This is a genomic window from Gelidibacter gilvus, assembly GCF_004115975.1.
Classification (GTDB): Bacteria; Bacteroidota; Bacteroidia; order Flavobacteriales; family Flavobacteriaceae; genus Gelidibacter; species Gelidibacter gilvus.
In genome coordinates this window covers 1-106423 of the sequence record NZ_SDDZ01000013.1, presented here as the reverse complement: position 1 = coordinate 106423, position 106423 = coordinate 1, and the positions used below count along the sequence as shown (strand labels likewise).

At 37.2% G+C, this 106423-nt stretch carries 116 protein-coding genes and 2 tRNA genes; 47 read left to right on the top strand and 71 right to left on the bottom strand.

Features of this window, described 5'->3' with window-relative positions:
* Positions 1–574, bottom strand: a 574-nt coding sequence (locus ESZ48_RS16310) for a phage integrase SAM-like domain-containing protein (protein ID WP_190246288.1), incomplete at its 3' end; no start/stop codon positions are given.
* Between the two features lie 233 nt (positions 575–807).
* Positions 808–881 (bottom strand) — tRNA-Arg (locus ESZ48_RS16305).
* Between the two features lie 364 nt (positions 882–1245).
* Between ESZ48_RS16305 and ESZ48_RS16300 the strand changes: the two genes are divergently transcribed.
* On the top strand, positions 1246–1806 hold the full coding sequence (locus ESZ48_RS16300) for a YeeE/YedE family protein (RefSeq protein WP_129018567.1): 561 nt from the start codon (positions 1246–1248) through the stop codon (positions 1804–1806).
* Between the two features lie 89 nt (positions 1807–1895).
* Positions 1896–2309, top strand: a complete 414-nt coding sequence (locus tag ESZ48_RS16295) for a DUF6691 family protein (protein WP_129018566.1) — start codon at positions 1896–1898, stop codon at positions 2307–2309.
* A 113-nt stretch (positions 2310–2422) separates the two neighbouring features.
* Here the strand turns inward: ESZ48_RS16295 and ESZ48_RS16290 are convergent, their stop codons facing one another.
* From ESZ48_RS16290 to ESZ48_RS16270, 5 genes are all read right to left on the bottom strand, one after another.
* Entirely contained in the window at positions 2423–2698 is a 276-nt protein-coding gene (locus tag ESZ48_RS16290) for an ATP-dependent Clp protease adaptor ClpS (protein ID WP_129018565.1), read from the bottom strand.
* 82 nt (positions 2699–2780) lie between these two features.
* A complete protein-coding gene (prmA, locus tag ESZ48_RS16285; RefSeq protein WP_129018564.1) occupies positions 2781–3617 on the bottom strand; it encodes a 50S ribosomal protein L11 methyltransferase in 837 nt (278 codons plus the stop codon).
* A gap of 67 nt (positions 3618–3684) precedes the next feature.
* Positions 3685–4434, bottom strand: a complete 750-nt coding sequence (gene tpiA / locus ESZ48_RS16280) for a triose-phosphate isomerase (protein ID WP_129018563.1) — start codon at positions 4432–4434, stop codon at positions 3685–3687.
* Positions 4435–4490: 56 nt separating this feature from the next.
* Complete coding sequence (locus ESZ48_RS16275; RefSeq protein ID WP_129018562.1) at positions 4491–5585, bottom strand: BT_3928 family protein; 1095 nt, start codon at positions 5583–5585, stop codon at positions 4491–4493.
* 59 nt (positions 5586–5644) lie between these two features.
* A complete protein-coding gene (locus tag ESZ48_RS16270) occupies positions 5645–6187 on the bottom strand; it encodes a DUF1599 domain-containing protein (RefSeq protein ID WP_129018561.1) in 543 nt (180 codons plus the stop codon).
* A 165-nt stretch (positions 6188–6352) separates the two neighbouring features.
* Here ESZ48_RS16270 and folP point away from each other — a divergent pair, with 165 nt between their 5' ends.
* Genes folP through cdaA form a run of 3 tightly spaced genes read left to right on the top strand, consistent with a single transcriptional unit; the run spans position 6353 to position 8679 of the window.
* On the top strand, positions 6353–7177 hold the full coding sequence (folP, locus tag ESZ48_RS16265) for a dihydropteroate synthase (RefSeq protein WP_129018560.1): 825 nt from the start codon (positions 6353–6355) through the stop codon (positions 7175–7177).
* A gap of 3 nt (positions 7178–7180) precedes the next feature.
* Complete coding sequence (locus ESZ48_RS16260; RefSeq protein ID WP_129018559.1) at positions 7181–7861, top strand: hypothetical protein; 681 nt, start codon at positions 7181–7183, stop codon at positions 7859–7861.
* Between the two features lie 35 nt (positions 7862–7896).
* Positions 7897–8679, top strand: coding sequence for a diadenylate cyclase CdaA (cdaA, locus tag ESZ48_RS16255; RefSeq protein ID WP_129018558.1), 783 nt, complete (start codon positions 7897–7899; stop codon positions 8677–8679).
* A 42-nt stretch (positions 8680–8721) separates the two neighbouring features.
* On the opposite strand, the gene ESZ48_RS16250 is transcribed toward cdaA, so the two are convergent.
* Positions 8722–10491, bottom strand: coding sequence for an ABC transporter ATP-binding protein (locus tag ESZ48_RS16250; RefSeq protein ID WP_129018557.1), 1770 nt, complete (start codon positions 10489–10491; stop codon positions 8722–8724).
* Between the two features lies 1 nt (position 10492).
* Positions 10493–11242, bottom strand: a complete 750-nt coding sequence (gene truA, locus ESZ48_RS16245) for a tRNA pseudouridine(38-40) synthase TruA (protein ID WP_129018556.1) — start codon at positions 11240–11242, stop codon at positions 10493–10495.
* A 210-nt stretch (positions 11243–11452) separates the two neighbouring features.
* Between truA and ESZ48_RS16240 the strand changes: the two genes are divergently transcribed.
* Entirely contained in the window at positions 11453–11944 is a 492-nt protein-coding gene (locus tag ESZ48_RS16240; RefSeq protein WP_129018555.1) for a metallophosphoesterase family protein, read from the top strand.
* 499 nt (positions 11945–12443) lie between these two features.
* Here ESZ48_RS16240 and ESZ48_RS16235 read toward each other — a convergent pair whose 3' ends face one another.
* Entirely contained in the window at positions 12444–12854 is a 411-nt protein-coding gene (locus ESZ48_RS16235) for a DUF4293 domain-containing protein (RefSeq protein WP_129018554.1), read from the bottom strand.
* A 223-nt stretch (positions 12855–13077) separates the two neighbouring features.
* On the opposite strand from ESZ48_RS16235, the gene rho reads away from it, so the two are divergent.
* Positions 13078–14883: a transcription termination factor Rho gene (gene rho / locus ESZ48_RS16230; protein WP_129018553.1), complete on the top strand. Its 1806-nt coding sequence runs from the start codon at positions 13078–13080 to the stop codon at positions 14881–14883.
* Positions 14884–15025: 142 nt separating this feature from the next.
* On the opposite strand, the gene rpsT is transcribed toward rho, so the two are convergent.
* The 3 genes from rpsT to proS form a co-directional block, all read right to left on the bottom strand.
* Complete coding sequence (rpsT, locus tag ESZ48_RS16225) at positions 15026–15277, bottom strand: 30S ribosomal protein S20 (protein WP_129018552.1); 252 nt, start codon at positions 15275–15277, stop codon at positions 15026–15028.
* A 26-nt stretch (positions 15278–15303) separates the two neighbouring features.
* Positions 15304–15375, bottom strand: a tRNA-Glu gene (locus tag ESZ48_RS16220).
* 144 nt (positions 15376–15519) lie between these two features.
* Entirely contained in the window at positions 15520–16998 is a 1479-nt protein-coding gene (proS, locus tag ESZ48_RS16215) for a proline--tRNA ligase (RefSeq protein ID WP_129018551.1), read from the bottom strand.
* 100 nt (positions 16999–17098) lie between these two features.
* Between proS and ESZ48_RS16210 the strand changes: the two genes are divergently transcribed.
* The 7 genes from ESZ48_RS16210 (at position 17099) to ESZ48_RS16180 (ending at position 24292) form a co-directional block, all read left to right on the top strand.
* Positions 17099–18244 (top strand): hypothetical protein, encoded by a 1146-nt coding sequence (locus tag ESZ48_RS16210; RefSeq protein ID WP_129018550.1) that lies wholly within the window; start codon positions 17099–17101, stop codon positions 18242–18244.
* Between the two features lie 29 nt (positions 18245–18273).
* Positions 18274–19785, top strand: coding sequence for an OmpP1/FadL family transporter (locus ESZ48_RS16205; RefSeq protein WP_129018549.1), 1512 nt, complete (start codon positions 18274–18276; stop codon positions 19783–19785).
* A 261-nt stretch (positions 19786–20046) separates the two neighbouring features.
* Positions 20047–20724 (top strand): GTP cyclohydrolase I FolE, encoded by a 678-nt coding sequence (gene folE, locus ESZ48_RS16200; RefSeq protein ID WP_129018548.1) that lies wholly within the window; start codon positions 20047–20049, stop codon positions 20722–20724.
* A gap of 259 nt (positions 20725–20983) precedes the next feature.
* Positions 20984–22465, top strand: coding sequence for a cysteine--tRNA ligase (gene cysS, locus ESZ48_RS16195; protein ID WP_129018547.1), 1482 nt, complete (start codon positions 20984–20986; stop codon positions 22463–22465).
* Between the two features lie 36 nt (positions 22466–22501).
* Entirely contained in the window at positions 22502–22738 is a 237-nt protein-coding gene (gene yidD, locus ESZ48_RS16190; RefSeq protein ID WP_129018546.1) for a membrane protein insertion efficiency factor YidD, read from the top strand.
* Between the two features lie 226 nt (positions 22739–22964).
* Complete coding sequence (lgt, locus tag ESZ48_RS16185) at positions 22965–23798, top strand: prolipoprotein diacylglyceryl transferase (RefSeq protein WP_129018545.1); 834 nt, start codon at positions 22965–22967, stop codon at positions 23796–23798.
* Positions 23795–24292 carry a DUF192 domain-containing protein gene (locus ESZ48_RS16180; RefSeq protein ID WP_129018544.1) on the top strand — a complete coding sequence of 166 codons (498 nt, stop codon included), beginning with the start codon at positions 23795–23797 and terminating at the stop codon, positions 24290–24292. Before lgt ends, ESZ48_RS16180 begins: the two co-directional genes overlap by 4 nt.
* 415 nt (positions 24293–24707) lie before the next feature.
* Here the strand turns inward: ESZ48_RS16180 and secDF are convergent, their stop codons facing one another.
* The 6 genes from secDF to asnB form a co-directional block, all read right to left on the bottom strand.
* Positions 24708–27692, bottom strand: a complete 2985-nt coding sequence (gene secDF, locus ESZ48_RS16175) for a protein translocase subunit SecDF (protein WP_129018543.1) — start codon at positions 27690–27692, stop codon at positions 24708–24710.
* A gap of 204 nt (positions 27693–27896) precedes the next feature.
* Entirely contained in the window at positions 27897–28544 is a 648-nt protein-coding gene (locus ESZ48_RS16170) for a hypothetical protein (RefSeq protein WP_129018542.1), read from the bottom strand.
* A 132-nt stretch (positions 28545–28676) separates the two neighbouring features.
* On the bottom strand, positions 28677–29339 hold the full coding sequence (locus ESZ48_RS16165) for a hypothetical protein (RefSeq protein WP_129018541.1): 663 nt from the start codon (positions 29337–29339) through the stop codon (positions 28677–28679).
* Between the two features lie 97 nt (positions 29340–29436).
* Positions 29437–30357 carry a malate dehydrogenase gene (mdh, locus tag ESZ48_RS16160; RefSeq protein WP_129018540.1) on the bottom strand — a complete coding sequence of 307 codons (921 nt, stop codon included), beginning with the start codon at positions 30355–30357 and terminating at the stop codon, positions 29437–29439.
* Between the two features lie 217 nt (positions 30358–30574).
* Positions 30575–32515 (bottom strand): DNA topoisomerase (ATP-hydrolyzing) subunit B, encoded by a 1941-nt coding sequence (gyrB, locus tag ESZ48_RS16155; RefSeq protein WP_129018539.1) that lies wholly within the window; start codon positions 32513–32515, stop codon positions 30575–30577.
* 379 nt (positions 32516–32894) lie between these two features.
* Positions 32895–34565: an asparagine synthase B gene (asnB, locus tag ESZ48_RS16150; protein WP_129018538.1), complete on the bottom strand. Its 1671-nt coding sequence runs from the start codon at positions 34563–34565 to the stop codon at positions 32895–32897.
* A 257-nt stretch (positions 34566–34822) separates the two neighbouring features.
* On the opposite strand from asnB, the gene ESZ48_RS16145 reads away from it, so the two are divergent.
* Positions 34823–35362 (top strand): DUF2911 domain-containing protein, encoded by a 540-nt coding sequence (locus ESZ48_RS16145; RefSeq protein ID WP_129018537.1) that lies wholly within the window; start codon positions 34823–34825, stop codon positions 35360–35362.
* 52 nt (positions 35363–35414) lie between these two features.
* Here ESZ48_RS16145 and ESZ48_RS16140 read toward each other — a convergent pair whose 3' ends face one another.
* Both ESZ48_RS16140 and ESZ48_RS16135 read right to left on the bottom strand, forming a co-directional pair.
* A complete protein-coding gene (locus ESZ48_RS16140) occupies positions 35415–36047 on the bottom strand; it encodes a 7-carboxy-7-deazaguanine synthase QueE (RefSeq protein ID WP_129018536.1) in 633 nt (210 codons plus the stop codon).
* 55 nt (positions 36048–36102) lie between these two features.
* Positions 36103–36549 carry a RidA family protein gene (locus tag ESZ48_RS16135; RefSeq protein ID WP_129018535.1) on the bottom strand — a complete coding sequence of 149 codons (447 nt, stop codon included), beginning with the start codon at positions 36547–36549 and terminating at the stop codon, positions 36103–36105.
* A gap of 57 nt (positions 36550–36606) precedes the next feature.
* Between ESZ48_RS16135 and ESZ48_RS16130 the strand changes: the two genes are divergently transcribed.
* The 8 genes from ESZ48_RS16130 to ESZ48_RS19380 all read left to right on the top strand — a co-directional run bounded on the left by ESZ48_RS16130 (position 36607) and on the right by ESZ48_RS19380 (position 42578).
* On the top strand, positions 36607–38148 hold the full coding sequence (locus ESZ48_RS16130) for a helicase HerA-like domain-containing protein (RefSeq protein ID WP_129018569.1): 1542 nt from the start codon (positions 36607–36609) through the stop codon (positions 38146–38148).
* 45 nt (positions 38149–38193) lie between these two features.
* The gene (locus ESZ48_RS16125) at positions 38194–38748 is read left to right on the top strand and encodes a hypothetical protein (protein WP_129018534.1); all 555 of its coding nucleotides are present in this window, start codon (positions 38194–38196) and stop codon (positions 38746–38748) included.
* 19 nt (positions 38749–38767) lie between these two features.
* Positions 38768–39739 (top strand): YitT family protein, encoded by a 972-nt coding sequence (locus ESZ48_RS16120; RefSeq protein WP_129018533.1) that lies wholly within the window; start codon positions 38768–38770, stop codon positions 39737–39739.
* 153 nt (positions 39740–39892) lie between these two features.
* The gene (locus tag ESZ48_RS16115; RefSeq protein ID WP_129018532.1) at positions 39893–40261 is read left to right on the top strand and encodes a cupin domain-containing protein; all 369 of its coding nucleotides are present in this window, start codon (positions 39893–39895) and stop codon (positions 40259–40261) included.
* Positions 40262–40279: 18 nt separating this feature from the next.
* Positions 40280–41107 (top strand): alpha/beta hydrolase, encoded by an 828-nt coding sequence (locus ESZ48_RS16110; protein ID WP_129018531.1) that lies wholly within the window; start codon positions 40280–40282, stop codon positions 41105–41107.
* An 18-nt stretch (positions 41108–41125) separates the two neighbouring features.
* Positions 41126–41908, top strand: coding sequence for a 23S rRNA pseudouridine(2604) synthase RluF (gene rluF / locus ESZ48_RS16105; protein WP_129018530.1), 783 nt, complete (start codon positions 41126–41128; stop codon positions 41906–41908).
* 55 nt (positions 41909–41963) lie between these two features.
* Positions 41964–42149, top strand: a complete 186-nt coding sequence (locus tag ESZ48_RS16100) for a hypothetical protein (protein WP_129018529.1) — start codon at positions 41964–41966, stop codon at positions 42147–42149.
* A 3-nt stretch (positions 42150–42152) separates the two neighbouring features.
* Complete coding sequence (locus ESZ48_RS19380) at positions 42153–42578, top strand: VOC family protein (protein WP_190246287.1); 426 nt, start codon at positions 42153–42155, stop codon at positions 42576–42578.
* A 10-nt stretch (positions 42579–42588) separates the two neighbouring features.
* Here ESZ48_RS19380 and ESZ48_RS16090 read toward each other — a convergent pair whose 3' ends face one another.
* The 5 genes from ESZ48_RS16090 to argS form a co-directional block, all read right to left on the bottom strand.
* A complete protein-coding gene (locus ESZ48_RS16090) occupies positions 42589–43323 on the bottom strand; it encodes a YwaF family protein (protein ID WP_129018528.1) in 735 nt (244 codons plus the stop codon).
* A 26-nt stretch (positions 43324–43349) separates the two neighbouring features.
* Entirely contained in the window at positions 43350–44225 is an 876-nt protein-coding gene (locus ESZ48_RS16085) for a bifunctional 5,10-methylenetetrahydrofolate dehydrogenase/5,10-methenyltetrahydrofolate cyclohydrolase (RefSeq protein WP_129018527.1), read from the bottom strand.
* A 56-nt stretch (positions 44226–44281) separates the two neighbouring features.
* Positions 44282–44653 (bottom strand): four helix bundle protein, encoded by a 372-nt coding sequence (locus ESZ48_RS16080; RefSeq protein WP_129018526.1) that lies wholly within the window; start codon positions 44651–44653, stop codon positions 44282–44284.
* Positions 44654–44728: 75 nt separating this feature from the next.
* Entirely contained in the window at positions 44729–46057 is a 1329-nt protein-coding gene (gene ffh / locus ESZ48_RS16075) for a signal recognition particle protein (protein ID WP_129018525.1), read from the bottom strand.
* 254 nt (positions 46058–46311) lie between these two features.
* On the bottom strand, positions 46312–48090 hold the full coding sequence (argS, locus tag ESZ48_RS16070) for an arginine--tRNA ligase (RefSeq protein ID WP_129018524.1): 1779 nt from the start codon (positions 48088–48090) through the stop codon (positions 46312–46314).
* A 148-nt stretch (positions 48091–48238) separates the two neighbouring features.
* On the opposite strand from argS, the gene ESZ48_RS19685 reads away from it, so the two are divergent.
* Both ESZ48_RS19685 and ESZ48_RS16065 read left to right on the top strand, forming a co-directional pair.
* On the top strand, positions 48239–48367 hold the full coding sequence (locus tag ESZ48_RS19685; protein WP_262707996.1) for a hypothetical protein: 129 nt from the start codon (positions 48239–48241) through the stop codon (positions 48365–48367).
* Positions 48368–48373: 6 nt separating this feature from the next.
* Positions 48374–48685: a glycosyl hydrolase 53 family protein gene (locus tag ESZ48_RS16065; protein WP_129018523.1), complete on the top strand. Its 312-nt coding sequence runs from the start codon at positions 48374–48376 to the stop codon at positions 48683–48685.
* A gap of 6 nt (positions 48686–48691) precedes the next feature.
* Here ESZ48_RS16065 and ESZ48_RS16060 read toward each other — a convergent pair whose 3' ends face one another.
* Entirely contained in the window at positions 48692–48895 is a 204-nt protein-coding gene (locus ESZ48_RS16060; protein WP_129018522.1) for a hypothetical protein, read from the bottom strand.
* Positions 48896–49317: 422 nt separating this feature from the next.
* Here ESZ48_RS16060 and ESZ48_RS16055 point away from each other — a divergent pair, with 422 nt between their 5' ends.
* On the top strand, positions 49318–51378 hold the full coding sequence (locus tag ESZ48_RS16055) for a tetratricopeptide repeat-containing sensor histidine kinase (protein ID WP_129018521.1): 2061 nt from the start codon (positions 49318–49320) through the stop codon (positions 51376–51378).
* Between the two features lie 383 nt (positions 51379–51761).
* On the opposite strand, the gene ctlX is transcribed toward ESZ48_RS16055, so the two are convergent.
* The gene (gene ctlX, locus ESZ48_RS16050) at positions 51762–52697 is read right to left on the bottom strand and encodes a citrulline utilization hydrolase CtlX (protein WP_129018520.1); all 936 of its coding nucleotides are present in this window, start codon (positions 52695–52697) and stop codon (positions 51762–51764) included.
* Positions 52698–52799: 102 nt separating this feature from the next.
* On the opposite strand from ctlX, the gene ESZ48_RS16045 reads away from it, so the two are divergent.
* Positions 52800–54533, top strand: a complete 1734-nt coding sequence (locus ESZ48_RS16045) for a M14 family metallopeptidase (RefSeq protein ID WP_129018519.1) — start codon at positions 52800–52802, stop codon at positions 54531–54533.
* A gap of 107 nt (positions 54534–54640) precedes the next feature.
* Here ESZ48_RS16045 and ESZ48_RS16040 read toward each other — a convergent pair whose 3' ends face one another.
* A complete protein-coding gene (locus ESZ48_RS16040) occupies positions 54641–55222 on the bottom strand; it encodes an NUDIX hydrolase (RefSeq protein ID WP_129018518.1) in 582 nt (193 codons plus the stop codon).
* A 123-nt stretch (positions 55223–55345) separates the two neighbouring features.
* Here ESZ48_RS16040 and pyrE point away from each other — a divergent pair, with 123 nt between their 5' ends.
* Entirely contained in the window at positions 55346–55990 is a 645-nt protein-coding gene (gene pyrE, locus ESZ48_RS16035) for an orotate phosphoribosyltransferase (RefSeq protein ID WP_129018517.1), read from the top strand.
* Positions 55991–56113: 123 nt separating this feature from the next.
* On the top strand, positions 56114–56506 hold the full coding sequence (locus tag ESZ48_RS16030; protein WP_129018516.1) for an SRPBCC family protein: 393 nt from the start codon (positions 56114–56116) through the stop codon (positions 56504–56506).
* Here the strand turns inward: ESZ48_RS16030 and ESZ48_RS16025 are convergent.
* A complete protein-coding gene (locus ESZ48_RS16025) occupies positions 56503–57234 on the bottom strand; it encodes a biotin--[acetyl-CoA-carboxylase] ligase (protein WP_129018515.1) in 732 nt (243 codons plus the stop codon). The two genes, ESZ48_RS16030 and ESZ48_RS16025, sit on opposite strands and share 4 nt — an antisense overlap.
* A gap of 95 nt (positions 57235–57329) precedes the next feature.
* Between ESZ48_RS16025 and rsfS the strand changes: the two genes are divergently transcribed.
* The 7 genes from rsfS to ESZ48_RS19615 all read left to right on the top strand — a co-directional run bounded on the left by rsfS (position 57330) and on the right by ESZ48_RS19615 (position 62831).
* Positions 57330–57701, top strand: coding sequence for a ribosome silencing factor (gene rsfS, locus ESZ48_RS16020; protein WP_129018514.1), 372 nt, complete (start codon positions 57330–57332; stop codon positions 57699–57701).
* 10 nt (positions 57702–57711) lie between these two features.
* Complete coding sequence (ftsH, locus tag ESZ48_RS16015) at positions 57712–59730, top strand: ATP-dependent zinc metalloprotease FtsH (protein ID WP_129018513.1); 2019 nt, start codon at positions 57712–57714, stop codon at positions 59728–59730.
* A gap of 108 nt (positions 59731–59838) precedes the next feature.
* Positions 59839–60444 (top strand): LUD domain-containing protein, encoded by a 606-nt coding sequence (locus ESZ48_RS16010; protein WP_129018512.1) that lies wholly within the window; start codon positions 59839–59841, stop codon positions 60442–60444.
* An 81-nt stretch (positions 60445–60525) separates the two neighbouring features.
* Complete coding sequence (locus ESZ48_RS16005; RefSeq protein ID WP_129018511.1) at positions 60526–61347, top strand: phosphatidate cytidylyltransferase; 822 nt, start codon at positions 60526–60528, stop codon at positions 61345–61347.
* Positions 61337–61990: a phosphatidylserine decarboxylase family protein gene (locus ESZ48_RS16000; RefSeq protein ID WP_129018510.1), complete on the top strand. Its 654-nt coding sequence runs from the start codon at positions 61337–61339 to the stop codon at positions 61988–61990. Before ESZ48_RS16005 ends, ESZ48_RS16000 begins: the two co-directional genes overlap by 11 nt.
* Positions 61987–62253: an acyl-CoA-binding protein gene (locus ESZ48_RS15995; protein ID WP_129018509.1), complete on the top strand. Its 267-nt coding sequence runs from the start codon at positions 61987–61989 to the stop codon at positions 62251–62253. The genes ESZ48_RS16000 and ESZ48_RS15995 overlap by 4 nt, the downstream gene beginning before the upstream one ends.
* Before the next feature lie 131 nt (positions 62254–62384).
* Positions 62385–62831: a hypothetical protein gene (locus tag ESZ48_RS19615; RefSeq protein ID WP_223266484.1), complete on the top strand. Its 447-nt coding sequence runs from the start codon at positions 62385–62387 to the stop codon at positions 62829–62831.
* An 84-nt stretch (positions 62832–62915) separates the two neighbouring features.
* Here ESZ48_RS19615 and ESZ48_RS15990 read toward each other — a convergent pair whose 3' ends face one another.
* Together ESZ48_RS15990 and ESZ48_RS15985 are read right to left on the bottom strand one after the other, a co-directional pair.
* A complete protein-coding gene (locus ESZ48_RS15990) occupies positions 62916–63830 on the bottom strand; it encodes a dimethylarginine dimethylaminohydrolase family protein (RefSeq protein ID WP_129018508.1) in 915 nt (304 codons plus the stop codon).
* A 64-nt stretch (positions 63831–63894) separates the two neighbouring features.
* On the bottom strand, positions 63895–65181 hold the full coding sequence (locus tag ESZ48_RS15985) for a citrate synthase (protein WP_129018507.1): 1287 nt from the start codon (positions 65179–65181) through the stop codon (positions 63895–63897).
* Positions 65182–65431: 250 nt separating this feature from the next.
* On the opposite strand from ESZ48_RS15985, the gene ESZ48_RS15980 reads away from it, so the two are divergent.
* The gene (locus tag ESZ48_RS15980; protein WP_129018506.1) at positions 65432–66184 is read left to right on the top strand and encodes a DUF481 domain-containing protein; all 753 of its coding nucleotides are present in this window, start codon (positions 65432–65434) and stop codon (positions 66182–66184) included.
* Positions 66185–66288: 104 nt separating this feature from the next.
* Here ESZ48_RS15980 and eno read toward each other — a convergent pair whose 3' ends face one another.
* The 34 genes from eno to rpsL form a co-directional block, all read right to left on the bottom strand.
* Entirely contained in the window at positions 66289–67584 is a 1296-nt protein-coding gene (gene eno, locus ESZ48_RS15975; RefSeq protein WP_129018505.1) for a phosphopyruvate hydratase, read from the bottom strand.
* A 205-nt stretch (positions 67585–67789) separates the two neighbouring features.
* Positions 67790–68893, bottom strand: a complete 1104-nt coding sequence (carA, locus tag ESZ48_RS15970) for a glutamine-hydrolyzing carbamoyl-phosphate synthase small subunit (protein ID WP_129018504.1) — start codon at positions 68891–68893, stop codon at positions 67790–67792.
* Positions 68894–69078: 185 nt separating this feature from the next.
* Entirely contained in the window at positions 69079–69564 is a 486-nt protein-coding gene (rplQ, locus tag ESZ48_RS15965) for a 50S ribosomal protein L17 (RefSeq protein ID WP_129018503.1), read from the bottom strand.
* Positions 69565–69723: 159 nt separating this feature from the next.
* On the bottom strand, positions 69724–70716 hold the full coding sequence (locus ESZ48_RS15960) for a DNA-directed RNA polymerase subunit alpha (protein ID WP_129018502.1): 993 nt from the start codon (positions 70714–70716) through the stop codon (positions 69724–69726).
* 20 nt (positions 70717–70736) lie between these two features.
* Positions 70737–71342, bottom strand: a complete 606-nt coding sequence (rpsD, locus tag ESZ48_RS15955; protein WP_129018501.1) for a 30S ribosomal protein S4 — start codon at positions 71340–71342, stop codon at positions 70737–70739.
* A gap of 175 nt (positions 71343–71517) precedes the next feature.
* Positions 71518–71907, bottom strand: a complete 390-nt coding sequence (gene rpsK / locus ESZ48_RS15950) for a 30S ribosomal protein S11 (protein WP_129018500.1) — start codon at positions 71905–71907, stop codon at positions 71518–71520.
* 105 nt (positions 71908–72012) lie between these two features.
* Positions 72013–72387, bottom strand: coding sequence for a 30S ribosomal protein S13 (rpsM, locus tag ESZ48_RS15945; protein ID WP_129018499.1), 375 nt, complete (start codon positions 72385–72387; stop codon positions 72013–72015).
* Between the two features lie 2 nt (positions 72388–72389).
* Positions 72390–72506, bottom strand: coding sequence for a type B 50S ribosomal protein L36 (gene ykgO, locus ESZ48_RS15940; protein WP_008269159.1), 117 nt, complete (start codon positions 72504–72506; stop codon positions 72390–72392).
* 78 nt (positions 72507–72584) lie between these two features.
* Positions 72585–72800, bottom strand: coding sequence for a translation initiation factor IF-1 (gene infA / locus ESZ48_RS15935; protein ID WP_027126052.1), 216 nt, complete (start codon positions 72798–72800; stop codon positions 72585–72587).
* 6 nt (positions 72801–72806) lie between these two features.
* Complete coding sequence (secY, locus tag ESZ48_RS15930) at positions 72807–74153, bottom strand: preprotein translocase subunit SecY (RefSeq protein WP_129018498.1); 1347 nt, start codon at positions 74151–74153, stop codon at positions 72807–72809.
* Positions 74154–74166: 13 nt separating this feature from the next.
* Positions 74167–74619 (bottom strand): 50S ribosomal protein L15, encoded by a 453-nt coding sequence (rplO, locus tag ESZ48_RS15925; RefSeq protein ID WP_129018497.1) that lies wholly within the window; start codon positions 74617–74619, stop codon positions 74167–74169.
* 12 nt (positions 74620–74631) lie between these two features.
* Entirely contained in the window at positions 74632–74814 is a 183-nt protein-coding gene (gene rpmD, locus ESZ48_RS15920; protein ID WP_129018496.1) for a 50S ribosomal protein L30, read from the bottom strand.
* An 11-nt stretch (positions 74815–74825) separates the two neighbouring features.
* Positions 74826–75350, bottom strand: a complete 525-nt coding sequence (rpsE, locus tag ESZ48_RS15915) for a 30S ribosomal protein S5 (RefSeq protein ID WP_129018495.1) — start codon at positions 75348–75350, stop codon at positions 74826–74828.
* Positions 75351–75354: 4 nt separating this feature from the next.
* Entirely contained in the window at positions 75355–75711 is a 357-nt protein-coding gene (gene rplR / locus ESZ48_RS15910; protein ID WP_129018494.1) for a 50S ribosomal protein L18, read from the bottom strand.
* A gap of 10 nt (positions 75712–75721) precedes the next feature.
* Positions 75722–76264: a 50S ribosomal protein L6 gene (gene rplF / locus ESZ48_RS15905; protein WP_129018493.1), complete on the bottom strand. Its 543-nt coding sequence runs from the start codon at positions 76262–76264 to the stop codon at positions 75722–75724.
* Positions 76265–76276: 12 nt separating this feature from the next.
* On the bottom strand, positions 76277–76675 hold the full coding sequence (gene rpsH / locus ESZ48_RS15900; protein ID WP_129018492.1) for a 30S ribosomal protein S8: 399 nt from the start codon (positions 76673–76675) through the stop codon (positions 76277–76279).
* 120 nt (positions 76676–76795) lie between these two features.
* Positions 76796–77065 carry a 30S ribosomal protein S14 gene (gene rpsN, locus ESZ48_RS15895; protein WP_129018491.1) on the bottom strand — a complete coding sequence of 90 codons (270 nt, stop codon included), beginning with the start codon at positions 77063–77065 and terminating at the stop codon, positions 76796–76798.
* Positions 77066–77068: 3 nt separating this feature from the next.
* The gene (rplE, locus tag ESZ48_RS15890; protein WP_129018490.1) at positions 77069–77620 is read right to left on the bottom strand and encodes a 50S ribosomal protein L5; all 552 of its coding nucleotides are present in this window, start codon (positions 77618–77620) and stop codon (positions 77069–77071) included.
* Between the two features lie 2 nt (positions 77621–77622).
* Complete coding sequence (rplX, locus tag ESZ48_RS15885; RefSeq protein ID WP_129018489.1) at positions 77623–77934, bottom strand: 50S ribosomal protein L24; 312 nt, start codon at positions 77932–77934, stop codon at positions 77623–77625.
* An 11-nt stretch (positions 77935–77945) separates the two neighbouring features.
* On the bottom strand, positions 77946–78314 hold the full coding sequence (gene rplN / locus ESZ48_RS15880) for a 50S ribosomal protein L14 (RefSeq protein ID WP_129018488.1): 369 nt from the start codon (positions 78312–78314) through the stop codon (positions 77946–77948).
* A gap of 2 nt (positions 78315–78316) precedes the next feature.
* A complete protein-coding gene (rpsQ, locus tag ESZ48_RS15875) occupies positions 78317–78574 on the bottom strand; it encodes a 30S ribosomal protein S17 (protein WP_013869035.1) in 258 nt (85 codons plus the stop codon).
* An 18-nt stretch (positions 78575–78592) separates the two neighbouring features.
* Positions 78593–78784: a 50S ribosomal protein L29 gene (gene rpmC / locus ESZ48_RS15870; RefSeq protein WP_027126039.1), complete on the bottom strand. Its 192-nt coding sequence runs from the start codon at positions 78782–78784 to the stop codon at positions 78593–78595.
* A 12-nt stretch (positions 78785–78796) separates the two neighbouring features.
* Entirely contained in the window at positions 78797–79222 is a 426-nt protein-coding gene (gene rplP / locus ESZ48_RS15865) for a 50S ribosomal protein L16 (RefSeq protein ID WP_129018487.1), read from the bottom strand.
* A gap of 19 nt (positions 79223–79241) precedes the next feature.
* Positions 79242–79973, bottom strand: coding sequence for a 30S ribosomal protein S3 (rpsC, locus tag ESZ48_RS15860; protein ID WP_129018486.1), 732 nt, complete (start codon positions 79971–79973; stop codon positions 79242–79244).
* Positions 79974–79981: 8 nt separating this feature from the next.
* Complete coding sequence (rplV, locus tag ESZ48_RS15855; RefSeq protein WP_027126036.1) at positions 79982–80389, bottom strand: 50S ribosomal protein L22; 408 nt, start codon at positions 80387–80389, stop codon at positions 79982–79984.
* A gap of 8 nt (positions 80390–80397) precedes the next feature.
* Positions 80398–80676, bottom strand: a complete 279-nt coding sequence (gene rpsS, locus ESZ48_RS15850) for a 30S ribosomal protein S19 (protein WP_129018485.1) — start codon at positions 80674–80676, stop codon at positions 80398–80400.
* A 10-nt stretch (positions 80677–80686) separates the two neighbouring features.
* The gene (gene rplB / locus ESZ48_RS15845) at positions 80687–81514 is read right to left on the bottom strand and encodes a 50S ribosomal protein L2 (RefSeq protein ID WP_129018484.1); all 828 of its coding nucleotides are present in this window, start codon (positions 81512–81514) and stop codon (positions 80687–80689) included.
* A gap of 10 nt (positions 81515–81524) precedes the next feature.
* On the bottom strand, positions 81525–81815 hold the full coding sequence (gene rplW, locus ESZ48_RS15840) for a 50S ribosomal protein L23 (RefSeq protein WP_129018483.1): 291 nt from the start codon (positions 81813–81815) through the stop codon (positions 81525–81527).
* 6 nt (positions 81816–81821) lie between these two features.
* Complete coding sequence (rplD, locus tag ESZ48_RS15835) at positions 81822–82451, bottom strand: 50S ribosomal protein L4 (RefSeq protein ID WP_129018482.1); 630 nt, start codon at positions 82449–82451, stop codon at positions 81822–81824.
* Positions 82451–83065 (bottom strand): 50S ribosomal protein L3, encoded by a 615-nt coding sequence (rplC, locus tag ESZ48_RS15830; RefSeq protein WP_129018481.1) that lies wholly within the window; start codon positions 83063–83065, stop codon positions 82451–82453. Before rplC ends, rplD begins: the two co-directional genes overlap by 1 nt.
* Positions 83066–83312: 247 nt before the next feature.
* On the bottom strand, positions 83313–83618 hold the full coding sequence (gene rpsJ / locus ESZ48_RS15825) for a 30S ribosomal protein S10 (RefSeq protein WP_129018480.1): 306 nt from the start codon (positions 83616–83618) through the stop codon (positions 83313–83315).
* 11 nt (positions 83619–83629) lie between these two features.
* Positions 83630–85756: an elongation factor G gene (gene fusA, locus ESZ48_RS15820; protein ID WP_129018479.1), complete on the bottom strand. Its 2127-nt coding sequence runs from the start codon at positions 85754–85756 to the stop codon at positions 83630–83632.
* 3 nt (positions 85757–85759) lie between these two features.
* Entirely contained in the window at positions 85760–86236 is a 477-nt protein-coding gene (rpsG, locus tag ESZ48_RS15815; RefSeq protein WP_129018478.1) for a 30S ribosomal protein S7, read from the bottom strand.
* A gap of 94 nt (positions 86237–86330) precedes the next feature.
* On the bottom strand, positions 86331–86705 hold the full coding sequence (gene rpsL / locus ESZ48_RS15810; protein ID WP_027126027.1) for a 30S ribosomal protein S12: 375 nt from the start codon (positions 86703–86705) through the stop codon (positions 86331–86333).
* 174 nt (positions 86706–86879) lie between these two features.
* Here rpsL and ESZ48_RS15805 point away from each other — a divergent pair, with 174 nt between their 5' ends.
* The 6 genes from ESZ48_RS15805 (at position 86880) to ESZ48_RS15780 (ending at position 96918) form a co-directional block, all read left to right on the top strand.
* Positions 86880–88565: a BamA/TamA family outer membrane protein gene (locus tag ESZ48_RS15805; protein ID WP_190246286.1), complete on the top strand. Its 1686-nt coding sequence runs from the start codon at positions 86880–86882 to the stop codon at positions 88563–88565.
* A 417-nt stretch (positions 88566–88982) separates the two neighbouring features.
* Positions 88983–92171 carry a SusC/RagA family TonB-linked outer membrane protein gene (locus ESZ48_RS15800; RefSeq protein WP_129018477.1) on the top strand — a complete coding sequence of 1063 codons (3189 nt, stop codon included), beginning with the start codon at positions 88983–88985 and terminating at the stop codon, positions 92169–92171.
* Between the two features lie 3 nt (positions 92172–92174).
* Entirely contained in the window at positions 92175–93761 is a 1587-nt protein-coding gene (locus tag ESZ48_RS15795) for a SusD/RagB family nutrient-binding outer membrane lipoprotein (RefSeq protein ID WP_129018476.1), read from the top strand.
* Positions 93762–93898: 137 nt separating this feature from the next.
* The gene (locus ESZ48_RS15790; protein WP_129018475.1) at positions 93899–95530 is read left to right on the top strand and encodes an aryl-sulfate sulfotransferase; all 1632 of its coding nucleotides are present in this window, start codon (positions 93899–93901) and stop codon (positions 95528–95530) included.
* 63 nt (positions 95531–95593) lie between these two features.
* Positions 95594–96328: a 23S rRNA (guanosine(2251)-2'-O)-methyltransferase RlmB gene (gene rlmB / locus ESZ48_RS15785; protein WP_129018474.1), complete on the top strand. Its 735-nt coding sequence runs from the start codon at positions 95594–95596 to the stop codon at positions 96326–96328.
* An 80-nt stretch (positions 96329–96408) separates the two neighbouring features.
* Complete coding sequence (locus ESZ48_RS15780) at positions 96409–96918, top strand: sortase family protein (protein ID WP_129018473.1); 510 nt, start codon at positions 96409–96411, stop codon at positions 96916–96918.
* Positions 96919–96945: 27 nt separating this feature from the next.
* Here the strand turns inward: ESZ48_RS15780 and ESZ48_RS15775 are convergent, their stop codons facing one another.
* Positions 96946–97827, bottom strand: coding sequence for a rhomboid family intramembrane serine protease (locus ESZ48_RS15775; RefSeq protein WP_129018472.1), 882 nt, complete (start codon positions 97825–97827; stop codon positions 96946–96948).
* 429 nt (positions 97828–98256) lie between these two features.
* Between ESZ48_RS15775 and ESZ48_RS15770 the strand changes: the two genes are divergently transcribed.
* On the top strand, positions 98257–99537 hold the full coding sequence (locus tag ESZ48_RS15770; RefSeq protein ID WP_129018471.1) for a replication-associated recombination protein A: 1281 nt from the start codon (positions 98257–98259) through the stop codon (positions 99535–99537).
* Positions 99538–99676: 139 nt separating this feature from the next.
* Here ESZ48_RS15770 and ESZ48_RS15765 read toward each other — a convergent pair whose 3' ends face one another.
* From ESZ48_RS15765 to radC, 4 genes are all read right to left on the bottom strand, one after another.
* Positions 99677–100609, bottom strand: a complete 933-nt coding sequence (locus ESZ48_RS15765) for a hypothetical protein (RefSeq protein ID WP_129018470.1) — start codon at positions 100607–100609, stop codon at positions 99677–99679.
* A gap of 231 nt (positions 100610–100840) precedes the next feature.
* Positions 100841–101530: a YjjG family noncanonical pyrimidine nucleotidase gene (locus ESZ48_RS15760; RefSeq protein ID WP_129018469.1), complete on the bottom strand. Its 690-nt coding sequence runs from the start codon at positions 101528–101530 to the stop codon at positions 100841–100843.
* Positions 101520–102821 carry a polysaccharide deacetylase family protein gene (locus ESZ48_RS15755; RefSeq protein ID WP_129018468.1) on the bottom strand — a complete coding sequence of 434 codons (1302 nt, stop codon included), beginning with the start codon at positions 102819–102821 and terminating at the stop codon, positions 101520–101522. Before ESZ48_RS15755 ends, ESZ48_RS15760 begins: the two co-directional genes overlap by 11 nt.
* A 296-nt stretch (positions 102822–103117) precedes the next feature.
* Positions 103118–103816: a RadC family protein gene (gene radC, locus ESZ48_RS15750; RefSeq protein WP_129018467.1), complete on the bottom strand. Its 699-nt coding sequence runs from the start codon at positions 103814–103816 to the stop codon at positions 103118–103120.
* Between the two features lie 142 nt (positions 103817–103958).
* Here radC and ESZ48_RS15745 point away from each other — a divergent pair, with 142 nt between their 5' ends.
* The 3 genes from ESZ48_RS15745 (at position 103959) to ESZ48_RS15735 (ending at position 106333) form a co-directional block, all read left to right on the top strand.
* On the top strand, positions 103959–104411 hold the full coding sequence (locus ESZ48_RS15745; RefSeq protein WP_129018466.1) for a DUF1569 domain-containing protein: 453 nt from the start codon (positions 103959–103961) through the stop codon (positions 104409–104411).
* Between the two features lie 385 nt (positions 104412–104796).
* A complete protein-coding gene (locus ESZ48_RS15740; protein ID WP_129018465.1) occupies positions 104797–105387 on the top strand; it encodes an FMN-binding negative transcriptional regulator in 591 nt (196 codons plus the stop codon).
* 235 nt (positions 105388–105622) lie between these two features.
* Positions 105623–106333 carry a phage integrase N-terminal SAM-like domain-containing protein gene (locus ESZ48_RS15735; protein ID WP_129018464.1) on the top strand — a complete coding sequence of 237 codons (711 nt, stop codon included), beginning with the start codon at positions 105623–105625 and terminating at the stop codon, positions 106331–106333.
* The last annotated feature ends 90 nt before the right edge of the window (positions 106334–106423 follow it).

Sequence of the window (106423 nt, the reverse complement as noted above, 5' to 3'; positions counted from 1 at the left end):
TGTGTTTCATCACCGTATTATTGCACAACGCCTTGGGATGACCTGCAGGATAGAGATTAGATAGATAACCTTGGAAATCGGTTAAAAACTCGTAGTTGATTTCTTTTAGGTAAACGTCTGTGGTTTTGCGGTGTTTCTTTAGAAACTTTTCCACGTGGGATTCGGTAACCCCAAAGAGCCGGATGGAACCTTTCGCCAATGTATTGGCTGTTTTGGCTTTGTGATAATTGATAATATCAAATAGTGATTTTCCTTGATCTTCCCCTACTCCAGTGTAATGAGCTTTTACAAGTTGGGCGGTGACGAGCTTGCCTTTAAATTTGAGGTCTTGATAGATTTGGAAGATTTGGGAATTGACTTCTTCGAGATAAAAATTAATTTGGCGTGACAACGCCGAAGTTCCTTTAGCTTTCTTTCTTGTAGAATTCCATAAATCTATAGGCATTCTCCTTTTTAAACTAAGGTTTACTCTTTTTCCATCAACAGTAATTCTGATGTAGATTAATGCTTCATTATTAATTGCTCTAGTGGATTGTATCCAAAAGAGTGTCGAGAAAGTTTGTTTTGTGCGCATGGTTGTCGTCTTTAAGATTAAACATTCATAGGACGAAAGTCAAATCAACCATACTCATTCAATATACTGTTTTTATTCAAAGTGTCTGCTGAGCAGACACTTTGAATTAGTGGTAACCGAATAGCAGACATTTTAATTGAATTGATATCAAATTAAATGTTTGACTAAAAACAGAAAAACCATGCTAAACATAGTGTTTGCATGGTTTTGATGCTATTTCTAATAGCTTTTAGTGACCTCGACTGGATTCAAACCAGTAACCTCTTGAGCCGTAATCAAGTGCGCTATTCAGTTGCGCCACGAGGCCTAATTTTACTCTAAATAACCTTTAGTGCGCCCATACCGGAAGGTACATTCGGACATACACGAGGCCTTTTAAAGTGGGTGCAAATATAACACTTTTATTAAATTAGTACCAAACAATTTATTTCAAATTTGTAAATGTTTATTTGCCAACTCTGATTCATGTAGAATTAGGAGGTTTTTTCTAACATCAATTTGGCACATTTACCTTCTAGAACATGTCTAAGCACGACTTCATTAAGCATTTTAATCAAGAGTAGACAGTATCATAGTTTCCGAACATGACCTGAAGCAGGTATTGTATTTTTTGAGGAACAATCCTTACAAATCTAACTTAGTACACTTACATTTGCAAAAAAAATAATTCAATGGAATACATTTTACAACCTTGGCCTTGGTACGTTTCAGGTCCCTTGCTAGCCATGATCATGTTTACACTTATTTATTTTGGGAAGACTTTTGGAATGTCCTCCAATCTGAGAACCTTTTGCGCCATTGCTGGGGCAGGTAGAAAAACTGCTTTTTTTGACTTCGATTGGAAGTCGCAAAAATGGAATTTGGTTGTCGTTTTGGGCGCGGTGATTGGCGGATTTATCGCTCATTTTTTATTATCCAATCCGGTTGACATCGATTTGAATCCTGTAACTGTTGAAAGCCTATCACAATTAGGGTTTGAAAATGCAGGAAAAAGCTTATTACCAGCCGAATTATTTAGTTGGGATGCCGCTTTCAGCCTGAAAGGTTTATCCACTTTAATTATTGGAGGCTTCTTGGTTGGCTTCGGAACCCGCTATGCCGGCGGATGTACATCTGGGCATGCCATTACTGGTTTAAGTAACTTACAACTGCCATCTTTAATCGCTGTAGTTGGCTTTTTTCTTGGTGGATTGATTATGATTCACTTACTATTCCCTTTAATTTTTGGTTAACATGAAATGTCCTTTTGCGAATTTTAAATTAGCTTAAAAGTTAACTTGGACCTTGCAGCTGACATTCAAAAAACAATAAATATATACAGATGAAATTTTTAAAATTTTTACTCGTTGGAGTTGTCTTCGGAATCATTTTAGTGAAATCTGAGGCGGTATCATGGTATCGCATCTATGAAATGTTCCGCTTTGAATCCTTCCACATGTACGGGATTATAGGTACTGCAATTGCCACAGGAGTGATTTTACTTCTGATCACTAAAAAATTCAAGTTCAAAAATATAGAAGGTGGCTTAATGAGCGTCCCTGATAAAGAGAAAGGCTTTACACGCTATATTTTAGGTGGCACGCTTTTCGGCTTGGGATGGGCATTATCTGGGGCTTGCCCAGGACCAATGTACATCTTGGTTGGCACGGGAGTTTTCACGATGCTCATTGTTATTTTAGCAGCGATTCTTGGCACTTACGTTTATGGGGTGTTGAAAGATAAGCTTCCGCATTAAATTCGGGTAAGTGACTGCTTCGGTTACGGAGAGTTTCTTGCAGAGGCGCAGGAGGCGCCAAGAAAGAAAAAAGACCTCTCAGATTCTAAAAACCTGAGAGGTTTTCTTTTTAATTATATTATTTCTGCACTCAAACCCGCCTCCAAAAGCATGGAGCAACGTGGTTTAAGATCTTCATAAGATCCTGTTTTTACAGTACACTTTCCTTTATAATGGACTAATATGGAACATTGCTCTGCTTGTTCAGGGGTATGGTCGCACGCATAAATAAGCGTATCAATGACGTAATCAAAAGTATTGACATCGTCATTATACAACACAATCTCGTTCTGATTTTGCTCTAGGGTATCAACGAGAAGGTCTTCTTTAATTTTCTCTTTAGTACTCATTTTTTTTGTCTTCAGTATGCAGTATTCAGTCTGCACAGTTTATCACTTTTATTAGGTTTCTCTTTTATCCTCTATCCTCTAGCTAATTTACGAATTTTAAAGCCACCCAATTATTTCTTTCCAAACTTTCAACGTAGGTCAACCCCTGTTTATTGCATTCTTCTTGAATGGCGGGAATATCGTGATTGTAAAATCCGCTCAAAAAAATCGTTCCCTTTGGGTTGAGACATTTGGCATAAGAATCGAGATCATTCAGTAGTATATTTCGGTTAATGTTGGCAATGATGGTATCATATTTTCGATTTTCCAATAAACTGGCATCACCTTCCAAAACTGTAATGTGTTTACAGTTATTTCGTTCCACATTTTCCAAACTGTTCAAATAACACCAATTGTCATAATCGATGGCATCTATAGGCTTGGCTCCTTTCATCTCAGCAAGAATCGCCAAAACACCTGTACCACAGCCCATATCCAATACCGATTTATCCTTGAAATCATTTTTCAGAATATGCTGAATCATCATATGCGTCGTCTCATGATGCCCAGTACCAAAACTCATTTTAGGCTCAATAACAATGTCGTATTCGGTTTCTGGTTTGGCGTGAAATGGCGCACGAACGGAACAGATATCATCAACAATAATAGGATTGAAATTCTTTTCCCATTCTTCATTCCAATTGACCTGGTCAATATCCTCAAAAGTATAAGAAAACTCAAATTCATCAGATTTCAAAATTTGAATATCCTCTAAAATATTCTCATTCCATTCGTCCTTCTGGATATACGCGGTAACACCTTCGTCAGTTTCCACAAAACTCTCAAAACCAGCATAACCCAATTCAGCAATCAGGATTTCTGTTCCTGGTTGTAGCGGTTCTACCTTAAATTGATAACCTATATAAATTGTGTTGGACATTTTTGATTTCTAATTTCCGTCGTGCAGAGTTCCATAAAGGAACTCAAGACGGGGTTTGTATTTATAATTAAAATGAATTTACAATGGCAAAAAAATCGTCTGCATTAAGTGCAGCTCCACCAATTAATCCGCCATCAACGTCTGGTTTAGAGAAAATCTCTTTAGCATTTGATGGTTTACAGCTGCCACCATAAAGAATAGACATATTATCGGCTAAATCCTTTCCGTATTTATCTGCCAATGTTTTTCTAATAAACGCGTGCATATCCTGAGCCTGCTCCGGGCTTGCGGTTTCACCTGTACCAATCGCCCAAACAGGTTCATAAGCCAAAACGATGTTCTTAAATGCTGATGCATCTAAATGAAATAAGGCATTTTTGATTTGATCTTCAACAATATGCTCCTGATTTTCAGATTTCCGATCTTTCAACTCTTCACCAAAACAGAAAATAACACGCATCTCGTTTTTTAGGGCTGCATCCACTTTTTTAGCCAGCAGCTCATCCGTTTCATTAAAATAAGCTCGGCGCTCACTATGTCCTAAAATGACCGTTTTAACACCAAGACTTTTTATCATCGTGGCACTGACCTCTCCAGTGTAGGCACCAGATTCTGCGAAATGCATATTTTGTGCAATCACCTCAATAGAACTGTCTTTTAGCGAATTAAAAGCTTGCCAAAGGTTAGTGAATGATGGTGCGATCATCACCTCAACATCGCCAATCTTGTTTTGCGATTTAAGCTCTCTAATCAATGTTTCCGTTTCCGACAAACCATTGTTCATTTTCCAGTTTCCTGCTACGATATTTTTTCTCATATGCTATCTTCAAATTCCTTTCAAAAAAGAACTTATTTTTTAGTTAATATTCTATTTTATAATTTTAATTCCTCAATATCATTCCAATGTTTCTTTTGCATCACCGTTCCTTTGTTTAAAATGACCACTCCCGGATTTGAACGCACAATGGTTTTTAAAACTTTTTCATCACACAGATAAAATTCAAAATCGAGGTTGTAAACAGACTTGATATTTTGCTTTGTGGCTTCATCAGATGTGGTCATTCCAATAACAGTGTACCCCTTTTTGAGCGCTTCATCTGCCAAGGATTTCAATTTCAGCATCCCATCTTTTTCAGCGGATTTTAAATCATATGCCACAATCATTAATAATTTATCCTTTTCCAAGAAATAATCGGTCAAGTCTTCGTCTTCAGATTCTATTGAGAAATCCTGTATTCTAGGCAAGTCAGCCGCCTGTATTTCTTTGGTTTCTACGCCAATAATCTCATCGTACTCCGCTGGTCCTTGTCCACGGTCAGTCACCGTTTTCTCTTCGCCATTAAGTGTATAGGTCCATACATAATCGATAATGGCTTTTTTTGCATCTGGTCCAAGCGTCATGTTTTCCTGCAGATTATCACCAATCTTATAAGCTCTAAAATCGATGGCTGGTAAATGCATCAGCACGTAATATCCAAATGACAATGAGGCAAGAAAACCAACAAGCGCTATAACGGTTGTACCGAGCTTACTGAAAATTGGTTTAATATGTTTCACTCCAAGAAAGAGAATTAGAATAAAGACCAATAAAACAATATCTTTAGTAAAACTCTGCCACGGTGTCAACGGCATCGCATCACCAAAACATCCACAATCCTTTACCTTATCAAAATAGGCAGAATAAAATGTCAAAAAGGTGAAGAAGATAATCATGAGCAACAAGCTCCACACGGTGAATTTCGGCTTATAACCAATAAGCAGAAAGATACCCAATACCACTTCAAAAACAACTACCATCACGGCAATTCCCAAAGCATAAGGTTCCAAAAACGGAAGGTTTAAAACATCAGTTCCAAAATACTCCTGAAGTTTATAAGAAAAACCCAAAGGATCATTAAGCTTTACAAATCCCGATATAATAAAAAGGATGCCTACAAATATTCTACTGATAGCTACTATAAATTTCATAAAATTACAAAGTTAAAAATTCCAAACCCCAATAAAGAAGTTTGTAAAGACTACTATACTTATATGTTTTGACTCAAATGAATCAGGGCAAAAACCGAATAATTGATCATATCCTGATAATTAGCGTCAATACCTTCACTTACCAACGTTTTACCTGCGTTATCTTCTATTTGTTTTACTCTTAACAGCTTTTGCAAGATAAGGTCTGTTAAACTGCTGACCCTCATTTCCCGCCATGCTTCACCATAATCGTGGTTCTTGTTCATCATGAGTTCTTTGGTCAAAGCTATTTTTTCATCGTAAAGTTTGGTGGCTACTGTCACGGACATATCTGGTTTTTCAGCCACACCTTTATCCAACTGAATCAATGCCATTGTGCAATAATTGATGATGCCTATAAATTCGCTTTCCTCACCTTCATCCACCTTACGCTCAGCATTTTGCTGCAAACCTCGAATACGTTGTGCTTTTATAAAAATTTGATCGGTTAAGGACGGAAGCCTCAAAATACGCCACGCACTTCCATAATCGGACATTTTATTAACAAAGAGATTTCTGCATTTTTCAATAACAGCATCGTATTGTTTTGAGGTATCTTGCATAGAAAATTGGTAATTTTGCGTAAATTTCGCCTAAATAGTTCAGAGTTCAAAGTTCAGGGTTCAAAGTTTTCCAGATATAAAATTATAATTTAGTGAATATCCATAAATTTGACTTTTGCGCCATCAATACTTTGAATTTCAAACTTAAAAATCGGAATCAACCTCATGACCATAAATTGTAAAGGGCAGCTTATTGATTTGACCATTCCTAAAGTTATGGGCATCTTAAATCTGACTCCAGATTCTTTTTATGATGGTGGCGTTTACAAAAATAATGCTGATATTTTAAAGCAAGTGGACAAAATGCTGAATGAAGGTGCCGATTTTATTGATATTGGCGCCTATAGTTCAAGACCAAATGCCGCCCATATTACTGAGAAAGAAGAATTGCAACGATTGCTTCCAATTATAAAGTTGTTGACAGATGCTTTTCCTGATGTTTTAATCTCTGTGGATACGTTTAGGAGTGAAATTGCCAAACAATCAATCAACGCGGGAGCTTGTATGATCAATGACATATCGGCTGGAAAAATGGACGAAAACATGTTAACCACCATTGCAGAACTAAAAATTCCTTATATTATGATGCATATGAAGGGTACACCTCAAAACATGCAACAAAACGTTAGATATGAGCATTTGATGAAGGAAATACTCTTTTACTTTTCTGAACGCATTGCTGCAGCAAGAACTTTAGGCATTGTGGATGTGATTGTGGATCCTGGTTTTGGATTTTCAAAAACGACTGCTCAAAATTATGAGCTATTAAAAAATTTGGAACTATTTAAAATGTTGGAGAAACCTCTTTTGGTTGGATTTTCCAGAAAATCGATGATCTATAAACCACTTCATACGTCGGCAGCTCAGGCACTGAATGGTACTACCGTCTTAAACACGCTTGCCCTGCAGAAAAACGCGACTATTTTAAGAGTCCATGATGTTAAAGAAGCTAAGGAATGTATTGAACTGACACAGCAATTAAACTTATAATCCATGAAATATCTATCCCTCCTATTACTTCTTTTGACTTTTTCCTGTAACAACGAAAAAACTATTTTACTTCCTGAAATAGAGAATGCTGAGATTACTGAAGTTCATGATATTTCTCCAATCTATATTTTTTATGATGAAACAAAAACAGACAGCCTTGAACTCAATAGAAACAATATTATCAGTACGACTAACTGGCTTGTCAACATCGATAAAAGACTGACATTAGGTCAAGTTATTCCGAAGATCGTCCTGTTACAAGATAAAAAACGCAATGCTGAAGTTCATAAAAATGAAAATTCTAAAAATTATTATACTTGTAATGACACCAGTATTCAGAACCTAGGATTTTTAGAGTTTACACAAATCATTTACAAGATGAAATCTATCCTCCCCAACGTCTCGTCAGATTATTACAATTCTAAAGAAAAACGGTTAATCTTAGATTTCAAGGCTCCAAATGACATTAAATTTGTGACACTTTATAACGATTCCATTATCAAAAAATCGACGATAAAGACGCTTAAAAATGATCTTGAAACACTGCCTAAGGAGACAGTTTACGATTTAGTGCTGAGTATCAATGATCAATTAACCTTTCAGGATTATATTACTTTCAAATCAACACTTTCAAAAGTAAAATCGCCTAATTTGACTATAAATGAAAACGAGTTCATTTATTAACCCTATTTTTTTAATTTTATAAAAACATTTCTGGATTGGACGAGCTTAAATTTTGGGATTTTGGGATTATAGATTTTATTGATGTCTTCCTCGTTGCCATACTTTTATATTATGTCTATAAGCTTATAAAAGGTACTGTTGCCATCAATATATTTATTGGTATCATCATCATCTATTTTGTATGGAAATTGACCGCATTCCTCAAAATGGGTCTCCTAAGCTCGATCTTTAGCGGTTTTATGGACGTTGGAATTATCGCGTTAATTGTAGTCTTTCAACCTGAAATAAGAAAATTCCTATTGATGGTTGGCTCTACAAACTTTGGAAATAAACGGAAGTTCCTAAGACATCTTAATTTTCTAAAAACTGAAGGACAAGTACAAACGGATGTTGACGAAATTATTTCTGCATGCAAAAAAATGGCATCCACCAGAACAGGAGCACTAATTGTCCTGGAACGGAATAACAATCTCGATTTTTTGACAAGCTCTGGTGATGCAATGAATATTGCCGTAACACAACCCATCATTGAAAGTATTTTTTTCAAAAATAGTCCACTGCATGATGGTGCTATAGTCATTGCAAATAATACAGTAAAAGCCACGCGGGTGATTCTTCCAGTTAGTAATGAAAGAAACATTCCACAACGTTTTGGATTGCGACATCGAGCAGCTGTTGGGATTACTGAAAAAACCGATGCCTTAGCCATTGCCGTTAGTGAAGAGACGGGACAGATTTCTTATATAAAAAATGGGGAATTTGTGATGTTTAAAGATAATGCAGAACTGATTGAAATGATCAAAAAGGATTTGGCCTAATAAAACATCACCCTACATCACCGTTAGAAATCAATCTAGAGCCTAAACCGCTTCATTCTTTAAAAACTGTACTTCATATAAATTTCTGTAGTAACCATTTTCATTTTGAAGTAATTTCTTATGAGTTCCCTCTTCGACAATTTGTCCAGCATCCATAACAATAATTTTGTCAGCTTTTTGAATCGTAGCCAAGCGGTGTGCGATGACGATAGAGGTTCTATCTTTTGTGATTTTCTCCGTAGCCACTTGCATCAACTGCTCCGAATAGGAATCTACAGAAGATGTTGCTTCGTCCAAAATCAAAATACTTGGATTGGTCACGTAAGCCCTTAAAAAAGAAATCAGTTGTCTCTGTCCCGAAGACAGCATCACGCCACGTTCTTTAACGTTATAATGATACCCGTTTGGTAAACTCATGATAAACTCGTGAAGCCCAATATCCTTGGCAGCCTTTTGAACTTGTGCTTCTGTAATCTCTGGATTATTGAGCGTAATATTATTTAAAATGGTGTCGGCAAAAAGGAATACATCTTGGAGTACCACGGCAATTTGAGCTCTTAACGAGGTCAAGGTCATTTCCTTTATATCCACTTCGTCAATATAAATTTTCCCTTTTTGGATATCGTAAAAACGGTTCAACAAATTGATAATGGTCGATTTCCCTGCTCCAGTGGCTCCAACAATCGCAATGGTTTGCCCTGATTTGACCTCAAAAGAAATATCTTTTAAAACCTCTTCATTATCAATATATGAAAAGTGTACATTTTCAAACTTAATATTGCCCATAAAAGGTGCCGCTTCAATTTTGCCGGCGTCATCAATTTGCGATGTGGTATCCAGTACCGCAAAAACACGATTGGCGGCTACAATTCCCATTTGCAGCGTATTGAACCTGTTTGCAATTTGATTTAAAGGTCTGAATAACATTGGAATCATCATGATGAAAGCGAACAAATCACCTTGAGAAGCCAATTCGTCAGAAATAATATTGAGTCCGCCGTACCATACAACCATCCCTAAAGTCAATGACGATAAAAACTCAGCAATCGGGAAAAAGACGGAGTTGTACCAAACTGTTTTTAACCAGCCTTTTTTATGGCGTGCGTTGATTTCTTTAAACTTTCTGTATTCTGTTTCTTCGCGAGTAAAAAGCTGCAAGATTTTCATTCCAGTGACCCGCTCTTGAACAAAGGAATTGAGATTTGAAACTTCATTACGTACATCTTCAAAGGCAATTTTCATATACTTCTGAAAGATCTTGGTCGCAAAAAGAACAATGGGCAAAGTTGTAAATACCAAAAGACTGAGTTTCCAGTTCATAAAGAGCATGACGCCACCAACCACCAACATTTTCAAGACATCGCTGAAAATCATGAAAAGACCTTCTCCAAAAATATCCGAAATACGTTCCATATCCGTAACCGTTCTTGTAATCAACACGCCTACAGAAGAGTTATCAAAATATTTCATTCGGAAACTCATAATGTGTTTGAACAGTTTCACTCTAATGTCTTTAACAACAGACTGTCCTAGCCAACTGGAATTGTAGATAAAGAGTAATTGACAGATGACTTCCAAGAGCAATAGGACAATCATAATGATGATATAGTACATAAAACCATCATACTTTTGAACCTCAATTTGATTATCGATGGCTTGCTGCAGCACATAAGGTCTCAAAGCCCCAAAAATCGCCAATCCTGTTACAAATAATAAAGTCATTGCAAAAACAAGCTTATAAGGCTTGATGTATTGCATCAATCTTTTGAAGAGGCTCACGTCGTAAACTATAGTTTTCTTTTTGGCACTCATATTATATAGCGTTAAAAATAGTATCAGGATACTGAATATCCATTAAAAATAATCCTTGAGCAGGAACCGAAAACCCTGCTTCATTCCTGTCTTTAGATTTTATTATGGCGTGCAATTGCTCAACCTCAAGTTTGCCCAAACCAATATTGACCATCGTTCCCACAATGGCACGAACCATATTTCTTAAAAAACGATCGGCGGTAATGACAAAAGTCAATTCCGTATCCTTTAAAACCCAATACGCTTCTTTAATGTCACAAAAATACGTTTTCACGTCCGTATTACTTTTAGAAAAAGATTGAAACTCTTTATATTGCATTAATATTTTGCAAGCTTCATTCATTTTATCCAGATTTAAAGGCAAATGGATTTTATAGGCGAAATCATGTGTAAAGACATTCTTGGTATTGGAAATACGATAGTGGTAAGTCCTACTTAGCGCATTAAATCGTGCATGTGCTTTATCTCGAACTTCAAAAACACGATGGACAGCAATGTCGTGAGGCAAAAACCAATTGATCTTATAAATTAATACCTCAATATCAAAAGGTTCTTCCATATCAAAGTGCGCATACATTTGAGCAGCATGAACACCAGCATCGGTTCTACCTGCGCCCATAACTTTTATTGGCGCCCTCAATAAGGTGGTCAATGCGTGTTCCAAAACCTGTTGCACTGAAATGGCATTGGGCTGTTTCTGCCAGCCATGATAGGCTTTTCCATTATATGAAAATTCGATAAAATATCTCAAGGCGACTTTGATAGATTTGAAAGTTTATTAGATGTAAGGACTATAAACCCATTGCTCAAACAAACTAAAATTTGAAAAATAGGATTATACATTACTTACCGATAGTTTAATGCCTTTATCACTATTTTTGTGAGTTGCAAAGTTAGTTATTTATGATTGATGATTTAAAGATTGTTGATTTAAGAATTCAAAAACACAGAAATTCCTATTTTGAAAAAGATTTTACTCCTATCCGACACCCATAGTTATATTGATGAAGATATTCTAAAATATGTAAAACAAGCAGATGAAGTATGGCATGCTGGCGATATTGGCGATTTAAAAGTTACGGATACCATAAAAAAATTAAAACCTCTTAGAGCAGTTTACGGTAATATTGACGATACAAAAGCCCGAATGGAATTCCCGGAAAACAACCGATTTATGTGCGAAGGCGTGGACGTTTTCATCACTCATATTGGCGGCTACCCTGGCAAGTACACCCAACGTGTGCGGGAATTGCTTTACCAAAATCCGCCCAAGCTTTTTATTTGTGGACATTCACACATTCTTAAAGTCATGCCAGATAAAAAATTGAATCTACTCCATATGAACCCTGGTGCCATTGGGAAACACGGTTTTCAACAAGTGAGAACGATGTTGCGCTTTACCATTGACGGCCATAAGATTGATAATTTAGAAGTGATTGAATTTAAGAAATGAGATTGTTCAATAGAGTGGAACACTAATGATACAGATTGAGCAGATTGTGACTGATTTCTATGAAGATATTAGCAAAAATCATAAAAAATTAGCGTCATCAGTGTTCCATTTAAAGGATTTCAAAAACCTCAGTGGATTTTTTCGTGAATGATTATTGCAAAAATTTGGTTTTAGCACTGCGCAACAGTTTCCCTCCTTCGGAGGGATTAAGGGAGGAGTATATTCCAATGCGCCTTCGGCTTTGCTACAAGATATATAGTCAGGAATAACTTAGAGATCCCGCAAAGGGCCGGGATTAATTCAACCAGCATCTTCCAATGCGCCTTCGGCTTTGCAACAAGATATATAGTGAGAAATAACTTAGAGATCCCGCCAAGGGGCGGGATTAGTTCAACCAACATATTCCAATGCGCCTATGGCTTTTGGAAGATGGGTTTCACTAAAAAAACCCGAGATCTTCACCTCGGGTTTACGCACTAAAAAAATTAAGATAATAGGTTTATCGCAATCGATCAACAGATTTTACAAGATCCTCATCCTTTTTTATGGCCTTATTGGCTAACACCAAAAACACGATAGAGAAAATAGGAATGAAAATCCCAACGCCTTTCTCTGAGATTTCACTCTCTCCAGGCGCCATTAGCAATAGATATAGAAATAATCCTAATAAAATAAAGTTCAATATGATATTCAGTCGTCCCAAAACAAATTGGAACTTCCTGTGTTTATAATTAAAAATAGAAATCAAAGATAAGGCAGCAGATCCAAAAAACATAGCCAAATACAACATTTCATCTTGGGCATATACGGGAACATCTTGGGCATTGGTCCATAAATGGAATACAAATATCAAGCCGCAAGAAAAAATGGCTGCTATAAGTAAATAAACGGTTTGAATGCGCTGTAACATGATTTGATCAAAAAAATTAAAAACCAAAATTAACAGTTTCTTTTTGATTCATGCAGCAATTTTTAAAATAAAATTGTATTATTGCATTAACATTCTGTTACTCTCAGAGTAATAAGCTGTTAAATCTTCAAAATTACATTCGGTTTTTTCCTCTTCTTAATCTTGAAAAAAGATTCGGATCAAATCCAATTTCAATTTTTATACTAAATATTCATAAACATACATGTTTGAAATTTCGCAATTAAAAGAAAAGAAGCTTTCTGACTTACAGGAAATAGCTCAAAAGTTAAATGTACCTAAGTACCGCACGCTTAAAAAATTAGATCTGGTTTACCAAATCTTAGATTTACAAGCAGCAAATCCGGAGGTAGTGAAAACTGAAATCGCGGCCATCACTGATACTAAAGCCGATATCAAGGTCGAAACTCCAAAAGCGTCAACACCACCTCAAAAGAAAAAAAGAGAGCGTGTTGAGAAAAAGCCAACTCCAGATAAGGCGCAACAAACAATGGAGTTGCCAGTCGACAAAGTTGAAGTAAAAACACCTGAAGCAAAAACGCCTGAAGTAAAAAAACCAGAAGCTAAGAGACCAGAAATAAAAAGAACTGAACCTAAAAAGGCAGAACCTAAAGCGGTTTCGGCGAGCGATGCTTCAGACAGCTCTAGAAAGGAATCACCGAACCCTAAAAACGTAGAGGTTCGCGAGAAAAAACAACACACTCCTAAAGAAAAAGATTCTGCCAACAAACCACAAGCTAAGGACAACAGACCTCAACGCTCGAGTGAGCCTAACGGCAACAAATCTAGTTCTAAAGATCACAACCATAACCGTGACAGCAGCAATCACGCAGCCTCCAAAGTAAACAACGGCAACAAAGACAATAGAAATCGTTACAGAGAACCTGATTTTGAGTTCGATGCAATTATTGAAAGTGAAGGCGTATTGGACATCATGCAAGATGGCTACGGATTTTTACGATCATCAGATTATAATTACCTCTCCTCCCCTGACGACATTTATGTATCCCAATCTCAAATCAGATTGTTTGGTTTAAAAACCGGAGATACAGTTCTTGGACATGTAAGACCTCCAAAGGAAGGTGAGAAATATTTCCCTTTAATAAAGGTGAGTAAAATTAACGGTCAACGACCAGAAGTTGTTAGAGACCGCGTGTCTTTTGAACACTTGACACCTTTATTTCCTCAGGAGAAATTCAATATCGCTGAAAGACAGAGCACAATATCTACCCGAATCATGGATTTGTTTTCACCTATCGGAAAAGGACAACGTGGTATGATCGTTTCACAACCAAAAACAGGTAAAACAATGCTTTTAAAGGATGTTGCAAATGCTATTGCTGCCAACCATCCTGAGGTGTACCAAATGATTTTACTCATAGATGAACGCCCAGAAGAGGTTACAGATATGCAACGTAACGTCCGTGGTGAAGTTATTGCGTCAACCTTTGATAAGGAAGCCCATGAACACGTTAAAATTGCCAATATCGTATTAGAAAAAGCAAAACGTTTGGTAGAATGCGGACATGATGTGGTGATTCTTTTGGATTCCATCACCCGTTTGGCAAGAGCTTATAATACAGTACAGCCTGCCTCTGGAAAGATATTGAGTGGAGGTGTTGATGCCAACGCCTTACACAAACCAAAACGTTTCTTTGGAGCGGCTCGTAATATTGAAAATGGCGGATCCTTGACCATTATCGCTACAGCCTTAACAGAAACAGGTTCTAAAATGGACGAAGTGATCTTTGAGGAATTTAAAGGAACCGGTAATATGGAATTACAGTTGGATAGAAAAATATCTAACCGTCGTATTTTCCCTGCTATCGATCTAACGTCTTCAAGCACGCGTAGAGACGATCTCTTATTAGATGAGAATACCATCCAAAGAATGTGGGTGATGCGTAAATACCTTGCCGACATGAATCCTGTGGAAGCTATGGAATTTATCAACGACAGATTTAAAAAGACCAAAAACAATGAAGAGTTTTTAGTGTCAATGAATGGATAGAAAGTCCTTCAGAATATAAAACGAAAAAAGCCCTAAATTTTAATTTAGGGCTTTTTTATATTCCAATAATTCGATTTAAAGCACAAAAAAATCCATTCAGCTCGAATGGATTTTCTTATATAGAAATTAAATTTCTTGTTTCTTACAAAGAAGCAACATGCTTAGCCAAACCAGACTTCAAGTTAGCAGCTTTATTATTATGAATAATATCTTTCTTAGCTAACTTATCAATCATAGCAGATACTGTAGGTAACAACGCTTGTGCTTCCTGTGCATTCTCCATTTCACGTAACTTTTTAATAGCGTTACGGGTAGTTCTGTGTTTATACCTGTTGGTTAAACGTTTTGACTCACTACTTCTGATTCTTTTTAATGCTGACTTATGATTTGCCATTTTCTTTCTTTCTTTTTAAAAAATTGTAGCCCGTAGGGGAATCGAACCCCTCTTACCAGGATGAAAACCTGGCGTCCTAACCGATAGACGAACGGGCCATTTGTTTATTCAAGGTGCAAATTAATAACATTTTTTATTAATATGCAAACTTTTCAAATGAACTCACAATGTTTCATTGCGGATGCAAAAATACAACTATTTTTAAGTGTTGCAAGGCCTATGCAAACTATTTTTTAAAATTTTTAATAAGCCTTTGCAAATAACACTCTTCCATTAGATGTTTTCCCAGTAAATACGCAGCTTCCGACTTCCTTTTTCTGATCCAATGGTACGCATCTTATCGTTGCTTTTGTGAGTTCCTTGATCTTCTCTTCTGTTTCTGCAGTACCGTCCCAATGCGCTGAAACAAAGCCTGTTTTCGTCTCAAGAACAGTTTTAAAGTCCTCAAAATTATCTACTTCAGTAATATGCGAATTTCTAAAATCCAATGCTTTTTTAAATAAAGTGTCTTGAATTTCCACGAGCAAATCGTCAATTTTATCAACTAATCCTTCGAGAGAAACATTTTCTTTTGACAAAGTATCTCTTCTGGCCAACTCGACAGTTTTATTTTCTAAGTCCTTTGGGCCAATGGCAATCCTCAAAGGCACACCTTGCAATTCATATTGGGCAAATTTCGCGCCTGGACGATGAGTTGTACGATCATCGTACTTATAACTGATGCCTTTTTTCTTAAATTCACTTATTAAATTGTTTGCCACAACACCAATCTGCTCCAATTGCTCATCGGTTTTATGGATAGGAACAATCACGACATGAATTGGTGCCAAATTAGGAGGCAAAACCAGACCCTTATCATCACTGTGCGTCATAATCAAGGCACCGACCAAACGCGTAGAAACACCCCAAGAAGTCGCCCAAACATAATCGAGCTTACCTTCATTGTTTGTAAATTTCACATCAAAAGCCTTGGCGAAATTTTGTCCTAAGAAATGAGAGGTTCCTGCTTGTAATGCTTTGCCATCTTGCATCAAGGCCTCGATACAATAGGTTTCTTCGGCACCTGCAAAACGCTCACTCTCAGTTTTCACACCTTGAATTACAGGAATGGCCATGAAATTTTCAGCAAAATCGGCATACACCTGATTCATTAATTGCGCTTCTGCCACAGCTTCTGCCTTAGTTGCATGCGCTGTATGGCCTTCTTGCCATAAAAACTCAGCCGTTCTCAAAAACAAACGGGTTCGCATTTCCCAACGCACCACATTGGCCCATTGGTTGATCAATATTGGTAAATCTCTATAACTTTGAATCCATCCTTTATAGGTACTCCAAATAATGGCTTCACTAGTTGGACGTACCACAAGCTCTTCTTCCAATTTTGCCTCCGGATCCACGCGCAACTTTCCTGGATTGTCAGGATCATTTTGTAAACGGTAATGGGTGACCACCGCGCACTCTTTAGCAAACCCTTCGGCATTCTTCTCTTCGGCCTCAAACAAGCTTTTCGGCACAAAAAGTGGGAAATAGGCATTTTGATGTCCGGTTTCCTTAAACTTCCTGTCCAGTTCTGCCTGCATTTTTTCCCAAATAGCATAGCCATAAGGTTTAATCACCATACAGCCTCTAACTGCCGAGTTCTCAGCCAAATCAGCCTTTACAACCAATTCATTGTACCATTTGGAATAGTCTTCCGCTCTACTTGTAAGATTTTTACTCATTACCTGGGTTTTGGCACAAAAGTTGTGCTTATGTTAAATAAATAAATAGTTCGACAAAACTAACTATTTTTGTAATGTTCAACAATAAAAACAAATAGATATGCCATTTAATTCTTACTTATATCGCAGGTTGCCATTTTTTGTTGCACTAAGCTTATTTTTCGTATTAGCTTCTTGTGGATCATACCAGTACGCTGGGTATGAAAACGATGGTATTTACAGTTCTGAAGTCCCTCAGTATGAAGTCTACTATGAAGATGCTCCAGTTAATAACAATAGTTACTACAAAGAGTTTTTCGGAGAGAAATCACAACAATTTGGGCAAATAGCACAAAACGACAATGTTATATTTACCAATATTGACGATTATCAAGGAAATTATTCTGACGATGGCGACATCCAATATGAAGATGGTTACGCTGGATGGGGTCAAAACAGTCAAAACGTAGATATAAACGTCTATTATAATAACAACAGTTGGTATCCATACAGTTATGGCTATTACAGCCCATACCGTGGATGGGGTTATGCAGGTTGGGGTTATTCAGGCTTCTACGCTCCTTTTTATTCTTATGGCTACTACCCAGGATATTATCCTTACTACGGATACGGTTATGGATATGGTTACGGCTACGGTTATAATTACGGCTATGGTAATTACACATATTACGGCAATTATTATCGCAACAGTAGAGATGTATCGTATACCCAAGGAAGACGTGGAAGTGCATACACCAATTCGAGTCGTTCATCAACGTTAAACAGAAACAACTCCAATTTGAATAATTCAAATATTGGAAGACGAAGCACGATTAACTCTTCAAATAGAAGTTCAAGAGAAAATTCAGTGAACTCCACTATCAATAGAAGAAGTTCTACTACAGACACTAGAGTTAGAACCAGTACAAATAGAAATGCTCAACCGGCTACAAGAACCAATACTAATACGAATACCAATAGAAGAAACGTTCAACCAGCTACAAGAACTAACACCAATAGAAACGTTCAGCCTGCTACACGAACCAGAACCAATAACTCTGGAACTAGAAGAAGTGGTGGGAACACAAGAGGTGGTGGGAACAATGTTTCTACACCAAGTTCAAGGAGCAATTCAAATTACTCCGCACCAGCACGCTCTAGCTCTTCACCAGCTCCGGCAGTAAGAAGTAGCGCTCCATCAAGGTCTTCTTCTCCCGCTCCCGCAAGAAGTTCTGGCGGTGGATCATCAAGACGTGGTGGCAGTTAGAAAATTTCCAAATCAAATAAATTAAAATTATGAAAAAGTTAAATTTACTGTTCATAGCTGCCCTTTCTATGTCTAGTATTATGGCTCAGGATATTACTGATGCCGTTAGATATTCACAAGATGAAGTCCAGGGAACTGCAAGATTTAGAAGCATGAGTGGCGCATTTGGAGCACTTGGTGGCGATATGTCTGCCGTGAGCATCAATCCTGCGGGATCGTCAATTTTCACTACAAGTCATGCTTCAATTTCCATATCAAATTTAGGTACTAAAAATAATCTCAATTATTTCAATGGTGCAAGTTCATCATCAGATTCTAAATTTGATCTCAATCAAACAGGAGCAGCATTCGTCTTTAATAATACAAATTCTAATTCTCCTTGGAAAAAGTTTTCGCTTGGTGTTGCCTACGATAAAATATCCAATTTTGAGAATTCCTGGAATGTTAGAGGCGTCAATCCTACCAATTCTATTGGCGAGTATTTTCTTAGTCATGCACAAGGTGTAAGACTGGATCAGATGTCCGCTCTTGATAATGAAAGTTTATCCACCGCGTATTCCGAAATCAACAGATTGTACGGATTTGGGAATCAACAAGCCTTTTTGGGTTACGAATCCTATATTCTTGAACCTGGAATGGACGCAGATGATAACACATCATACGCTTCCAATATTGTTGGAAATAACTTTGACCAAGGATACATCTATGCCGCTTCAGGTTATAACGGTAAATTCAGCTTTAATGCATCCACGCAATACGGTGAAAATTTTTATTTTGGACTGAATCTGAATTCTCATTTCATCAATTACGATAAGTTTACTGACATTCACGAAACCAACAACAATTCTGGTTCTTTGGTAAGAGATGTGAGGTTTCAAAATGCACTGTCAACAATAGGGAGTGGATTTTCATTCCAGTTGGGTGCGATTGCAAAAATAAATGAAGAGTTCCGGGCTGGATTGTCTTACAACTCCCCTACTTGGTACACCATATCAGAAGAGACCACACAATATCTTGGAACCATCATGAATGATGCGAGCTCTGTAATTATCGATCCTTATGTTGTCAACGTTTATCCAGATTATAAACTGCAAACCCCAGGAAAAGTCACTGGAAGTTTAGCTTATATTTTTGGCGATCAAGGATTGATCAGTTTTGATTATTCGTTAAAGAATTACGGCAACACAAAATTCAAACCGACATCTGATCCTTATTTTTCAGTTCAGAACGGCATTATCAGCAACACCTTAAAAAATGCTTCCACCTACAGGATTGGTGGTGAGTATAGAATTAAACAAGTCAGCCTTAGAGGAGGTTACAGATTAGAGGAAAGCCCATATGAAAATAATTCTTTTTATGGCGATTTAAACGGATACTCTTTTGGCTTGGGCTTTAATTTTGGGAATGTCAAATTAGACCTTGCCTATGATCACGCTCAAAGAGATTATAATCAACAGTTATACGCCGTAGGTTTAACAGACGCCGCTCATATTGATTCCAAAAATTCAAATTTCACTCTAACTTTAGGTTTTAGCCTTTAAGACCCTTAAATATATTGATAAAAGCATTCTCCAACCGAGGATGCTTTTTCTATTTGACACCTCTTGGAATTCTGAACAATTAAATAATTAAACAGCGAGTTTCCTATTAAAATTATAGGCTTTAAAATTCAAGAATATGCAAAAGCAATTATGTGGGCAACCTAATGTTATGGTTTTATTTTTGTTTATCTTTGCACCTTATTTCATCTAAAATTGCTCCTTTAACAGAGTTTGTGACGTTGATCGATTTACAAAACGACTATGAAAACAGATAAGAACATTCAAGATATTGATGCCTTTGGTGATGACCATGTAGGCAGCTCAGCAGACACTCCTTTGCGAAGTGACGCTTTTAAACTATCTCCTGACGAGAAAATAGACATTATCAAGGACGATGTAAGGCATATCCTAGAAACATTAGGTCTCGATCTTAATGACGACAGTCTTAAAGGAACGCCTTTACGTGTTGCAAAAATGTTTGTTAAAGAAATATTTGGCGGCTTGAGTCCTGATAAAAAACCAAATGCATCCACCTTTGATAACAAATATAAATATGGTGAAATGTTGGTTGAAAAAAATATCACCGTATACTCCACTTGTGAACACCATTTACTACCAATAGTAGGCAAGGCACATGTGGCATATATTAGCAATGGTACCGTAATAGGACTTTCTAAAATGAATAGAATTGTTGACTATTACGCCAAACGACCTCAGGTTCAAGAGCGCCTCACAATTCAAATTGTGAAAGAATTACAAGAAGCACTTGGCACTGAAGATGTAGCCTGCGTCATGGATGCCAAACATTTATGCGTCAACTCACGTGGGATTAGAGATGTGGCAAGCAGCACAGTCACTTCAGAATTTGGTGGCCAGTTTAAAAATCCAGAAACCCGTCGTGAATTTTTAGATTATATCAAATTAGACACTGATTTTTAATTTGAATGCTTTAAAGTTACCAGTTGTCAATCTGATTTTATTTTTTAATTCTGATACAATAAACTACTTTTAGTAAAACAATTCAAGCATTTAAAATCATGCCTATAGTTTCCTATGAAAAACTTTAGATTTGGAAACAAGTTTCCAATTAGCGGTAAAAATCTAAAGTACCGATTGATTTTCATCTGAAGAAAACTATTTAAGCGCAATAAAAGCTATTGAATCCATAATAAACAACCACATCAAACACCTTACATCAATGCCACTTTACAAAGACAATCACATAAAAATATACAATTCATTATCAGGAGAAAAAGAGACGTTCACACCTATAAGCGAAGGCTATGTAGGGATGTACGTTTGTGGACCTACTGTATATAGTAATGTGCATTTGGGAAATGTGAGGACATTTATGTCTTTTGATGTGATTTTTAGATATCTAAAGCATTTGGGATATAAAGTCCGATTTGTAAGAAATATTACAGATGCTGGACATTTGGAAAATGATGCCGACGTTGGTGAAGACCGCATCGCAAAAAGAGCACGTTTAGAGGAAATTGAACCTATGGAAGTTGTGCAGCGCTATACTGTGGATTTTCATAATGTTCTCAATAAGTTCAATTTTTTACCACCAAGCATTGAGCCTACAGCTACAGGTCATATTATAGAGCAAATTGAAATCATCAAAGTCATTCTTGAAAAAGGCTTGGCTTATGAGGTTAATGGATCTGTTTATTTTGATGTTATAAAATATAACGAAACCAAGCCTTACGGAATTTTAAGCAAGAGAAATATTGAAGATCTGATGCACAATTCCCGTGATCTTGACGGTCAGAGTGATAAGAAAAACCCACAGGACTTTGCACTTTGGAAAAAAGCCGAACCATTGCATATTATGCGCTGGCCATCGCCATGGAGTGATGGTTTCCCAGGCTGGCATTTAGAGTGTACCGCAATGAGTACAAAATATTTGGGCGAACAGTTCGATATTCATGGTGGTGGAATGGATTTGAAATTCCCGCATCACGAGTGTGAAATTGCCCAAGCCGAAGCCTGTAATGATAAAGCGCCCGTTAATTATTGGATGCATGCCAATATGTTGATTATGAATGGCAAGAAAATGGCAAAATCCACTGGGAATTTTATTTTGCCAACGGAAATCTTCTCAGGAGACAATCCCCACATCACAAAAGCGTTTACGCCAAGTGTTGCGAGATTTTTCATGCTTCAGGCGCATTATAGAAGCATCTTGGATTTCACCAATAACGGACTTTTAGCAAGCGAGAAAGGTTTTTTCAGATTGATGGACGCCATTGATGCTTTGGAAGAATTGACCTCATCAACCACCTCAACATTCAATATTGAGGAATGGCGACAAAAGTGCTACGATGCGATGAATGACGATTTCAATACGCCAATACTCATCGCGAATTTGTTTGAAGCGGTTAAATTCATCAATCAAATAAAAGAAGGTATTGCCACGATTACGCAAGATGATTTAACATTACTAAAGAAAACGGTTCACACCTTCGCATTTGATGTCTTAGGATTGGTCAACGCCACGTCATCGGAAAGTGGAACAGAGAAACTTTCAGGTGCTGTAGAACTTTTGATCCAATTGAGACAGGAAGCCAGGGCTAATAAAGATTTTGCCACCTCCGACAAGATCCGTGATGAACTCGCTGCTGCAGGCATTCAATTGAACGACGGAAAGGAAGGAACGACGTTCACGACTAATTAAAAATCGTTTCCATAGGATAAGACCTTGCGCACTGTGATGAAGAAAGTATTGACATATCCGTTTTTGTTGCTCATTAAGGTGTACCAAACCTTTATTTCACCATGGACTCCAGCTAGTTGCCGGTTTCAACCTACCTGCTCGGCTTACACCAAGGAAGCTCTTGAAAAACACGGGCTCTTTAAAGGTGGCTGGTTGGCTACAAAACGAATTTTCAGTTGTCATCCTTGGGGAAAATCTGGTTATGACCCTGTGCCAGATAGTGAGGACAAATAAGAGCACGTACTATTTAGTCATCTTAAAACTTATAAATCACTAAAGTTTTACCACTCAAAAAAAATTTGGATCAATCTCACAGGTCGGGTATCTCTACGACCAAAATTCACTTCTTATTATTAGTAATAATTGTCTCCGTTTACTAAAGCTTTTGTAAAATTCAATAGCATTGGCGCTTATTACTTTTCAAAATATTATATTTACCCTTCTAATTAAATTTTACTTCATGCACGCACTTAAAATTGTCTGGGATCCTACAAAAGGTATCGATATTCTTGGTTTTACATTACACTTTTATAGTGTGATGTGGATTGTAGCCTTCGTTTTGGGTTTTTTAATCATGAAGCGGATTTATAAAAATGAAAGCCAATCTGAAGAATCCTTAGACTCCTTATTTATCTATTCGGTAATAGGCATTATGCTTGGCGCTCGTTTGGGTCATGTACTTTTTTACCAACGCGAATTGATTTCCGAAGATTTCTTCAGCATATTTTTACCTTTTAAATTTAAGGGAGGATTTGAATTCACCGGATTTCAAGGTTTGGCGAGTCATGGCGCAGCTATTGGTATGATTATCTCCATGTACCTTTACAACAAGAAAGTGTTGCGTAAATCAGTTCTTTGGATCTTGGACAGGGTAGTCATTCCTGTGGCTGCAGGTGCTGTTTTTGTAAGACTTGGAAATTTTATCAATTCTGAAATTGTAGGCAAACCGACTGGAACTGATTTTGGAGTTGTATTCGTGCAGAATGGGGAAGCTTTTCCAAGACACGCGGCACAACTTTATGAGGCATTCTGTTATATTTTTGTATTTATTGCACTTTGGCTTTTTTATTGGAAAAGTAAAAAGAGTGAGCAACAAGGGTTTCTTTTTGGTCTCTTTTTAGTCCTGCTTTGGGTGGTGCGGTTTTTTGTGGAATTCGTCAAAGAACCCCAAAGTGAACATGAATATATAGCAACTTCAGCACTCAATACGGGTCAGATGCTTAGTATTCCTTTTATCTTAATTGGTTTGTATTTTATGTTCTTTTATAAACCAAAAAAACAACTTGCATCATGAAAAATCCTGCGTTAAAATTCGTAGTGATGATTGCTTTAAGCGTTTCCTGCTTACAGTTTCAAAGTTGTAAAGAGGAGCAAAAAACGATCAAGCCGTTGGTCATCGAATTTAAAAAAGAAGCAGAGCTCGTGCTAAAAACTGCCAATGACAGCATCATAAAGATTTTAGATATAGAAATTGCCGATGACGAGTACAAAACCCAAACAGGTCTTATGTACCGTGATGAAATGGGACAACTCCAAGGCATGCTATTTGTATTTCCTGATGAGGATTTACGCTCATTTTATATGAAAAACACCAACATTCCGTTGGATATCATTTATATCAATGCCGATAAATCAATAGTGAGTTTCCAAAAGAATGCTCAGCCCAATAACGAAAGTTCATTGCCATCAAATGTTCCTGCCAAATATGTTCTGGAAATCAATGCGGGGTTGGCAGATCAATGGCAATTGGCTGTAGGAGATAAAATTGAGTATAGAAAGGTTGAGTGAAGTTGAAGATGATGAAATTGAAGTTGAAGTTGAAGTTGAAATTGAAATTGAAACTAGTTTAAAGATTAAATAAGCAACTTAAATAACCTTCTTCGTCTTTAGTTCTTGATTAATCCCTCGAGATGTTTTGCACCCAGGTCAATCGAATCAATCGAATCATTCAAATACTTCAAATTCCTTTGAGAGCACTTCCTATCTACAAAAAGGAGATTTCATAAGTATAACACGTCTTTTTTTAAGCCTTTGTGCATTTTCTAATCAAAATTCATTCCGTTGGCACGAAATAAACTACAACTTTCAACTGTCCGCTGGGTAGTTTAAATAGTACTTAAGAGTTGTAGTCTGATCACTTTAAAACATAAAAAAATGCCACTCTAGGAGCGGCATTTTTCAATTTTAATACTTTATAATGAACTTATATTTTTGAATTTTCATCAATCACTTCACCCTTATTTTTTAAGGTATCATACATTAATGGAGTTGCTATAAAGATGGATGAGTAGGTTCCTACCACAATACCAACTATAATAGCAAATAGTAATCCTCTTAATGAATCCGCTCCTAATAGGAACATCGCCAGTAATACCACCAAAGTTGTTAATGAGGTATTTAACGTTCTACTAATGGTACTGTTAATTGCAAAATTGATATTACGTCCACCTGCAAAGCCACCACGTTCTAAAACGGTCTCTCTAACCCGGTCAAAGATGATTACCGTATCGTTCAACGAATATCCAATCACCGTCAAAATTGCCGCGATAAATGCTTGATCAATTTCCATTGAGAAAGGCATAAATGTATACGCAAATGAGAAGATACCCAATACAATAATAACGTCATGGAATACTGCCGCAACCGCACCAAGTGAGAATTGCCATCTTTTGAATCGCAATAAGATATATAAGAATACTACCACCAATGATCCGATGACTGCCCAGAACGACTCCGTTTTGATATCATCAGCAATTGTTGGACTCACTTTACTTGAGAACATCTTCCCTATCTTCTGATCTCCTGAGCCTACTTTAAAGTCTTCATAGGTCATTCCTTTTGGAAGGTATGGGATTAAGGTTTCAAAAAGTTCTGATTGTACTTGTTCATCCGCTTCTGCAGTATTGACATCTACCAAATATTTAGTAGATATTTTTAACTGGTGAGAGCTTCCAATTGTTTTTACCTCAGCACTTCCAAAAACCTTCAAAACGTCATCTTTTACTTCTTCAGGATTCACCTCTTGAGCAAAACGTATTTGAAAAGTTCTACCTCCAACAAAGTCAATACCTTGATCCAAGTTTTTAGTAAATAATGAAAACAAGCTCAAAAGAATTGCTATGGCAGATACAATATAGGATACTTTTCTTTTACTGATGAAATCGATATTCATATTTTGGAAAAGCCCCTTGGTAACTACTGTCGTAAAAGTTAAATTCTTACCCTTATCAACATACCAATCTACCAATAATCTTGTGATAAAAATTGCAGTAAACAATGAAGTTACAATACCAATAATTAAGGTGGTTGCGAAACCTTTGATAGGACCTGTACCAAACACAAATAAGATAATTGCCGTTAATAAGGTGGTGATGTTGGCGTCCAAAATTGAAGACAACGCATTACTAAAGCCATCTTTTACGGCTTCACGCTGACTTTTTCCTTTGGCTAACTCTTCCTTAATACGCTCGAAGATAATGACGTTCGCATCTACCGACATACCAATTGTCAATACGATACCAGCTAAACCGGGAAGTGTTAAAACTGCTCCTAATCCAGACAGGACACCAAAAATCAATAAGATGTTCAACAATAATGCAATATCAGCAAACAGACCACCTTTACCGTAGTAAATGATCATCCAAACCAATACTAATGATAATGCAATCAAGAAGGAAGACGTACCACTTTCAATAGCTTCTTGTCCTAATGATGCACCAACCTCGTCAGCTTGAACAATATCAGCTTTTGCAGGTAATTTACCAGCTCTTAAAACGTTTGCCAAGTCAATAGCTTCGTTAAGGGTAAATGATCCAGAGATCTCAGAATTTCCACCAGAGATAGGACCTGTAGTCACACCTGGAGCAGAATACACAATATCATCAAGAACAATCGCAATTTGACTTTGTTGCGTGTAGGCTTTGCCGGTCATTTCTTCCCAGATTTTGGCACCTTTACTGTTCATCTGCATGCTTACCGTAGGTTGATTCCTTTGGTTATAGGCTTGACGCGCATCAGTAACAACCGCACCACTCAATTCAGGAGTGTTTTCTCTGTTCCCTTTAATAGCATATAAATCAACAAACTCGCTGTTTTTAGCTTGAATGCCCCATGCGAATTTCACATAACGCTGATCTGCTGGCAATAAAGAACGCACTTGTGGCATGTTCAAATAATCCATGATCAAGTCCTTATCTTTCGCCTCAAAGGTTGCCACAACTGGACCGCCAGAACCGTAACCTCTTAATAGATCTAAAATTGGATTTTCTCCAACGTCGGTAGAATCTGTATCAATAACACCAGTTAATTCTTTAATTCTGCTATCGGCATCATCAATGGTGTCCGTTACAATTTCAGAATCAGCAATTTCAGTTTTAGCATCTTTATTAACTAAAGGCTTAAGAGCTTCATTGGCTTGTGCTAAGAAAGGAAGGAATTCTTCTCCTTTATACACGTCCCAAAACTCCAATTGTGCAGTACTTTGCAATAGGTTTTTGATACGCTCTACATCTTTTGCACCCGGAAGCTCAACAAGAATTCGTCCTGTGTTTCCTAAACGTTGAATGTTTGGAGAAGTCACTCCAAATTTGTCAATACGTTTACGCAATACCTCAAATGCAGAGATAATGGATTCGTCTACTTTTTGTCTGATGATAGGCTGTACAGCACGATCTGACATATCAAAAGTGATTTCCTCACTTAAGGTTCTGTTGGCAAAAACATCAGGAGACGCCAATTTTTGATCACCTTTTATTTTGTCAAAAGCGATAAAAAAGTCGTCAACATAAGCATTCTGACTTGTTTTCTGAAGCTCAGATGCATCATCTAAAGCTTTGTTGAAAACAGGATCTTTACTGTTGTTTGAAAGACCTTTTAAAATGTCTTTTACAGAGATTTCAAGAATAACGTTGATCCCACCTTTAAGGTCAAGACCCAAATTCATGGCTTTGTCTTTTACCTCATTATAGGTATAGTTTGCAATACCAAGATTAAATACCTCTTGATTTGATAACGAATCTAAATAGTTTGTTTCATCTGCTGCCCTTTGTATTGGGTCGTCAGATTTACGTGCGGCAATTTCTTCGGCACGATTTTCAATTTGGTTAGCTTTGAATGTAAATGATAGCTGATAGATACTTACCAACCCAAATAACACAGCAAACAGCTTTACTAATCCTTTGTTTTGCATTATTTTAATTTTTTTTAAGTCAAATTTTTAAACGCGCAAATATAGAGTTTACGGACGATTTGACAATTGTTTTTTATGATTATGTACGAATTGTTTAAAGCTTAAGCAGCTTAATAGGAATGAGATCTGCTTTTTGAACATCTCATTGTTGGATTCGGATACAAAAAGGGAAGTAATAAAAAGCCTAAAGAAACTTTAAACCCCTTAAGATAAAGGACCTGCCCTGACCTCTGGGATTTTATGAGAACGATATTCCTTTGCAATGGCAGTGTACCTTTGAAAGCTAAAATTGACTTTTAAAGTGTGCTCATTGATCGCAGGATATGCGTCGGAAGAAGGGATGTAAAAATTATAATTTACGAAGCGATGGTGCTTCGTTTTTAATTCTAAGGCATGCTTTCCGCCTAGATCTGAAACTGAATTCTGACCTTGTTGAATTTCATAAACATCAAGATTATAAGCGATACTACCTTTTTTGGAAGGAAATTGTAGTGGCTTTTCATTTTTATCAGAGGAAACAAAACCCAGAGCCAATTCCTTTTGCTCAGAAAGCATTTTTTTAATGCCCTCAACATTTGTCTCACTATAATAACTGATGACCAACCTGCCATCTTCCTGTTCACTTATTTGAATATGAGAAACACCAATGCGCTGCAGTTCATGTTCAACAATAGCAACGGTATGTATGGCATCATCTAAAGAGATATTCTCATTGGCAAACTGAACTACAATTTCCTGATTTGGAACCGTTGACTTCTGCTGACCTAAAACACCACCTAACACAGCAATAAAAATTAGTGCTGCACTGATGAACCATTTTGGTTGTAATTTTATGTCTTTAAGATGTTTCAATAGTTATATTTTGAGTCCAATCGGAAATTTCAAAAATCGAAATTTGCCGGTGAATACCAGTCGGCAAATATATAAAAAAATAAAGACTGTATTTCTACAGTCTTTAGGTATTATTATTTCATTTCAAATGACTTACATTCCTGGTAGATTCTCAGTTTTTGAATAACCTTCAGGTGGCGTCATACTGAATTTGTCATCAGAAACTTTTTCAGCTTTCACTTCAGTAACTTCAATGACCATATTCATTTTTACGCCTTGCTGCTCTATAGCCATGTTCATATACATTGGAAAACCCGAAAAGTCTTTTCCAAAAGCCGTGGCTTGTTGAGAAATAGCTTTTAATTTATCAGTGGCATAAATTTCCATTTTTACCTCTGCCCCATCTTTATTCATGACCACATTGTATTTTGTGCATTCATAGCCAAGAATCGTCTTTGTCTCGTTTGTTTTCTCAACTGAAACGTTTTCTAAGTCCTCTTCTGAAGCTGAAATATCAGATTCCATATATTTCTTACCAATCATGGCATTGTCCATAAGCACTAATGACTTTTTGGAATTATTGTCTGCAATAAACACAGTGTTTCCAGTCATTGGATTGCTTAATTCAGAACGTGATTTGTCATTCTTGAAATATGTGGTTGTAATCATATCGCCCAACATGGCCAACTGAGCATTCATTTGCTCATTATCACTGGACATGGTTTGCTTTGAAATGACAACACCTTCATCAATCTGTTGTTGAGCGAACATCGTTACACTCAAGGTTACGGCTACTATAAATAATATTTTTTTCATATGTTTTGTTTTAATTTTAGGTGAAATGTATTACAGTTAACTAAAATAGTGCCAACTCTTAAGTTTAGACACTTATAACTTCAATACTTGCAACTTCCTACAATAAATCATTGGTTTTACGAACCCCATCTGCACTTTCTTGCATGTGTGCTTTTTCAGCATCGTTCAATTCAATTTCGACTATTTTCTCAATACCGTTGCGTCCTAAAATTACTGGAGCACCAATACAGATATCATTCAATCCGTATTCGCCTTCCAACAATACTGAACATGGGAACATTTTCTTTTGGTCGCAAGCAATCGCCTGAACCAATGCACTAACCGCTGCTCCTGGCGCATACCACGCTGAAGTACCCAACAATTTAGTAAGTGTAGCACCACCTACTTTGGTATCTTCCAAAACTTGGGCCAATCTTTCTTCAGATAAAAACTCAGTAACCGGCACACTGTTTCGAGTCGCCATACGTGTTAATGGCACCATTCCTGTGTCACTGTGTCCGCCAATAACCATTCCGTCAACATCACTGATTGGAGCTTCCAAAGCTTCTGCCAATCTGTATTTGAAACGTGCAGAATCTAAAGCGCCGCCCATACCAATGATTCTATGCTTTGGAAGGTCGGTTGATTTATGAACCAAATATGTCATCGTGTCCATTGGATTACTGACCACAATAATGATGGTGTTTGGCGAATGCTTAATTAAGTTTGAAGACACGTCTTTAACAATTCCTGCATTGATCCCGATCAACTCTTCACGAGTCATTCCCGGTTTACGTGGAATTCCAGAAGTTATGACACAAATATCACTCTTGGCAGTTACAGAATAATCGTTAGTGATTCCTGTTATTTTAGTATCGAAACCGTTTAAAGAAGCGGTTTGCATTAAATCCATAGCTTTACCTTCGGCAAAACCTTCTTTAATGTCCAACAAAACAACTTCACTTGCAAAATTTTTAATGGCGATATACTCTGCGCAGCTTGCCCCAACGGCTCCTGCTCCAACTACTGTGATTTTCATAATTATATATGGTTTTTAATGTGAAACTTCAGGTTTAAAATGATTGCAAAATTACAAATAAAATCGCTGTTAATAAAGAAAGCGCAAGATTTCCTCTTGCGCTTTTCAATCATTATGCTAACAATTCCGTTTACCTTCCCGCAAACGGAGATAGGATCAAAAAAAAAACACCCAAGAATTAGGTGTTTTTTAGTTAACGTATTTTAATCACTAGGATTTATGCATCAATCTTAGCATAAATCGCGTTTTTCTCAATAAACTCTCTACGTGGTGGAACTTCATCGCCCATCAACATTGAAAAAATTCGGTCTGCCTCTCCTCCATTATCAATTTGAACTTGACGTAAAGTACGGTATGCAGGATTCATGGTGGTATCCCAAAGTTGTTCTGCATTCATCTCCCCAAGACCTTTATAACGTTGGATGCCTACACTTCCACCAAATTTCTCAGATATTTCATCACGCTCTCTATCACTCCACGCATATTCTTTACGCTGTCCTTTTTTGACCAAATACAATGGTGGCGTTGCAATATAAATATGTCCGTTTTCAATCAACTCCTTCATATATCTAAAGAAGAACGTCAGAATTAAAGTAGCAATGTGACTCCCATCAATATCAGCATCACACATAATCACCACTTTATGATAGCGTAATTTTGAAAGATTCAATGCTTTACTGTCTTCTTCGGTACCAATTGTAACACCCAAAGCAGTGTAAATATTTCTGATCTCTTCGTTTTCAAAAACACGATGTGACATTGCTTTTTCGACGTTCAAAATCTTACCTCTTAATGGCAAAATAGCTTGAAACGCTCTATCACGACCTTGTTTTGCCGTTCCACCTGCCGAATCACCCTCCACTAAAAACACTTCACATAACGTAGGATCTTGCTCTGAACAATCACTCAGTTTCCCAGGTAAACCGCCAATACTCATGACCGTTTTACGCTGCACCATTTCACGAGCTTTTTGGGCTGCGTGACGTGCTTGTGCCGCCAACATTACTTTTTGAACAATGATTTTTGCATCATCTGGATTTTCTTCCAAATAATTGGTCAACATTTCAGAAACTGCTTGACTTACGGAAGCAGAAACTTCACGGTTACCTAATTTAGTTTTTGTTTGGCCCTCAAACTGTGGTTCTTGAACTTTTACCGATATAATGGCAGTTAAACCTTCACGGAAATCATCACCTGCAATTTCAAATTTTAGATTTTTGAGCATTCCAGAATCATCGGCGTACTTTTTAAGTGTGTGCGTCAAACCACGTCTGAATCCAGATAAATGCGTTCCGCCCTCATGCGTATTAATGTTGTTGACATACGAATGCAAGTTTTCTGCATAACTCGTATTGTAAATCATGGCCACCTCTACCGGAACCCCATTTTTTTCACCTTCAAAAGCAATGACTTCACTTATTAATGGTTCACGATTTCCATCTAAAAACTTGATAAATTCCTTAAGACCTTCTTCTGAATGAAAAGTTTCTCCTTCAAAAGAGCCGTCGTCTTTTTTATGACGTTTATCAATTAAATGAATCGTAATACCTTTATTAAGATAAGCCAACTCTCTCATTCGGCTTGCTAAAGTATCGTAGCTATATTCTGTAATATGGGTAAAAATAGTAGGGTCAGGTTTAAAAGTAATAGCCGTTCCTCTTTTATCGGTTTCGCCAACTTTTTTAACAGGATACATCGGTTTCCCTTTTTCGTATTCCTGTTCCCAAACTTCACCGTTTCTATAGACTACTGCTGTTAAATGTTCAGACAAGGCGTTCACACAACTCACACCAACACCGTGCAATCCACCTGAGACCTTATAGGAATCCTTGTCGAATTTCCCACCGGCACCAATCTTGGTCATAACGACCTCTAACGCAGAAACGCCTTCCTTTTTGTGTAAATCAATTGGAATACCACGTCCATCATCTTCCGTGGTAACAGAATTGTCCTCATTGATGGTTACGGTAATATTATTACAATGCCCAGCCATTGCTTCATCAATGGAGTTATCCACCACCTCATAAACCAAATGGTGCAAACCTCGCGTTCCCGTATCTCCAATATACATGGACGGACGCAAGCGCACGTGCTCCATGCCTTCTAAGGCTTGAATGCTGTCTGCAGAATAATTGTCCTTATTAAACTCTTCTTTCATAATATTATATTGCTTATTCTTTATTACTATTTTTTAAGATTTCAAACACTATTTCGATCGTTCTTATTAATGTCGAATAACACGAAAAACCATTAGAAAACTATATGTTATCTGATTGAACCCCATAAAAAAAATGACACTTGCGCATCATTTTGGGATACTCACAAAGATACGAAATAAGGAGGCATTTTGAAAGTATTTCACCGATTAACTGCTATAATTATCAACATTTGTTAATTACTCGAAAGTCTCTTAAATGGCTTAAAAAACACCTTTAAATTGATTTTGACAGATTTTAACATCTTTAGAAAAGAGCAAAACCAACAAAATCCCGCTAAGACGAGATTTTGTTGTTTTAAAATTTATGTTGATACAGTATTTAAGCTTTCACATAAGCATCAGTATGCACCTTTGAAACCGCACGTCCACTTGGATCGTTCATGTTCTTAAAGCTTTCATCCCATTCCAAAGCGATTTTGGTGCTACAAGCTACAGAAGCCTCCTGTGGCACACTCAACGCAGCAGCGTCACTTGGAAAGTGTTCTGCAAAAATGGAACGGTAATAAAACTCTTCCTTACTTGTTGGTGTTTGTATTGGAAACTTGTATTTGGCATTTGCCAATTGCTCATCGCTCACTTCATTGCCAACCATTACTTTTAAGGTATCAATCCAGCTGTAACCTACACCATCACTGAATTGTTCTTTTTGTCTCCATGCTACACTTGCTGGCAACATATCTTCAAATGCTTTTCTGACCACCCATTTTTCCATGCGTTCGCCGTTGATCATTTTATCTTGTGGGTTGATGCGCATTGCAACGTCCATAAATTCTTTATCTAAAAACGGTACGCGACCTTCAATGCCCCAAGCCGCCAAGCTTTTGTTCGCACGTAAACAATCGTACATATGAAGTTTGCTTAATTTTCTAACCGTTTCCTCATGAAACTCCTTGGCATTTGGCGCTTTGTGGAAATAGAGGTAGCCGCCAAATAATTCGTCTGCTCCTTCTCCTGATAAGACCATTTTAATACCCATCGATTTGATGACACGCGCCATTAAATACATAGGTGTGCTGGCGCGAATGGTGGTCACATCATAAGTTTCAAGCTTATATATAACATCCCTAAGTGCATCCAAGCCTTCCTGAATGGTGAATTTTATTTCGTGATGAATTGTTCCAATATGATCCGCAACTTTTCGGGCTGCTGCCAAATCTGGTGAGCCTTCCAATCCTACAGAAAAACTGTGCAACTGTGGATACCAAGCGGTCTGTGTGTCATCAGATTCAATCCGTCTTTCAGCATATTTTTTAGCAACGGCAGAAGTAATGGACGAATCCAACCCACCTGAAAGCAACACGCCATAAGGCACATCACTCATCAATTGCCTGTGTACAGCAGCTTGTAACGCCTCTCTTATGGCTGTTATGCTGGTTTCGTTATCTTTAACGGCATCATATTCTGTCCATTCACGTTTGTACCATTGAACGAACTTCCCATCTTTACTGGACATATAATGTCCTGGAGGAAATAATTCAATTTTAGTGCAATAGCCTTCCAGAGCTTTCAATTCTGAAGCCACATAAAAAGTTCCGTTTTGATCCCAACCAATATAAAGCGGAATAATCCCCATATGATCGCGAGCGATGAAATATTCATCTTTCTCCACATCATAAATGGCAAATCCAAAAATCCCGTTCATTTCATCTATAAAGTCAACACCCTTTTCTTTATAAAGAGCCAAAATAACTTCACAATCACTTTCAGTTTGAAACTTATAATCTGGAAACTGTTTTCTTAAATCTCGGTGATTGTATATTTCGCCATTGGCTGCCAAGATCAACTGCTTATCTTCACTAAGTAAAGGTTGTTTTCCTGAAGCCGGATCAACGATCGCCAAACGTTCGTGCACCATAATAGCTTTGTCGTTATTATAGATTCCACTCCAGTCTGGTCCGCGATGACGGATTCTTTTCGCCATTTCCAACAATTGAGGTCGTAAATCTTCAGCTTTCTGTTTTAAATCAAAGGCACATACAATTCCACACATGATACTATACTTTATTATTTATTATTATTTCTATTGTAAAACTTAGGCAAATATGCGTCTATCATTTCAAATATGAAACCAATTTAGTAAAAATGGTTACATATTAACACTAAACAGCGCTCTATATATTAAATCTCAAAGCTTGTTTGTTCAAAATGGTATAATTTTTGAATAATTGTAAACTTTGATAAGGCCTCCTTAACTTTATAATTACTTTAAGATAAAATATCTTAAATTTAACCCTAAAATTAAATTCTATGAAAACAGTTATCAAAACATTAGTATTCACGCTGGCATTGGTATTTTCCCATACCAGCAATGCACAAAAATTTTCAGATTTAGATCCAAGTCCGATGGATGCTGCAACCTATCCAAGCAATTATAAAATATCTGACAAGGCAATAAAAGTCATCTATAGCCGACCTCAATTAAAAGGACGGGATGTCGCAAAATTAGCACCTAATTATGAAGTCTGGAGAACAGGTGCAAACGAGGCTACCGAAATAACATTCTACAAACCCGTCACGTTTGGAGACGTTAAAGTTAAAGCGGGCACCTACACGTTATTCACAATTCCCAATGACAAAGAATGGACGGTTATTTTAAGTTCAGACATTAACGTTTGGGGTGCCTATACTTATAAACAAGATAATGATGTTGCTCGCATAAAGGTTCCCGTAGCCCAAGGCAAAGATATTTTGGAAGCGTTTTCAATTACATTTGAAGAATCAAAATCGGGTGCAGACATGTATATGGGCTGGGGAACACTTAGAGTAAAGGTTCCTTTCACTTTATAATCCATCACTTTAAATCAAAAAAAAAGAGTTTAGCGATCCTAAACTCTTTTTTTTATGGAATATTAAGATATTTATGTGTTTGAAGAGAAACTTTCCACTGCGGATTTGCCATAACGTATTCCACAATTTCCGGAATCACTTTATCGCGTTTGCTCCACTCTGGCTGAAGAAATAAAATGCAATCTTTATTGACTTTTGCAGCTTGCTCTTCAGCAAATCTAAAATCGTCATTATTGTAAATAATCACTTTTAGCTCATTCGCCTGATCGTAAACCGCCTGAGTAGGAAGTTTTAATTTTTTTGGCGACAGACAGATCCAATCCCAAGTGCCAGTCAAGTTGTAGGCACCAGAAGTTTCAATATGTATCTGTAAACCTTTGTCCTTTAACTTAGACGTTAGCGGACCCATATTCCACATGAGCGGTTCACCACCAGTAATAACAATGGTTTTACTGAATTTTGCAGCATTTTCAACAATAGCGTCTGCCATTGTTGGTGGATGCAGTTCTGCATTCCAACTTTCCTTGACATCACACCAGTGACACCCCACATCGCAACCGCCCAATCTTATAAAATAAGCAGCTGTTCCTTTATGGAATCCTTCGCCTTGAATGGTATAAAACTCCTCCATTAATGGCAACAACAGACCTTGATCTATCAATTCTTGTTTTTCACTTTTTGTCATAGCGTGCAAAGATACTTGATAATCTTAGAAGATGGAGATCAGATAATAGAAGTTTTTATCTAGTGGCAACCACTTCAATTTCTATGCTGGCATTGAGTGCCAATCCACTTGCTGCAAAGGTTGTACGTGCCGGCTTATTAGGAAAGTAATCTTTGTAGATCTGATTGAATATCGCAAAATCGTCCATACTCTTTAACACGACGGTGCACTTTACAACGTTGTCTAAAGATAATTGGTGATGTTCCAAAACGGATTTTATATTCTCAATGCATTGTCTGGTTTCTGCCTCAATTCCGCCTTCAACCAAAGTGCGCGTTTTGTGGTCAATGCCCAGTTGGCCGCTTAAAAACAAAAAGCCATTTGCCTCCACCGCATCGCTAAATGGTGAATCTTGTTTTTGGGTCTCATGCGACTTATGAAAAATAATCGAATGCGATGGTTTTTTGCATCCGAAGGTAAAGACCGTGAGTAAAATGATGGACAATACAGATTTAAGTTTCATTTTTTATCTTTTAAACTTGAATAAAATTACACTATTTTTATGCAAAATTTAGAATTTATGGCCAGAAAGGATGATTTCCTCAAGCATATACAAGATGGAAACACCAACAAAGGCGAGTTTATTACCTTAGGTGCTGCCATGTTGGATGGCGAAACCATTACCAATGCCTTTGTAAATGTACCATTAAAGACGTTAAACAGACACGGGCTTATTGCTGGTGCCACAGGAACTGGTAAAACAAAAACTTTACAAGTGTTGGCGGAAGGCTTGTCAGAAAAAGGCATTCCTGTATTATTAATGGACATTAAGGGTGATTTGAGCGGATTGGCAGTAGCGGGTTCTGAAAATGCTAAAATTGATGAACGTCACGCCAAAATTGGCATTCCACATGAAGCAAAAGGATTTCCCGTTGAAATTTTAACCTTATCTGAACAAGATGGCGTCCGATTGAGAGCGACAGTAAGCGAATTTGGTCCTGTACTCTTGTCGCGAATTCTGGATTTATCAGAAACGCAATCCGGCATTGTATCCGTGATTTTTAAATATTGTGATGATAACAAAATGCCACTTTTGGACATCAAGGATTTTAAAAAGATATTACAATATGCAACCCAAGAAGGGAAAAATGAATTTGAAGCAGAATACGGTCGGATTTCAACCGCTTCTACGGGTGCCATTCTTCGAAAGATGGTAGAATTGGAACAGCAAGGCGCCGATTTGTTTTTTGGAGAAACCTCCTTCGAGGTGGACGACTTGCTAAGGGTCGACGAAAATGGCCGAGGCTATATCAACATCCTCCGATTGACGGATATACAAGACCGTCCAAAATTGTTTTCTACATTCATGTTGACGCTATTGGCAGAAATCTATTCTACATTTCCTGAAAGAGGTGATACCGACCGACCGGAACTTGTGTTATTTATTGAAGAAGCACATCTCATTTTTAACGAAGCTTCAAAAGCGCTCTTGAACCAAATTGAGAGTATTGTGAAGTTGATTCGGAGTAAAGGGGTAGGAATTTATTTCGTTACCCAAAACCCGACAGATATTCCTGAAGCTGTCCTAAGTCAATTAGGATTGAAAGTTCAACATGCCCTACGTGCTTTTACCGCCAAAGATCGAAAAGCAATCAAATTGGCCGCACAAAACTATCCTGACACCATTTATTATGATACTGCAAGTATTTTAACTTCTTTAGGAACTGGTGAAGCTTTGGTAAGTGCACTGGATGAAAAAGGCCGACCTACACCATTAGCCGCAACCATGATGCGTGCACCAATGAGCCGAATGGATATCCTGAGCGACGGCGAATTGTCAAACTTACTGTCTAAGTCAAAACTTATCAAGAAATACAATGAGACGATTGACAGGGACAGCGCTTATGAAATGCTGAACAGAAAGATTGAAAAAGCACAAGCTGAGGATGAAAAAGAAAAGGTAAAAAAAGAATTGGAAGACTTAAAAAAAGCACAATCCAAACAGCGCACCACGACCACACGTCGCAGTTCAGCAATGAATCCTATTGTTAAAGTGCTCACCAGCGCCACATTTATAAGAAGTGTTTTTGGCATCCTCTCAAAAGCCATGAAAAAGAAATAAAAAAACATTAACCAATTATTTACCTAAAACAAAATCACCATTAAAATGCAGAAACCTTTTATTTACATTGCCTTATTTTCAATTTTATTGACCAGTTGTGGAAAGGACCAAGATCCTTTTTTAATTCAAAATCATAATATCGGAAACTTGACGGATTCTACGCAGGTCAAGGATTTAAAGACGGTTTTTGAAAAGGATTCCGTTGCCGACTATATTGGGAAAGATGAGTTTACGAGAAACATCAATACTATAGAAATTTATGATAAGGATGGTTCAGTATTGTTGAGTATTTCGCCACAAAAAAGGGCAGATTCAACGACTGTAATCAACAGTGTTCGGATCTTGGATTCGCGCTATAAAACCGAAAAAGGCATTTCGACCATGAGCACCTTCAAGGATATCCAAAATGCTTACGAAATTTCAAAAATTGATAACCTCATCAATTCCATTGTTGTGAGTGTTAAAGAGATTAATGCCTCATTCACGATTGACAAAAAAGAGTTGCCATCAAACTTACGTTTTGATAGAAGTATAACTATTGAAGCGTCTCAGATTCCAGATAATGCTAAAGTAAAATACTTTTTCATCCATTGGAACTAAAATAAAATTAACCTAAAAGATGAGTTCATTTTTCTCAAAATTATTAGTTACGATTGCTCGGAAAAAACTTGAGTATGAACATTCATCTGCAAAAATCAACAACCGACAGGTAATTCCTTTAGCGCGCCAGATTCGGATAGAAGTCAAGCATTTTATCAAGGATTATACTTATGTGCTCATTGGGGTATTTTCAGCCGGTTTCGGATTAAAGGGATTCTTATTGCCCAACCGATTTATCGATGGAGGCGCTACAGGTATTTCACTGCTTTTAGAGAATATCACCCAAATTGACTTGAGTTTTCTATTGATTTTAGTCAACGTCCCATTTTTAATTCTTGCGGCAAAAACCTTCAGTGTGAAATTTGCGGTAAGGAGTATTATTACCATTGCCATATTAGCGTTGGTGGTTCACTATGTGGAGTATCCAACCATCACCGAAGACCGGTTATTGATTGCGGTATTTGGAGGTTTCTTTCTCGGTTTGGGAATAGGAATGGCCATGCGTGGAGGTAGTGTAATTGATGGCACTGAAGTCTTGGCCATTTGGCTCAGTAAGAAACTGTCAATAACCATTGGAGATGTATTACTTTTGATCAACATTATCATTTTTTCTTTTGGTGCTTATATTTTATCAATAGAAATTGCACTCTATGCGATATTAACCTATTTATCTGCGGCAAAAACAGTCGATTTTGTTGTGGATGGTGTTGAAGAATATGTTGGAGTGACAATTATCTCAGAACAGCACCAAGAATTGAGAAAAATGATTGTTGAAAAACTGAGACGCGCCTGCACCATTTATGCTGGGAAAGGTGGCTACGGAGGAAATGGCGAAAGCTACGATAAAGACATTATTTACACGGTAGTAACGAGGCTCGAACTCGCAAAACTGCATACAGAAATAGATAAAATTGACGAAAAAGCGTTTATTATCATGGGCCTTGTAAAAGATATTAGAGGTGGTATGATAAAGAAGAAACCTTTGAAGTGAGAAGAAGTCATGAGTTATGAGTGCTTCAGGTGACGGATGACCGAAGACGGATGACGGATGACGGATGACCGAAGACGGATGACCGAGGACGGATGACCGAGGACGGATGACGGATGACGGATGACGGATAATTAATACTAAAACATAGAATTAATGGCAAATAAACCATATAAAGTACAAAAGTCTCCATTTGTGGTACCAACAACGGATGGGAAAATTATAAAGGAACATTTTGGAAGGGCTACAGATGGCAACACCCAATTAAGTGTTGCGCACATGATTGCGCCAGCTGGCTGGAGCGAACCGTTTCAAACACCAGAATTTGATGAATACACATTTATCATAAGTGGCAAAAAACAATTTATTATTGGGGAGGATACGGTAATTTTATCCGCAGGTGAGTCCATAAAAATAGAAAAGAACACACGTGTCCAATATTCAAATCCCTATACAGAACCTTGCATATACATTGCCATTTGTCTCCCAGCATTCTCAATGGATCTTGTGAATAGAGAGCCATAACCCCATATCTAAATGTTCATGAAGGAAGTTCTTATTAAATTAATTGGGTCGTATTACAATATGCTGAGCTATGTTTCTAAACCATATGCTGCAGATAAGGCCATGTACCTGTTTACCACACCCCGAGGTGGAAGGATTAATGAGGAACAATCTGATTTTTTACATACAGCCTTTCAAGAAGAACTTAAATATGAGCACTATCCTATAATGACCTACAGATGGTTGGGGAAAAAACAAACCATTCTATTGACCCATGGTTGGGAAAGTAATTCTGCCCGATGGAAAAAACTGATCTTAGAACTCAAAAAGAAAGGTTTTAATGTCATTGCTCTTGATGCTCCTGCTCATGGAAAATCGGGAGGTAGCGCATTTGACGCCATGTTATATGCTGAGTTCATTAATGTTGTTGCTAAAAGATTCTCTCCAGACATCATTATCGGACATTCTGTTGGCGGAATGGCCTCTGCTTTTTTTCAGCATAAATATCAATTCGTCAAATTAAAGAAAATCATTTTGTTGGGCGCACCTTCTGAATTTCAGGATGTCATGAAACGCTATACAGACATGTTAGGATATAATCATCGGATTGTTTCGCAATTGGAACAGACCATAATTGACCGTTTCGGCAGTCCGTCTGACACCTTATCAACGGCTAAATTTCTTGCGACCATTGAGTCTGAAGGCTTGATTATTCATGATCAAGACGATCATATTATTCCTTATAACGATGCCCTACTCATAAAAAATAGTTTTAAAAACAGTCAGCTCATTACCACCAAAGGTTTAGGCCATTCTTTACTTGATGCCTCTGTTGCCGAACATATTTACGCGTTTATTGAAGCCTAAAACCATTATCTTTGTACTATGGAAGAGAATCTCAAACGTATCAACAAATTTTTAAGTGAAGTTGGCTATTGCTCACGCAGGGAAGCCGATAAACTCATTGAAGCAGGTCGCGTGACCATCAACGGAAAAGTTCCTGAAATGGGAACAAAAATCTCGAAAGATGATGTAGTTCACGTTGATGGTAAACCGATTAAGGACACCAACGAAGGTTTTGTTTATTTAGCCTTCAACAAGCCTATTGGCATTGTATGTACAACAGATACGCGTGTTGAAAAAGATAATATCATTGATTATATCAACTATCACAAACGTATTTTTCCGATAGGGCGGTTAGACAAACCCAGTGAAGGATTGATCCTGCTTACCGATGATGGTGATATTGTCAACAAAATTTTGAGAGCGGGTTATAATAATGAAAAGGAATATCTTGTAACGGTCAATAAGCCCATTTCGCAAACATTTATTGAGCGTATGTCAAACGGCGTACCTATTTTAGATACCATCTCCAAGAAATGTACGGTTGAAAAATTGGGCACCAACGAGTTCAGAATTATTCTTACTCAAGGCCTTAACCGACAAATCCGTAGAATGTGTGAGTACTTAGATTATGAGGTGGAGACTTTAAAACGCATCCGAATCATGAACATCAAATTGGATATGCCAGTGGGCACCTATCGGGAATTAACTGAAGCAGAATTTAAGGAGATGAATGCCCTTTTGGACAGTTCGGCAAAACAGATGGCAGAAGAAAAAAAGACGAATGACACCAATCCAACTTCACGTAGAAAAATCAAACCATAAGTCTGAAACGAAATCTCAAAAGTTATAAAATTTACAACATCTTAAACAAAAACATATGATTAGAATCTTAGCATTAATTTTGACCATTGGAGGAATGATTGCCCTAATCTTAGGCGTATTGGGCATCTTCGGAAATAACTTCACGTCATTAAGCCCTTGGGCATTGACTATATTGGGAGGTGTTTTTTTTATCGCCGGCGTTTCCATGTTAAAATATAGAAAAGACGAACCAACAACTTAAGTCATGACTACAGTATTATCACCATTTCATATTGCCATTCCCGTATATAATCTTGAGGAATGTAGAATTTTTTATAGGGATATTTTAAACTGTGAAGAAGGTCGAAGTTCTGATCATTGGGTGGACTTCAATTTCTTTGGCCATCAATTGGTCATTCATTACAAACCAAAATCGACAGAAGATTCACACACCAATAGTGTAGATGGGAAAAATGTTCCGGTACCACATTATGGCGTTGTTTTGCCATGGCAGTCATTTCAGGATTTCGCAAAAGATCTATCCGCTAAAGGTATTGCCTTCGTCATAGAACCTTATATCCGATTTGAAGGTCAAGTTGGAGAACAGGCCACTATGTTTTTTATGGATCCTTCTGGGAATGCTTTGGAATTTAAAGCCTTTAAGGATATGGACCAATTATTCGCCAAATAAATCAAGATTCTTATTGATTATTTCGCTTTCCTTTCATTTGAAATAAATAAAATGGAAGGTAGATGATTAAAAAATATGGCACTAAAATAAGTTGGACGACGATAATATAAATTGGCCAATCTCCAAAGTAATCCAATAAAGAGGCGGATTGCGGCTTCTGACTCAGATAGAAATAGTTGGCGTTCAACAGATAATTCACCGCTAGGACCATCAAAAAATAGAGTTGCAAGGCGAAAAATGATTTGAACACACTTTTGAAATTGGGAGTCATTTTAAATATGACAGTAGCATAACTTATAACTAGCAATAGCCCCAAGTGGACCACCCAATATCTAACATAATCGAATGTTGGAAAACCTGATGCAATATCTGGTGTTATTACAGCTTGTAAGGTGCCAGCGATAATCCAAAAAACCAAGATTTCATACATCCAATATTTACGATAGAACGTAAACACTGGAATCAAAATAGCCAGCAGACTACATAGATACAAGGGCAAATCTTTTTGGATATTATAGTCCCCAAACATCATCTTATGAAGATGAAAGCTTAGGACTGTCAACGAGACGCCAATGGCAATGAAGTGAATAAAGCGGTATTGGTTGTTTACATTTAGATTTCTCTTGGCATAACGTATTGCCGCAAGTCCTAATAATATGGCAATGAGAATAGGAACAAAATGCTCCCAGCTCCCCATCACAACACGTTGCATTAAGAAGGACACTGTGGAATATAAAATGTGCATAATGCCCTATCGGTTTTTTTTGACGTTTACATTTGACGTTCTCTTGCCAAAAGTGTGTTTTTAAGTAACATCGCTATAGTCATTGGACCGACACCACCAGGAACTGGCGTTATATAGCTTGCTTTTTTACTAACGTTTTCAAAATCGACATCTCCAGTAATACGATAGCCTTTTTCAGTTGTATCATCAGGAACACGGGTGATTCCAACATCAATAATTACGGCATCATCTTTTACCATTTCTGCTTTTAAGAAATTTGGAACCCCAAGAGCTGAAATAATAATATCTGCTTGAGAAGTGATTTGTGTGATGTTTTTGGTGTGACTATGGGTTAAAGTAACCGTAGAATTCCCTGGAAATCCTTTTCTTCCCATTAAAATACTCATTGGTCTTCCCACAATGTGACTTCTACCAATTACTACTGTATGTTTTCCTTGAGTATCTACCCCATATCTATCTAAGAGCTCTAATATCCCAAACGGTGTTGCAGGAATAAACGTAGACATATCCAAAGCCATTTTACCAAAGTTCATAGGGTGAAAACCATCTACATCCTTATCTGGATTTACGGCTAAAAGTACTTTTTGCGTATCAATCTGCTTTGGCAACGGCAATTGAATGATGAATCCGTCAATATCTGGGTTTTCATTCAATTCCTTAATCTTATCCAATAATTCAACTTGGCTAGTAGTGTTGGAAAGACGCACCATGGTGGATTCAAATCCCACACGTTCGCAGGCCTTTACCTTACTGGCAACATAGGTCAGACTTGCGCCATCATTACCTACTATAATTGCAGCAAGATGAGGCACTTTTTCGCCATTGGCTTTCATTTTCTTTACCTGTTCGGCAATTTCATTCTTAATGTCATTGCTTACTTTTTTTCCGTCGAGTAGAATCATTATTTTATTAGTTTTCAGTCGCAGTCGCAGTCTTCAGTTTAATTTTGACAAAAATATTACTCTGGCTTAACTCCGAATTTATCTGGATTATTGATCATAAAATTTATTAGTTTTCCTATTTCTAAAGATTTGATGTTTAAATCCTGAAATGTAGAACCATCTATATATTTGCAAGCCAAAGCAAATTCCAACCATGTGAAGGTTTCAGAGTTTTCGGCATCTGCATCGGTAAGCTTACTTACAAAGTGTCGCGGATACAAGCGCTTTCTATAAGATTCAGAAATGTTAGCCGAGACTGAACGAGAACTTCTTCTTATCTGACTAATTAGCGAATACGTTTCCTCTTTAGGAAAACTTTTAGAGACTTCAAAAATATCCATAGCCAAATCAAATGACTTTTGATACGCTAACAACTTCTTGAAATCCATATCACAATTGTTTAGTAATTATTGCAAAACTTATCTGAGACTGCGACTGTAAACTGCCAACTTGATGACTGAACACTACTTCATCCCCTTCATCGCTTGCATGATCGCTTTTCCTTTTCCACCTTGCATCATCTTCATCATCTTGCTCATCTGGTCGAATTGCTTTAACAGCTGATTGACTTCTTGCACCGAAGTTCCAGAGCCTTTACCAATACGTTTCTTTCTACTGGCATTGATAACTGATGGGTTTGTTCTTTCTAACGGGGTCATGGAATGTATAATAGCTTCAATACCTTTAAAAGCATCATCATCAATATCAACGTCTTTCATCATTTTTCCAGCGCCTGGGATCATACCTATCAGGTCCTTCATGTTCCCCATCTTTTTGATCTGCTGAATCTGCTTCAAGAAATCATCAAAACCAAATTGATTTTTGGCGATTTTCTTCTGAATTTTCCGCGCTTCCTCTTCATCAAACTGCTCTTGGGCACGTTCAACAAGAGACACAACATCTCCCATCCCCAGAATACGATCTGCCATACGTGATGGATAGAACACGTCAATGGCTTCCATTTTTTCACCTGTACCAATAAACTTAATGGGTTTATTAACTACCGATTTAATTGAAATGGCCGCACCCCCACGAGTATCACCATCTAATTTGGTAAGGATAACACCGTCAAAATTTAAGACATCGTTAAAGGCTTTTGCCGTATTAACCGCATCCTGACCAGTCATGGCATCTACCACAAATAAAATTTCCTGTGGCTGAATGGCATCACGGATATCAGAAATCTCCGTCATCATCGCTTCATCCACAGCCAAACGACCAGCGGTATCAATAATGACCACATTATGTCCGTTTGCTTTTGCATGTGCAATACCTGCCTTTGCAATGGCAACAGGATCGGTGTTTCCTTTATCACTATAAACCTCAACATTAATTTGATCTCCAACAACGTGTAGTTGGTCAACCGCAGCAGGACGATAAACGTCACAGGCTACCAATAAAGGTTTCTTTGTTTTTTTGTTTTTAAGATAGTTGGCAAGTTTTCCGGAAAAGGTCGTTTTACCAGAACCTTGTAAACCAGACATCAAAATTATGCTCGGATTGCCTGAAAGATTAATATCCTCAACATCGCCACCCATAAGTTCAGTCAGCTCATCCTTAACCAATTTCACCATCAACTGTCCTGGTTGCAAGGTGGTCAATACGTTTTGACCCAATGCTTTTTCCTTAACCGTATTGGTAAACTCCTTGGCAATTTTAAAGTTGACATCGGCATCCAACAATGCTCTACGCACCTCTTTTAAGGTTTCAGCAACGTTGACTTCCGTAATGCTTCCATGTCCTTTGAGGACGTGTAGGGCTTTATCTAACTTTTCACTTAAATTATTAAACATATGTTTTCAGTCTTCTATTTGCAGCATTAAAAACTACAAGAATTAAATTTTGAGTTGCAAATTTACATATTTGATGTCTATTTATAAAACCTAAGGGATTAATAAATATCATCTTCGCGCGCTTTTCAAACATTGAACTTCAGATTCCGCTAAAAAGTGGGATTCTCCGGATGTATATAGGGACAACCATCATAACTTAATGCGCCTTGCTTTTAAGTTTTGCCTGCCTGTTGGCAGACAGCGCTTTCACTAAATTACATTCGTTCAGGCACATCAATACCCAATAAGCCAAATGCATTTTTTATAGTCACCGCCACTTTATTGGACAACGCTACCCTAAAGGCTTTTTCGTTATCATTATCAGCACCAAGAATGGACACATTTTGATAAAAAGAATTGAATTCCTTTACCAAATCGTAAGTGTAATTTGCCACCAATGCTGGGCTATGATTTTCTGCCGCATTTTGAATCACTTCAGGAAACAATAACAATTGCTTGATCAATTCCTTTTCCTTCTCGTGAAGTGAGATGGAATGCATGTCAATTACAGCCCCTAAATCTGATTTTCTTAATATCGATTGGATTCTGGCGTAAGTATATTGAATAAACGGTCCTGTATTCCCTTGAAAATCGATTGATTCCTTCGGATCAAAAAGAATACGTTTTCTTGGATCAACCTTTAAAATGTAATATTTTAAAGCGCCCAAACCGATGGATTTGTAAAGCTCTTCTTTTTCAGCATCTGAATATCCTTCCAATTTGCCCAATTCTTCTGAAATTTCCTCAGCAGTTTGTGCCATTTCAACAATCAGATCATCGGCATCCACAACAGTTCCTTCCCTACTCTTCATTTTCCCGGACGGCAAATCGACCATCCCATAACTTAAATGGAACAGATTTTTAGCCCATTCAAATCCGAGTTTTTTAATGATTAAAAACAAGACCTGAAAATGGTATTCCTGTTCGTTACCCACGGTGTAAACCATGCCACCAACATCAGGAAAATCTTTGACACGTTGGATGGCGGTACCAATATCTTGGGTCATATAAACTGCAGTGCCGTCAGAACGGAGCACAATTTTTTCATCCAAACCATCGGCGGTCAAATCGCACCAAACCGAGCCATCTTCTTTTTCGAAAAACACACCGGATTTTAAGCCTTCCGCCACAAATTCCTTTCCTAAAAGATAGGTTTGACTTTCATAATACAGCTTGTCAAAATCAACGCCCAAACGCTTATAGGTTTCATCAAATCCTTTGTAAACCCATCCGTTCATTTTTTCCCAAAGCGCAACTGTTTCTGCATCGCCTGCTTCCCATTTCTGGAGCATTTCCTGTGCATCGACTATGATGGACGCCTGCTTTTTGGCATCTTCTTCAGTCTTACCTTGCGTAATTAAGTCCTGAATTTCCTTTTTGTATTCTTGATCAAATTTCACGTAGTAGTTCCCTACCAGCTTATCACCTTTTAATCCAGTAGATTCAGGCGTCTCTCCATTTCCAAAACGTTGCCACGCCAACATACTCTTACAAATATGAATCCCCCTGTCATTAATAATTTGAGTTTTATAAACTTTTTTTCCGGAAGCTTTCAAAATTTCAGCAACACTATAACCCAATAAATTATTTCTGATATGTCCCAAGTGCAAAGGCTTATTGGTGTTTGGCGAAGAGTATTCCACCATAACAGCCTTTTCTTCTGGTTTGGAAGTTACAAATCCGTAGGTTTTCTGATCTTTTATAGCTTGAAAAATATCGAGATAATGTCCGTCTTCAATTTCAATATTTAAAAACCCTTTAACCACGTTGAAAGATTTTACCATATCGTTTTTCTCCAAAACATACTGGCCTATTTGCTCACCAATCTGAACCGGATTTCCTTTTACCACACGCAACATTGGAAAAATGACTACGGTGATATCCCCCACAAACTCTTTACGAGTGGATTGTAGTTCTACCGACTCCAAGGTCGCGCCAAAAATGTCATGTACTGCTTTTTTTACTTGATGGGATAAGGTTTCCTGAAGATTCATCTGCTGTTTAATTTAAGTGTGCAAAGATAGGATTTTAATTAAAATTTTTCAGCTGCAAAAGCCGTATTGTTATGGAAAAGCTATAAGTACAAGAAAGGGTTAAAATAGCATCTGATTTTACTTTTTAAATTTCAATTCCAAACATGTCATGAAAAACATTTTCTACAGTCTGAGCCTCGTAATTATTATCATAGGATGTGGAGATTCCAATGACCCTGCTGATGATGTGGTGCCAACAGAATTTTATTTATATAAAGGACTGGATTTATTATTTTAATGGGAATTGGAAACTTATGATGTGGTTTATAAAGATGAAAACGGCAACCCAATCCACCTTTTGGACTATGTTTCTAAAAATGGCACTAATCTAGTCCGTCTCAAATTATGGCACACACCACAGAATGGACAGAATAGTTTAGAAGATGTCAAATCTTATGCGTTAGAAATTAAAAACAGGCATATGGATTTTCTCTTGGATTTCCATTATTCAGATACTTGGGCTGATCCAGAAGCACAAACGCCGTCTCAAAACCAATGTATGTTTGGTTTTGACCATAAAGCGCTTCCAATCTTTGATGTTTTCAGAAATAATTAGAATCTATTATAGTTTCTTACCTCCCAGAAACCCTAAAACCAAAGCCACTACCCCAAGACCAATGGTCATATAAGCATCTGTGTTATCCTGAACATCGATACTTAAATCACCAATCCCAATAGAAGCTTCTGGTGCAATTAAAGTGTAAATACCATACACTAGTAGGACAACACCTACGATCATCAGAATTGTTTTAAGTGTTTTATTCATCTTTCAGCTAATTAATTTCATTGAAGATAATCAATATGTGTTTCAATTTTAGAATAATTTATAAACTAATGATATGCAACATTTTAATTCCAATCAACTTACCACTGATCACCTATTTGCATTTCAACGATGAAAGTGCTGTATTTCCAAGATATTGACCATTCAACCGATATCCAAATTATTCAAAAAACACCCGGCATCACTTCATCTAATTTATTGGCATTAAAACCCGAAAATTAGATTATTAAAACCCTTTTATCCATTTTTGAAGAAGCTATTAATCAAGGTCCCAAAAACGTTGATGCATTATATTTAAAAATCCTTAACAGCATTGTTACTGTATTTTGTGAACGTGCCTATCCTCTCCCTCAAGGCAAGCTCAAATCACATCCGCATTACAATTTATAACTAATTGCAAGAAAATGAAACGGTTAATTATCTTAGCTGCCTTTTTTGCTATCTTATCAGGTTACGCCCAAACCAAAGAGATAGACAGTCTTGCTATACAATTAGCTTTTCAAAAACAGGATTCCTCTAAGGTTGACACCTCAATACACCTCATCAATGCGCTTTACAAAGCACAAGATTATCAAAAGGCACTGTCATATATTTCAGAAACGGAACAACTTTCCATAGCTATTAACTACACTAAAGGCATCGCGGCAGCAAACTATTTTCAAGCCCTTATTTACGCCAACAAGAATGATTACTTCAATGCTATTGACCATTTCAATAAATCGAAACAATTATATACTGAACTTAATGACGCGTTGGGAGTTGCTAAAGTGAGCAACAGTATTGGGCTTATAGAGATAAAAAGGGGAAATTATAAAACCGGATTATTGAATTCCCTATCTGCCATTAGAATCTTTGAAGATCAAAACCTGCACGAAGACCTTAGTTTGGCCTATAACAATTTGGCAAAAGCGTATTTCAATACGAATCAAATTGATAAATCGCTTGAATTTAACTTGAAAGCTTTAAACGTTAGGGAACGATTAAAGGATAGCGCTGGAATCAAAACATCTACAAAAAATATTGCCCTATTGTATTCTAAACGCAAAGAACACCGAAAGGCAATTGAATATTATGATGCCGTATTGGCAATGCTCAATCCTGAAACCGATCAATTACTGAGAGGTGAGATATTACCGCGAATTGGTGAAGAATATCTTAAGTTTAAAGATTATGACAAAGCCGCTGAATACCTTGTAGAAGGCCTTAAATTCAATCGGAAAACAAATGATAAAGAGGGGATTTTAAGAGCTTTGAACTCCATTGGCCACCTCAATCTTGAACAAAAAAACACCCGACTTGCAGAAAGTCAAATCTACGAAGCCCATGACTTGGCAAAAGGCGTAGGAAACAACGAAGAACTTCTTAAAAACTATAAGCTTTTAATGGCTTTGGATTCTACCAAAGGAAAATTTCAAAGTGCCTACCGTTGGCAACGTGAATATTTTAGCTTAAAACAGACCTTAGATCAGGAAAACAAACCACAATTGCCGGTAAATACGGACTCCATTGAAGAAATTCTTGAAAGCGAATCCAACATGGAGGTCCTTCCTACCACAACAAACAAAGAAACGGCAAACAATCAAAATCAAGTCAAAAATTTAAAGCTCCTTTCTTACGGTTTGATTGTGGCATTTCTAATCGTGTTGACATTTTTGCTTTTGATTTATTTGAAAAGAAAAAGCACCATTAAATACACTCAGGAACTTGAAGAAAAGAATGAGCAGATCCAACTTCAAAATGATGCCATTATGGAACAAAAACTTCATTTGGAAGAAATCAATGACGTTAAAGACCGATTGTTCAGTATTGTTTCACACGATTTAAAAGACTCCATCTCTTCCATTAAAGCGTTTTTAGATTTACTTAAGGAAGACAGTATTAGTAGAGAGGAATTTAATGAGTTGATACCAGAATTGAGTGAAAATGCCGATAATGCGTCCTTATTATTATTCAATCTTCTGAACTGGTCCAAATCGCAAATGCAAAACCTGGAACCAAATCCTGAGCTTTTCAACATTCAAGAGGTTTTTCACAGCAAAATCAGTTTGGTAGAACAAAAAATGGAACAAAAAAGAATTGTCCTTATTGATGAATCTCAACGTGACTTTATTTATGCGGATCGAAGTATGGTGGAAATTGTCATTCAAAACTTACTCACCAATGCCGTAAAATTTAGTCGTGTAGGAGATATTATTACCATTTCAAACAAAGAACACAATGGAAACTCGTTGATTTGTGTGGAAGATACTGGGGTGGGGATTCCGAAAGAGAACCTCAAAAAACTTTTTCAAAATAACAACTTCACTACCGTTGGCACCAAAAACGAAAAAGGAACGGGCCTGGGCTTGACTATTTGCAAGGAATTGGTAGAACTTAACCAAGGTCGCATTTGGGTAGAAAGTACGCCTAATGTAGGCACCAAATTCTACGTGGAACTTCCAAAGGTAAAAAAGGAGGAGAACTAAAAAAGAGTTTCGAGTTTCGAGTTTAAAGTTTCAGGATTTAACTTTGTCCATCCTTAAACAGAATTGATTGTTTCAACCTCAATTCCTGACTTCGCTCAATCTGGATACGACGATGAGTCTCTCTTGCGCCCTTAACGCCTAACTTTGTGTTCCTTGCGGTTAAAATTTCGACATTAACTTCGACATCAACTTCAACTTCAATTTCATCATACGATATTCAGTGTTCCGAGTTTAAAGTTTCAGGATTTAACTTTGTTCATCCTTAAACAGAATTGATTGTTTCAACCTCAATTCCTGACCTCGCTAAAACTATGGATGGGTTGTTTACTTAAGCGTCGAGTTCAACTTCAATTTCAATTTCAACTTCGATTTCATCCTCAACTTCATTCCGCTTTCGGCAAAAACACTTCCGCCATCATACAACGGGCACTTCCACCACCGCAAGTTTCGATAGTTTCCAAATCACTGTACAACACCTCGCAATGCATAGACAGTTTTGCAATTTGTAAACTAGTCAAACTATCATGTGCCGCTGTGCTCATCACCAAATAACGCTTTTCATCAGCTCCTCTTACCTGCAGCATATTTCCTGCGAAACTGTGCATTTGAGCTTCGGTAATGGCAATAACTTCCTTACCGTCTTTTTTGAGGTGCTCTACAACACTCTTACGCTCTTTTTTGTCATCAATACTATCTAAACAAATAACGGCAAAAGTCTCTGCAATACACATCATCACGTTGGTGTGATAAATAGGTAAACGTTCATCATCCACGGTTTGATACGCCGTAAAAATGACTGGGAAATAATCAAAATCTTCGCAGAATTCTATAAACAATTCTTCATCCGCACGTGGAGAGAGTGCGCAGTATGCTTTTTTATTGACACGATCCATGATAATACTGCCGGTACCTTCCAAGAAAAAATGATCTTCTTCGGCGCTGGTATAGTCCATTATATTATCAATCTCAAAGCCTTCTTCCTCCAAACGATCAAGAAGTTCTTCACGTCGTTCCTTACGTCTGTTTTCAGCAAACATAGGATAGAGTGCCACATCGCCATTTTCATGAAAACTCACCCAGTTATTAGGAAAGATAGAATCTGGCGTATCGTTCAACTTGTCATCATCTTCCACAATAACGTTAACACCGACAGCTCTAAGTTTTTCTACAAAGGCATCAAATTCGGCTTGAGCCTTTATATTGATTTCAGAGTTCTTTAGATCCAGGTCTTCCTGAAAATAATTATTGACCGCTGTTTGTTCATTCATCCTGAAATGAACTGGACGAATCATTAAGATTGTATTTGTGGTTTGATGCATAGTGAAGTCGAATTTATGCCCGCAAAATTAGTTTAAATTCATTAAATTTGGAAGCTTATGCGCTTTTATATATGCGCAGCTTTTAATCGCTAATCACTCCTAATGAAAACTATTTTTATATTCTTTTTTATAAGTCTTTCTATTTTCGCCCAAGAAAAAAATCCATCCAAAGATTATATGACGGTCTTTGAAAAAAGCAACGGACTTAAAACAGGAACCTATCATGAAGTGATTGCATATTATCAACTCTTGGCAGACAACTATCCACAAGTCCACTTGGACAGTATAGGGATGACCGATTCTGGTAAACCCTTACATTTAGTGACTTTCAATCCGGATAAAGTTTTCGACTTTGAAACCATCAGAAAAACGAAACAAACGTTGTTGATCAACAACGGCATCCATCCAGGAGAGCCTGATGGCATTGATGCGACGATGCTTTTGTTCAGAGATCTAGCGCAAGGTAAAATCGCAGCGCCACAGCATACCGTATTAGTAACCATACCAATTTACAATGTTGGCGGAAGTTTAAATAAAAATTCTACTACGCGTACCAACCAAATTGGACCTGAGGAATATGGCTTTAGAGGGAATGCCAGAAACTATGATTTGAACCGCGACTTTATAAAAGCAGACACCAAAAACGCCCGTACGTTCACCCAAATTTACCACTTAGTGCAACCTGCAGTTTTTATTGACAATCATGTGAGCAATGGCGCCGATTACCAATATACATTGACCCACTTATTCACACAGCACAATAAACTTGGCGGAGATCTTGGCACATATCTTCATCAGGAAATGATGCCAAGTCTGGAAAAAAAATTAGCCAATAAAAAATGGGACATTACCCCATACGTGAATGTTTTTAATGAAGTTCCTGAGGCTGGATTTACTCAGTTTATGGATTCGCCTAGGTATTCTACAGGCTACGCGGCTTTGTTCAACAGTTTAGGAATGATGGTGGAAACACATATGCTCAAGCCCTACAAACCTCGAGTGGAAGGCACTTACGAATTAATGAAAAGCATGTTGGACATCATGGAGACCGATTATGATAAGATAAAGCAACTACGTGCCGATGCTATTAAACAATTCCAGGCTTCCAACTCTTATCCGTTGGATTGGACGGTGGACACTACAAGATCTACTATTTTGAAATTTAAAGGCTATGAAGGCAAGATGATTCCGAGTGAAATTACAGGAGGAAATCGCTTAAAATATGACAGAAGCAAACCTTTCTCAAAAGATGTGGTCTATAAAAATTATTTCAAACCCACGGTTGAAGTATCTATACCAAAAGCTTATATCATTCCGCAAGGCTGGTGGAACGTTATTGATTTATTGAAGCTGAACCAAGTAGAAATGTCAATTCTTAAAAAAGACACCACCATTACTGTTGAAAGCTACAAAATTGACAGCTACAAAACCCGAAGTCAAGCTTATGAAGGTCATTACCAACACTACAACACCAATGTGATTTCAACAACCCAAAACATCACTTTCAAAAAAGGAGATTATTATATTTCTACCCAACAACATGCCTTTAGATATTTATTGGAAACCTTAGAGCCACAAGCGCCCGATTCGTTTTTCAACTGGAATCTTTTCGATACGATTCTGCAACAAAAAGAAGGCTTCTCACCTTATGCTTTTGAAGACATAGCGGCAGAATTATTAAATAATAATGCTGAATTAAAACTGGAATTTGAAGTCAAAAGAAAATCAGAACCTGATTTTGCTAAAAGCTGGTATGCACAATTGGATTGGTTGCATAAGCACAGTCCATATTATGAATTGGCGCATCTACAATATCCCGTGTATAGAGTAAGGTAGTGTGTTTAAGAAAGAAATAATCGGAGTTTTGTTAAATATGAATACAAAATAATAAGAAGATTGGTGATCGATTTAGTCCCGTGCTTTTACAAATGCTCAAACTCAACTCAAACCAAAAGCTTAATATTCGCATACGAATTTTCCATAGCCTTCTTAATCTGTTTAGGGTTTAACCATTCCACTTTAGTAATGCCTTCGTCTTCTTGGGGTACCAATTCGCCTGTATAGGTTGAGGTCATTTCAAACCAATAAGTAATCTTCAGTTGATGTCGGCCATTTCTTTTAAAAATATGATAGGTAGTTTCTAAAGGTTTGACAATTTTCAAACCGTTGACCTTGGTTTCCTCTTCAACTTCTCGTAAAGAGGTTTCTTCAATGCTTTCATCCGCCTCTATTTTCCCTTTGGGCAAATCCCATTTATCGTTTCTGTATATAAAAAGAATCTCGCCTTTATCATTAAACACTTTACCACCACCGGCAACCACATTCGGTAATTTTTTGAGAAAGGATTTTAGGAGTTTCTCCTCGTTTTTACCAATGATCCGCACGCCTTCCAAGTCGGTAGAGTTGAGTTCTCTAATAACTTTGCCTATATTGACGGTACTCATTAAGTAATTTTTAAAATGCTTTTCCTTCTTGACTTTTGTTGTCAAAATTATAGGTTTGTCATTGACAAAAACTTTATACATCTTTTCTTTAATAACGCATTGAATTTGTAAAAATATAATAATTTGATTCACAGTACTATTTTTGAAAAAATTTTTCAGTAAATTTTTAAATTTAAAATCTATAAAATTGCTTAATTTTGCGCCATGATTCTCAACAAACAAACCGCTAAGAAAACGGCTGAGCTGCTATTACAGATTCACGCCATCAAATTACAGCCAAACGATCCCTTTACATGGGCATCTGGCTGGAAGTCGCCAATTTACTGTGACAACCGCATTGTGCTCTCCTATCCGCCCATTCGGAATTTCGTTCGTGAAACCATGGCCAAGCATATTGAACAGCAATATGGAAAACCAGACGTGATTGCAGGTGTCGCTACTGGTGCCATTGGGATTGGTGTTTTGGTAGCTGAATATTTGGGATTGCCATTTGTTTACGTCAGACCTGAAGCAAAAGGTCATGGACGTCAAAACCAAATTGAAGGCCATATTGAAAAAGGCCAGAGTGTTGTGGTAGTGGAAGATTTGATCAGTACAGGAAACAGCAGCCTTAATGCCGTAAAAGCACTCGAAGAAGTTGGTGTGAACGTGAAAGGAATGGTGGCTATTTTCTCTTACGGATTTGAAGTTGCCAACAACAATTTCAAAGATGCTGATGTGATCTTACAAACCTTAAGCAATTATGAATGTCTTTTGGAACAAGCCTTAGACACCAAATATATAACCACGAAAGAACAAGAGGTTTTAGCAGATTGGAATGCCAATCCAAGTGAATGGAATGCTTCTTGATTTAATGTGAAGCCGTCAAACTGTTAGGCGTGACATCGATTTAACAGAACTAAACGACTAAAAAATAATAAATAGTTTTCCGTCCATAGCTTTAGCGCAGAGGGAACAAAACAATAAATAAAAATGAATTTAGAATCACCAAAAGTAAGTCTTGAAAAAAGTCCACAAGAAGTTTTTGATTTCCTATCGGATGTCAAGAATTTCGAACAATTAATGCCTGATAACATCAGTAAATTTGAAGTCTTAGGCGACGACAAATTTTTATTCGCATTAAAAGGAATGCCTGAAATTGTATTGAAGAAAAAGGAAAGTATCGCACCAAATAAAATTGTACTTGGTGCCGCCGGAAAGTTGGATTTTTCATTGATTGGCCATATTCAGGAAACTGGAACCAACCAGAGTGATGTTCAATTGACCTTTGAAGGCGATTTCAATCCAATGATGGCCATGATGATTAAAGGACCAATTTCAAAATTCATTGAAACATTGGTAAAAAACATGACCAAAGTAGTTTAGTACAACAGGACTACTTCTTTAAAATCAAAACTTCTTATAATGTTGTCCTCGATTTTGACCATTAGCTGGCCAAAATCTGAAATTCCAACAATATAACCTGAGAATATAGAACCTTCAGCATCCTTAAATGTTGAAGGTTTGTTTTTTCTGAACAGGTGTGATTCGTATCGCGCTTTTAAGATTTTGAATTGCTTTTCTTTCAAATAATTAAAATGGATATCGATCTGTTTTAAAACAATGGTCAAAACCTCGTCCAAATCATTCACGTGCCCTGAAAGTAAAAGTAAGGACGATGCTGCTGGCAAACCCGTAAAATCAGTTTGATTGACATTGAGCCCTATTCCAATGACAGATCCTGAAATAACGTTCAATTTGATGACATTCTCAATTAGAATTCCTGCAATCTTTTTATCGTCTGACAAAATGTCGTTGGGCCATTTGACCTTTATTTTCGTTATTCCCAAGCTCTTTACAGCTTCATAGACGGCCAAGGAGACGGCCATGCTGATGTAAAAGTGTTGCTTTATATTGAGAAATGAAGCATCCTTAAACACACTAAAAGTAAGGTTCTTCGCTTCTTGAGAGCTCCATACCGTTCCCATTTGACCTCTCCCATTGGTCTGCAAACTGGTCACCACGGTCAAACCATCTTCAGCATTACCACCACCACTAAGCTTTTTTAAGTAAGTGTTGGTCGAGTCAATGGCATCAAGTTTGATTATACGCATGTGCAAGCTTCAATAAATTATAATTTTCTTATGAGATTATAAGGCTTAAAAGAATTAAAAAAAGCAATAACTTTGCACAAATTTAAAATAAATTAATGGCGAAAGAAAATAAAAACTCAGATGCACTGATTTCCACTATCTTAGAAGGTATTGAAGACGTCAAAGGAAAAGATATAAAAATTCTCGATTTACGGGACATTGAAAATACGGTTTGTGATTATTTCATAATTTGCGAAGGCAATTCAAATACCCAAGTAAACGCCATTGTTGGCGCCGTTCAAAAGAAAGTCAGCAAAACACTTAAAGATCATCCTTGGCATATTGAAGGGAGTGAGAATGCAGAATGGGTTTTAATGGATTATGTCAATGTAGTGGTACACGTATTTCAAAAGCATATTAGACAATACTACGATATTGAAGGCCTTTGGGGCGACGCAAAAACAACCGTTATAGAAACCAGTTACTAAAAAAAGATTAATGTCAAAAGAAAATAAAAACTTAAACAAAAAACCAAAATTAAGTCCGTATTGGATCTATGGGATGGTGATAGCTGCTTTTTTCGCGGTTCAGATATTCTCCGGTGGTTTTGGTGGACAGGATGCTAAAAGTACAACACCTGCTCAGTTTTTTGAATATTTAAAAAATGGTGATGTCGCCAAAGTTGAAATCGTCAACAATAGAGAGGCCAAAGTCTATATGACAGACGCAGCTTTAAAGACAGAAACTCATAAAGGCACAAAACCTACCAGCATTTTACCTTCTGTAACCCCGAGTCCGAATTACAAATTTGAATTTGGTGATTTGGCACTTTTTCAAGAAGAAATCAGAAACGTTATTAAGGAAAACAACCTCAGCAACACCGAAGTTACTTTTGAGACAGAGCACAACGTTTGGGGAGATTTCCTTTTAGGTCTCCTACCATTTGTACTAATTATTGGGGTTTGGATATTTATCATGAGACGTATGTCTGGTGGTGCTGGCGGTGGTGCCGGGGGTCAGATATTTAATATCGGCAAATCCAAAGCTAAATTGTTTGATGAAAACACAGATGTCAAGACCTCATTTAAAGATGTCGCAGGTTTGGAAGGTGCCAAAGAAGAGGTTCAGGAAATTGTTGACTTCTTAAAAACACCAGAAAAATATACATCCTTGGGTGGTAAGATTCCAAAAGGAGCCCTTCTTGTAGGACCTCCAGGAACTGGTAAAACCTTATTGGCTAAAGCAGTAGCTGGCGAAGCTAAAGTGCCTTTCTTCTCTTTATCTGGTTCAGATTTCGTTGAAATGTTTGTAGGTGTTGGAGCTTCGAGGGTTAGGGATTTGTTTAAACAAGCAAAAGAAAAATCGCCATCTATTATTTTTATTGATGAGATTGATGCCATTGGACGCGCCAGAGGAAAAAACGCCATGTCAGGTTCAAATGACGAGCGTGAAAACACACTGAATCAGTTACTGACTGAAATGGATGGTTTTGGGACCAATACCAACGTTATTGTTCTTGCTGCAACCAACAGAGCTGATATTTTAGATAAAGCCCTAATGCGTGCTGGTAGATTTGACAGACAAATTTTTGTGGATCTTCCAGACATCGTAGAACGTAAGGAAATTTTTGAGGTACATTTAAGACCTATCAAAAAAGGTGAAGATTTAGATATCGATTTTCTTGCGAGACAGACTCCTGGATTTTCTGGTGCAGACATTGCTAACGTATGTAACGAAGCCGCTTTGATTGCCGCTCGTAAAGGTAAAAAGGCAGTAAACAAACAAGATTTCTTGGATGCTGTGGATCGGATTATTGGCGGTCTTGAAAAGAAAAATAAAATCATCACTCCAGATGAGAAACGCGCTGTTGCGTTCCATGAAGCTGGTCACGCCACAATAAGCTGGATGTTGGAACATGCTGCGCCTTTGGTAAAAGTAACGATTGTACCTAGAGGGCGCTCTTTAGGTGCCGCTTGGTATTTACCAGAAGAGCGCCTGATTGTGAGAACAGAGCAAATGTTGGACGAAATGTGTGCTGCCCTTGGAGGCCGTGCTGCCGAGAAGGTAATTTTTGACAAGATATCAACGGGTGCTTTGAGTGATTTGGAAAAGGTTACAAAGCAAGCACGCGCCATGGTAACTGTTTATGGATTGAGTGATAAAGTAGGTAATATAACTTACTATGATTCCTCAGGACAATCTGAATACGGGTTTACCAAACCTTATAGTGAGCAAACCGCAGAGTTGATTGATAAAGAAATCTCTGAAATCATTGAAACGCAGTACTTGCGTGCAATTAAGATATTGGAAGAGAACAAAGATAAATTGACAGAATTAGCGGAAGAGCTACTTGAAAAAGAAGTCATCTTTAAGGATAATCTCGAGCGTATATTTGGCAAGCGTCCCTATGAAAAAGACGTACTGGAACGTGCGAAAAACGCAGAACAACCAACTCCTGAAATTGAGACCGTTGAAGTACCGGTCGAGGATGTCAAAAAAGATGAGCCACTAATTTAGGATCTCATTTCAAATTCATATAAAAAACTTAAATTAATCCTATGTTAATTTAAGTTTTTTTATATTTGAGCTAATCATTAGTAAAATCAGGTTAATAGCAACCCATACATGAGTCTATTTCGTAAAATTTTCGGCTTAAGAAACACGCCAGAAGATCACATAAAAAGCGAAGAGAGAGGCAAATACATGCCTGAAATCAAGCTGCCTATAGACGAAAAATTTACTATAAATTTTAAAGCTAATGGGGGTAAATTTCTGTATTGTGAAAATATGGAAGAAATCTATAAAACCTTTAAAAACATTCTGCATGAAAACAACTGGGAAGGCAACAGTGTTTTTTTATTAGATGCACGACTTAAGGACTTATTTAAAGATTTTGATCTCAAAGCTACAAGAAACCCCTCTGAAAGTGACTATTTTCTTTCTACTTGTGAATACTTAATTGCTGATGATGGCTCCCTATTGATATCTTCCAATCAAATTGCAGAAAAGCAATTGCGAGACTTACCTCCTAATTTTGTGATCTACGCAACAACCAGTCAGTTTGTTGAGACTATTGGAGAAGGACTTAGAGGCATTAAAAATAAGAACAGAGACAAAATTCCAACCAACATTACAACTATCAAACATTTCAAAATCCAAGAAGATAAAAACTTTCTTAGTTATGGAAGTAGCTCAAAAAACCTATATTTGCTGCTACTAGAAGATCTATAACGAAACTTTTTATTTTATTATATGTTACGAAGTTTATTTAATATCCCTCATCTGTTTTTAAAAACCTACTAAAATTTACAGATGAACGAACTTAGCACAAGAGCCGTTTCTGGCGCTATCTACATTTCATTACTTATACTTTCCATCTACTGGCAATATATGTTGGTGGTTCTTTTTTTTGCATTTGGTCTTATCTGTATGGCCGAGTTTAAAAAACTCATCCAATTAGAAAGTAAAGCCCCTTACATTGTTTTCACGGTCATGTATTTGGCTTTTAGTATTTGGGCTGTCATTCCTGAAAAAGATCTTGGTTTTAATGAAACCATAAAAATCCTTCATGTCCTCACCATTTTTGTTCAGCTTTTTTTAATCAAGGACTTATTTTCTGAAAAAACAATTCCACTGTTTGAATCCAAACGTTATATACTCACGACATTTTATCTGACCAGTGCATTTATATTTTTAATATTGATTGCCAATAATGACAAAGAGTTTACACCGATGTTGTTGTTAGGCGCGTTTATATTGATTTGGGTAAACGATACAGGAGCTTATTTTGTAGGTAAAAATTTCGGGAAACAGAAGCTATTCCCAAGCGTATCTCCAAAGAAAACCATGGAAGGATTTTTGGGAGGTCTGTTTTTTGCCTGCGTGGCTAGTTATTTTATCGCTACATTTACAGGCACTTTAGATTTTACGCACTGGCTCATCTTGAGTATAATTGCGAGCGTTTTTGGAACTCTGGGCGACTTAATAGAGTCCAAGTTCAAAAGACAGGCTGGTGTTAAAGACAGCGGTGTAATCATGCCAGGACATGGCGGTTTGTTAGATCGGTTAGATAGTATTATTTTTGCAGCACCATTTTTTTATTTATTTTTAAGACTGTTCCCCTATGTTACATAAAGAAGGCCATAAAATAGTGATGATTGCCATCGCAGTGGTGGTGATAGCCATCATGAGCATTGATTACTTTGTCACGATTTCCTGGCTAAGAACGAGTTTAATGCTCGTAGTCATAGCATTTTTCCTTATTATTCTTCAGTTTTTCAGAAATCCGAAACGTATTGGACAGCTTCACGACCATCATGTTTTATCGCCAGTTGATGGTAAGGTTGTGGTTATTGAGGAAGTTTTTGAGAAAGAGTTTTTTAAGGACAAGCGCATTCAAGTATCTGTCTTTATGTCGCCAATAAACGTGCACGTCACGCGCTATCCAATAGGCGGAAAAGTAGTATTCAGCAAATACCATCCAGGAAAGTTTCTTGTGGCATGGCATCCCAAAGCCAGTGAAGAAAATGAGCGTACCACCGTCGTGGTTGAAAATAAATTTTTCGGTCAGGTATTGTACCGTCAAATTGCCGGTGCTTTGGCAAAACGGATTGTCAACTATGCCCAAGTTGATGAAGAAATTCAACAAGGAGCCGATTCTGGATTTATAAAATTTGGTTCGAGAGTAGATTTATTTTTACCTTTGGATGCGGATATAAAAGTGACACTTAACCAAAAAGTAAAAGGTGGCATGAGCGTAATTGCAGAAACGAAATGACTTCAGATAGTTTAGATATTGAATTTAATGAGGCTGTAGAGCGCATCAACAGCTACACAGAACCGTTTCCTGCTGATCTGTTACTTCGCCTCTACGCCTATTACAAAAAGGCGACTAACAACTACAGTAGTCCCAAAGGCAAAAAACCTATGATTACTGCATTTAAGACGAATGCACTGTTTCAGGTAAAAAATGTGACGCCGGACGAGGCGAAACGCATTTATATTGACTTGGTCAATCATTATTTCCTATACGGGAAATAGACTGATTTCTTTCAAAAGTATATTTATCCAGCCATAGCTTATCGTATTTTTTGAATATATTTACGTCGTTCGAATTTTGTGATGAATGAATTGGCGATCATATCCCTTTTCATTTACCAATAAAAGAGAACTTGAAATTATACATTCCAATCGATGACACCATGACTTCAAAAACGATCTTAAAAAAAGATTATATTTTAGTATTAATCCTTGTTGTCCTACGCTTTTTAAGCAGTAAGGATGTGATACCTAATTTTTCTTATTTGCTGATTGCATTATTTGTAGCTTTTTATTATTTCCCCATTAAATTGTTTTTAGACAAAAGTCTTTTTGATGAAACGAAAAGGAAAAAGATCGTAAAAGTTCTTTCTTATTTTATTATCAGTAGCATTATTGTTTTTTCTGCATTATTGTTTTACGAAGACGATCGCAATAGCTTCATAGGTAACACATTCCTTGTTTATTCGCTATTAAACACCATCCTGTTCTTCTATTTTTATTTTACTGAAAATATAAGCTATCATTTTATTTTGACTTTATGTGTTTCATTTCTCGTTTCCATCCCAATAATGACCTAGTTAAGATAAATTTAGAAATAAAAAAACGGGAATATTACTATACATTTGTAATGTTCCCGTTTTTCTTAATTTAATTTGGATTGATTAATCCCTAATCAAAGGCATCGTACTGCAACGCAACAAACCCTCCTGCTTGGATATTTCGGCATAGGGCACTTCTTCCACAGTAAAGCCGTTAGATCGTAGCCAATCATTCAAACGCGTGAAATTCCGTTCTGAAATGACCACATTTTCTGAAATAGAGAACACATTACTATACATATGGTACATTTCCTCACGGGTGATATGGAATAGATTTTCTTTGCCAAACAAATTGACCAAGTACATATAGTCACTTTCTTCTCTAAAGCCACTTTTATAAATAATGCCCTTATCTTTTCCCACAGGCTGAAAACAACAGTCTAAATGCAAGGCATTATCTCTGGGTTCAATTCTTGATTTGACCAAATCAAATTCCTTGACAATTTTATTAGGAAACATTTCTTTTATAAAATTGACGCCCTCAATATTCGTTCGTGCGGTAATATAATCGCTATAGTCGCTACCTTTATAGGTGCCAACAAAGATATGGTCATTCCAGAGCATCACGTCGCCACCTTCTATATGGACTTCTTCAGGAGGACTAACGACTTTTGTAGGGCCTATTTGATCAATAACATACTGAATGGCATCCAGTTCCTTTTCTCGATCGGGTAGAATATTGGCCTTAATTAATACATCGTCAATAACGAAAGCAATATCCCTTGCAAAAATTTGGTTGAAATCTTTGATCAGTTCAGGACGATAGACCTTAACCTCATATTTATCAAATATTTTAGCAACAGCCTCCATTTCAAGAACCATATCCGATTCAATAGGATAGGTCCCAGCCTTAATATGCTCCAATGATTTTGGATCATAAGCATCTTCTGCTTTGGGCGTTGGACCATTACTGATGGCGGTACCCAAAATAACAGCCCTTAGCCTTGAGGTTTCATTTTTAATATTCAATTTTAGCATGCTCTAAAGTATAAAAAAAGCTCCATTTGAAAAAATGAAGCTTTAATGCATTTATAGATTTCTTTTAACGTTTGTCTACGGTTTTAAAAGGCCTTAAAGTTTCACCAATATAAATCTGTCTCGGTCTTCCTATAGGTTCTTTGTTCAATCTCATTTCTCTCCATTGTGCAATCCAGCCAGGAAGTCGTCCTAAAGCGAACATCACCGTAAACATATCTGTTGGGATGCCCATGGCTCTGTAAATAATTCCAGAATAGAAATCGACATTAGGATAAAGTTTACGCTCCACAAAATAAGGATCTTTTAAAGCTTCTTTTTCCAAAGCTTTTGCAATCTCTAAAATTTTGTCTGCAACACCCAAATCATTCAAGACTTCATCAGCTGCTTTTTTAATGATTTTAGCTCTTGGATCAAAGTTCTTATACACACGATGTCCAAAGCCCATCAAACGGAATGGATCTTCTCTATCTTTGGCTTTTGCCATATACTTATCTGTATCGCCACCATCAAGATTGATAGCTTCCAACATTTCCAGTACAGCTTGATTGGCGCCACCATGGAGTGGACCCCAAAGCGCAGAAATACCCGTAGATAGCGATGCAAATAAACCTACATGAGATGAACCCGCAATTCTTACCGTAGAAGTAGAACAGTTTTGCTCATGATCAGCATGAAGGATCAACAATTTGTCCAAAGCATTTAAAATGATAGGATTAATTTTATAATCTTCATTAGGTTGTTTGAACATCATTTTAAGGATGTTTTCTACATAACCTAGATTTTTATCACCATAATCTAAGGGCAATCCGTGTTTTTTACGGAAGGTCCAAGCCACCAACACAGGAAATTTACCCAATATTTTACAAATGGCCTTATACATGTCCTCTTCAGAATCAACGTTCACTGAAGATGGGTTAAACGCAGTTAGCGCACTGGTAAGGGATGCAAGAACACCCATTGGATGTGCGGATTTTGGGAACGCATCTACAATTTTGCGAATATCTTCATCAACAACTGATTGTGCCTTGATGTCTGTATGGAATTTATCCAACTGCACTTTGGTTGGTAATTCTCCAAAAATCAGAAGGAAAGCCACTTCAAGAAAATCTGCTTTTTCAGCCAATTCCTCAATAGAATATCCGCGATACCTTAAGATTCCTTTTTCGCCATCCAAAAATGTGATGGCACTTTCGCAAGAACCCGTGTTTTTATAACCTGGATCAAGCGTAATGACACTATCTGTAGTACTTCTTAAATTACTGATATCGATGGCGACCTCATTTTCGGTGCCGACAATTAATGGAAATTCGTATTTCTTACCGTGTATTTCTAACGTAGCTTTTTCTGACATATGGATTTATAAGTTTTATTTGAGTTTTTATTTGATGGATGTTACGAAATTACAAAATATATCACGATATATAAAGCAACTTAACAAGCATTTTAACAATCTTAATATTAATAAAAACTATGCAAAACATTGATTATGTTAGTCTGTTCTTGATTAGGTTTTTTAATTTTGCCTAACAAAAAATGACGCCAAATACTGATCAGTTTACCTGAGAAAAAGTAAAATTATTATTTGAAAAAATTCAATTTCTATGAGACTAATTAATTGTTTGCTTTTTTTATTGGTTTGCAGTTATTCACAAGCACAAGTGATTAACGTAGAAACCTTGAGAAAAAAAACCGATTCTGCAAAATGGACTGGATCGGTGAGTTTGGATGGAAGCTTCATCAAAAATAAAAATAACATTTTTAAACTTGCGACTAAGGCCGATATTCAATATAACAACAAGAAGGAATTGTGGCTTTTTGTGAACGATTTAAAATTTGAAAAAGCTGCAGGCGAATCTTTCGTTAATAAAGGCACCCAACATTTGCGCTATAATCATAAAATTACAGAAAAGATTAAAATGGAAGGTTTTGTGCAAGCGCAATATGACGCTATCTCCGAAATAGACTTTAGAGGATTAATTGGTGCTGGTCCGCGATTCAAACTGACCTCCGATGAAGACTACCGGTTTTATTTGGGCACTTTAATTATGTATGAACATGAAAAAGCCTCAGATATTGCAATAGATAGAATCCACAAAGACTTCCGCGGAAGTACGTATTTGTCATTCAGCCTCTACCCCACCGAAACTATTGGCATCATTAGCACCAGTTATTACCAGCCCAGATTGGATAAACTAAAGGATTATAGATTATCAAGCACCACGAGTGTGCTGTTCAAGATCTGGGAGGACCTTGCCTTCAAAACAACCTTTACCTATAACTTTGATGCCTACCCTGTAGTCACTATTCCAAAAACCCAATACGAATTAACGAATGGTCTTTTATATTCATTTTAAATTCTGATATTTATTTAAATCAAAGAAAATTACGCCATAACAGTTCAATAAAAAAACCCAAACGAATTAACGTTTGGGTTTTTAAATAAAATATGTCTTTAAGCTTATTTCTTAATCTTAAATGCTTTTTCATTTGGGAAATAGGCTACGTTCTCTAGCTCTTCCTCAATACGCAACAATTGATTGTATTTTGCCATACGATCACTACGAGAAGCTGATCCTGTTTTGATTTGTCCACAGTTTAACGCAACAGCTAAGTCGGCAATTGTGTAATCTTCAGTTTCACCTGATCGATGCGACATGACCGAAGTATATCCGGCATTATGGGCCATATTTACAGCAGCGATGGTTTCAGTCAAGGTTCCAATTTGGTTTACTTTAATAAGAATTGAATTGGCAATACCGTTTTCAATACCTCTTGATAACCGTTCTACATTGGTCACGAACAAATCGTCACCTACCAATTGCACTTTTTTACCTATTTTTTCAGTCAAATATTTCCAACCGTCCCAGTCGTTTTCGTCCATCCCATCTTCAATGGAGATAATTGGATATTTAGACGCTAATTCTGCCAAATAATCGGCTTGTTCTGTACTTGTTCTTACTTTTCCTGACTCCCCTTCATACTTGCTATAATCATATTTGCCATCTACATAGAATTCTGCGGCAGCGCAATCTAAAGCAATCATGACATCGTCACCTAAAGTATAGCCCGCTTTTTCAACGGCTGTTTTGATGGTATCCAAAGCATCTTCAGTACCACCTGCCAAGTTTGGTGCGAATCCGCCTTCGTCGCCTACAGCGGTACTTAAACCTCTACTGTGTAAGACGTCTTTAAGGTTATGGAATATCTCCGTTCCCATTTGCATGGCATGCGTGAAATTTTTAGCCTTTACCGGAATGATCATAAATTCCTGAAAAGCAATAGGCGCATCAGAGTGTGACCCACCGTTGATGATGTTCATCATTGGTAAAGGAAGTGTGTTGGCAGAAACGCCACCCACATATCTGTATAACGGCATACCCAACTCTCCTGCTGCTGCTTTAGCAACTGCTAGTGAAACACCTAAAATAGCATTGGCACCCAATTTTGATTTGTTTTTAGTACCGTCCAAGTCAATCATCATCTGGTCAACTTTATTCTGTTCAAAGACTGAAGTTCCCAAAAGTTCATGAGCAATTATGGCATTGACATTTTCAACCGCCTTAAGCACGCCCTTACCCATGTAAGCCTTTCCGCCATCTCTAAGCTCTACCGCTTCATGTTCGCCCGTAGAAGCACCTGAAGGTACCGCAGCGCGTCCCATAATGCCGTTTTCTGTAACGACATCTACTTCAACTGTTGGATTGCCTCTTGAATCAAAAATTTGTCTTGCATGAATGTTGATGATGATACTCATTGTTATATGTTTTAATGTTATTGTTATTTTCTAGTGAGGAATCAAAGAGAAGCCTCAACTTGTCGATGCCTTCACCTTATTGCTAATTTACGAAATAGTTCGTCCAAACTTCCGCATCACCTTCAGAATTACATTTAAAAACTGCGATAATGATTGCGCTATAAGAAAACCTCAAAAAAGCCGATGGTTTTTTGAGGTTTTAACACTATTTCTTTTTGATGTTTTCTATAAATTGATCAAACAGGTAGTTGGCATCATTAGGGCCAGGACTTGCTTCTGGATGGTATTGTACTGAGAATACATTCTTGGATTTCATTCGCAGACCTGCAACGGTATGATCATTCAAATGAACATGTGTAATTTCAATGTCCGGATGATTTTCAGTTTCTTCTCTGTTGATGGCAAATCCATGGTTTTGCGAAGTGATTTCTCCTTTTCCTGTAATCAGATTCTTTACGGGATGGTTGATACCTCTATGGCCATTATTCATTTTATAGGTTGAAATGCCATTGGCCAAAGCAATAATTTGATGCCCAAGACAGATCCCAAAAAGTGGTCGGTTGTGTTTCATGATCTCTTTGGTTAAAGTGATGGCACTTTCCAGAGGTTCAGGATCTCCAGGACCATTGGAAATGAAAAATCCGTCCGGTTTAAAAGCATCCATTTGCTCATAAGTGGCATCGTATGGAAACACTTTAATGTACACATCCTTTTTGGCCAAATTCCGTAGAATATTCCTTTTGATCCCTAAATCGAGTGCAGAAACCCGGTAGGTAGCGTTTTCATCACCTACAAAATAAGGCGCTTTCGTACTTACTTTTGATGCCAATTCCAGTCCCTTCATTTCAGGAACATCAGCCAACTGTTTTTTTAGGGCTTCTATATTGTCAACTTCCGTAGAAATAACCGCATTCATGGCGCCGTTGTCTCTAATATAACTTACTAAAGCACGCGTATCGACATCAGAAATAGCAAATAGATCATACTTATCCAAAAATTCTTCCAAAGAAGCGTCCGCGGCCGGTCGTGAATAATTGAAACTAAAATTCTTGCAGATCAATCCTGCAATTTGAATGGCATCAGATTCGACTTCATCCTTATGCGTGCCATAGCTACCTAAATGCGCCGTGGTGGCTACCATAAGTTGTCCAAAATATGAAGGATCTGTAATCACTTCTTGATACCCAGTGGCTCCAGTATTAAAACATACTTCACCGAAGGCGGATCCTTGTTTTCCTATTGATTTACCGTGGAAAATGGTGCCATCTGCAAGAAGAATGATGGCTTTGTGTCTTTTGGTATATTTCAAAATAAAAAATATTACTTGTTTAGTAGTTTAGCCCTACAAGGTTTTAAAACCTAGCAGGACGTTTTAAAGACCTTTTTGGTCGTTTTTAAAACCTTGCAGATCGTTCAAAAGTGCTGCAAAATTGCATAAAAAAAAGGATAAACTAAAACGTTTATCCTTTTTTATATTTATAAATGTATATCCATTTATTCTTCCTCGTTGGTTGCTTTATCGTCAACAGCTGGAGCAACTGGTGCTACAGGAGTATCAGATTTTTTAGAACGACCTCTACGAGTTGTTTTCTTCTTAGGTTGCTTATCTACATTATAGATTTCGTTGAAATCTACTAATTCGATCATTGCCATATCAGCATTATCACCTAAACGATTTCCTAATTTGATGATACGTGTGTATCCTCCTGGACGATCGCCTACTTTTGGTGCAACATCTCTGAACAATTCAGCTACCACCTCTTTTTGTCTTAGCCTACTGTACACAATACGTCTGTTATGTGTGGTGTCTTCTTTAGACTTTGTAATCATTGGCTCAACAAATTGCTGTACTGCTTTTGCTTTTGCAACTGTAGTGTTGATACGTTTGTGTTCTATTAAAGAACAAGCCATATTCGCCAACATTGCATTTCTGTGTGCTGTTTTACGACCTAAATGATTTCCTTTTTTTCCGTGTCTCATGACATTTGTTTATAACCTCCATCTTGCTTCGACCCTTTTTGAGGAGCAAATTATGAAGGGATTAGTAATTGTTGATTTGCGATTGATGATTTTTTGATTTTTGATTTATAAATTAGCATTTCTTCAATCGCCAATCTAAAATCTCCAATCTAAAATCGTCTAGTCTTTATCTAATTTGTATTTGCTTAAATCCATTCCGAAGTTTAATCCTTTACCACCCACTAGTTCTTCTAGTTCAGTTAAAGATTTTTTTCCGAAGTTTCTGAATTTCATCAAATCGTTTTTATTGTAAGCCACTAAATCTCCTAAACTATCTACTTCTGCAGCTTTCAAACAATTAAGTGCACGTACAGACAGATCTAAATCAACCAATTTGGTTTTCAATAGTTGTCTCATGTGAAGAGATTCTTCATCATAAGTTTCTGTTTGTGCAATTTCATCAGCTTCAAGAGTGATACGCTCATCCGAGAATAACATGAAGTGATGGATTAAAATTTTAGCTGCCTCAGTCAATGCATCCTTAGGATTGATTGAACCGTCAGTGATAATTTCGAAAATTAGTTTTTCGTAATCTGTTTTTTGCTCAACACGGAAGTTTTCAACTGCGTATTTCACATTATTTATTGGCGTAAAAATTGAATCTGTAAAGATCGTTCCAATTGGTGCAGATGCTTTTTTATTTTCCTCTGCAGGAACATATCCTCTACCCTTTTCAATAGTCAGCTCCATATTGATGCTCACTTTTGAATCTAGGTTACAGATTACCAAATCTTTGTTCAACACCTGAAATCCTGAGATGAATTTTTGAAAATCACCAGCAGTAATTTGGTCTTGTCCTGAAATAGAAATAGTAACGGTCTCGTTATCAATTTCATCAATTTGACGCTTAAAGTTAATTTGCTTTAAGTTCAAAATAATTTCAGTAACATCTTCAACTATGCCAGCAATTGTAGAAAACTCGTGATCAACACCTTCAATTCTAACAGATGTAATAGCAAAACCTTCCAAAGAAGATAACAAAACTCTTCTTAAAGCATTACCTACTGTTAATCCATAGCCTGGCTCTAAAGGTCTAAATTCAAACTTCCCTTCAAAAGGAGTTGAATCAATCATAATGACTTTGTCGGGCTTTTGAAAATTTAATATTGCCATAGTGCGTTTTGTATCAGTTATTATTTAGAGTATAATTCAACGATAAATTGTTCGTTGATATTTTCTGGAATTTGAACTCTTTCAGGAATTGAAACATAAGTTCCTTGTTTGGTTTCATTGTTCCATGTCATCCACTCATAAACAGTGCTAGAGTTAGCTAGTGAATTTTGAATGACTTCAAGAGATTTCGATTTTTCTCTTACAGCAATTACGTCACCAGGTTTTAATTGGTATGAAGGAATGTTTACGATTTCTCCGTTGACTGTAATATGTCTGTGAGAAACCAATTGGCGCGCACCACTACGTGAAGGCGACAATCCCATTCTGAATACCACGTTATCCAAACGAGATTCACATAATTGCAACAACAACTCACCAGTAATTCCTCGTGCAGCAGTTGCTTTTTTAAACATGTTACGGAATTGCTTTTCTAAAATACCATAGGTATATTTAGCTTTTTGCTTTTCCATTAACTGAATAGAGTATTCAGATTTTTTTCCACGACGCTTGTTTGCACCGTGTTGACCTGGAGGATAGTTTCTTTTTTCGAAAGCTTTATCATCTCCAAAAATAGCTTCACCGAATTTTCGGGCTATTTTAGTTTTAGGACCAGTATATCTTGCCATTTCTTAATTTAAATTATGAGAGTGCTTATGAATTAAGGTCTTAATCTATCCTTCGATAAACAGAATTCTCTCGTTGATACTTGTTTGTTAATTTTTTTCAGTTTGCAAATTTACATATAAAAAACTAATATCAACCACATTATGTGATTGATATTAATTCTATATATCGTATAAATTATACACGTCTACGTTTTGGAGGACGACATCCGTTATGTGGCATTGGTGTAACGTCAATAATTTCTGTTACTTCAATACCTGCATTATGGATAGAACGGATAGCAGATTCTCTTCCGTTACCTGGTCCTTTAACATAAACTTTTACTTTCTTTAGTCCAGCTTCTCTTGCTACACCAGCAGCATCTTCAGCGGCAACTTGAGCAGCATAAGGAGTGTTCTTTTTAGAACCTCTAAAGCCCATCTTACCAGCTGATGACCAAGAAATCACATCACCTTTTTTGTTTGTCAAAGAAACGATAATGTTGTTAAATGAAGCGGCAATGTGTGCCTCTCCGTTTGCTTCAACAATAACCTTACGTTTTTTAACTTTTGTACTTGACTTTGCCATAATTTTTAGTTTATAGTTGTTAGCTTTTAGTTGTTAGAATCCTAGACTTTTACATTTCAGACAGATTCATCTAACGTCTCATTACTAATGACTAATGTCTTGTTATTATTTAGTTACTTTTTTCTTGTTAGCAACAGTTTTTCTTCTACCTTTTCTAGTCCTAGAGTTGTTTTTAGTACGTTGACCTCTTAATGGAAGTCCAACTCTATGACGGATCCCTCTGTAACATCCAATATCCATTAAACGCTTAATGTTTAATTGAATTTCAGAACGTAGCTCACCTTCAATTTTCAAATTGCCAACCGCCTCACGAATGTTACTGATTTCCTCATCAGTCCAGTCTTGAACTTTTGTGCTTTCGTCAACCTTAGCTTGGGCTAAAATTTCTTTTGCTCTGCTTGCACCTATCCCATAGATGTAAGTTAAAGAGATTACTCCTCTTTTCTGTTTTGGTATATCTACACCTGCAATTCTTGCCATATCTATCCTTGTCTTTGTTTGAATCTAGGATTCTTTTTGTTAATGACGTAAAGTCTTCCTTTTCGACGTACCAATTTACAGTCGGCACTTCTTTTTTTAACTGATGCTCTTACTTTCATTTCTATAAATGATTAATAATTAACGATTGATGATTAACGATTGTTGATTTTATACTTCAAAAAACGTATATCCGCAATCTAATATCTGTAGGTTATACGAGCCTTTGATAAATCATAAGGGCTCATTTCCAATTTAACTTTGTCTCCTGGTAACAATTTAATATAGTGCATACGCATTTTACCAGAAATATGCGCTGTTACAATGTGTCCATTTTCTAATTCAACACGGAACATAGCATTTGATAATGCTTCAATAATTGATCCGTCTTGTTCTATTGCTGCTTGTTTTGCCATAATAAATTAAGCTACTGCTTTTCTATTTTTGCCGGTTTTCATTAAGCCGTCATAGTGTTTGTTCAATAGGTATGAATTTACCTGTTGCATGGTATCAATTGCCACTCCTACCATAATCAGTAATGATGTACCTCCAAAGAACAATGCCCAACCATCCTGTACGCCCATCAGCTTAACTACAATCGCTGGGAACACAGCAATCATTGCCAAGAATATAGAACCTGGTAAGGTTATTTGAGACATTATCTTATCTAAATATTCAGAGGTTTCAGTTCCTGGTCTAATCCCAGGTATAAAACCACCACTACGTTTTAAATCATCTGCCATTTTATTGGTCGGTACAGTAATGGCGGTGTAGAAATACGTAAACACGATAATCAACAATCCGAATACTATATTGTACCAAAGACCAAAAAAGTCATTGAAATTAGTTTGTAACCATTGTCCAACCGGACCTTCACCCAATCCTTTACCAATTAAAGTAGGAACAAACATAATTGCTTGTGCAAAGATAATTGGCATAACACCGGAAGCATTCAATTTTAAAGGTAAAAATTGTCTTGATCCAAACACATTCTTTTCATATCCACCAGAGGCGGTACGACGTGCATATTGAACCGCAATCTTACGAACACCCATGACCAACATGATCGATAGCAAAATGATCACAAACCAAATTACCAATTCAATCAATACCATCATTAATCCACCGTTTCCACCACCTTCTACTCTAGAAGCGAAGTTTTGAACAAATGATGCAGGCATACGTGCAATGATACCAACCATGATTAATAATGAGATTCCATTACCAATACCTTTGTCAGTAATCTTTTCACCCAACCACATTGCAAAGACACACCCTGTAACCAATATAATTACTGAAGATACATAGAACATGGTTCCTGTTCCCAATAAGAATGCCGATGCAGGAATACCCAAAGCTGGTAAACTAGCCAAGTATCCTGGTGCTTGCACCATACAGATCCCAATTGTCAACCAACGTGTGATTTGAGTTATTTTCTTTTGACCACTTGCCCCATCCTTCTGTAATTTTTGAAGGTAAGGAATTGCGATACCCATTAACTGAACAACAATGGAAGCCGAAATATATGGCATGATCCCTAAGGCAAATACAGAGGCATTTGCAAAAGCTCCACCGGTAAAGGCATTAAGAAGTCCTAAAATACCTTGATCCGTATTACTGGCCAACTCACCTAATTGACTTGCATCAATACCTGGTAAAACTACTTGAGCACCAAAACGATAAACTAAAAGAAGACCAAGCGTGAGCATGATTCTATCTTTTAGTTCTGTTATTTTCCAAACATTTTTTAAAGTCTCTATAAATTTCATCCTCTAAGCGATCTTATAAAGTTACAGCTTCTCCTCCTGCAGCTTCAATAGCAGCTTTTGCTGAAGCAGTAAATTTATGAGCGGTTACGGTTAATTTTGAGGTTAACTCTCCACGACCTAATATTTTCACAAGATCATTCTTGTTAACAATACCCAGTTCTAAAAGTGTCATTAAATCCACAGTATCCTTAATGATTTTGTCATCTACCAACTGTTGTAATTTATCGAGGTTCACACCTTGATATTCCACACGATTGATATTTGTAAATCCAAACTTAGGCACACGTCTTTGAAGTGGCATTTGACCACCTTCAAATCCTACTTTCTTAGAATAACCAGAACGCGATTTAGCTCCTTTGTGACCACGAGTTGCAGTACCACCTTTTCCAGAACCTTGTCCTCTACCTATTCTTTTGCCTTGATTTTTAACTGACCCTTCAGCCGGTTTTAAATTACTTAAATCCATTATTATGCTGTATTATTTTGTTTCTTCAACAGAAACTAAATGTTGAACTTTATTAATCATTCCAAGGATACTTGGCGTATCGTCATGCTCAACAACCTGATTCATTTTACGCAATCCCAAAGACTCCAATATTCTCTTTTGTCTTAACGTACGGTTGATAGCACTCTTTACTTTTTTTACTTTAATCTTTGCCATTATTCTATTGATTAACCGTTAAATACTTTTTCAAGTGAAATTCCTCTATCCTTAGCAACAGATTTTGCACTTCTCAATTGTAATAAAGCATCAAAAGTTGCTTTTACTACGTTATGAGGATTTGAAGATCCTTGTGATTTTGATAATACATCTTGAATACCAACTGCCTCCAAAACCGTTCTTACAGCTCCACCAGCAATAACTCCAGTACCTTCAGTAGCTGGAATAATATTTACTCTGGCACCGCCGTATTTCCCTTTTTGTTCGTGAGGTAATGTTTTTCTAAGAAGTGGAATTCTTACCAAGTTTTTCTTGGCATCTTCAATACCCTTAGCAATTGCAGTTGCAACATCTTTAGATTTCCCTAAACCTTGTCCAACAACACCTGCTTCATCTCCAACTACAACGATAGCTGAAAAACCGAATGCTCTACCACCTTTGGTAACTTTAGTAACTCTTTGTACCCCTATAAGATGATCTTTAAGGTCTAAACCACTTGGTTTTACTAATTCTGCGTTTTTATATTTTCGATACATAGTCTTAAAATTTTAGTCCTGCTTCTCTAGCACCATCTGCTAACGATTTTACTCTTCCGTGATATTGATACCCACCTCTATCAAAAGAGATTGTTTCTACACCAGCTTTCAATGCTTTTTCACCAAGCGCTTTCCCTACAAGGGCAGCGATTTCTGATTTGGTTCCTTTTGCAGAACTAATATCTTTGTCTCTTGAAGATGCAGCACTAATGGTATTACCAGTTACATCATCTATAATTTGAGCATAAATTTCTTTATTGCTTCTAAATACAGCTAAACGAGGTCTTGCTTCTGTTCCAGAAATAACCTTACGGATTCTGTTTTTTATTCTTAATCTTCTTTGATTTTTTGTCAATGCCATAACTAATCGATTATGCTGATTTACCTGCTTTTCTTCTTAATTCTTCTCCTACAAACTTGATTCCTTTTCCTTTGTAAGGCTCAGGTTTTCTGTATCCGCGAATCTTCGCTGCTACTTGTCCTACCAATTGTTTGTCATGTGAAGTCAACTTTACGATTGGATTCTTTCCTTTATCAGAAATCGTCTCCACTGTAACTTCAGGAGCTACGGATATAACGATGTTGTGAGAAAAACCTAAAGCCAAATCTAATCTCTGACCTTGGTTTGTAGCTCTATAACCTACACCAACCAATTCCAATTTCTTGGTCCAACCTTCTGATACACCGTGTACCATATTATTTACCAATGATCTGTAAAGACCATGGTTAGTTCTTGCTTCTTTACTGTCTGATGGACGTGCTACTGACACTTCACCATCTTTAACTGTAATTTCAACGTTTGAAAACTCTTGAGTTAATTCACCCAACTTACCTTTTACGGTAATAACGTTGTCTTTCACGTCTACTGTAACTCCTTGTGGAATTGCTACTGGATTATTTCCTATTCTTGACATATCTTCCCTTTTTTAGTAAACGTAGCACAATAATTCACCACCAACATTCGCTCTATGCGCTTGCTTTCCTGTCATTACTCCATGAGAAGTAGAAACAATTGCAATTCCAAGACCGTTAAGGATTCTTGGCATTTCGCTAGAACTTGCATATTTACGTAAACCTGGTTTACTTAATCTTTGAATTTTTCTGATAACAGGTTCTTTAGTCTCTTTGTTATACTTAAGCGCTATCTTGATAGTGCCTTGTATTGAAGAGTCATCAAACTTGTAACTTAAAATATATCCTTGGTCGAATAATATTTTAGTAATTTCTTTTTTTAGATTGGATGCAGGGATCTCAACTACTCTGTGGTTGGCCTTAACTGCATTTCTAACTCGCGTTAGATAATCTGCGATTGGATCTGTATTCATTTATATTAAATTGCGGACGTGGTTTTTGGTTCTCCCCAAACCTTTGCCCAGTTCATACTTTTTTTTGAGATGTAAAATAAAATCTTTAACATCTACATAGATGCGACATGTCGCATCTTACTACCAAGATGCTTTTCTCACACCTGGTATCAACCCTTGGTTTGCCATTTCACGGAAAGTAACACGAGAAACTCCAAAGGTACGCATGTATCCTCTTGGTCTTCCGGTCAATTTACAACGGTTGTGCAAACGTACTGGTGATGCATTTCTTGGTAGTTTCTGTAGGGCTTCATAATCGCCAGCTTCTTTCAAAGCTTTACGTTTTTCAGCATACTTATCTACCGTTCTTTGTCTTTTCACCTCACGGGCTTTCATTGATTCTTTAGCCATATCTTAATTCTTTTGAAAAGGTACTCCCAATTCTGTTAATAGCGATTTTGCTTCTTTATCTGTATCGGCTGAAGTAACAAACGTAATATCCATTCCAGAAATATTGTTGACTTTATCAATATCAATCTCTGGGAATATAATTTGCTCAGTAATACCTAAGTTATAGTTACCTCTTCCGTCAAAGCCTTTGGCTTTAACACCGTTGAAGTCTCTTACTCGTGGTAATGCTGCGGTCACCAAACGGTCTAGAAACTCATACATTTGCTCTCCGCGTAATGTAACTCTAGCGCCAACTGGCATACCTTTACGTAATTTAAACGATGCGATATCTTTTTTAGATAATGTAGGAACCGCTTTTTGACCTGAAATCTTGGTCAACTCGTCCACTGCATGGTCTACTAATTTCTTATCGGCAACTGCTGCACCAACTCCTTTAGATAATACTATCTTTTGAAGTTTAGGAACTTGCATTACGTTCTTATATCCGAATTCTTCTGTAAGAGCCGAAATTATTTTCTCGTTATACTCTTTTTTTAATCTTGGAATATATGCCATAACTAAATTACTTCATTTGATTTCTTAGAAAATCTCACTTTTTTATCGCCTTCCATTCTATAACCAACACGTGTTGTTTCACCTTTCTTGTTCAAAAGTGATAGGTTGGAAACATGAATAGGCGCTTCTTTCTCTACAATGCCACCTTGAGGACTTTGTGCACTTGGTTTAGTATGTTTCTTAACCATGTTCACGCCTTCAACGATCGCTTTGTTTTTTTCCTTTAAGATCTTTACAATCTTACCTTCTGTACCTTTATGGTCTCCGGCAATGACTTGTACTGTATCTCCTGTTTTTATTTTAAACTTTGTCATCTTATTAGTCATTAAAGCACTTCAGGTGCCAATGATACAATTTTCATGAACTGCTTATCACGAAGTTCTCTTGCTACAGGTCCAAAAACACGCGTGCCTCTCATTTCTCCTTGCGGATTCAAAAGTACACAAGCGTTATCATCAAATCTGATATATGATCCGTCTGGGCGTCTTACTTCCTTTTTAGTACGTACAACAACGGCTGTAGAAACAGCTCCTTTTTTGATGTTACCGTTAGGCGTTGCATCTTTTACAGAAACAACTATCTTGTCACCTAGAGAAGCATACCTTCTTTTAGTACCACCTAGAACACGGATAGTCAATACTTCCTTTGCTCCAGTGTTATCAGCTACTTTTAATCTTGATTCTTGTTGTAACATAATTATTTCGCTCTTTCAATTATTTCTACTAATCTCCAACATTTAGATTTACTTAAAGGTCGTGTTTCCATGATCTTTACCGTATCTCCAATGTTACAGTCATTTGTCTCATCGTGCGCAACGTATTTTTTCGTTTTTAACACGAATTTTCCATACATAGGATGTTTTACTTTTTTAACTTCGGCAACAACGATGGATTTCATCATTTTGTTACTAGTTACAACTCCTATACGTTCTTTTCTTAAATTTCTTTTTTCCATCGTTCAGCGGAATACAAATTATTGTACTTCTCTTTTAGTTAATTCGGTTGCAATTCTTGCTACAGAACGTCTCACGTTGCGTAATTGAATCGGATTTTCTAAAGGTGAGATTGCATGAGCCATATTGAGGTCTGCATAACTCTTTTTAGTTTCACCTAACTTATCTTGTAATTCAGCTGTAGAAAGCTGTTTAATTTCTGATTGCTTCATAATATCTATGTATTAAACTCCGTAATCTCTGGCGACTAAGAATTTTGTTTTTACAGGTAATTTTTGAGCTGCCAAACGTAGTGCTTCTTTTGCAACGTCCATTGACACGCCACCTACTTCAAACATAACTCTACCAGGTTTTACTACAGCGACCCAATATTCTACAGCACCTTTACCTTTACCCATACGTACTTCAAGAGGCTTTTTTGTAATAGGCTTGTCTGGAAATATTTTGATCCAAAGTTGGCCTTCTCTTTTCATATAACGTGTAGCTGCAATACGAGCTGCTTCAATTTGACGAGATGTTAAAAACATTCCCGTATCGTGTACCGATTTTATACCGAACATTCCATTTGAAAGTTCATGTCCTCTACCGGCATTTCCTTTCATGCGGCCTTTTTGCTGCTTACGGAATTTTGTCTTTCTAGGTTGTAACATTTTTCTTTTACTTTAAAAATTACTTTCTACGACGAGCCTTGCTTGGCCCACCACGTCTTGGCGCATCAGATCCTCCTTTGCCACCTTGTTTTTTGGATAATCCAACCAACGGTGAAAGATCTCTTTTACCATACACTTCACCTTTCATGATCCACACTTTAACACCCAATCTACCGTAAGTAGTATGTGCCTCAACTAAAGCATAGTCAATATCGGCTCTAAACGTCGATAATGGAATTCTTCCCTCTTTGTAGTGCTCCGTACGTGCCATCTCAGCACCGTTTAAACGACCACTAATTTGAATCTTGATCCCTTCAGCATTCATACGCATTGTTGCAGCAATTGCCATTTTGATGGCACGTCTGTAAGAAATACGATTCTCGATTTGACGAGCAACGCTAGATGCCACTAAAAAGGCATCCAATTCAGGTCTCTTGATTTCGAAGATGTTCAATTGAACTTCCTTATCAGTAATTTTCTTAAGCTCTTCTTTTAACTTGTCTACCTCTTGACCGCCTTTCCCAATAATGATACCAGGTCTTGCAGTGGTGATAGTAACGGTTACAAGTTTAAGCGTACGCTCAATAATTACTCTCGACACACTTGCTTTAGATAAACGAGCATGGATATATTTTCTAATCTTATCGTCTTCAGCAAGTTTATCTCCATAATCATTGCCACCATACCAGTTAGATTCCCATCCTCTGATAATTCCTAAACGATTTCCGATTGGATTTGTCTTTTGTCCCATATCTCTATTTAAGCTTGTGTGTTATTGTTTGCTCCTATAACCACAGTCACGTGGTTGGAACGTTTTCTTATTCTGTGTGCACGACCCTGAGGTGCTGGACGCAATCTTTTCAACATTGCACCACCATCTACTCTGATCTCTTTTACGAATAAGTCAGCATCTTCAATGCTTGCGTCTTCGTTTTTAGCTTGCCAGTTGGCAATTGCCGAAAGGACCAACTTCTCTAAACGACGAGAGGCTTCCTTAGGGCTAAATCTTAAGATATTTAGAGCCATCTCAGCTTTTTGTCCTCTGACCAAATCCGCAACTAAGCGCATTTTTCTCGGTGATGTAGGACAGTTATTAAGCTTAGCAAAAGCAATGTGCTTTTTTTCTTCCTTAATAGCGTCTGCCATTTGTTTTTTACGACTTCCCATAGCTCTACTTATTTTTTACCTTTATTTTTTGCACCTGCGTGACCTCTAAAAGATCGGGTTGGTGAAAATTCTCCTAATTTGTGACCTACCATATTCTCAGTTACATAAACCGGTACAAATTGACGACCATTGTGAACAGCGATTGTTTGTCCAACAAAATCAGGTGAAATCATCGAGGCTCTAGACCACGTTTTGATTACCGTCTTTTTGTTTGAAGTTACATTCTCTTCAACTTTTTTACTCAATTTATAATGGATGTAAGGTCCTTTTTTTAATGAACGTGCCATATTATCTCAATTATTTCTTTCTACGTTCTACAATATACTTGTTGCTAGCCTTGGTTTTCGTACGTGTTCTGTAACCTTTAGCTGGAATACCGTTTCTTGATCTTGGATGACCACCTGAAGCACGACCTTCACCACCACCCATTGGGTGATCGACAGGGTTCATAGCTACTGGTCTTACACGTGGACGTCTTCCTAACCATCTTGTTCTACCTGCTTTACCAGATACGAGCAATTGATGATCATGATTGGACACCGCACCAATAGTTGCCATACATTCTACAAGGATCAAACGGGTTTCTCCAGAAGGTAATTTCACAGATGCGAATTTTCCATCTCTCGCCATTAATTGAGCGAATGAACCTGCACTTCTTGCCATAATTGCTCCTTGTCCAGGACGCAATTCGATACATGAAATAATAGTACCAAGCGGCACATATTTCAACGTCATTGAATTGCCTATTTCTGGAGCAATGTTTTCAGTTCCAGAAACTACATTCTGACCTACTTTTAAACCAGCTTGAGCGATAACGTAACGTTTTTCACCATCTTGATAATTCAAAAGAGCAATAAATGCTGTTCTGTTTGGATCGTACTCGATAGAAGCAACTTCTGCTGGAATTCCAGCTTTGTTACGTTTGAAATCGATAATACGATACCTTCTTTTATGTCCACCACCAATTTGGCGCATGGTCATTTTTCCTTGATTGTTTCTACCACCTGATTTTTTGTTCGGAGCGAGTAAACTCTTTTCCGGCTTATCAGTAGTAATGGCGTCATAACCATTTACTACTCTAAATCGCTGACCTGGTGTGATCGGTTTTAATTTTCTTACTGACATTTGTCTTTAATTACATGTTACTGTATAAATCAATAGATTCCCCTTCCGCCAGTTGTACAATTGCCTTTTTAACAGCATTTGTTTTACCATTCTGAATACCTGTCTTTGTGTGACGGGTTCTTCTATCTGGACGGACATTTATAGTGCGAACTTTTTCAACGGAAACGCCATAAGCAGCTTCCACCGCTTTTTTTATTTCAACCTTGTTCGCCTTCGTATTTACTTGAAAGCTATAGCAGTTGTTTAACTCGCTAGTCATAGTCGCTTTTTCAGTAATAATAGGTTTAATTAAGATGCTCATGTTTCCTTATTTACTTAAATTCGATTCAATTCCTTCTAAAGAACTCTCCAAAAGGACTAATTTATTTGCGTTTAAAATCTTGTAAGTGCTTAATTCTGAGTTCATTATAACGTCAGAACCTTTTAAATTACGTGAGGACAAATATACATTATTATTTGACGCTCCCAACACAAACAAGGATTTTTTATTCTCAACACCTAACGCTTTCAATACGTTAGTGAAGTTTTTGGTTTTTGGAGTATCAAAATTGAAGTCCTCCATGACCACGATTGCGTCCGCATTAGCTTTCATTGATAAGGCCGATTTACGCGCTAAACGCTTAAGACCTTTGTTCAATTTGAAGCTATAGTTTTTTGGTCTTGGTCCAAAAATACGTCCACCACCTCTAAAAACACCAGACTTGATAGATCCTGCACGTGCAGTACCTGTACCTTTTTGTTTTTTGATTTTACGAGTACTTCCTGAGATTTCAGCTCTTTCTTTCGCCTTATGCGTTCCTTGACGTTGGTTAGCAAGATATTGCTTAACATCTAAGTAAACTGCATGGTTATTAGGCTCAATGGCAAACACATCTGCAGAAAGTTCAATCTTTCTACCCGTGTCTTTTCCGTTTACATCTATAACTGCTACTTTCATTATTTCTGAATAATTACATAAGAGTTCTTATGGCCAGGAACACATCCTTTAACCACCAATAAGTTCTTTTCAGGAACTACTTTGTAAACTCTTAAATTTTCAACATTCACTCTTTCGCCACCCATTCTTCCGGCCATTTTCTTCCCCTTGAATATTCTTCCAGGGTAAGAAGCAGCACCAACAGAACCAGGAGCTCTATTAACGCTTTGCTGCCCGTGTGACATTTCAGAACCACCAAATCCGTGACGTTTTACCACACCTTGAAATCCTTTTCCTTTTGATGTACCAGCAATATCAACATATTCACCCTCGATGAAATGTGCTACAGTAATGGCATCACCTAATTTGTAATCTCCTTCAAATCCTTGGAACTCGACGACTTTTCTCTTAACAGAAGTACCGGCTTTCTTAGCATGACCTGCTTCAGCTTTTGTGGAACTTTTCTCTGTCTTGTCATCGAAACCAAGTTGAAGGGCACTATACCCGTCAACCTCTTCGGTTCTGACTTGGGTAACGATACATGGTCCAGCTTCGATTACTGTACAAGGAATGTTTTTCCCGTTTTCATCAAAGATGCTGGTCATACCGATCTTTTTTCCTATTAACCCAGACATAATTTTTATTTATTGATTATTATTAATTACTTACTACTCCAATTTTGCATGTAAAAACAGCTCGCAAGCTGTCCCTACTACGGTTTTAAAATATTCAGGGCCGAAAATACTTCAGCCCTGAATGTATTTTTACCGTTTTTCCCTCGCACGCAGCTTAGGACATGTCGATCCTCGCGAATGCGGGGATCTCTCAATCTTAAAAACAATTTGTCTTTTGATTTCGAGATACCTGCCTTCGCAGGTATAATTATACTTTGATCTCTACTTCTACACCACTTGGCAACTCCAATTTCATCAAAGCATCAATAGTTTTTGATGAAGAGCTATAGATGTCCAAAAGTCTTTTGTAAGAACTTAATTGGAACTGCTCTCTAGCTTTCTTGTTGACGTGTGGAGAACGTAGTACAGTGAAAATCTTTTTGTGAGTTGGTAATGGAATTGGTCCCGTTACTACTGCACCTGTACTTTTTACTGTTTTCACAATCTTATCTGCAGACTTGTCCACTAGACTATGATCGTAAGATTTTAATTTAATTCTGATTTTTTGACTCATTTTCTTAAGATTTACGATTCAACGCCTTTTGCGGCTGCAATTACTTCTTCTGATATGTTTGATGGAGTTTCAGCATAATGTGAAAATTCCATGGTTGATGTTGCACGACCTGAAGACAATGTTCTTAATGTAGTTACATATCCAAACATTTCAGATAATGGCACAGTGGCTTTAACAGTTTTTGCTCCAGCTCTGTCACCCATATCACTCATTTGTCCTCTACGACGGTTCAAATCTCCTACAATGTCACCCATATTTTCTTCTGGAGTGATCACTTCAATCTTCATGATAGGCTCCATGATAACCGCTTTAGCAGCTTTTGCAGCATTTCTAAATCCGATTCTTGCAGCCAATTCGAATGATAGTTGATCAGAATCGACATCATGGTAAGAACCATCTGTCAATGTTACTTTCATAGCATCAACTTCGTAGCCTGCCAATGGTCCATTGACCATAGCTTGTTTAAATCCTTTTTCAATTGAAGGGATAAATTCCTTAGGAATGTTCCCACCTTTGATTGCAGAAATAAAATCTAATCCAGTTTTACCTTCATCTGCAGGCTCCAATGTAAATTGGATATCCGCAAATTTACCACGTCCACCAGATTGTTTTTTGTAAACTTCTCTGTGTTGTGCAGCTCTAGTAATAGCTTCTTTATATTCTACTTGTGGCGCACCTTGGTTAACTTCAACTTTAAACTCACGACGCATACGGTCAACAATAATATCTAAGTGAAGCTCACCCATTCCTGATATAATTGTTTGTCCTGAAGCTTCATCAGTTCTTACTGTAAAGGTTGGGTCTTCTTCTGCCAATTTTGACAATGCCATCCCCATTTTATCAACATCAGCTTTAGTTTTTGGCTCCACAGCAATACCAATAACTGGATCTGGGAAGTCCATAGATTCTAAAACAATTGGATGTTTTTCATCAGACATGGTATCACCAGTCTTGATATCTTTAAATCCTACTGCCGCTCCAATATCACCCGCTTCGATATAATCAAGAGCGTTTTGCTTGTTGGAGTGCATTTGGTAGATACGTGAGATACGCTCTTTTTTACCTGAACGGTTGTTCAAGATATAAGAACCAGCATCCAAACGTCCAGAGTATACTCTAAAGAATGCCAAACGACCAACAAAAGGATCGGTAGCAATCTTAAATGCCAATGCAGCAAACGGCTCCTTAACATCAGGTCTACGTCTTTCTTCTTTATCTGTATCTGGGTTCACACCGATTACACTTTCTCTATCCATTGGAGAAGGTAAGTAACGACAAACCGCATCTAATAAGAATTGAACGCCTTTGTTTTTGAATGATGACCCACATACCATTGGTATAATAGCCATATCCATAACAGCAGCTCTTAATGCAGCATGTACTTCTTGTTCTGTAATAGAGTCTTCATCTTCCATGAATTTCTCTAATAGGTTTTCGTCGTAACTTGCTACCTCTTCTATTAATAAAGCTCTGTACTCACGAACTTCTTCCTTCATATCTTCAGGAATAGGCACTACATCATATGTAGCTCCAAAGTTTTCGTCGTGCCATACTACAGCTCTATTTCTTACCAAGTCAACAACACCTCTAAAGTCTCCCTCATCTCCAATAGGCAATACAATTGGCACTGCGTTAGACCCGAGCATTTCTTTTACCTGCTTGTTAACTTCTAAAAAGTTCGCTCCTTGACGGTCCATTTTATTAACGAACCCAATTCTTGGAACCTTATAGTTATCAGCAAGTCTCCAGTTAGTTTCAGATTGTGGTTCAACACCATCAACTGCACTAAACAAGAACACCAACCCATCAAGCACACGTAAAGAACGGTTTACTTCAACCGTAAAATCAACGTGACCTGGAGTGTCAATAATATTAAAGTGATAACTCTGTGCATCTTCTGTTGGCTCTCCATTTTCTTTAGGAAAGATCCAATCACAAGTCGTTGCTGCAGAAGTAATGGTAATACCTCTTTCAGCTTCCTGCTCCATCCAGTCCATAGTAGATGACCCTTCGTGAGTTTCACCTAACTTATGATTAACACCGGTATAAAATAAGATACGCTCTGTAGTTGTCGTTTTCCCAGCATCAATATGTGCTGCAATTCCTATATTCCTTGTAAGTAATAAATCTCTTGCCATATATTAGAATCTAAAGTGTGAGAATGCTTTATTAGCTTCTGCCATTTTATGTGTATCCATGCGCTTTTTAACTGCAGCACCTTCTTCTTTGGCTGCGGCTAAAATTTCAGCAGCAAGTTTTGCTGGCATCGATTTTTCATTTCTTTTTCGTGAGTAACTAATCATCCATTTCATGGCTGTAGATACTTTACGGTCTGGACGAATTTGCATTGGGATTTGGAATGTTGCACCTCCAACACGACGGCTACGTACTTCTACGTGAGGCATTACGTTAGATAAAGCATCTTTCCATATTTCCAAGGCTGTTTTTTCTTCGTCAGTTTTCTTTGTTTCTACAATGTCAATTGCATCGTAAAATACTTTGAACGCCACAGACTTCTTTCCATCCCACATCATCATGTTAACGAAACGTGTTACTAACTGATCGTTAAAACGTGGATCTGGTAAAAGCGGTCTCTTTTTTGCTGCTCTTTTTCTCATGTCTTCTTTTTGAGTTTTTTTTGTTAATTGTTAATCGCTATTCATTACGGTGCTATACACCCATAACTCATACCTTATAACTCATAACTTGTTTTTACTTCTTAGGGCGTTTTGTTCCGTATTTAGATCTACGTTGTGTTCTACCTGTAACACCTGCGGTGTCTAAAGCACCACGAACGATGTGATATCTAACTCCTGGCAAATCTTTTACCCTTCCACCTCTAACCAATACTATCGAGTGCTCCTGTAGATTGTGACCTTCGCCGCCGATGTATGCGTTGACTTCGTTTCCGTTTGTCAAACGAACCCTTGCTACCTTACGCATTGCTGAGTTAGGTTTCTTAGGCGTCGTCGTGTAAACACGAGTACACACACCACGTCTTTGTGGACACGAATCAAGGGCAACCGATTTACTCTTCTTGGTTATTTTGGTTCTTCCTTTTCGTACTAATTGTGAAATTGTTGGCATATATTTCTATATAAATTTGTTTTACTCCTCGCTTTTGAGGGCTGCAAAGGTAGAAATTTATTTCTTTTTTTCAAACGTAAACTGATTAATTTTTAATTCTTTGACCAATTATTTAACATAGTACATATTTTTAGACAAATTTTTCCGTTAGCTTTGGAGTTGCTTATGCCTAACATGACCTTAAAAATAATCTCCTTTATATTTCTTTTCGGATGGATGTTCTCATCAAGTCTTTTGGCGCAATCTTTACATCTCAAAGCTGTTGGCGCCAATGAAGTCGATACATCGCTTCTTAATTCATTAGACTACCAACAGACATTTAACGACTTTAATTCACTTGAAATCGAAGTCAATTCGATAGCAAATTCTTTAACTCACTTAGGATATTTGGAAAGTAAATTTGTCCATCTTAATAAAGAAAATGATTCTTCTTTTGTGGCAAAATATATTTTGGGTGACCGATATTTAAGGGCCAGAATTCATTTTGACCGCAGTTTTAATCCAAAAATCATCAAATTAATCTCCAACACCATCACAGATGATTATTTTGAAGTAGAAGTCAATTCTTTGGAAGCATCACTTAAAACGCTAAATGCAGAAATTGCCAACACAGGAGATCCGTTTTCAACCCTACAACTTACCAATATCAAAAAAGAAGAAGGTGTTTTGTATGCCGATTTAAAAATTGTAGAACAACAGCAAAGGACCATCGACACGATAATCGTTAAAGGCTACGAGAAGTTTCCAAAATCTTATGTAAAACGCTACCTGAAAATTAAAAGCAAACAGGTCTTCAATTTAAACACCATCAGAGAAAAAACGGAAGTTTTGGAAAACCTACAATTTGCCGCCCAGATAAAAGATCCAGAAGTGCTTTTCACTAAAGATTCTACCCTATTATATATCTACTTAGAAAAACTAAAAAGCAATACGTTTGATGGGTTCCTAGGTTTTGGCACGAACACCGAAACGGATAAACTAGAATTTGATGGCTATCTCAATCTCAATCTGGTCAATAATCTCAATTACGGTGAATCTTTAAGATTAGTGTACAAAAGCGATGAGAGCGAGCAAAAAACCTTTGATGTAAAAACAAAACTCCCCTATCTATTAGGATCACCAATCGGGATGCAATTAGGCCTCAATATTTTTAAAAAGGATTCTTCTTTTGTTACCACCACACAGTTTGCCAAGCTGGATTATCAATTCGACTCTAAAAACAGTATGGCATTGGGCATTAACACCCAGGCATCTACCAATTTATTGGACAACCCCATTTTAACCATTAATGATTTTAAGTCTACGTTTTACAATCTCAGCTATAATCACACAAGGCCACAACGCTATGATAAGTTGTTCCCGGTCAATTTTCTATTTGATATCTCTGGAGGAATGGGCAAAAGAACCATTGAAAATATTGGTCAATCGCAAACCAAATTTGAATTGAATACCTTCAAAATAGTTAATCTAAATCTTAGGAACAGCTTTTATGGTCAGGTCAGTGCTTCGGTTTTAAATTCTGATACTTATGTTGAAAACGAGTTATTTCGGTTTGGTGGCATTAACTCCATCAGAGGTTTTGAAGAAAACAGTCTGACTGCCAATTTATACGCGGTATTTAATACAGAATATCGCTATAGAGTTTCAAACAGCCTCTACGTTAATTCCATTGTCGACCTGGCATATTACGAAAACCAACTCCTTGACATTAGAAGCAAACTTATAGGATTAGGTTTTGGATTTGGTATCCTCACACAAGCAGGGCTTTTTAAATTGAACTATAGCAATGGCAGCTCAGAAAATCAAGCTATCAAGCTATCGAATTCCAAAATCCATATCAGCTTGTCTGCAACATTTTAAAATTTTTAGTCTCGATGGGACGTTTTTGTTCCAGCACAGTTGTATTCTTAATTGTGCCCTATTTATTCTTCCTTCACTAATTAGGAGTAACTAATTCCTACTATATTATAAGTTTGACAGCAATCTCTCAAATTACAGATTCTTTGGTTCCAATTTTAAACTTCAATGAAATTCAATCTTATTGACAGTATTTGTCTATTCCATAGTTTAGAATGATGGGCTCAGTCAAAAAGGTTTTTCTTGGAAAACAAGATAAAAGAACACATCCCTTAAGTTTTATGTAAATCGCATTAAACCATTATCAGCGGGGATTTAATTCATTAAAATCAGATAATTCTCAAATTTTATGAAATTTTTGTTGGTTTGTTAACTTTTTATTAAGACTTTTGGAACTGGCTAATTCAAATTAATTTAAAGATGAGAACACAATTTCGTGTAATTCTAACACTTTTGATAGTGTTAGTCGTTCATACGTCGTATGCGCAAGACAAAGTGGTTTCGGGAACCATAACGGACCAATCAGGTTTGCCCCTTCCCGGAGTTAATATTATTGTAAAGGGGACAACAACTGGCACCCAATCTGATTTTGATGGAAAGTATTCCATCAATGCCAATGAAGGTGCCACACTTTCCTTCACCTATATAGGACTTAAAGCTCAAGAAGTTAAAGTAGGCGCTTCAAACACCCTTAACATCACTATGCAGGAAGACGCTGCAATGCTTGATGAAGTGGTTGTTACGGCTTTAGGGATTACTAGAGAGAAGAAATCCTTAGGGTATTCAACCCAACAAATCGAAGGAGAGGAACTTGTCGAATCTAGAAATGCCAATGCTCTTGGTGCCTTAAGTGGTAAAGTGGCAGGTGTTCAAATTAGTACCCCATCAGGGAACTTAGGAGGTTCAACGAGAATTATTCTTAGAGGTATCGGCTCTATCACCCAAAATAACAGACCGTTAATTGTAGTAGATGGTGTCCCGTTGGACAACAGCAACTACAACTCTACTGGAACCCAAACCGGGGGTGGAGGTGTTGACTTTGGAGATACAGGGTTTGACATCAATCCAGATGACATTGCTTCTATGAACGTACTTAAAGGAGGTGCAGCAGCAGCTCTTTACGGTAATAGAGCTAATAATGGTGCAATCATTATTACAACCAAATCTGGGAAAGCAGGAAAGTCGGAAATAACATTGAATTCAGGTGTTAGTTTCGAGTCTGTCAGTATCATTCCAAAAGTTCAAAAACTGTATGGAGGAGGAAGTGGAGCGGCAGGTTTCGCTACGGCTGATATTAATGGACAAACCTACAATATTGTAGATTACGCAACTGATGAATCTTGGGGTCCGGCTTATGATCCTAACGTCATGGTTTTGCATTGGGATGCTTTTGATCCAGAATTTCCTAATGATTATTTAAAACCTCGTGCATGGTCATATCCTAAAAATGATGCCAAGGATTTTTTCAACACAGGTATGGCTTACAACAATGGCGTGTCATTTTCAACAGGTTCAGAAAACGCTCAAATGAGGTTGTCTATTAACAACACTCAACAAAGTGGTATCGTACCCAATTCACAACTTGATAGAACGTCTTTGAATTTTAATGGATCTGCAAAAATTTCAGATAAATTACAAATAAATGCAGGGATTAATTATACGGTGACCGATGGTTTCAATCGCCCAGCGATTGGTTATACGGGAGCAGGTGTAATGCAACAATTTTTCCAATTTGGTCAAACTTCTGTAGACACGGAACGTTTAAAGAATTATATGCTGCCTGATGGAACGCAACGTTCTTGGAACAGGACTGCTTATAACGATGCCACTGTGAGATATACAGATAACCCATATTGGATTGTTAATAAAAACACGTCACAAGACAAAAGAACACGTTATTTCGGCGATATAGGGTTTAAATATAATTTTACTGACGACTTTTATGTTACAGGTAAAATATATTCCGATAGTTATGATGATAGAAGAAGCTTAAGAACCGCTGTCGGTTCTCAGGCCGAGTCTGGTTATTCTGAGTCAGATCGTGATTTCTCTGAAATCAACTATGAAGCTATACTACATTACGATACTAAATTAATTAGTGATAGATTAACCATTAACACTTTTTTAGGTGCTAATAAAAGAGCGAATGAATATCATCTATTAGGTGGATCAACCGTGGGAGGTCTTGTTGTAGATGGCATTTACAATTTGAACAACTCTCAATCCAGCTCGACTATCACCGACTCGGACGCTTTCAGTGAAATTCAAAGTGTTTTTGGATCTGCGTCTTTTGGTTTTGACAACACATACTATGTAACAGTAACAGGACGTAACGATTGGTCCTCAACTTTACCAGCAGCACATAATTCTTTCTTTTACCCATCGGTATCTGGAAGTATTGTATTCTCTCAACTAATTGAAGCTGATTGGCTGTCATTTGGTAAAGTACGTGGAGGTTATGCAGAAGTAGGTAGTGATACCAGTACTTACCAATTGCTGAATGTTTTCGGTGCTAGATCAACATTTAATAGTGGTCCTCGCTTTTCACTCCCTGGCCAAAACAACAATCCAAACTTAAAACCTGAAAACAAAACAACTTGGGAAGTAGGTTTAGAAATGGGCTTTCTTAAAAACAGGGTGAACTTTGACTTCACTTACTACAATGAACTTACTGAAGATTTAATTACTCCAGTACAGGTAGATCCGGCTACAGGTTATACTTCAACAGTTGCCAATGCTGGTAAGTTAGAGAACAAAGGTATTGAGGTTTTACTTAACATCACTCCTATTCAAACAAACGATTTCGATTGGACAGTGACTTGGAATTTCTCAAAAAACAAAAACAAACTTTTAGAGCTTTTACCAGGAGTTCAAACACTTCAACTAGCAACGTTTCCATTTAATGGAGTAAGTTTAAATGCAGTGGTTGGTGAACCTTACGGTGTCATTAGAGGAACTGATTTTGTTTACGATGATAATGGAAATAAAGTTGTAAAAGCAAATGGGCTTTATGCAGAGACAAAAACCGTTCAAAATCTAGGATCAGTACTTCCAGACTATAACATGGGCTTTAGAAACAGTATTACCTACAAAAACATCAATTTCAGTTTCTTAATTGACGTTCAAAAAGGTGGTAAATACCGTTCATTGACAAACTTGTGGAGTCATTACTCTGGTATTGCTGAAACTACTGCTGCAAACAATATTCGTGAAGATGGTGTTATTCTAGATGGCGTTACCGGTACTATAACTTATGATGCCCAAGGAAAATATACAGTTACTGACACGGCTACAAATACAAAATCAGTAGATGCCCAACTTTGGGGAACGGATTATTACTTTGGAGCTGATGCTTTAAACGTATTTAATGCTGATTATGTCAAGTTGAGAGAAGTAACACTAGGATATGCATTCCCTAAAAAATGGACTGGAGATGTAGCTTCTATTAGACTTAGCGCATTTGGTAGAAACTTATTTGCTTGGGGCTTGGACAATGACAATTTTGATCCTGAGGTTGCAACCGCTGGAAGTGGAAACATCCAAGGCTCAGAAGGAGGTTCATTACCTTCAACAAGAACTTATGGTCTTAACTTAGAAATAAAATTTTAAACGATGAAAAAAATAAAATATATAGGAATATTAGTATTGATCACTAGCTTAAGTATAGTGTCATGTACTAAGGACATCGAGGACGTCAATAATAACCCAAACAGTCCTGAAGTCGTGCCGACCAATACTATTTTTAATAGTGCAACTGAAGAATACTTCTCTTCAACCAGAAACGAATTCAATCATGGAAGATTCACATTGAATTGGGTTGAATATTGGGGCCAAAATAGTTATGCTGATGAAGATCGGTACCTATACAGAGAAACCACTGCTACAAATTCATACAACGTAGTCTATGCGGTTGCTACCGATTTACAGAGAATTATTGAATATAATACTGATGAGGCTACCAAGGAAGCAGCAGCAGCCGTAGGAAACAACAATAATCAAGTTGCAGCGGCAAGAATTATGCTAGCTTATATGTTCCACCAATTAACGAATACTTTTGGTGATGTTCCTTATTGGTCATATGGCTCTAACGATCCTGATTTTCAAGCCTTACAAGTAGACGAGATATTGTCTCCAGTTTTCGCTTCTCAGGAAAAGATTTATGCTGACATTTTGAAAGAACTTCGTGAGTCTGCTGACATGATCGATGTTAACGAATCTGGTTTTACGAGTGGTGATAACATTTTTCAAGGTGATGCTTCCAAATGGAAAAAACTTGCTAACTCTTTAATATTAAGAGTAGCAACAAATCTTAAGGACGTTGACGCTACTTCTGCTAATGCCGCTATTGCACTTGCTATTGCAGACGGTGTCATGGAAAGTAATGATGATAATGCTGCACAATTTTATGAAACTGGCAATGGTAACGAAAATCCAATTTGGAAATCGTTTATTGGTAGAACTGACTTTGCAGTTGCAGCTCCATTTGTTGACTTATTGAAAGGCGTTACAGGTAATTTTGGTCCAGATCCAAGATTATTTAAATTTGCAGCACCAATGACGGCAAGCATCAAATCTATTAAAGATGCAGATTACACTCCAAGCACTAATTATAATGATTACGTAGGTGTTCCTTATGCCTATAATAAAGTCAACAGATTAGGTTTTGATCTCTACTCTTTTCCGAGCAGCGATGTATTAAAGCCAGATTTCCAAGAAGTTCTCATGGAATACTCAGAAGTGGAATTTTTACTTTCTGAATTAAATGGATTTGCTCAAGCAAACTATGTAAACGCTGTAAAAGCATCAATGGAAAAATGGGAAGTTCCCGCTGCTTCCATAACGGCATTCTTAGCTACATTGCCTGCTGCAAATAAAGAAAACGTACTTAACCAAAAATACGTTGCGCTTTACATGCAAGGGCATCAAGCTTATGCTGAATTTAGAAGAACTGGATATCCAAACACTTCTATATTGTTTTTACCTGGTGAAACTTACACGCTTCCTGCGGCTCAAGCTGCAGCAGCTGGTGAGCCTAGCTATGTGTTTCTATCTGGCGTTACGGACCTTACCACGCTTCCTAGTCGTGTCAAGTATCCAGTCACGTTACAAACTTTAAATGGAGAAAACAGAGCAGCCGCAGTATCTAAGTTAAGTGATGGCGATACCGTATTCAGTAAATTATTCTGGGACGTGAATTAATCTAATTTGCCTACTTAAATTTTGAAAAACCTCTTAAGCTTTATGCTTAAGAGGTTTTTTTAGTTCTGGTTATAAAACCACGCGCTAAAAATTTATATTAGTTTTGTAACGCCTTACCAAATTTCAAAATATTTCAAATGAAACAAATATTACTCTTCTCTTTACTCCTATTTTCAAGCCTTACATTTTCTCAAAATACCGTTGGCACTATTCTTAATACCCAAGAAGCTTATAACGGTTATACACTTTTCTCGGTAGATAAATTAACCTACCTTATCAATAATTGTGGTGAAGTCATCAATTCCTGGACTAGCAACTATCCTCCAGGAAGTGCTTTTTATCTCTTGGAAGATGGCTCTTTGCTTCGTGCCTCTCGTATTGAGAACCTCAATTTCCCCTCGTTTCCAAAAGGTGGTCGAATTGAGAAATACAATTGGGATGGCGATTTAATTTGGAGTTATAATTATTCAGATGATACGGTAGTGCAACATCATGATATTTATCCGATGCCCAACGGAAACATCTTGGTGTTGGCGTTAAAACAAATGACCTATGCCCAAGCCATTGCTGCCGGTCGAAATCCATCATTATTAATTGAAGACGGATTGTATGACCAACAGATTGTTGAGCTCCAACCTGTAGGACCTGATAAGGCAAACATTGTATGGCAATGGAACGCATCAGACCATTTGATTCAGGATTTCGACTCCAACAAAGAGAATTATGGAGAGGTCAGTAGCAATCCACAACGGTTGAATATCAATTTTATAAATGAAAAATTTAAAGGTAAAAACTGGTTACATATCAACTCAATTCAGTATGATGCTACTTTAGATCAAATAGTTATTAGTTCTCGAAATTTAAGTGAATTTTGGATTATTGACCACTCCACAACAACTCTGGAGGCGTCATCAAGTACAGGCGGCAAATATGGTAAAGGAGGCGATTTTCTATATCGATGGGGAAATCCTCAAGCTTATGATCAAGGCACTGAAGCTGACCGACAACTGTATGGACAACATTCTCCCCATTTTATCCAAAAAGGTCTGATGGACGAAGGGAAAATATTGGTGTTCAATAATGGTGATGAAAGAACTCCTGAGTTTTCAGAAGTCCTTATCATCATTCCACCAACCAGCTCTCCCGGAAATTATAGCCTCACCAGCAATAGTGCTTATGGTCCATTAGCTCCGGATTACGCCTATTCAGATTTGAATAATGGTACGTCTAAATTTTACTCCAGAATCGTCAGTGGCGCGCAAAGACTTCCAAATAACAATATCCTGATTTGTCAAGGTAGTGCAGGAAGGTTATTCGAAATTGATGAAAACGAGAATATCGTTTGGGAATATATCAATCCAGTTAATTCAAATACCGGAGCGATAGTGGATCAAGGTTCTTCTGCCACAAGTAACCTTGTTTTTAGAGCCTACAAATATGGTAAGGATTACCCGGCTTTCGTTGGGAGATATCTTACACCAAAAGCACCTATTGAAGGCCATCCGAATTTAAGCAATTGTACACTTCTAAATCTTAAAGATGATCAATTTACAAGCTTGAAAATCCATCCAAATCCAGTCCACTCCTATCTCAACATCAGTTCTAAAAAGCCCATTGACAAAATTGAAATTTTCGATATTTTAGGGGTACAAGTTGGAAAGTCCACTCATGGTCGTTCTCTCGATTTATCTTCCTACAAATCTGGAATATATATCCTAAAGATCTATTCAAATAATTCAAGTATTAGCAGAAAAATTATAAAGCACTAGTTAATTGGCTATTCTTAATTAAACCTGATCAAACTAAGACGGTAATTTTATACCTTTGCGCCCATGGAACACGAAACAACTATTTTTGGAATCAGAGCGGTTATAGAAGCCATCAAATCTGGTGAAAACATTGACAAAATATTTTTACAAAAGGGATTGCGCGGCGATTTATCTACTGAATTGGAGCAACTTTTACATAAAGAACGTTTGAACTTTTCTTATGTGCCTGTTGAAAAACTCAACCGATTGACCACCAAGAACCATCAGGGGGTTGTGGCACAAATAGCGCCCATCAGCTTCTATCCTTTGGAAGAACTGGTTACCAATGTTTTGGAATCAGGCAAAACGCCATTATTTCTACTTTTGGATCAGATCAGTGATGTTAGAAATTTTGGTGCCATCATCAGAACTGCCGAATGTACTGGAGTTTCAGGTATTATCATCCAGAAAAAAGGAGGTGCTCCAGTTAATGGCGATACCATCAAAACAAGTGCCGGTGCCATTTTCAAAATCCCTATCTCTAAGGTAGATCATATTAAGGATGCCGTTTTTTATATGCAGGCGTCAGGCATTAAAGTAGTTGCTGCTACTGAAAAAACAGATCAAAATCTTTACGACGTCTCCTTTACGGAACCTTGTGCGATTATCATGGGTTCTGAAGGAAAAGGCATCAATCCTTCTATTTTGAAAATTGTTGATGAGACTGCCAAATTGCCCATTTTAGGTGATATCGAATCCTTGAACGTTTCTGTGGCCTGCGGTGCGTTTTTGTATGAAGTGGTTAGACAAAGACTTTAGATTTTTGATTGACGCCACGCATCCAAAGTTTTTCTGCAGTTGGAATTTTCCAATTTTAAGGATCCTAAAATCACACCTTGATGACAAAAAAAGAACCAAAGCAAATTTTTCAAAAATCACTTCTCGCTTGTGTGTTAATTATCGGATTTGGAATTTATCTGTTTCTAAGAGGTAATAAGGAAAAGGCTCAATTTGACAATGTCACTGGAAAAATTGATTACTACGATAAAACATTTGGTGAGATCAATTATCGCGGTAAAGGAAACCATAGATTTATCCGTATTATGGAGTTTCCTCTAATCTTCGATATTTTTGTAGGCAAGGCATCTGGAGACTTCGGACCCAATTTTGAAAAATTGGACAACTTAAAGATTGGCGATGAAATCACCATCTATTACGCTAATAAAACGCTGCTACAAAAAAAACAGGATTACAGGTTTAATAAATCCGTACAATTTATTGACAAAGACGGTGAGGCCTATTTTATCCGAGGGAATAAAGATGCATATGGAGGGTATTTTTTTATTGGAATTGGCGTAGTAATAGCAATTGCGTTGGTGATACTAAAACAAACTGGAAGAATTGAATGATAGTGAATACTATCGGTTTTATTATTTTCAATCTTTCTTGTTCTCCTTATAAATATAATTAAACTTAGGTGTACCTTGTCCACTATGGGTTTTCTGCGCATCCAATTCGCGGTCTAATTCGACTTCAATTTCCTGCCCATTCGCCAGGCGATCATTTTCAATTTCAACTTCATTTTCATTTTCATCTTCATCTTCCTGTCCATCCATCAGGCCGACAATTTCGCTTTCAAATTCATTTTCCAATTCCAAATTCTCAATAAAATTTCCATTTTCATCAAAATGTCTTAAAAACGGATCGTCGTCTTCATTATACTGTGGTTCTTGCCATACGTAACGCTCTGGTTTGGCGATAGCTTTCCGGAAGATAATGGCGAAAAGCAACCCTGTTATGAATCCGCCCAAATGACCCTCCCATGACATCCCATCTTTAATGGGAAGTACATACCAAATCATACTGCCATATAAAAAGATGATCATCAGTGACAAGGCCACCAATCGGAAGTGTTTGGCAAAAATTCCTTTAAAAAAAATAAAGCTGACCAAGACGTAAATGAGCCCACTGGCACCAATGTGGTTAGATGGCCTTCCAATAGTCCAAGTGATCAATCCAGAAAGCAGAATGCCGTAAAGCAAGACTTTCCAGGCAATTGGCCTGTAAAAATAAAATAAGGCCATGGTCAAAATGACCAGCGGAATACTGTTGTGGTAGATGTGTTCAATATTGGAATGGATGAGCGGACTCAAAACAATACCTCTTAAACCAATCAGGGTTTCCGGGACGATTCCCCAGGTTTTAATGATCGGAACAAAGCGGACCTGCAACCAGAACACAATCCAAATGAGCATCAAAAAAAAGATGGGATAGGCCACAACGCTTGTTGAATACCTGAAATGTTGTTGATTGCTCATGGTTAAATTTAAAGGTTTCTTATCAAATTCGTATCCATTTGATCAAAATATGAAAAATTGTCACGTTTCTGCATGAGTGATGGAGCGGTTTGTTTAAAATCCTTTTTGTTTTTTTTCAAAACAAAAAGATTGAGCCGCGAGAGCACGACTTTTTTGTCCTTCACAAAAAAGGCATGCCCAAGAAATAGAGATCGAGATATAATTTACCACCGACATGGTAATTTGAGAATCAGGATCGCTTCGCTGTTAGAACATAGAACACAGACTTTTTATTTAATAATGCCCATTAACTCTGCTCTGTTTTGATTTATTAAAATTCTCACCAAAACAATGTTCATTTCCACACTATAAATTTCATCAAGACCTACTGTCTTACAATAGTCTAGTAGTAAATTAATTATTTCGCAAGAATTCATGTAATTTTGCATTATGAACGCACCATTAGCAGAACGATTACGACCACAATACTTAAAGGACTATTTGAGTCAATCTCATTTGATTGGCGATAAAGGAGTATTGACGCAACACATCAAACAGGGCATTATTCCATCCATGATTTTTTGGGGCCCTCCAGGGACGGGAAAAACGACCTTGGCCAATATTATTGCCAATGAGTCCAACCGTCCATTTTATAAGCTGAGTGCCATCAATTCTGGGGTCAAGGACATAAGAGAGGTCATTGACAAGGCGAAGCACAGTGGTGGCTTGTTCACCGCTAAAAATCCGCTGTTGTTTATTGACGAGATCCATCGTTTTACCAAATCTCAGCAAGATTCATTGTTGGAAGCGGTTGAAAAAGGTTGGGTCACACTGATTGGCGCCACCACTGAAAATCCGAGTTTTGAAGTCATTCCCGCCCTTCTCTCCCGATCTCAGGTGTATGTGCTCAATTCTTTCGATAAAAAAGATTTGGAAGCCTTGTTGAAACGTGCCATCACTGAAGATGAACTGCTTTCTAAACGCGATATCCAACTCAAGGAAACCGAGGCCTTATTAAGACTTTCAGGTGGCGATGCCCGGAAACTGTTGAATATTTTTGAGCTGATCATTACCTCTTATGATGAGGACGAAAAAATAGTGATTACCAATGAGGCCGTGCTTCAAAAAGTACAGAGCAATACGGTGCGTTACGACAAAACTGGGGAGCAACACTATGACATTATTTCGGCGTTCATTAAATCGATACGCGGGAGTGATCCAAACGCCGCTGTATATTGGCTTGCCCGAATGATTGAAGGTGGTGAGGATGTGAAATTTATTGCACGACGCTTGCTTATTTTGGCCAGTGAAGATATTGGCAATGCCAATCCAACGGCATTGGTTATGGCAAATACCACATTTCAGGCTGTTTCTGTCATTGGACATCCTGAATCTCGCATTATTCTAAGTCAGTGTGCGACCTATTTGGCGACGTCACCCAAAAGCAATTCTGCTTACGAGGCTATTGGGAGAGCACAACAATTGGTCAAGCAAACGGGTGATCTATCTGTGCCATTATCGGTGCGAAATGCACCCACCAAACTCATGAAGGAATTGGGTTATGGCGATAATTACCAATACGCCCATAGCTATGAAAACAACTTCGCGCCTCAAGAGTTCCTTCCTGACGAAATCAAAAACACCAAGCTTTACGATCCGGGAAATAACGCCAGGGAAAACTCGCAACGTGAATTTTTAAAACAGCGTTGGAAGGAAAAGTATGGGTATTAGAGGGAGTAGGGAGTAGGCATTAGGCATTAGGCATTAGGCATTAGGGATTAGGGATTAGGGATTAGAGAAATTTATAAAAAGAAAAACCCGAGGCAAGAAAAGTGCTTCGGGGTTTTTATTTTGTAAACAACGTTAGTCGTTAGTTGAACTTCACATTAAGCGTTTTCATGGAAACACCAGAATCACTGGCTTTTGAGACAATCCAGGAGTTATTCATTTTATAGACAATGGCGTCCTGGCCTTTAACGATATACACATCTTCCTTACCCGAAAATACCAGATGATACAACACTTTAGAAGATGCATCTATAATTGTGTACCCGTTTTCAACAGGGTTTGCAAATAAGGTTTGAATACTTTCATCAGATTTAGCTTCTTTCTTCAAGGTTTCTGCCAGTACTATTTGTGCTTCTTTTTGAACAGTTTTATCACCTTTTATCTCAATGTTAACAGGTTCCTTATCACGCATGGCGCTTTCTTTTGCTGCTTCGGCTTGCTTCTCAGCCTCTGCAGTACGGAGTTGGGTTTCCTTAAGTGCCTCCACTTCTCTTTTTAAACGGTCAATTTCTTCTTGTGCCTGTGAGCTCTCCACATTTTGAGACGGTAAGCTTGTGGCTTTTGAGGTGATTTGAGAACTTGGTTGATAGGTATAATTTAAATTTTCAAAACTTTTAAAGGCATCTCTTATGGCAAGATTATAGACCTTACTGAAATCTTTTTCTCTTGATTGTCCAATCTCTGAAGACTTCACCACCTTATTGTTACAATCTTTTAAGTGGATTTGTAATTTGGTATTAAGGAATGCTTTGTGTTTTTCAACGTCAGCGTACAATCCAAGACAACGGTTATTGTTTAAATCTTCAGGAAACACTTCATCTGCCATGAGTGTTTTAAATCCTTGTTTTTCAAATAAAAACTTGGTCAAAGAGTTGATTTGATATTGATCAGGCTCATTCAAGAAATTATAGGATGTTGGTACGATGACGTATTTATAAGCATTGACGCTTTCTTGAGAGACCCCTTTAAAGTTGAACAATATTAAAAAGGCACATAGTGTAAGAATGGATTTCATAGGATGTTTGGATAAATTAATTTGATTATAAAGATACAATAAAGTTAGAAATTATAATTTAGGTCATCATGCTAATGGCATGAAGACATTTGTCACGACGTATCAATAATTATATTTTAAAATGAACTAAATTCTACACCCTTTTTAGATTCTTTTTGAAAATACTCTTGTCTTCATAGCACAATCCTTTAAAGCATCCCGAATCAAAGGTTTTTTGAGAATTATCTTTGATTACAAATACTTTTTTAGTTGCGATAAATGCTTGATTTGCTTGATGTGTGGTTCTGTTTGGTCATTTCTGTAATTGAAAAATATAGCGTCATACCCCACATTCAGCGCACCCAAAATATCGGCTTCATAATTATCGCCAATCATGATGCTTTCTTGTGGTTGTGCTTTTGCAATATTGAGTGCAAAGTCAAAGATTATCGGATTTGGTTTTTTGACCCCTGCAATTTCAGCATTGGTAACGGTTTTAAAAAAAGAAGTAATTGCAGAAGCATTCATCTTTTTCATTTGCGCTTCTTCAAAACCATTGGTGATGATATGCAATTGGTATTTGGGCTGTAAATACTGCAGCAATTCAAGCGTACCTTCAAAAAGATGACTGAAGCTGGACAGGAATTCAATATAATCTACTGAAAGATTATGGATCAAAGTGTCATCAACAGCAAAACTAATTTCATTGAATGTGTCGCGCAGTCGGCCATATCTTAACTCTATCTTATCAATTTCGTCGTTTCTATAGCGTTTCCAATATCTCAAATTGACGGGTTCATAGACCTCTAAAAAGGCATCTAAGCTGATATCGACCTCATGTTTTTTGAAAATTTTATCAAAGGTCAACGCAGAATTTTTATCAAAATCCCAAAGGGTATGATCCAAATCAAAAAAAACGTGTTTAATAGCTTTAATCTTCATGTTCTGATTCTAATACCATTCTAAATAATTCCCTGAACCCTTTCCATCGGTCCAGATCGCTAAACGCATAATTGTGAAATACGGGCACAAAAGTGCCATTGACGTTTTTCACCTCCCGGATAACACGCATGAGATCCTCCTTTTTATCAAGAAGGGACTGTCGTTTTAACAGGGCGTAATCTACGCAATGAAACGGATTGATCTGCAAGGGAGTTTGGACTTCGTAATCAAGATCATAAAACTGAAATGGTGTGCAGGTTCCTGCTCTAAACCCTATATGATTGATGTATCCCATGGTGAAATCTTGCTTGATTTCCAATTCGATCAAATTTCTGTAGGATTCGGGCAAATTCAACTTCGAAAATGAATGTCGGGAGGCTTCCAATGGATAGTTCGTGGTGGCTTCCAACGTCCGCTTTTCATGTTTCAGCATTTCCTTATCATCCAATGCCAAATACGATACTTTTAATCCGACCTTACAGTAATCGGCTACATATTTAATGAGCGATACAAATCGCTTTTTATTGATGTTGATATTCTTGTCGTAAGTAGAATATTCGCCAATCAAGAAAAACACGATGAACTTATTTGGGGTTTGTCTTTGTTTGGTCACAATCCATTTAAAGGTATCATACGGATCGCGTTTAAAACCAGCCAAAGCTTGAAAACGTCTGTAAAACTGTTTTATTTTCAAACTGAACAAATCACTTAGTGTCCCCCCGAAAGTTCTTAACAAACCTTTTTCTTTAAAATAATAGGCAACTGGCACGTCTATAACAGGTTGAATGCTGTACTTTTTTATTGGAAACTCAAATTCCGGAAACTGCGAATGCAAAATGGCCTTAAATTTATAGGCCCAGATATCTACCACGGGTTGGTGCAGGAAGCCCTCATTGAACGCCAAACTTTCGGTAGCCAAAAAACGGCCATAATCGTCTTTTACGTGTGGCAAATATTCTTCATATCTGCTCAACAAATAAAATGTCGCTGCAAAAATATCAAATGGCACACTGCTTTTATCAGATGTTGAAAAAAAGCATTTTGTACTACCCCAGTCCTGAACATGAATATCCACATCTGATATACCCTGCTCAAATAAGAGTTCATGGCTTCTAATAAACAACTCGCTGCTCAAGGGCTGTTTGGTGTAGGAGATTTTCATGCTGTCATGAGCAATAAATTCCTCCACCGTGGTTGTGAAACTCACGGGCACACCTAAGATACGCGAACTGATATGCCTAAAAGCATAGGTTAATCTCGGGGTAATTTTATGGGTGTAAACTAGTAGCATTTGACGGAGTAAATTCCAAAGTTAAAAATTCCAAATTCCAAAACAGGAGCTTTTCTGATGTATTTCAATAATGACAGTATAAATTCCATACCTAAAATTTGCTATCTGCTGACGGCAGGGAAATTTCAAAATTATTAGTTTTTTCACAATACCCTATTTTATAACAGCTAACCAAACCTTATTCTTCCAACACCTACAAAACTATTGGAATTTGGCATTTGATTATTATGATTTAGCTATTTTGTTTTGGAACACGATTATTGGAATTTGATGCTTGCTCATTTGGAATTAAATTGTCACAGCATGCCCTCATCGGCAAAACTAAAATAGGCATTCTCAGTAATGATCAGATGGTCCAAAACTTTAATGTCGAGACTCTCTCCTGCATTTTTTAATCTTTTGGTGATTTGTTTATCGGCTTCACTAGGCTTTAGCGTTCCTGATGGATGGTTATGTGCCAAAATGATACCTACAGCTCCAACTTCAAGTGCCATTTTAAGCGCCAATCGCACATCCACCAAAGTTCCGGTGATACCACCTTTGCTCAGCTGATTTTTTTGCAGCACTTTATTGGAATTGTTCAAATAGATGATCCAGAATTCTTCGTGTCCCAATTCGCCAATAATTGGTTGCATGAGTTCAAAAACCGATTGGCTAGAATCAATTTTATGTTGTTGAAGTGCTTCTTCTCCTCTACGTCTTCTTCCCAATTCTAAAGCTGCAATGATCGTAATGGCTTTCGCCTCACCAATCCCCTTGAATTCCGTCAACTGTTTGATTGATAATTTGCCTAAAGCATTCAAATTGTTATTGGTACTTGCCAAAATACGTTTGCACAGTTCTACAGCGCTTTCGTTTCTGCTTCCCGAACCAATTAAAATGGCTACCAATTCGGCATCACTCAAAGTCGCTTTTCCTTTATCTCTTAATTTCTCACGAGGCTGATCGTCCTGAGACCAGTTTTTTATGGAAAATGAAGGTTGTTTTTCTGACATGGGCGCCAAATGGATTATAAGTGGTTATAAAGTTAGCATTAATTGCAGAAGCACTACATTTCGATTATAAAAAATAGGGAATATTCATCAAAGAAAAGATAAAAATTGTAAATTTAAGAACCAATTTATTAATTGCGAGAAGATGCAAACGCTATTTGACAAAAAAGCACATCAAGAAATATTGATCCGTATTGATCTCCTGTCAGAAAACTCTAAGCCTAATTGGGGGGAAATGGATGTGGCACAAATGGTAAAGCACTGTCAAATGCCGTTGTTGGTTGCCACTGGGAAAATGGAACTCTCTGAAAAAATAGGGTTTTTTAAAAAAATAGTGTTGAAGCTTTACAAGCCGATCCTTTATAATGATAAACCTTGGCCTGAGAGCGTCACCACGCCCAAAGATTTCAGAGTAACTGAGCCACAGATTTTTGAAACGGAAAGAGACCATTTAAAAACAACCATTAACGAATTCCATGATAAAGCTTTAAATATGCATTGGCCGAAACATCCTTATTTTGGGAGTTTCAGCACTGATCAATGGGGAAGAATGCAATACAAACATTTAGACCACCATTTGAGGCAGTTTGGGGTTTGAGTATTTTTCAGTTATGAGTTATGAGTTATGAAATTTTAAAAAACTCTAGGATAAAATCTGGGGAAATCATACGATAACTCCTTTCTACAAAATGATCACTTCGTAAGCGTGAGAAATGAGGTCGATTTAAGAGAACAATCCTAAGGTATCGGTATTATTTTAACAGATTATTTTTCGAACTTGATCTTAGAATCCCAATGTTTCAGAAACGTCAAACAATGATCTAATTTTAATAGATTTGCAAAAGTTACCGACGGACAAGTTGGTTTCTAGTTTCCTGCCTTCGGAAAAGCTTCGGACGGGCAAGGTTGCTTACTAATTAAAAAATAGTAGGAACCTAAAATAATGATCTATAAGTAAAGGGATTTCCTTTGCCGGAATGCGCATGAATTACCCACCAAAACAACATCAAGATGACAATCATGAGCACATGATTGAAGTCATCAAAACGTATCCACTGGCCATCCTGATTTCGGTTAAGGACAACGTGCCATTGATTTCGCATTTACCTTTGATTTATTCTGAAGGAAAACTTATCGGACATTTGGATAGATATAATCCGCAAGCGGAATTGCTGAAAGACTCCAATGATGTTACCGTCATATTTTCAGGACCTCAATGTTATATTTCTCCAAGTATTTACAGCACCACACAATTACCAACCTGGAATTATATCATGGTTCACCTCAAGGGCACCGTCAAAGAAATCGCTGATCCGAAGGCCATCATGCAGTCCATGATTGACCTGACATCATTATTAGAAGCTCCTGAACATAAATACACTTTAGCCTTGGACAATCCTAGAATGGCACAATTTATTAATTATGTCAGAGGATTCGAAATTGACATCACCCATTGGGAAGGCAAATTTAAGCTTTCACAAGACAAAAAACCAAGTGATATTGAAAGTGCCAGAAATGAATTGATACGTGCCAATCAGGAGAGTATAAAGACATTTTTAGATCAAGTGTTCTAAATAAACGACCTCAGGGTAGAGCTCAAGAGGTATTGAAATTTCAAAAAAAAACAAATTCCAAAAACCAAAACAAAACCAGGCAGTCGCTTCTTTTTGAATTGCTCTTGTTTTTCACAACAGGCATCAGAGACCTTAAAACCTCGATAAAGATGAGCTAAAAGCATAATAACCTGTAAGTTACCTAAAATCAGAGATTTATAGCTATATTTAAATCATCATTTAACTCTCTCTCTGTATGGCAACTATAACGCTCTCTTGGCTTGTCCATAAAAACGCATCTCAAATTGCGATTCACTTTGATCAGTCTGAAGATTTAGAAAAGTATATCAAGGCCTTTAATGGTGTGAACTGGAGTCAAACCCATGGTGTTTTTTATATTGAACATACCTCTGAAAATAAACAAAAACTATTCAATTATTTACGGAGACAAAATCACTATATAGATTATAGTGCACTCAGGTATCCGAATCAAATTTCAGTTAAACCAATTTCAGTTGAAAAGCCATCACCACTTGGAAAGCTAACTACACCCCATCATGATGCACTAAATAGCTTTAAAACCTATCTTTTGCAGAAACGGTATAGCCAAAACACCATAGATAACTATATAGGTGTTTTGCGCATATTCTTCAAATTCAACAATATAAAAGCGATTGAAGAGATTACCAAAAGTGATATTATTTTATTCAATCAAAATTACATCCTGAAGAATAGCTACAGCAGAACGTTTCAAAACCAAATAATAAGCGCTATCAAATTATTTTACAGTTATCATAGCAACATCCAGCTGGATATCAGCAGTATTGAACGCCCTATAAAAGACAAACGCTTACCTGAAATTCTCTCTCAGAACGAAGTGAAAGAACTACTTACCAACGTGAAAAATGTTAAGCACAAAACTATTTTAAGAAGAACTGAGGCAAAAAACAAGCCTTTTCTCCATTAAATTTTGACAATTGTCTTCCTGGCATTGTTGAAGTGGAATAAATCTCCTTCGTCGTTTTATTTCCAATCCAACAAGCAATAATCATCACCA

Coding starts and splice junctions, on each gene's coding strand:
- rplQ (WP_129018503.1), bottom strand. CDS start 69,564: ATGAGACACGGAAAAAAAGGAAATCATTTAGGTCGTAAAACAGCACAC.
- ESZ48_RS16030 (WP_129018516.1), top strand. CDS start 56,114: ATGAATTTAGAATCACCAAAAGTAAGTCTTGAAAAAAGTCCACAAGAA.
- ESZ48_RS15755 (WP_129018468.1), bottom strand. CDS start 102,821: ATGCTACTAGTTTACACCCATAAAATTACCCCGAGATTAACCTATGCT.
- yidD (WP_129018546.1), top strand. CDS start 22,502: ATGAAGAAAGTATTGACATATCCGTTTTTGTTGCTCATTAAGGTGTAC.
- ESZ48_RS16300 (WP_129018567.1), top strand. CDS start 1,246: ATGGAATACATTTTACAACCTTGGCCTTGGTACGTTTCAGGTCCCTTG.
- tpiA (WP_129018563.1), bottom strand. CDS start 4,434: ATGAGAAAAAATATCGTAGCAGGAAACTGGAAAATGAACAATGGTTTG.
- ESZ48_RS16250 (WP_129018557.1), bottom strand. CDS start 10,491: ATGAGTGCCAAAAAGAAAACTATAGTTTACGACGTGAGCCTCTTCAAA.
- ESZ48_RS16180 (WP_129018544.1), top strand. CDS start 23,795: ATGAAAAATCCTGCGTTAAAATTCGTAGTGATGATTGCTTTAAGCGTT.
- ESZ48_RS16110 (WP_129018531.1), top strand. CDS start 40,280: ATGAAGGAAGTTCTTATTAAATTAATTGGGTCGTATTACAATATGCTG.
- ESZ48_RS15800 (WP_129018477.1), top strand. CDS start 88,983: ATGAGAACACAATTTCGTGTAATTCTAACACTTTTGATAGTGTTAGTC.
- rplE (WP_129018490.1), bottom strand. CDS start 77,620: ATGGCATATATTCCAAGATTAAAAAAAGAGTATAACGAGAAAATAATT.
- ESZ48_RS19380 (WP_190246287.1), top strand. CDS start 42,153: ATGACTACAGTATTATCACCATTTCATATTGCCATTCCCGTATATAAT.
- rpsH (WP_129018492.1), bottom strand. CDS start 76,675: ATGAATACAGATCCAATCGCAGATTATCTAACGCGAGTTAGAAATGCA.
- rpsC (WP_129018486.1), bottom strand. CDS start 79,973: ATGGGACAAAAGACAAATCCAATCGGAAATCGTTTAGGAATTATCAGA.
- rpsM (WP_129018499.1), bottom strand. CDS start 72,387: ATGGCAAGAATTGCAGGTGTAGATATACCAAAACAGAAAAGAGGAGTA.
- ESZ48_RS15780 (WP_129018473.1), top strand. CDS start 96,409: ATGACAAAAAAAGAACCAAAGCAAATTTTTCAAAAATCACTTCTCGCT.
- ESZ48_RS15795 (WP_129018476.1), top strand. CDS start 92,175: ATGAAAAAAATAAAATATATAGGAATATTAGTATTGATCACTAGCTTA.
- ESZ48_RS16060 (WP_129018522.1), bottom strand. CDS start 48,895: ATGAATAAAACACTTAAAACAATTCTGATGATCGTAGGTGTTGTCCTA.
- ESZ48_RS16100 (WP_129018529.1), top strand. CDS start 41,964: ATGATTAGAATCTTAGCATTAATTTTGACCATTGGAGGAATGATTGCC.
- proS (WP_129018551.1), bottom strand. CDS start 16,998: ATGAGTAAAAATCTTACAAGTAGAGCGGAAGACTATTCCAAATGGTAC.
- asnB (WP_129018538.1), bottom strand. CDS start 34,565: ATGTGTGGAATTGTATGTGCCTTTGATTTAAAACAGAAAGCTGAAGAT.
- rho (WP_129018553.1), top strand. CDS start 13,078: ATGTTTGAAATTTCGCAATTAAAAGAAAAGAAGCTTTCTGACTTACAG.
- argS (WP_129018524.1), bottom strand. CDS start 48,090: ATGAATCTTCAGGAAACCTTATCCCATCAAGTAAAAAAAGCAGTACAT.
- ESZ48_RS15770 (WP_129018471.1), top strand. CDS start 98,257: ATGAACGCACCATTAGCAGAACGATTACGACCACAATACTTAAAGGAC.
- rplR (WP_129018494.1), bottom strand. CDS start 75,711: ATGGCATTGACAAAAAATCAAAGAAGATTAAGAATAAAAAACAGAATC.
- ESZ48_RS15805 (WP_190246286.1), top strand. CDS start 86,880: ATGACCTTAAAAATAATCTCCTTTATATTTCTTTTCGGATGGATGTTC.
- ESZ48_RS16135 (WP_129018535.1), bottom strand. CDS start 36,549: ATGAAACTTAAATCTGTATTGTCCATCATTTTACTCACGGTCTTTACC.
- ESZ48_RS16235 (WP_129018554.1), bottom strand. CDS start 12,854: ATGTTACAGCGCATTCAAACCGTTTATTTACTTATAGCAGCCATTTTT.
- ESZ48_RS16165 (WP_129018541.1), bottom strand. CDS start 29,339: ATGAAAAAAATATTATTTATAGTAGCCGTAACCTTGAGTGTAACGATG.
- fusA (WP_129018479.1), bottom strand. CDS start 85,756: ATGGCAAGAGATTTATTACTTACAAGGAATATAGGAATTGCAGCACAT.
- ESZ48_RS16045 (WP_129018519.1), top strand. CDS start 52,800: ATGAAAACTATTTTTATATTCTTTTTTATAAGTCTTTCTATTTTCGCC.
- ESZ48_RS16125 (WP_129018534.1), top strand. CDS start 38,194: ATGCAGAAACCTTTTATTTACATTGCCTTATTTTCAATTTTATTGACC.
- ESZ48_RS16080 (WP_129018526.1), bottom strand. CDS start 44,653: ATGGATTTCAAGAAGTTGTTAGCGTATCAAAAGTCATTTGATTTGGCT.
- ESZ48_RS16025 (WP_129018515.1), bottom strand. CDS start 57,234: ATGCGTATAATCAAACTTGATGCCATTGACTCGACCAACACTTACTTA.
- rpsN (WP_129018491.1), bottom strand. CDS start 77,065: ATGGCTAAAGAATCAATGAAAGCCCGTGAGGTGAAAAGACAAAGAACG.
- rplO (WP_129018497.1), bottom strand. CDS start 74,619: ATGGATTTAAGTAATTTAAAACCGGCTGAAGGGTCAGTTAAAAATCAA.
- ESZ48_RS15985 (WP_129018507.1), bottom strand. CDS start 65,181: ATGTCAGAAAAAGCTACGTTAGAAATACACGGTAAGAAATACGAATTT.
- rpsK (WP_129018500.1), bottom strand. CDS start 71,907: ATGGCAAAGTCAAGTACAAAAGTTAAAAAACGTAAGGTTATTGTTGAA.
- rplW (WP_129018483.1), bottom strand. CDS start 81,815: ATGAGCATCTTAATTAAACCTATTATTACTGAAAAAGCGACTATGACT.
- rlmB (WP_129018474.1), top strand. CDS start 95,594: ATGGAACACGAAACAACTATTTTTGGAATCAGAGCGGTTATAGAAGCC.
- ESZ48_RS15775 (WP_129018472.1), bottom strand. CDS start 97,827: ATGAGCAATCAACAACATTTCAGGTATTCAACAAGCGTTGTGGCCTAT.
- rplP (WP_129018487.1), bottom strand. CDS start 79,222: ATGTTACAACCTAGAAAGACAAAATTCCGTAAGCAGCAAAAAGGCCGC.
- ESZ48_RS15760 (WP_129018469.1), bottom strand. CDS start 101,530: ATGAAGATTAAAGCTATTAAACACGTTTTTTTTGATTTGGATCATACC.
- folE (WP_129018548.1), top strand. CDS start 20,047: ATGAAAACAGATAAGAACATTCAAGATATTGATGCCTTTGGTGATGAC.
- rpsD (WP_129018501.1), bottom strand. CDS start 71,342: ATGGCAAGATATACTGGTCCTAAAACTAAAATAGCCCGAAAATTCGGT.
- ESZ48_RS15740 (WP_129018465.1), top strand. CDS start 104,797: ATGAATTACCCACCAAAACAACATCAAGATGACAATCATGAGCACATG.
- rpsJ (WP_129018480.1), bottom strand. CDS start 83,618: ATGAGTCAAAAAATCAGAATTAAATTAAAATCTTACGATCATAGTCTA.
- rplV (WP_027126036.1), bottom strand. CDS start 80,389: ATGGGAAGTCGTAAAAAACAAATGGCAGACGCTATTAAGGAAGAAAAA.
- ESZ48_RS16275 (WP_129018562.1), bottom strand. CDS start 5,585: ATGAAATTTATAGTAGCTATCAGTAGAATATTTGTAGGCATCCTTTTT.
- ESZ48_RS16145 (WP_129018537.1), top strand. CDS start 34,823: ATGAAAACAGTTATCAAAACATTAGTATTCACGCTGGCATTGGTATTT.
- ESZ48_RS16270 (WP_129018561.1), bottom strand. CDS start 6,187: ATGCAAGATACCTCAAAACAATACGATGCTGTTATTGAAAAATGCAGA.
- ftsH (WP_129018513.1), top strand. CDS start 57,712: ATGTCAAAAGAAAATAAAAACTTAAACAAAAAACCAAAATTAAGTCCG.
- gyrB (WP_129018539.1), bottom strand. CDS start 32,515: ATGAAAGAAGAGTTTAATAAGGACAATTATTCTGCAGACAGCATTCAA.
- radC (WP_129018467.1), bottom strand. CDS start 103,816: ATGTCAGAAAAACAACCTTCATTTTCCATAAAAAACTGGTCTCAGGAC.
- ESZ48_RS16115 (WP_129018532.1), top strand. CDS start 39,893: ATGGCAAATAAACCATATAAAGTACAAAAGTCTCCATTTGTGGTACCA.
- rpsL (WP_027126027.1), bottom strand. CDS start 86,705: ATGCCAACAATTTCACAATTAGTACGAAAAGGAAGAACCAAAATAACC.
- ESZ48_RS16000 (WP_129018510.1), top strand. CDS start 61,337: ATGTTACATAAAGAAGGCCATAAAATAGTGATGATTGCCATCGCAGTG.
- infA (WP_027126052.1), bottom strand. CDS start 72,800: ATGGCAAAACAAGCAGCAATAGAACAAGACGGATCAATTATTGAAGCA.
- rplD (WP_129018482.1), bottom strand. CDS start 82,451: ATGAAAGTAGCAGTTATAGATGTAAACGGAAAAGACACGGGTAGAAAG.
- ykgO (WP_008269159.1), bottom strand. CDS start 72,506: ATGAAAGTAAGAGCATCAGTTAAAAAAAGAAGTGCCGACTGTAAATTG.
- ESZ48_RS16085 (WP_129018527.1), bottom strand. CDS start 44,225: ATGATTCTACTCGACGGAAAAAAAGTAAGCAATGACATTAAGAATGAA.
- ESZ48_RS16210 (WP_129018550.1), top strand. CDS start 17,099: ATGCCATTTAATTCTTACTTATATCGCAGGTTGCCATTTTTTGTTGCA.
- rpsE (WP_129018495.1), bottom strand. CDS start 75,350: ATGTATCGAAAATATAAAAACGCAGAATTAGTAAAACCAAGTGGTTTA.
- ctlX (WP_129018520.1), bottom strand. CDS start 52,697: ATGCATCAAACCACAAATACAATCTTAATGATTCGTCCAGTTCATTTC.
- rsfS (WP_129018514.1), top strand. CDS start 57,330: ATGGCGAAAGAAAATAAAAACTCAGATGCACTGATTTCCACTATCTTA.
- secY (WP_129018498.1), bottom strand. CDS start 74,153: ATGAAATTTATAGAGACTTTAAAAAATGTTTGGAAAATAACAGAACTA.
- ESZ48_RS15995 (WP_129018509.1), top strand. CDS start 61,987: ATGACTTCAGATAGTTTAGATATTGAATTTAATGAGGCTGTAGAGCGC.
- ESZ48_RS16055 (WP_129018521.1), top strand. CDS start 49,318: ATGAAACGGTTAATTATCTTAGCTGCCTTTTTTGCTATCTTATCAGGT.
- prmA (WP_129018564.1), bottom strand. CDS start 3,617: ATGTCCAACACAATTTATATAGGTTATCAATTTAAGGTAGAACCGCTA.
- rplX (WP_129018489.1), bottom strand. CDS start 77,934: ATGACAAAGTTTAAAATAAAAACAGGAGATACAGTACAAGTCATTGCC.
- rpmC (WP_027126039.1), bottom strand. CDS start 78,784: ATGAAGCAATCAGAAATTAAACAGCTTTCTACAGCTGAATTACAAGAT.
- ESZ48_RS16120 (WP_129018533.1), top strand. CDS start 38,768: ATGAGTTCATTTTTCTCAAAATTATTAGTTACGATTGCTCGGAAAAAA.
- ESZ48_RS16290 (WP_129018565.1), bottom strand. CDS start 2,698: ATGAGTACTAAAGAGAAAATTAAAGAAGACCTTCTCGTTGATACCCTA.
- ESZ48_RS19685 (WP_262707996.1), top strand. CDS start 48,239: ATGAAAAACATTTTCTACAGTCTGAGCCTCGTAATTATTATCATAGGA.
- ESZ48_RS16140 (WP_129018536.1), bottom strand. CDS start 36,047: ATGACAAAAAGTGAAAAACAAGAATTGATAGATCAAGGTCTGTTGTTG.
- ESZ48_RS16040 (WP_129018518.1), bottom strand. CDS start 55,222: ATGTATAAAGTTTTTGTCAATGACAAACCTATAATTTTGACAACAAAA.
- secDF (WP_129018543.1), bottom strand. CDS start 27,692: ATGCAAAACAAAGGATTAGTAAAGCTGTTTGCTGTGTTATTTGGGTTG.
- ffh (WP_129018525.1), bottom strand. CDS start 46,057: ATGTTTAATAATTTAAGTGAAAAGTTAGATAAAGCCCTACACGTCCTC.
- rluF (WP_129018530.1), top strand. CDS start 41,126: ATGGAAGAGAATCTCAAACGTATCAACAAATTTTTAAGTGAAGTTGGC.
- rpsS (WP_129018485.1), bottom strand. CDS start 80,676: ATGGCACGTTCATTAAAAAAAGGACCTTACATCCATTATAAATTGAGT.
- cysS (WP_129018547.1), top strand. CDS start 20,984: ATGCCACTTTACAAAGACAATCACATAAAAATATACAATTCATTATCA.
- ESZ48_RS16130 (WP_129018569.1), top strand. CDS start 36,607: ATGGCCAGAAAGGATGATTTCCTCAAGCATATACAAGATGGAAACACC.
- pyrE (WP_129018517.1), top strand. CDS start 55,346: ATGATTCTCAACAAACAAACCGCTAAGAAAACGGCTGAGCTGCTATTA.
- ESZ48_RS16295 (WP_129018566.1), top strand. CDS start 1,896: ATGAAATTTTTAAAATTTTTACTCGTTGGAGTTGTCTTCGGAATCATT.
- ESZ48_RS16205 (WP_129018549.1), top strand. CDS start 18,274: ATGAAAAAGTTAAATTTACTGTTCATAGCTGCCCTTTCTATGTCTAGT.
- ESZ48_RS16010 (WP_129018512.1), top strand. CDS start 59,839: ATGAGTCTATTTCGTAAAATTTTCGGCTTAAGAAACACGCCAGAAGAT.
- rplC (WP_129018481.1), bottom strand. CDS start 83,065: ATGTCTGGGTTAATAGGAAAAAAGATCGGTATGACCAGCATCTTTGAT.
- lgt (WP_129018545.1), top strand. CDS start 22,965: ATGCACGCACTTAAAATTGTCTGGGATCCTACAAAAGGTATCGATATT.
- ESZ48_RS16260 (WP_129018559.1), top strand. CDS start 7,181: ATGAAATATCTATCCCTCCTATTACTTCTTTTGACTTTTTCCTGTAAC.
- folP (WP_129018560.1), top strand. CDS start 6,353: ATGACCATAAATTGTAAAGGGCAGCTTATTGATTTGACCATTCCTAAA.
- ESZ48_RS15735 (WP_129018464.1), top strand. CDS start 105,623: ATGGCAACTATAACGCTCTCTTGGCTTGTCCATAAAAACGCATCTCAA.
- rpmD (WP_129018496.1), bottom strand. CDS start 74,814: ATGGCAAAGATTAAAGTAAAAAAAGTAAAGAGTGCTATCAACCGTACG.
- rplN (WP_129018488.1), bottom strand. CDS start 78,314: ATGTTACAACAAGAATCAAGATTAAAAGTAGCTGATAACACTGGAGCA.
- eno (WP_129018505.1), bottom strand. CDS start 67,584: ATGAGTATCATCATCAACATTCATGCAAGACAAATTTTTGATTCAAGA.
- rplB (WP_129018484.1), bottom strand. CDS start 81,514: ATGTCAGTAAGAAAATTAAAACCGATCACACCAGGTCAGCGATTTAGA.
- ESZ48_RS16090 (WP_129018528.1), bottom strand. CDS start 43,323: ATGCACATTTTATATTCCACAGTGTCCTTCTTAATGCAACGTGTTGTG.
- mdh (WP_129018540.1), bottom strand. CDS start 30,357: ATGAAAATCACAGTAGTTGGAGCAGGAGCCGTTGGGGCAAGCTGCGCA.
- rplF (WP_129018493.1), bottom strand. CDS start 76,264: ATGTCAAGAATAGGAAATAATCCAGTAGCAATTCCACAAGGAGTTACA.
- ESZ48_RS16005 (WP_129018511.1), top strand. CDS start 60,526: ATGAACGAACTTAGCACAAGAGCCGTTTCTGGCGCTATCTACATTTCA.
- ESZ48_RS15745 (WP_129018466.1), top strand. CDS start 103,959: ATGCAAACGCTATTTGACAAAAAAGCACATCAAGAAATATTGATCCGT.
- ESZ48_RS15960 (WP_129018502.1), bottom strand. CDS start 70,716: ATGGCAATATTAAATTTTCAAAAGCCCGACAAAGTCATTATGATTGAT.
- rpsG (WP_129018478.1), bottom strand. CDS start 86,236: ATGAGAAAAAGAGCAGCAAAAAAGAGACCGCTTTTACCAGATCCACGT.
- ESZ48_RS15765 (WP_129018470.1), bottom strand. CDS start 100,609: ATGAAATCCATTCTTACACTATGTGCCTTTTTAATATTGTTCAACTTT.
- ESZ48_RS15790 (WP_129018475.1), top strand. CDS start 93,899: ATGAAACAAATATTACTCTTCTCTTTACTCCTATTTTCAAGCCTTACA.
- rpsT (WP_129018552.1), bottom strand. CDS start 15,277: ATGGCAAATCATAAGTCAGCATTAAAAAGAATCAGAAGTAGTGAGTCA.
- ESZ48_RS15980 (WP_129018506.1), top strand. CDS start 65,432: ATGAGACTAATTAATTGTTTGCTTTTTTTATTGGTTTGCAGTTATTCA.
- rpsQ (WP_013869035.1), bottom strand. CDS start 78,574: ATGGAAAAAAGAAATTTAAGAAAAGAACGTATAGGAGTTGTAACTAGT.
- ESZ48_RS15990 (WP_129018508.1), bottom strand. CDS start 63,830: ATGCTAAAATTGAATATTAAAAATGAAACCTCAAGGCTAAGGGCTGTT.